117 protein-coding genes, 18 tRNA genes and 1 pseudogene (2 of these 136 cut by a window edge) are annotated in these 115,343 nt (G+C 16.9%); 85 read left to right on the plus strand and 51 right to left on the minus strand.

What is annotated here, in order from left to right:
- The 6 genes in view from dnaE to rpsB are tightly spaced (at most 47 nt apart) and all read right to left on the minus strand, a layout consistent with a single transcriptional unit that may run on beyond the window.
- A protein-coding gene (dnaE, locus tag NARPIN1_RS00265; RefSeq protein WP_130579099.1) for a DNA polymerase III subunit alpha crosses the window boundary here: on the minus strand, nt 1-2,610 show its 5' portion. It extends 156 nt beyond the left edge of the window; the window shows 2,610 of its 2,766 coding nt (coding positions 1-2,610); its start codon is at nt 2,608-2,610; its stop codon lies off the left edge, out of view.
- A 6-nt stretch (nt 2,611-2,616) separates the two neighbouring features.
- Nucleotides 2,617-5,064 (minus strand): outer membrane protein assembly factor BamA, encoded by a 2,448-nt coding sequence (gene bamA / locus NARPIN1_RS00270; RefSeq protein ID WP_130579101.1) that lies wholly within the window; start codon nt 5,062-5,064, stop codon nt 2,617-2,619.
- 47 nt (nt 5,065-5,111) lie between these two features.
- On the minus strand, nt 5,112-5,861 hold the full coding sequence (gene uppS, locus NARPIN1_RS00275; RefSeq protein ID WP_130579103.1) for a polyprenyl diphosphate synthase: 750 nt from the start codon (nt 5,859-5,861) through the stop codon (nt 5,112-5,114).
- Between the two features lie 21 nt (nt 5,862-5,882).
- The gene (locus NARPIN1_RS00280) at nt 5,883-6,446 is read right to left on the minus strand and encodes a ribosome recycling factor (RefSeq protein WP_130579105.1); all 564 of its coding nucleotides are present in this window, start codon (nt 6,444-6,446) and stop codon (nt 5,883-5,885) included.
- Nucleotides 6,447-6,460: 14 nt separating this feature from the next.
- Nucleotides 6,461-7,279, minus strand: a complete 819-nt coding sequence (tsf, locus tag NARPIN1_RS00285) for a translation elongation factor Ts (RefSeq protein WP_130579107.1) — start codon at nt 7,277-7,279, stop codon at nt 6,461-6,463.
- A gap of 9 nt (nt 7,280-7,288) precedes the next feature.
- Nucleotides 7,289-7,963 carry a 30S ribosomal protein S2 gene (rpsB, locus tag NARPIN1_RS00290; RefSeq protein WP_130579109.1) on the minus strand — a complete coding sequence of 225 codons (675 nt, stop codon included), beginning with the start codon at nt 7,961-7,963 and terminating at the stop codon, nt 7,289-7,291.
- Between the two features lie 117 nt (nt 7,964-8,080).
- Between rpsB and map the strand changes: the two genes are divergently transcribed.
- Nucleotides 8,081-8,854, plus strand: coding sequence for a type I methionyl aminopeptidase (map, locus tag NARPIN1_RS00295; RefSeq protein WP_130579111.1), 774 nt, complete (start codon nt 8,081-8,083; stop codon nt 8,852-8,854).
- 35 nt (nt 8,855-8,889) lie between these two features.
- Here the strand turns inward: map and NARPIN1_RS00300 are convergent.
- From NARPIN1_RS00300 to NARPIN1_RS00310, 3 genes are all read right to left on the minus strand, one after another.
- Nucleotides 8,890-8,959 (minus strand) — tRNA-Gln (locus NARPIN1_RS00300).
- 13 nt (nt 8,960-8,972) lie between these two features.
- Nucleotides 8,973-9,046 (minus strand) — tRNA-Leu (locus NARPIN1_RS00305).
- A 12-nt stretch (nt 9,047-9,058) separates the two neighbouring features.
- Nucleotides 9,059-9,133, minus strand: a tRNA-Met gene (locus NARPIN1_RS00310).
- A 69-nt stretch (nt 9,134-9,202) separates the two neighbouring features.
- Here NARPIN1_RS00310 and glnS point away from each other — a divergent pair.
- The gene (gene glnS / locus NARPIN1_RS00315; RefSeq protein WP_130579113.1) at nt 9,203-10,843 is read left to right on the plus strand and encodes a glutamine--tRNA ligase; all 1,641 of its coding nucleotides are present in this window, start codon (nt 9,203-9,205) and stop codon (nt 10,841-10,843) included.
- 17 nt (nt 10,844-10,860) lie between these two features.
- On the opposite strand, the gene NARPIN1_RS00320 is transcribed toward glnS, so the two are convergent.
- The 3 genes from NARPIN1_RS00320 to gyrA are packed head-to-tail and all read right to left on the minus strand — an operon-like array spanning nt 10,861 to nt 14,845.
- Nucleotides 10,861-11,130 (minus strand): hypothetical protein, encoded by a 270-nt coding sequence (locus NARPIN1_RS00320; RefSeq protein ID WP_130579115.1) that lies wholly within the window; start codon nt 11,128-11,130, stop codon nt 10,861-10,863.
- A 28-nt stretch (nt 11,131-11,158) separates the two neighbouring features.
- Nucleotides 11,159-12,295 (minus strand): porin, encoded by a 1,137-nt coding sequence (locus NARPIN1_RS00325; protein WP_130579117.1) that lies wholly within the window; start codon nt 12,293-12,295, stop codon nt 11,159-11,161.
- A 33-nt stretch (nt 12,296-12,328) separates the two neighbouring features.
- Nucleotides 12,329-14,845, minus strand: a complete 2,517-nt coding sequence (gyrA, locus tag NARPIN1_RS00330; RefSeq protein WP_130579119.1) for a DNA gyrase subunit A — start codon at nt 14,843-14,845, stop codon at nt 12,329-12,331.
- A 152-nt stretch (nt 14,846-14,997) separates the two neighbouring features.
- Between gyrA and ssb the strand changes: the two genes are divergently transcribed.
- Nucleotides 14,998-15,462 carry a single-stranded DNA-binding protein gene (gene ssb, locus NARPIN1_RS00335; protein WP_130579121.1) on the plus strand — a complete coding sequence of 155 codons (465 nt, stop codon included), beginning with the start codon at nt 14,998-15,000 and terminating at the stop codon, nt 15,460-15,462.
- Here the strand turns inward: ssb and NARPIN1_RS00340 are convergent, their stop codons facing one another.
- The 7 genes from NARPIN1_RS00340 to tyrS form a co-directional block, all read right to left on the minus strand.
- The gene (locus NARPIN1_RS00340; RefSeq protein WP_130579122.1) at nt 15,463-15,921 is read right to left on the minus strand and encodes a hypothetical protein; all 459 of its coding nucleotides are present in this window, start codon (nt 15,919-15,921) and stop codon (nt 15,463-15,465) included. It abuts the gene before it with no gap.
- Nucleotides 15,918-16,760, minus strand: a complete 843-nt coding sequence (gene mreC / locus NARPIN1_RS00345; protein WP_130579124.1) for a rod shape-determining protein MreC — start codon at nt 16,758-16,760, stop codon at nt 15,918-15,920. The genes NARPIN1_RS00340 and mreC overlap by 4 nt, the downstream gene beginning before the upstream one ends.
- Nucleotides 16,750-17,790 (minus strand): rod shape-determining protein, encoded by a 1,041-nt coding sequence (locus NARPIN1_RS00350; RefSeq protein ID WP_130579126.1) that lies wholly within the window; start codon nt 17,788-17,790, stop codon nt 16,750-16,752. The genes mreC and NARPIN1_RS00350 overlap by 11 nt, the downstream gene beginning before the upstream one ends.
- Nucleotides 17,783-18,247, minus strand: a complete 465-nt coding sequence (aroQ, locus tag NARPIN1_RS00355; RefSeq protein WP_130579128.1) for a type II 3-dehydroquinate dehydratase — start codon at nt 18,245-18,247, stop codon at nt 17,783-17,785. The genes NARPIN1_RS00350 and aroQ overlap by 8 nt, the downstream gene beginning before the upstream one ends.
- A gap of 28 nt (nt 18,248-18,275) precedes the next feature.
- Nucleotides 18,276-18,347, minus strand: a tRNA-Arg gene (locus NARPIN1_RS00360).
- Nucleotides 18,348-18,376: 29 nt separating this feature from the next.
- A complete protein-coding gene (locus NARPIN1_RS00365; protein ID WP_130579130.1) occupies nt 18,377-18,670 on the minus strand; it encodes a hypothetical protein in 294 nt (97 codons plus the stop codon).
- Nucleotides 18,671-18,703: 33 nt separating this feature from the next.
- Nucleotides 18,704-19,963, minus strand: coding sequence for a tyrosine--tRNA ligase (gene tyrS, locus NARPIN1_RS00370; protein WP_130579132.1), 1,260 nt, complete (start codon nt 19,961-19,963; stop codon nt 18,704-18,706).
- 35 nt (nt 19,964-19,998) lie between these two features.
- Here tyrS and NARPIN1_RS00375 point away from each other — a divergent pair, with 35 nt between their 5' ends.
- From NARPIN1_RS00375 to rplQ, 51 genes are all read left to right on the plus strand, one after another.
- Nucleotides 19,999-22,239: a transglycosylase domain-containing protein gene (locus NARPIN1_RS00375; protein WP_172597008.1), complete on the plus strand. Its 2,241-nt coding sequence runs from the start codon at nt 19,999-20,001 to the stop codon at nt 22,237-22,239.
- Between the two features lie 13 nt (nt 22,240-22,252).
- The gene (locus NARPIN1_RS00380; protein ID WP_130579136.1) at nt 22,253-23,458 is read left to right on the plus strand and encodes an enolase-like domain-containing protein; all 1,206 of its coding nucleotides are present in this window, start codon (nt 22,253-22,255) and stop codon (nt 23,456-23,458) included.
- Complete coding sequence (locus tag NARPIN1_RS00385; protein ID WP_130579138.1) at nt 23,455-24,150, plus strand: M23 family metallopeptidase; 696 nt, start codon at nt 23,455-23,457, stop codon at nt 24,148-24,150. Before NARPIN1_RS00380 ends, NARPIN1_RS00385 begins: the two co-directional genes overlap by 4 nt.
- Nucleotides 24,151-24,250: 100 nt before the next feature.
- A complete protein-coding gene (dnaK, locus tag NARPIN1_RS00390; protein WP_130579140.1) occupies nt 24,251-26,158 on the plus strand; it encodes a molecular chaperone DnaK in 1,908 nt (635 codons plus the stop codon).
- Nucleotides 26,159-26,230: 72 nt separating this feature from the next.
- Complete coding sequence (gene dnaJ, locus NARPIN1_RS00395) at nt 26,231-27,370, plus strand: molecular chaperone DnaJ (RefSeq protein ID WP_130579142.1); 1,140 nt, start codon at nt 26,231-26,233, stop codon at nt 27,368-27,370.
- Between the two features lie 104 nt (nt 27,371-27,474).
- Complete coding sequence (gene recA, locus NARPIN1_RS00400; protein ID WP_130579144.1) at nt 27,475-28,476, plus strand: recombinase RecA; 1,002 nt, start codon at nt 27,475-27,477, stop codon at nt 28,474-28,476.
- Between the two features lie 10 nt (nt 28,477-28,486).
- Complete coding sequence (gene alaS / locus NARPIN1_RS00405) at nt 28,487-29,809, plus strand: alanine--tRNA ligase (protein ID WP_130579146.1); 1,323 nt, start codon at nt 28,487-28,489, stop codon at nt 29,807-29,809.
- 20 nt (nt 29,810-29,829) lie between these two features.
- Nucleotides 29,830-29,912: transfer RNA gene (locus tag NARPIN1_RS00410), tRNA-Ser, on the plus strand.
- 2 nt (nt 29,913-29,914) lie between these two features.
- Nucleotides 29,915-29,988, plus strand: a tRNA-Arg gene (locus NARPIN1_RS00415).
- Nucleotides 29,989-30,051: 63 nt separating this feature from the next.
- A tRNA-Thr gene (locus tag NARPIN1_RS00420) sits at nt 30,052-30,124 on the plus strand.
- A 26-nt stretch (nt 30,125-30,150) separates the two neighbouring features.
- A tRNA-Tyr gene (locus NARPIN1_RS00425) sits at nt 30,151-30,233 on the plus strand.
- Nucleotides 30,234-30,245: 12 nt separating this feature from the next.
- A tRNA-Gly gene (locus tag NARPIN1_RS01270) sits at nt 30,246-30,316 on the plus strand.
- Between the two features lie 10 nt (nt 30,317-30,326).
- Nucleotides 30,327-30,401 (plus strand) — tRNA-Thr (locus NARPIN1_RS00430).
- A gap of 29 nt (nt 30,402-30,430) precedes the next feature.
- On the plus strand, nt 30,431-31,615 hold the full coding sequence (gene tuf, locus NARPIN1_RS00435; protein WP_130579433.1) for an elongation factor Tu: 1,185 nt from the start codon (nt 30,431-30,433) through the stop codon (nt 31,613-31,615).
- A gap of 30 nt (nt 31,616-31,645) precedes the next feature.
- Complete coding sequence (gene secE / locus NARPIN1_RS00440; RefSeq protein ID WP_130579148.1) at nt 31,646-31,906, plus strand: preprotein translocase subunit SecE; 261 nt, start codon at nt 31,646-31,648, stop codon at nt 31,904-31,906.
- A complete protein-coding gene (gene nusG, locus NARPIN1_RS00445; protein WP_130579150.1) occupies nt 31,903-32,442 on the plus strand; it encodes a transcription termination/antitermination protein NusG in 540 nt (179 codons plus the stop codon). Before secE ends, nusG begins: the two co-directional genes overlap by 4 nt.
- A gap of 22 nt (nt 32,443-32,464) precedes the next feature.
- Entirely contained in the window at nt 32,465-32,896 is a 432-nt protein-coding gene (gene rplK, locus NARPIN1_RS00450) for a 50S ribosomal protein L11 (RefSeq protein WP_130579152.1), read from the plus strand.
- An 87-nt stretch (nt 32,897-32,983) separates the two neighbouring features.
- A complete protein-coding gene (rplJ, locus tag NARPIN1_RS00455; RefSeq protein ID WP_130579154.1) occupies nt 32,984-33,496 on the plus strand; it encodes a 50S ribosomal protein L10 in 513 nt (170 codons plus the stop codon).
- A complete protein-coding gene (gene rplL, locus NARPIN1_RS00460; RefSeq protein ID WP_130579156.1) occupies nt 33,497-33,862 on the plus strand; it encodes a 50S ribosomal protein L7/L12 in 366 nt (121 codons plus the stop codon).
- Between the two features lie 45 nt (nt 33,863-33,907).
- On the plus strand, nt 33,908-37,894 hold the full coding sequence (gene rpoB, locus NARPIN1_RS00465) for a DNA-directed RNA polymerase subunit beta (RefSeq protein ID WP_130579158.1): 3,987 nt from the start codon (nt 33,908-33,910) through the stop codon (nt 37,892-37,894).
- A 31-nt stretch (nt 37,895-37,925) separates the two neighbouring features.
- Nucleotides 37,926-41,999 (plus strand): DNA-directed RNA polymerase subunit beta', encoded by a 4,074-nt coding sequence (rpoC, locus tag NARPIN1_RS00470; RefSeq protein WP_130579160.1) that lies wholly within the window; start codon nt 37,926-37,928, stop codon nt 41,997-41,999.
- Nucleotides 42,000-42,095: 96 nt separating this feature from the next.
- Nucleotides 42,096-42,461: a 30S ribosomal protein S12 gene (gene rpsL / locus NARPIN1_RS00475; RefSeq protein WP_130579162.1), complete on the plus strand. Its 366-nt coding sequence runs from the start codon at nt 42,096-42,098 to the stop codon at nt 42,459-42,461.
- Nucleotides 42,462-42,478: 17 nt separating this feature from the next.
- Nucleotides 42,479-42,952: a 30S ribosomal protein S7 gene (gene rpsG / locus NARPIN1_RS00480; RefSeq protein ID WP_130579164.1), complete on the plus strand. Its 474-nt coding sequence runs from the start codon at nt 42,479-42,481 to the stop codon at nt 42,950-42,952.
- Between the two features lies 1 nt (nt 42,953).
- Nucleotides 42,954-45,047, plus strand: a complete 2,094-nt coding sequence (gene fusA, locus NARPIN1_RS00485; protein ID WP_130579435.1) for an elongation factor G — start codon at nt 42,954-42,956, stop codon at nt 45,045-45,047.
- 68 nt (nt 45,048-45,115) lie between these two features.
- Entirely contained in the window at nt 45,116-45,430 is a 315-nt protein-coding gene (rpsJ, locus tag NARPIN1_RS00490) for a 30S ribosomal protein S10 (RefSeq protein WP_130579166.1), read from the plus strand.
- Between the two features lie 5 nt (nt 45,431-45,435).
- Complete coding sequence (gene rplC, locus NARPIN1_RS00495) at nt 45,436-46,050, plus strand: 50S ribosomal protein L3 (RefSeq protein ID WP_130579168.1); 615 nt, start codon at nt 45,436-45,438, stop codon at nt 46,048-46,050.
- Nucleotides 46,051-46,054: 4 nt separating this feature from the next.
- Nucleotides 46,055-46,663: a 50S ribosomal protein L4 gene (gene rplD / locus NARPIN1_RS00500; protein ID WP_130579170.1), complete on the plus strand. Its 609-nt coding sequence runs from the start codon at nt 46,055-46,057 to the stop codon at nt 46,661-46,663.
- Entirely contained in the window at nt 46,660-46,980 is a 321-nt protein-coding gene (gene rplW, locus NARPIN1_RS00505; RefSeq protein ID WP_130579172.1) for a 50S ribosomal protein L23, read from the plus strand. The genes rplD and rplW overlap by 4 nt, the downstream gene beginning before the upstream one ends.
- Nucleotides 46,961-47,770 carry a 50S ribosomal protein L2 gene (rplB, locus tag NARPIN1_RS00510; RefSeq protein ID WP_130579174.1) on the plus strand — a complete coding sequence of 270 codons (810 nt, stop codon included), beginning with the start codon at nt 46,961-46,963 and terminating at the stop codon, nt 47,768-47,770. The genes rplW and rplB overlap by 20 nt, the downstream gene beginning before the upstream one ends.
- 5 nt (nt 47,771-47,775) lie before the next feature.
- Complete coding sequence (rpsS, locus tag NARPIN1_RS00515; RefSeq protein WP_130579176.1) at nt 47,776-48,045, plus strand: 30S ribosomal protein S19; 270 nt, start codon at nt 47,776-47,778, stop codon at nt 48,043-48,045.
- A 3-nt stretch (nt 48,046-48,048) separates the two neighbouring features.
- The gene (rplV, locus tag NARPIN1_RS00520; protein WP_130579178.1) at nt 48,049-48,384 is read left to right on the plus strand and encodes a 50S ribosomal protein L22; all 336 of its coding nucleotides are present in this window, start codon (nt 48,049-48,051) and stop codon (nt 48,382-48,384) included.
- A 10-nt stretch (nt 48,385-48,394) separates the two neighbouring features.
- Nucleotides 48,395-49,027, plus strand: a complete 633-nt coding sequence (gene rpsC, locus NARPIN1_RS00525) for a 30S ribosomal protein S3 (protein ID WP_130579180.1) — start codon at nt 48,395-48,397, stop codon at nt 49,025-49,027.
- Nucleotides 49,028-49,077: 50 nt separating this feature from the next.
- A complete protein-coding gene (rplP, locus tag NARPIN1_RS00530; protein WP_130579182.1) occupies nt 49,078-49,491 on the plus strand; it encodes a 50S ribosomal protein L16 in 414 nt (137 codons plus the stop codon).
- A gap of 5 nt (nt 49,492-49,496) precedes the next feature.
- Entirely contained in the window at nt 49,497-49,670 is a 174-nt protein-coding gene (gene rpmC / locus NARPIN1_RS00535) for a 50S ribosomal protein L29 (protein WP_130579184.1), read from the plus strand.
- 4 nt (nt 49,671-49,674) lie between these two features.
- Nucleotides 49,675-49,938: a 30S ribosomal protein S17 gene (gene rpsQ / locus NARPIN1_RS00540; RefSeq protein WP_130579186.1), complete on the plus strand. Its 264-nt coding sequence runs from the start codon at nt 49,675-49,677 to the stop codon at nt 49,936-49,938.
- Nucleotide 49,939: 1 nt separating this feature from the next.
- Nucleotides 49,940-50,308 carry a 50S ribosomal protein L14 gene (rplN, locus tag NARPIN1_RS00545; RefSeq protein WP_130579188.1) on the plus strand — a complete coding sequence of 123 codons (369 nt, stop codon included), beginning with the start codon at nt 49,940-49,942 and terminating at the stop codon, nt 50,306-50,308.
- 25 nt (nt 50,309-50,333) lie between these two features.
- The gene (gene rplX / locus NARPIN1_RS00550; RefSeq protein ID WP_130579190.1) at nt 50,334-50,645 is read left to right on the plus strand and encodes a 50S ribosomal protein L24; all 312 of its coding nucleotides are present in this window, start codon (nt 50,334-50,336) and stop codon (nt 50,643-50,645) included.
- Nucleotide 50,646: 1 nt separating this feature from the next.
- Entirely contained in the window at nt 50,647-51,204 is a 558-nt protein-coding gene (gene rplE / locus NARPIN1_RS00555) for a 50S ribosomal protein L5 (RefSeq protein WP_130579192.1), read from the plus strand.
- 3 nt (nt 51,205-51,207) lie between these two features.
- Entirely contained in the window at nt 51,208-51,513 is a 306-nt protein-coding gene (gene rpsN, locus NARPIN1_RS00560) for a 30S ribosomal protein S14 (protein ID WP_130579193.1), read from the plus strand.
- A 27-nt stretch (nt 51,514-51,540) separates the two neighbouring features.
- Nucleotides 51,541-51,936, plus strand: a complete 396-nt coding sequence (gene rpsH, locus NARPIN1_RS00565; protein WP_130579195.1) for a 30S ribosomal protein S8 — start codon at nt 51,541-51,543, stop codon at nt 51,934-51,936.
- Between the two features lie 12 nt (nt 51,937-51,948).
- A complete protein-coding gene (locus NARPIN1_RS00570; protein WP_130579197.1) occupies nt 51,949-52,503 on the plus strand; it encodes a 50S ribosomal protein L6 in 555 nt (184 codons plus the stop codon).
- Nucleotides 52,504-52,507: 4 nt separating this feature from the next.
- On the plus strand, nt 52,508-52,879 hold the full coding sequence (locus tag NARPIN1_RS00575) for a 50S ribosomal protein L18 (RefSeq protein ID WP_130579199.1): 372 nt from the start codon (nt 52,508-52,510) through the stop codon (nt 52,877-52,879).
- 11 nt (nt 52,880-52,890) lie between these two features.
- On the plus strand, nt 52,891-53,352 hold the full coding sequence (gene rpsE, locus NARPIN1_RS00580; protein ID WP_130579202.1) for a 30S ribosomal protein S5: 462 nt from the start codon (nt 52,891-52,893) through the stop codon (nt 53,350-53,352).
- Between the two features lie 45 nt (nt 53,353-53,397).
- Nucleotides 53,398-53,832 carry a 50S ribosomal protein L15 gene (rplO, locus tag NARPIN1_RS00585; RefSeq protein WP_130579204.1) on the plus strand — a complete coding sequence of 145 codons (435 nt, stop codon included), beginning with the start codon at nt 53,398-53,400 and terminating at the stop codon, nt 53,830-53,832.
- 17 nt (nt 53,833-53,849) lie between these two features.
- Nucleotides 53,850-55,169, plus strand: a complete 1,320-nt coding sequence (gene secY / locus NARPIN1_RS00590; protein WP_130579206.1) for a preprotein translocase subunit SecY — start codon at nt 53,850-53,852, stop codon at nt 55,167-55,169.
- 32 nt (nt 55,170-55,201) lie between these two features.
- On the plus strand, nt 55,202-55,315 hold the full coding sequence (gene rpmJ, locus NARPIN1_RS00595) for a 50S ribosomal protein L36 (protein WP_130579208.1): 114 nt from the start codon (nt 55,202-55,204) through the stop codon (nt 55,313-55,315).
- Nucleotides 55,316-55,317: 2 nt separating this feature from the next.
- On the plus strand, nt 55,318-55,728 hold the full coding sequence (rpsM, locus tag NARPIN1_RS00600; RefSeq protein ID WP_130579211.1) for a 30S ribosomal protein S13: 411 nt from the start codon (nt 55,318-55,320) through the stop codon (nt 55,726-55,728).
- Nucleotides 55,703-56,092, plus strand: coding sequence for a 30S ribosomal protein S11 (gene rpsK / locus NARPIN1_RS00605; protein ID WP_130579213.1), 390 nt, complete (start codon nt 55,703-55,705; stop codon nt 56,090-56,092). The genes rpsM and rpsK overlap by 26 nt, the downstream gene beginning before the upstream one ends.
- A gap of 4 nt (nt 56,093-56,096) precedes the next feature.
- Entirely contained in the window at nt 56,097-56,717 is a 621-nt protein-coding gene (rpsD, locus tag NARPIN1_RS00610; protein ID WP_130579437.1) for a 30S ribosomal protein S4, read from the plus strand.
- Nucleotides 56,718-56,732: 15 nt separating this feature from the next.
- Nucleotides 56,733-57,704 (plus strand): DNA-directed RNA polymerase subunit alpha, encoded by a 972-nt coding sequence (locus NARPIN1_RS00615; RefSeq protein ID WP_130579215.1) that lies wholly within the window; start codon nt 56,733-56,735, stop codon nt 57,702-57,704.
- Nucleotides 57,705-57,710: 6 nt separating this feature from the next.
- Complete coding sequence (gene rplQ / locus NARPIN1_RS00620; protein WP_130579217.1) at nt 57,711-58,079, plus strand: 50S ribosomal protein L17; 369 nt, start codon at nt 57,711-57,713, stop codon at nt 58,077-58,079.
- On the opposite strand, the gene fmt is transcribed toward rplQ, so the two are convergent.
- A complete protein-coding gene (fmt, locus tag NARPIN1_RS00625; RefSeq protein WP_130579219.1) occupies nt 58,076-59,029 on the minus strand; it encodes a methionyl-tRNA formyltransferase in 954 nt (317 codons plus the stop codon). The two genes, rplQ and fmt, sit on opposite strands and share 4 nt — an antisense overlap.
- Nucleotides 59,022-59,513 carry a peptide deformylase gene (gene def, locus NARPIN1_RS00630; RefSeq protein ID WP_130579221.1) on the minus strand — a complete coding sequence of 164 codons (492 nt, stop codon included), beginning with the start codon at nt 59,511-59,513 and terminating at the stop codon, nt 59,022-59,024. The genes fmt and def overlap by 8 nt, the downstream gene beginning before the upstream one ends.
- Before the next feature lie 92 nt (nt 59,514-59,605).
- Here def and aroE point away from each other — a divergent pair, with 92 nt between their 5' ends.
- Both aroE and NARPIN1_RS00640 read left to right on the plus strand, forming a co-directional pair.
- On the plus strand, nt 59,606-60,439 hold the full coding sequence (gene aroE, locus NARPIN1_RS00635; protein WP_130579223.1) for a shikimate dehydrogenase: 834 nt from the start codon (nt 59,606-59,608) through the stop codon (nt 60,437-60,439).
- 68 nt (nt 60,440-60,507) lie between these two features.
- On the plus strand, nt 60,508-61,338 hold the full coding sequence (locus NARPIN1_RS00640; protein ID WP_130579225.1) for a mechanosensitive ion channel domain-containing protein: 831 nt from the start codon (nt 60,508-60,510) through the stop codon (nt 61,336-61,338).
- Between the two features lie 2 nt (nt 61,339-61,340).
- On the opposite strand, the gene NARPIN1_RS00645 is transcribed toward NARPIN1_RS00640, so the two are convergent.
- Genes NARPIN1_RS00645 through thrS form a run of 7 tightly spaced genes read right to left on the minus strand, consistent with a single transcriptional unit; the run spans nt 61,341 to nt 68,925 of the window.
- Nucleotides 61,341-62,543 carry an aminotransferase class V-fold PLP-dependent enzyme gene (locus NARPIN1_RS00645; protein WP_130579227.1) on the minus strand — a complete coding sequence of 401 codons (1,203 nt, stop codon included), beginning with the start codon at nt 62,541-62,543 and terminating at the stop codon, nt 61,341-61,343.
- 4 nt (nt 62,544-62,547) lie between these two features.
- Nucleotides 62,548-64,878, minus strand: coding sequence for a phenylalanine--tRNA ligase beta subunit-related protein (locus NARPIN1_RS00650; protein ID WP_130579228.1), 2,331 nt, complete (start codon nt 64,876-64,878; stop codon nt 62,548-62,550).
- Nucleotides 64,879-64,883: 5 nt separating this feature from the next.
- On the minus strand, nt 64,884-65,903 hold the full coding sequence (pheS, locus tag NARPIN1_RS00655; protein ID WP_130579230.1) for a phenylalanine--tRNA ligase subunit alpha: 1,020 nt from the start codon (nt 65,901-65,903) through the stop codon (nt 64,884-64,886).
- A gap of 1 nt (nt 65,904) precedes the next feature.
- Nucleotides 65,905-66,252 carry a 50S ribosomal protein L20 gene (gene rplT / locus NARPIN1_RS00660; RefSeq protein ID WP_130579233.1) on the minus strand — a complete coding sequence of 116 codons (348 nt, stop codon included), beginning with the start codon at nt 66,250-66,252 and terminating at the stop codon, nt 65,905-65,907.
- Nucleotides 66,253-66,268: 16 nt separating this feature from the next.
- Nucleotides 66,269-66,475: a 50S ribosomal protein L35 gene (gene rpmI, locus NARPIN1_RS00665; RefSeq protein ID WP_130579235.1), complete on the minus strand. Its 207-nt coding sequence runs from the start codon at nt 66,473-66,475 to the stop codon at nt 66,269-66,271.
- A gap of 21 nt (nt 66,476-66,496) precedes the next feature.
- Complete coding sequence (gene infC, locus NARPIN1_RS00670; RefSeq protein WP_130579237.1) at nt 66,497-67,027, minus strand: translation initiation factor IF-3; 531 nt, start codon at nt 67,025-67,027, stop codon at nt 66,497-66,499.
- Between the two features lie 8 nt (nt 67,028-67,035).
- A complete protein-coding gene (thrS, locus tag NARPIN1_RS00675; RefSeq protein ID WP_130579239.1) occupies nt 67,036-68,925 on the minus strand; it encodes a threonine--tRNA ligase in 1,890 nt (629 codons plus the stop codon).
- A 20-nt stretch (nt 68,926-68,945) separates the two neighbouring features.
- Here thrS and NARPIN1_RS00680 point away from each other — a divergent pair, with 20 nt between their 5' ends.
- On the plus strand, nt 68,946-69,458 hold the full coding sequence (locus NARPIN1_RS00680) for a metal-dependent hydrolase (protein WP_130579241.1): 513 nt from the start codon (nt 68,946-68,948) through the stop codon (nt 69,456-69,458).
- On the opposite strand, the gene prmC is transcribed toward NARPIN1_RS00680, so the two are convergent.
- Both prmC and NARPIN1_RS00690 read right to left on the minus strand, forming a co-directional pair.
- Complete coding sequence (prmC, locus tag NARPIN1_RS00685) at nt 69,459-70,298, minus strand: peptide chain release factor N(5)-glutamine methyltransferase (RefSeq protein ID WP_130579243.1); 840 nt, start codon at nt 70,296-70,298, stop codon at nt 69,459-69,461.
- Between the two features lie 4 nt (nt 70,299-70,302).
- A complete protein-coding gene (locus tag NARPIN1_RS00690; protein ID WP_130579245.1) occupies nt 70,303-71,058 on the minus strand; it encodes a peptide chain release factor-like protein in 756 nt (251 codons plus the stop codon).
- A gap of 149 nt (nt 71,059-71,207) precedes the next feature.
- On the opposite strand from NARPIN1_RS00690, the gene lolB reads away from it, so the two are divergent.
- Both lolB and pth read left to right on the plus strand, forming a co-directional pair.
- A complete protein-coding gene (gene lolB, locus NARPIN1_RS00695; RefSeq protein ID WP_130579247.1) occupies nt 71,208-71,816 on the plus strand; it encodes a lipoprotein insertase outer membrane protein LolB in 609 nt (202 codons plus the stop codon).
- Between the two features lie 3 nt (nt 71,817-71,819).
- On the plus strand, nt 71,820-72,356 hold the full coding sequence (gene pth, locus NARPIN1_RS00700) for an aminoacyl-tRNA hydrolase (RefSeq protein ID WP_130579249.1): 537 nt from the start codon (nt 71,820-71,822) through the stop codon (nt 72,354-72,356).
- Here pth and aroB read toward each other — a convergent pair.
- From aroB to NARPIN1_RS00715, 3 genes are all read right to left on the minus strand, one after another.
- Nucleotides 72,353-73,444, minus strand: coding sequence for a 3-dehydroquinate synthase (aroB, locus tag NARPIN1_RS00705; RefSeq protein WP_130579251.1), 1,092 nt, complete (start codon nt 73,442-73,444; stop codon nt 72,353-72,355). The genes pth and aroB overlap by 4 nt on opposite strands.
- Entirely contained in the window at nt 73,425-73,997 is a 573-nt protein-coding gene (locus NARPIN1_RS00710; protein WP_130579253.1) for a shikimate kinase, read from the minus strand. The genes aroB and NARPIN1_RS00710 overlap by 20 nt, the downstream gene beginning before the upstream one ends.
- Nucleotides 73,998-74,092: 95 nt before the next feature.
- Nucleotides 74,093-75,025: an RluA family pseudouridine synthase gene (locus NARPIN1_RS00715; RefSeq protein ID WP_130579255.1), complete on the minus strand. Its 933-nt coding sequence runs from the start codon at nt 75,023-75,025 to the stop codon at nt 74,093-74,095.
- A gap of 52 nt (nt 75,026-75,077) precedes the next feature.
- Between NARPIN1_RS00715 and bamD the strand changes: the two genes are divergently transcribed.
- Entirely contained in the window at nt 75,078-75,809 is a 732-nt protein-coding gene (bamD, locus tag NARPIN1_RS00720; RefSeq protein WP_130579257.1) for an outer membrane protein assembly factor BamD, read from the plus strand.
- On the opposite strand, the gene tyrA is transcribed toward bamD, so the two are convergent.
- The 10 genes and pseudogenes from tyrA to NARPIN1_RS00770 form a co-directional block, all read right to left on the minus strand.
- Complete coding sequence (gene tyrA, locus NARPIN1_RS00725) at nt 75,810-76,952, minus strand: bifunctional chorismate mutase/prephenate dehydrogenase (protein WP_130579259.1); 1,143 nt, start codon at nt 76,950-76,952, stop codon at nt 75,810-75,812.
- 4 nt (nt 76,953-76,956) lie between these two features.
- Nucleotides 76,957-77,976, minus strand: coding sequence for a 3-deoxy-7-phosphoheptulonate synthase (locus NARPIN1_RS00730; RefSeq protein ID WP_130579261.1), 1,020 nt, complete (start codon nt 77,974-77,976; stop codon nt 76,957-76,959).
- Between the two features lie 126 nt (nt 77,977-78,102).
- Nucleotides 78,103-78,465, minus strand: a complete 363-nt coding sequence (locus NARPIN1_RS00735; RefSeq protein ID WP_130579264.1) for a 50S ribosomal protein L19 — start codon at nt 78,463-78,465, stop codon at nt 78,103-78,105.
- A 4-nt stretch (nt 78,466-78,469) separates the two neighbouring features.
- Nucleotides 78,470-79,213, minus strand: a complete 744-nt coding sequence (gene trmD / locus NARPIN1_RS00740; RefSeq protein WP_130579266.1) for a tRNA (guanosine(37)-N1)-methyltransferase TrmD — start codon at nt 79,211-79,213, stop codon at nt 78,470-78,472.
- Entirely contained in the window at nt 79,210-79,461 is a 252-nt protein-coding gene (gene rpsP, locus NARPIN1_RS00745) for a 30S ribosomal protein S16 (protein WP_232021807.1), read from the minus strand. The genes trmD and rpsP overlap by 4 nt, the downstream gene beginning before the upstream one ends.
- The gene (murB, locus tag NARPIN1_RS00750; RefSeq protein WP_130579268.1) at nt 79,448-80,479 is read right to left on the minus strand and encodes a UDP-N-acetylmuramate dehydrogenase; all 1,032 of its coding nucleotides are present in this window, start codon (nt 80,477-80,479) and stop codon (nt 79,448-79,450) included. Before murB ends, rpsP begins: the two co-directional genes overlap by 14 nt.
- Nucleotides 80,480-82,370: pseudogene (gene mnmG, locus NARPIN1_RS00755) on the minus strand (tRNA uridine-5-carboxymethylaminomethyl(34) synthesis enzyme MnmG).
- Nucleotides 82,367-83,413: a murein transglycosylase domain-containing protein gene (locus NARPIN1_RS00760; protein ID WP_130579270.1), complete on the minus strand. Its 1,047-nt coding sequence runs from the start codon at nt 83,411-83,413 to the stop codon at nt 82,367-82,369. Before NARPIN1_RS00760 ends, mnmG begins: the two are co-directional and overlap by 4 nt.
- Nucleotides 83,414-83,415: 2 nt before the next feature.
- A complete protein-coding gene (asnS, locus tag NARPIN1_RS00765) occupies nt 83,416-84,807 on the minus strand; it encodes an asparagine--tRNA ligase (RefSeq protein WP_232021808.1) in 1,392 nt (463 codons plus the stop codon).
- Nucleotides 84,795-85,070: a TusE/DsrC/DsvC family sulfur relay protein gene (locus NARPIN1_RS00770; protein WP_130579272.1), complete on the minus strand. Its 276-nt coding sequence runs from the start codon at nt 85,068-85,070 to the stop codon at nt 84,795-84,797. The genes asnS and NARPIN1_RS00770 overlap by 13 nt, the downstream gene beginning before the upstream one ends.
- Nucleotides 85,071-85,113: 43 nt before the next feature.
- On the opposite strand from NARPIN1_RS00770, the gene NARPIN1_RS00775 reads away from it, so the two are divergent.
- Nucleotides 85,114-85,201: transfer RNA gene (locus tag NARPIN1_RS00775), tRNA-Ser, on the plus strand.
- Nucleotides 85,202-85,239: 38 nt separating this feature from the next.
- Here the strand turns inward: NARPIN1_RS00775 and NARPIN1_RS00780 are convergent.
- Nucleotides 85,240-86,931 carry an Rne/Rng family ribonuclease gene (locus tag NARPIN1_RS00780; RefSeq protein WP_130579274.1) on the minus strand — a complete coding sequence of 564 codons (1,692 nt, stop codon included), beginning with the start codon at nt 86,929-86,931 and terminating at the stop codon, nt 85,240-85,242.
- Nucleotides 86,932-87,051: 120 nt separating this feature from the next.
- On the opposite strand from NARPIN1_RS00780, the gene NARPIN1_RS00785 reads away from it, so the two are divergent.
- From NARPIN1_RS00785 to NARPIN1_RS00800, 4 genes are read left to right on the plus strand one after another with little or no spacing between them, the layout of a single operon-like run.
- A complete protein-coding gene (locus NARPIN1_RS00785; protein WP_130579276.1) occupies nt 87,052-87,996 on the plus strand; it encodes an RluA family pseudouridine synthase in 945 nt (314 codons plus the stop codon).
- A 26-nt stretch (nt 87,997-88,022) separates the two neighbouring features.
- Entirely contained in the window at nt 88,023-88,205 is a 183-nt protein-coding gene (rpmF, locus tag NARPIN1_RS00790) for a 50S ribosomal protein L32 (protein WP_130579278.1), read from the plus strand.
- A gap of 1 nt (nt 88,206) precedes the next feature.
- The gene (locus NARPIN1_RS00795) at nt 88,207-89,175 is read left to right on the plus strand and encodes a DNA polymerase III subunit delta' C-terminal domain-containing protein (protein ID WP_172597009.1); all 969 of its coding nucleotides are present in this window, start codon (nt 88,207-88,209) and stop codon (nt 89,173-89,175) included.
- A 23-nt stretch (nt 89,176-89,198) separates the two neighbouring features.
- Nucleotides 89,199-89,543 (plus strand): histidine triad nucleotide-binding protein, encoded by a 345-nt coding sequence (locus tag NARPIN1_RS00800; RefSeq protein WP_130579282.1) that lies wholly within the window; start codon nt 89,199-89,201, stop codon nt 89,541-89,543.
- Here the strand turns inward: NARPIN1_RS00800 and mnmA are convergent.
- On the minus strand, nt 89,538-90,635 hold the full coding sequence (gene mnmA / locus NARPIN1_RS00805; RefSeq protein WP_130579284.1) for a tRNA 2-thiouridine(34) synthase MnmA: 1,098 nt from the start codon (nt 90,633-90,635) through the stop codon (nt 89,538-89,540). The two genes, NARPIN1_RS00800 and mnmA, sit on opposite strands and share 6 nt — an antisense overlap.
- Nucleotides 90,636-90,795: 160 nt before the next feature.
- On the opposite strand from mnmA, the gene NARPIN1_RS00810 reads away from it, so the two are divergent.
- A tRNA-Ser gene (locus NARPIN1_RS00810) sits at nt 90,796-90,884 on the plus strand.
- Between the two features lie 25 nt (nt 90,885-90,909).
- Complete coding sequence (gene murJ, locus NARPIN1_RS00815) at nt 90,910-92,427, plus strand: murein biosynthesis integral membrane protein MurJ (protein WP_130579287.1); 1,518 nt, start codon at nt 90,910-90,912, stop codon at nt 92,425-92,427.
- Nucleotides 92,428-92,432: 5 nt separating this feature from the next.
- Here the strand turns inward: murJ and argS are convergent, their stop codons facing one another.
- Together argS and rnhA are read right to left on the minus strand one after the other, a co-directional pair.
- Entirely contained in the window at nt 92,433-94,181 is a 1,749-nt protein-coding gene (argS, locus tag NARPIN1_RS00820) for an arginine--tRNA ligase (RefSeq protein WP_130579289.1), read from the minus strand.
- Nucleotides 94,165-94,638: a ribonuclease HI gene (gene rnhA / locus NARPIN1_RS00825; protein ID WP_130579291.1), complete on the minus strand. Its 474-nt coding sequence runs from the start codon at nt 94,636-94,638 to the stop codon at nt 94,165-94,167. The genes argS and rnhA overlap by 17 nt, the downstream gene beginning before the upstream one ends.
- Before the next feature lie 45 nt (nt 94,639-94,683).
- On the opposite strand from rnhA, the gene dnaQ reads away from it, so the two are divergent.
- The 7 genes from dnaQ (at nt 94,684) to NARPIN1_RS00860 (ending at nt 98,967) form a co-directional block, all read left to right on the plus strand.
- On the plus strand, nt 94,684-95,400 hold the full coding sequence (gene dnaQ / locus NARPIN1_RS00830; protein WP_130579293.1) for a DNA polymerase III subunit epsilon: 717 nt from the start codon (nt 94,684-94,686) through the stop codon (nt 95,398-95,400).
- Between the two features lie 3 nt (nt 95,401-95,403).
- A tRNA-Asp gene (locus NARPIN1_RS00835) sits at nt 95,404-95,477 on the plus strand.
- Nucleotides 95,478-95,583: 106 nt separating this feature from the next.
- On the plus strand, nt 95,584-97,926 hold the full coding sequence (gene lon, locus NARPIN1_RS00840) for an endopeptidase La (protein ID WP_130579295.1): 2,343 nt from the start codon (nt 95,584-95,586) through the stop codon (nt 97,924-97,926).
- 1 nt (nt 97,927) lies between these two features.
- Entirely contained in the window at nt 97,928-98,641 is a 714-nt protein-coding gene (locus tag NARPIN1_RS00845) for a phosphatase PAP2 family protein (protein ID WP_130579297.1), read from the plus strand.
- A 50-nt stretch (nt 98,642-98,691) separates the two neighbouring features.
- Nucleotides 98,692-98,763, plus strand: a tRNA-Asn gene (locus NARPIN1_RS00850).
- 7 nt (nt 98,764-98,770) lie between these two features.
- Nucleotides 98,771-98,843, plus strand: a tRNA-His gene (locus NARPIN1_RS00855).
- Nucleotides 98,844-98,893: 50 nt separating this feature from the next.
- Nucleotides 98,894-98,967: transfer RNA gene (locus NARPIN1_RS00860), tRNA-Pro, on the plus strand.
- Between the two features lie 5 nt (nt 98,968-98,972).
- On the opposite strand, the gene gltX is transcribed toward NARPIN1_RS00860, so the two are convergent.
- Nucleotides 98,973-100,379: a glutamate--tRNA ligase gene (gltX, locus tag NARPIN1_RS00865; protein ID WP_130579299.1), complete on the minus strand. Its 1,407-nt coding sequence runs from the start codon at nt 100,377-100,379 to the stop codon at nt 98,973-98,975.
- Between the two features lie 82 nt (nt 100,380-100,461).
- Between gltX and NARPIN1_RS00870 the strand changes: the two genes are divergently transcribed.
- Together NARPIN1_RS00870 and NARPIN1_RS00875 are read left to right on the plus strand one after the other, a co-directional pair.
- Nucleotides 100,462-100,535: transfer RNA gene (locus NARPIN1_RS00870), tRNA-Val, on the plus strand.
- Nucleotides 100,536-100,539: 4 nt separating this feature from the next.
- Nucleotides 100,540-100,613, plus strand: a tRNA-Lys gene (locus tag NARPIN1_RS00875).
- 8 nt (nt 100,614-100,621) lie between these two features.
- On the opposite strand, the gene ligA is transcribed toward NARPIN1_RS00875, so the two are convergent.
- Nucleotides 100,622-102,385: an NAD-dependent DNA ligase LigA gene (gene ligA, locus NARPIN1_RS00880; protein ID WP_130579301.1), complete on the minus strand. Its 1,764-nt coding sequence runs from the start codon at nt 102,383-102,385 to the stop codon at nt 100,622-100,624.
- Between the two features lie 47 nt (nt 102,386-102,432).
- On the opposite strand from ligA, the gene NARPIN1_RS00885 reads away from it, so the two are divergent.
- The 4 genes from NARPIN1_RS00885 to rsmA all read left to right on the plus strand — a co-directional run bounded on the left by NARPIN1_RS00885 (nt 102,433) and on the right by rsmA (nt 107,404).
- Complete coding sequence (locus NARPIN1_RS00885) at nt 102,433-103,131, plus strand: hypothetical protein (RefSeq protein WP_130579303.1); 699 nt, start codon at nt 102,433-102,435, stop codon at nt 103,129-103,131.
- Nucleotides 103,132-103,204: 73 nt separating this feature from the next.
- The gene (gene tkt, locus NARPIN1_RS00890) at nt 103,205-105,190 is read left to right on the plus strand and encodes a transketolase (protein ID WP_130579305.1); all 1,986 of its coding nucleotides are present in this window, start codon (nt 103,205-103,207) and stop codon (nt 105,188-105,190) included.
- Between the two features lie 120 nt (nt 105,191-105,310).
- Entirely contained in the window at nt 105,311-106,591 is a 1,281-nt protein-coding gene (locus NARPIN1_RS00895; protein WP_130579307.1) for a peptidylprolyl isomerase, read from the plus strand.
- Nucleotides 106,592-106,621: 30 nt separating this feature from the next.
- Nucleotides 106,622-107,404, plus strand: coding sequence for a 16S rRNA (adenine(1518)-N(6)/adenine(1519)-N(6))-dimethyltransferase RsmA (gene rsmA / locus NARPIN1_RS00900; RefSeq protein ID WP_130579309.1), 783 nt, complete (start codon nt 106,622-106,624; stop codon nt 107,402-107,404).
- 10 nt (nt 107,405-107,414) lie between these two features.
- Here rsmA and ileS read toward each other — a convergent pair whose 3' ends face one another.
- Nucleotides 107,415-110,225: an isoleucine--tRNA ligase gene (gene ileS, locus NARPIN1_RS00905; RefSeq protein WP_130579311.1), complete on the minus strand. Its 2,811-nt coding sequence runs from the start codon at nt 110,223-110,225 to the stop codon at nt 107,415-107,417.
- Nucleotides 110,226-110,343: 118 nt separating this feature from the next.
- Here ileS and rpsT point away from each other — a divergent pair, with 118 nt between their 5' ends.
- Both rpsT and NARPIN1_RS00915 read left to right on the plus strand, forming a co-directional pair.
- Nucleotides 110,344-110,610, plus strand: coding sequence for a 30S ribosomal protein S20 (rpsT, locus tag NARPIN1_RS00910; protein ID WP_130579313.1), 267 nt, complete (start codon nt 110,344-110,346; stop codon nt 110,608-110,610).
- Between the two features lie 13 nt (nt 110,611-110,623).
- Nucleotides 110,624-111,865, plus strand: coding sequence for a tRNA nucleotidyltransferase/poly(A) polymerase-related protein (locus NARPIN1_RS00915; protein ID WP_130579315.1), 1,242 nt, complete (start codon nt 110,624-110,626; stop codon nt 111,863-111,865).
- Nucleotides 111,866-111,871: 6 nt separating this feature from the next.
- On the opposite strand, the gene tsaD is transcribed toward NARPIN1_RS00915, so the two are convergent.
- Complete coding sequence (gene tsaD / locus NARPIN1_RS00920) at nt 111,872-112,876, minus strand: tRNA (adenosine(37)-N6)-threonylcarbamoyltransferase complex transferase subunit TsaD (RefSeq protein ID WP_130579317.1); 1,005 nt, start codon at nt 112,874-112,876, stop codon at nt 111,872-111,874.
- 88 nt (nt 112,877-112,964) lie between these two features.
- Between tsaD and rpsU the strand changes: the two genes are divergently transcribed.
- The 3 genes in view from rpsU to rpoD are tightly spaced (at most 25 nt apart) and all read left to right on the plus strand, a layout consistent with a single transcriptional unit that may run on beyond the window.
- Nucleotides 112,965-113,135 carry a 30S ribosomal protein S21 gene (gene rpsU / locus NARPIN1_RS00925; protein WP_130579319.1) on the plus strand — a complete coding sequence of 57 codons (171 nt, stop codon included), beginning with the start codon at nt 112,965-112,967 and terminating at the stop codon, nt 113,133-113,135.
- An 18-nt stretch (nt 113,136-113,153) separates the two neighbouring features.
- Nucleotides 113,154-114,872 (plus strand): DNA primase, encoded by a 1,719-nt coding sequence (dnaG, locus tag NARPIN1_RS00930; protein WP_130579321.1) that lies wholly within the window; start codon nt 113,154-113,156, stop codon nt 114,870-114,872.
- Between the two features lie 25 nt (nt 114,873-114,897).
- A protein-coding gene (gene rpoD / locus NARPIN1_RS00935) for an RNA polymerase sigma factor RpoD (RefSeq protein ID WP_130579324.1) crosses the window boundary here: on the plus strand, nt 114,898-115,343 show its start. 1,264 nt of this gene lie beyond the right edge of the window; 446 of the gene's 1,710 nt are visible here — the first part of the coding sequence; it begins with the start codon at nt 114,898-114,900; the stop codon falls past the right edge of the window.

Below are 115,343 nucleotides of genomic sequence, written 5' to 3' on the forward strand. Positions count from 1 at the left end.
TAAAAAATTTTTATCTATTCTTATACATAAATCTAATACACTTTTATAATATCCATTTTTGATTCTATCATTAATTATTTCTGTAATTAAATTTTTATTCAATCCTTTTATAGTTCCTATTCCGTATTCTATATTATTATTTTTATTTACATAAAAATCATATTTACTTGAATTAATATTTAAATTAATAATATTTATATTCATATTTTTACATTCAGAAATTAAATTATTTATTTTTTCATAATTATTCATATTAAAAGTCATTACTTCAGACATAAATATAATAGTATAATTTGATTTTAACCATAACATTTGATATGTTATTAATGCATAAGATGCTGAATGAGATTTATTAAATCCATATCCAGAAAATTTTTCTATTAAATCAAATATTTTACTTGATAATTCTTTATTTATTCCATTATTTAAAGCTCCATTTATAAATTTTAATTTATGTTTTTTCATTTCATAGTAATTTTTACTACTTATAATTTGTCTTAGAATATCTGCTTCAGATAATGAATAATTAGAAAAAATTTGTGCTATTTTTATTATTTGTTCTTGATATAAAATTATTCCATATGTTGGTTTTAATATATTTATTAATAATTCATGTTCTAAATTTTTATATGGATAATAAACTTTTTCTAAATTATTTCTTCTATTAATAAAATCATCAACCATACCAGATTTTAGTGGTCCTGGTCTAAATAACGCTATTAAATCTATTATATCTTTAAATGTGTTTGGTTTTAATTTTTTTATTAATTTTTTTATTCCTTTTGATTCTAATTGGAATATTCCAGTTGTTTTACATGAAATAAGCATATCAAAACTTAATTTATCATCTAAAGATATATAATTTATATTAACTATTTTTTTATATTTTACTTTTATGTTATTTATAATATTATTTATAATAGTTAATGTTTTTAATCCTAAAAAATCAAATTTAACTAATCCAATTTTTTCTATACTTTTTTTATCAAATTGTGTTAATACATTAGAATCATCATAATATAATGGCATAAATTTAGTTATTTTATAAGGTGATATAACTAATCCTCCAGAGTGTTTTCCTATATTTCTTACATATCCTTCTAATTTTTTCGATATATTTATTATTTTTTTTATTTCCTTATCATTTTCATATAAATCTTTAAATTTTTTTTCTTTTTTAATTAATTCATTTAATGTTATTTTAGAATTAAAAGGTATAGATTTCGATATATTATTAATAAAATTAAATGTATATCCTAATACTCTTCCTACATCTTTAATAACTGATTTAGCTGTCATACAATTAAATGTAATTATTCTAGATACAAAATCTTTTCCATATAATTCTATAACATGATTTATTACCATATCTCTTTTTTCTACACAAAAATCTATATCAAAATCTGGCATAGATATTCTATTTGGATTCAAAAATCTTTCAAAAATTAAGTCAAAAAGTATTGGATCTAAACATGTTATATTAAGAGAGTAAGATACTAATGAACCTGAACCAGATCCTCTACCTGGACCTATTGGTATATTATTTTCTATAGCCCATTTTGTAAATTCATTAACTATTAAAAAATACCCAGTAAAACCCATATTATTTATAATATTTAATTCTTTATTTAATCTTTCTTCGTAAAAATTTATTTTATCTTTATATAAATTAATATTATTATATTCAACTTTTAATCTATTTTTTAATCCTTTATAACTTAAATTAGTTAATATTTTTTTACAATAATTTTCATCTATATTAAACTTAGGTAAAAATCTCTTATTAAATTTTAAAAAAACATTACATCTTTTAGATATTTCTACTGAATTAGAAATAACTTCTGGAATATCAGAAAAAATATTATTTATGTCATCTTTACTTTTAAAAAATTGTTCACATGTATATTTTGTTAAATTATCAGATATAGATTTATTATTATGTATAGAAACTTTTATAGCATGAAAATAAAAATCTTTTTTACTTAAAAATCTTACTTCATTAGTTGCTACTATTGGTAATTTATAATATTTAGATATTTTTAATGCATTATATATATGTAATTCTTCATTTTTTTTTTTGATTCTTGATATTTCAATATAAAATCTATTATTAAAATATTTTTTATAAAATTTTATATCATTATGAATTTTATCTAAATCATTATTTAATATATTAATTCCCAAATAACTATTTATATTTCCATATAATATTAATAATTCTTTATTATATTTAACTAGTAATTTTTTATTTATTATAGGATAATTACTTTTTTTTTTATTTTTATAAGAATCAGATATTAATAAAATTAAATTTTTATATCCTATATTAGATAAACAAAATATTGTAATTTTATTTAAATTTTTAAAATTATTAAATTTATTTATATTAAAATCTTCAAGTAGGTAAAAATCAGAACCAATTATAGGTTTTATTCCATTAAAACAACAACTTTTATAAAATTCTATTACTCCAAATAAGTTAGAAAAATCATTTATGGCTATAGATGAATAATTAAATTTATTAGCTAAATTTATTAAATCATCTATTTTAATTAAACTATCAAATATAGAATATTCACTATGTATATTTAAATGAACAAATTCATTCATTTTATTTTACCATTTTTTGTTTATACTAAATTGAAATTTTTCCATTTTTTCATAAGGAGAACATTTTAATATAGGAATAATATAAGAAAAATTAATTAATCCTGTTGAAGAAGCTATTCTAAATGTTAAACCAGTAGATAGATGTACATGTCTCATATATTCATATTCAAAAATATTAATAAATGATTCTAATAAATTATCTATTTCTTTTTTAGATTGAATTTCAAATCCAAAATCCATAAAATAAGATAGACGAGCAATATTATTATATTTATAACCTAATAAAGTTTCTGTAGGTATACATAATTCATTTTTTATAATTATTTTAATATCACTAAATATATTATCTCTTTCTAATATAGAACTATCTATATAATTTACACATTCAAAAACATAGTCACTTGGATCTTCTTTAAAACCTCTAACTAAATCTATTTTATCTAAATAAAAATAATTATAAAATGGAATATTTTTTTTAAATAAATTACATATTGAATATATTTGAGTTTTATTAAAAAATGTTAAATTCATGAAATCAAGATTTGTAAAATAATTTTCAAATGTAATATTACATATGTAATATTTATTATCTGATATTAAAGGTAATGTAGATTTACAATTTAATGTAAATTTTTTTCCATTTGTAGGAAAAATATTATGATTTAAACTGTCATAATTAAAAGATGCAAAAAATAAAAAATCATATGATTTATTTAATATAGGTAAAAATCTATTATAAATTTCTTCATTATCTAAAAAGAAATCTTTTAGAAAACTTAAACTAATTACTTCATCAAATATAAAATAATCATAATAATTAACTTTTGTTTCATTTATATGAAATATTAATTCATAATCAGACCAAAAAGAATTATACATAGGTAAATTTATAAAATTAGAAATTCCATAATTAATATTTAGTAAACTATAATATTCATTTTCTTTTAAAAAACTAGAATAAAATATTTTACTACCAGATTTTATTCTTTCATCATTAAAAAAATATGGATCACTAATTATAAACTCTACATTAGCTTTATCTTTATTATAATTAATAATTAATGATATTAAACTATTTTTACATAAAAAATTACTTTTTATAAAATCAAGTTTAATATTTGGATTATAATTTTCATTTAAACTTAAACCTACCTTAAATCCACTAGTATTCATTTCACTTATATCAAATAATAAATCAACTAATTTAGTACTACTAATATTATTTTCTAAAGATATAGTTTTAACATCTATTTTTTTAAATAATTTTAATTTATTTAATCTATCAACATCATCACATATTAAATTAATATTTAATGTAGAAAATTCAGATTGATATATTTCTCTTCTTATAACTTTATCTAATGTATTATTATTACCACTTATTAATATATTTCTTACATTAAATTTATAATTACATATAATATTAAATTTTAATTTTTTTTTATCAGTATTATCTATATTAACTATCTTAGTATTAATCATTGGAAATGAATATCCCTTACTAATTAAGAAATCTTTTATTTCATTTTTTATTTTTTTTATTTTTTTAATATTAAATACTTTTTTATGTAAATATTTATTTAAAATATTATTTAAGCTATCATAATAACAAGAATCAAAATCACCAACTAATTCAAAATCATTTATACTATATTTATTACCTTCATATATATATAAATTAATAAATACTTTACTTTTATCTTCTGAAAATGTAATTTTTTTATCTTTTATAATAAAATCAAAATATCCATTTTCTTCATATAAAGATTTCATTTTATCTAAATCTTCTTCAAAATTTTTTTCTATATATACAGATCTAAGTATTAAATTCATAAATTTTAATCTATTATTAAAAGATTTGAATTTATTTAATATTTTATTAGATTTTATATTATTATTTCCATTTATACTTATACTTTTTATAATAGAACTTTTACCTTCATTAAATATAATTTTTAATTTTACTTTATTAGGTGAAATATTTAATAAATCTGTTTCTATTTTAACATTATAATTTCCTATACTTTTATATAAATTAGATATTAAAGATATTAAATTAAATAATTTATTATTACTTAATTCATCATTTATATATAACTCTTTTTCAATAAATATTTTCTTTAAAAAATCATTGTTTAATAACTTATTACCTATAAAATCTACTGAAATTATTATAGGATTTTCAATTAATTTTATAATCAAACTACTATTATTTTCATTATATAATAATTTCATATGACTAAAATGTTTAGTTGATATAATAGAATTAAATAAATTACTAATATTATTATTATCTATTTTATATTCTTTAATGTAGTAAAATGGTATTTTAGATATTACATAATCTTTAGATATTCTATATAATCCTTCAATACATACATTTTTAATTATTATATTATCTTCAGCTTTTAGATATCTTGGTATAATTATTAATATTAATATAAATATATTCATAAATTTAAAATTATTTAATTAAAGATTTATTAAATAGATAAATCTATTTAATATAATTTTCCAAACTTTCTATTTCTTTTATAAAAATTTTTTATAGCATTATAAAAATCTATTTTATTAAAATCTGGCCATAATACATCTGTAAAATATAATTCAGAATAAGCTATTTGCCATAATAAAAAATTACTTATTCTTTTTTCACCTCCAGTTCTTATTACTAAATCTATAGGTGGACAATCATTTATACATAAATTATCATTAATAATAGATTCATTTATATCATTAATAGATAATATTTTGTAATCTATTTTATTTAATACTTTTTTAAATGATTCTATTATATCCCATTTACCTCCATAATTTATAGCAATATTTAATATTAATCCAGTATTATTTTTTGTTATTTCTTCAGATTTATATATATTATTTTGAAAATCTTTATCTAATTCTTTTATATTTCCTATAATATTTAATTTTATATTATTTTTATTTAAACTATTTATTTCATTTTTTAAAGTTTTATTAAATAATTTAAATAATTCTGATACTTCAGAATATGGTCTGTTCCAATTTTCACTACTAAATGCATATAAAGTCAATACTTTTAATTTTAAATTAATTGAAAATTTAATTATTGAGTTTATAACTTTTATACCTTTAATATGTCCATATTTTCTTAATTTACCTTTTTTTTCAGCCCATCTACCATTTCCATCCATTATAATTGCTATATGTTTTATATAATATTTGTAATCTATTTTATTATTAAAATTTTTTTTTTCTAAAAAATTAAACATATTATTTAAATTAATAATTTATTAAATTTTTAATAAATCTTTCTCTTTATTTTTAATTAAATCATCTATATATGTTATATATTTATTAACTTTATCAGTAAAAAATTTATTGTATTTATTAAACTCATCTTCACTTATTTCTTTATTATTTTTTAAATTTTTTATTTTATTATTAAAATCTCTTCTTATGTTTCTTATATAAATTTTATTTTTTTCAGAATTTTCTTTAATAATTTTAATTATTTTTATTCTTTTTTCTTCAGTTATATCAGAACATACTATTTTTATGTAAGATTCATTACATACATAAACTTTTAAATCTAAATTAGAATCTAATATACAATTTTTTATTTTTTCTAATAAATTTTTATCAAATGGATTTAAAATTAAAGTTTTAGAATTTTCTTTTGTTATTAATGACAATTTATTTAATTCTTCTATATTATTAAGGTATTTAATTTTTAATTTACTTATTAAATTTACAGATATTTTACCAATATTTATATTATCAATATATTTATTAAAATTTTTTATTAAATTATTTATCTTTATATCAGATTCATTAAAAATATCTATATTTTTCATAAATTATTAATTAATTAATTATATTTTAATTCTATTATTTTAAAATTAAATATTTTTAAATTATATTTATTCAATAAATCTTTTATATTTATATTATTATCAAATATAAATTTTTGTTCTAATAATGAATTATCTATTATAAATTCTTCTATTTTATTTTTTATATATTTATCTTTTTCATTTTCATTATTATTTTCTTTAAATTTAAATATATCATTTTGTATATAATATTCATTATCTATTATATCTTTTGGTATATTATTTTTACAGATATATTTCGGTTTATTTGATATAATATGCATTGATATTTTTTTTATTATATCTAAATTATTAATATTACCATGAAAATTAATTATAACACCTATTTTTTTAATATGAACATATGAAAAACTAAAATTAGTATTATTAAAAATATATTTTTTTCCAAAGGATATATTTTCATTAAACTCTGATACTAAATTTAATTTATACAAATTAAATTTATCATTTATATTATCAAAATTTTCAATTTTATTTTCTATAGAATATTTAATTATTTTATCACAAAAATTATTAAATTTTTCATTATTAGAAACAAAATCGGTTTCACTATTTATTTCTAATAAAATACTATATTTATAGTCTTTAGAATTACCACATAAAATTTTACCTTTAGAAGGTCTAGATAAACTAATTTTAGAAAATTTATCTTTTTTAATGTTAAATGATTTTTTTATTGCTAATGAAATATTAAAATTAGATTCATGTAGTATTTTTTTACATTCTAATAATCCTAAACCTGTTTTTTTTCTCAATTTTTTTATTAATTCTATATTATCTTTACTCATAATCATAAATTTATTTTAATTGTTTAAATAATTATAAATATTATTTAAATAAAAATTTGCTGATTTTTTAGAATCATCATTACCAGGTATTATAAAATCTATTTTATCTGGATTTGAATTAGTATCTGCTATAGCAAATACTGGTATTTTTAATTTATTTGCTTCTTCTATAGCTATTTTTTCATTTATTGTATCTATTATAAATAAAACATCAGGTAAACTATTCATATTTTTTATACCTAATAAATTTTTTTTTAATTTATTTATATTTTTATAATAAATACTTAATTCCTTTTTAGTAAATTTTTTAACTATATTTTTATCTTCGTATTTATCTTCTAATAATTTTAATTTTTTGATAGATTTTTTTATTGTTTTCCAATTGGTTAATGTTCCACCAAGCCATCTATTATTTATAAAATATTGTTTACACTTACAAGCTATATCTTCTATAGATTCATTAAATATTTTTTTAGTACCAACAAATAATATTTTTCCCTTTTTATCATGTATTTTTTTTAATTCTATCAAAGCTATTTTAAATAATTCTATAGTTTTATCTAAATTTATTATATGTATATTATTATATATTCCAAATATATATGGTTTCATTTTAGGATTCCAATTTTTTATATTATGTCCAAAATGAATACCAAGATTTATCATTTCTTCTATACAAAAATCAATCATTTAATATCCTCAATATATTTATAATATAAATTATATTATAATTATATAATATTATTTATTAATAATTAAATATAATATATATTTATTATTATTTTAATTAAATTTATATTATTTAATATGATAAATTTAGATACAGAATTAGAAAAAATGTTAATAGTAGGAAATTTAGCTTCTAAAGTTTTAGATATGATAAAATTATATATAAAACCAGGAATATCTACTGGAGAGTTGAATGATATATGTAATTTATATATAGAAAAAAAATTAAATGCAAAGTCTGCAATATTAAATTATAAAGGATTTCCAAAATCTATATGTACATCTATAAATGAAGTAGTATGTCATGGAATTCCAGATAATAATAGATATATAAAAGAAGGTGATATTTTAAATATAGATGTAACTATTTTTAAAGATGGATTTTATGGAGATACATCTAAAATGTTTTGTGTTGGTAAAGTTTCTAAAATAGCTAGTAGATTGTGTTTAGTTGCTAAAAAAAGTTTATATTTAGCAATAAAAAATATATATCCTGGAATAAAATTAAATACTATTGGTAAAATAATAGAAAATTTTGTAGAATTTAATGGATTTTATGTAGTAAAAGATTATTGTGGACATGGAATAGGAAAAAAATTTCATGATAATCCTCAAGTTTTACATTATTATTCAGATTATAATAATTATGTATTAAAACCAGGAATGGCTATAACAATAGAACCAATGATAAATACTATTAGTGATGGTGTAAAATTAATGAAAGATGGTTGGACTGTAAAAACTAAAGATCATGGATTATCTGCACAATATGAACATACTATATTAATAACAAAAAATGGATATTTAGTAACAACATTAAGAGATAATGAAAAAATAGATTTTATAATTTAATTAATATTATTAATATTTAATTATTTAAATATTTACAGGGGTACCAGGATTTGAACCTGGGATCACGGGATCAAAACCCGTTGCCTTTCCTCTTGGCTATACCCCATTTATTTTAAAGTACGGGAGACGAGACTCGAACTCGTAAATATCTAGGATCTAAATCTAGTGCGTATACCTTTTCGCCACTCCCGCTAAAAAACTTCTTAGCTACGACAGGAATCGAACCTGTGACATCAGCGTTATGAATGCTGTGCTCTAACCAAACTGAGCTACGTAGCTCTATTATTTAAAATATATTATATATTTTAAAAATTATTAAATCAAATAAATTAGAATAATAAATTAAATATGAATGATTATGATTTATATTTTAATAATTATATTATAAAAATAATAGATAAAGATATAAAAAATAATAAAAATTTAAAAATAAAAACAAGATTTCCACCTGAACCTAATGGATATTTACATATAGGACATGCTAAATCTATATTTTTAAATTTTTTAATAGCTAATAAATATAATGGTGAATGTAATTTAAGATTTGATGATACAAATCCATTAAATATAAAAAATAAGTATATAAACTCTATAAAAAAAGATATAGATTGGTTAGGTTTTAAAAATAAATATAATGTATCATATACATCAGATTATTTTGATGAAATATTTAATTTTGCTATTAAATTAATAAATAAAAATTTAGCATATATTGATAAATTAACTATAAATAAAATAAAAATTTATAGAGGAAATCTTAATAAAATAGGTATAGATAGTCCATATAGAAATAATTCAATAAGTGAAAATATTGATTACTTTATTAAAATGAGAAATGGATATTTTAAAGAAAATGAAATTTGTTTAAGAGCAAAAATAGATATGAAATCTAAATCTTTATTAATGAGAGATCCAATTTTATATAGAGTAAAATTTACATATCATAAAAGAACCAAAAATAAATGGTGTATATATCCTACATACGATTTTTCTCATTGTATATGTGATTTTTTAGAAAATATAACTCATTCATTATGTACATTAGAATTTGAAGAAAATAAAAAATTATATAATTGGATATTAAATAATATTGATATAAATGGTTTTATACCTAAACAATATGAATTTTCAAGATTAAATCTAGAATATAATATTTTATCTAAAAGAAAAATTAATTTTTTAATTAATAAAAAAATTATAAATAAATGGTATGATCCAAGAATATGTACTATATCTGGATTAAGAAATAGAGGATATACTCCTAATTCTATAAAAGTATTTTGTAAAAAAATAGGAGTAACTAAGAAAAATAGTAACATAAACATTAATATATTAGAAAACTGTATAAAAACTGACTTATATGAGAATTCATATAGAATTATGTCTGTTATTGATCCTATAAAATTAATAATAGAAAATTTAAATGATAACTATGAAGAAGAAATATATGTTCCTAATTTTCCTAATAAAAAATTATCTAGCAATAGAAAAATAGTTTTTACTAAAATAATATATATAGAAAAATCAGATTTTTGTGAATGTTTATCAAATACATGTAATAAATTTTCTATAGGTAAAATAATAAAATTAAGATATTCATATATAATATGTGCAAAAAAAATATTTAAAGACAAAAAAGGTAATATAAAAAGTATATTATGTTTTTTATATGAAAATACAGTTAATTCTATATATTTAAATAATATTAAAATAAATAAAATAATTCATTGGGTATCATATAAAAAAAAAATAAATTCAACTTTTTATATTTATGAAAATTTATTTTTAGATAAATATCCATATAAAAATAAAAATATATTAAATATAATAAATAAAAATTCATTAATAATAAAAAATGGATTTATAGAAAAAAGCAATAATAAAATTATTAAGAATAGAATATATCAATTTGAAAGAATTGGATACTTTTATACAAAATTATATTATAAAGATAAAAATTTGATATTTTTTAATATAGTAAATATTTAATTTTTTATTACATTTCCTTACTTAAAAACGAAGTAAGGAAATGTATCTATTTCATTAATTTTTTTATTTTTACTAAATTTTTCTATATATAAATTATATTCATCTTTATTTTCAAGAAACAATATATCTTTAGGTATTTTTATATAAAAATTTTTATCTTTATTATATTTTAATATAAGTTTGAAATCTTTTAAATTTCTATAATTTAATACTCTATTAAAATTTATATAAGAAAAAGATACTTTAGGATATAAAAAAAACATTATACTAATTAAATATTTATACATAAATTAAGTCTCATATTTAAAATTTAAATTATATAGAACAATTAAATCCTAAATTAAATAAATTATTACAAGATGTATTTGTTTTTTTGTAAAAATCATTCAAATTTAATAAATTTATTTTATAATTAAAGTATAATGACGCACATTTATATAATTTATAACTCATGCATAATTCAACATATTTAATTATATAGTTATCGTTATTTCCAGGTGTGTATATTTTACTTTGAAAGTAACCCACAGAAGGAATTATATTTGTATTAAATTTATATTGCATAATTAATCCTGTACTTTTTGCAACATCTGAAAATCCATACATAGAAGGTTCATTTACTTTTCTATTTTTTTCATTATATGTTTTAAACATTAGGAAATTACCATATGGTGTAATATTATATGTTTCTCCATAAACTGAAGATATATATAATTTATCAGTATTTAATCTAAACCCTAGTGAGTATGCTATTGCATTAATATTTTTATTGTTTTTATCAAAATCTATTTGATTTTTTGTTCTTTCAGAAGTTGAATAAGCTCCAGCAACATCTAAAAATGAGTTAATTTTATATTTTGTATAAATACCGTATCCATCACCATTAGATACTCTTGTAGATAAATATAATGGTAAATTTTCACATTCATCGTTTTCAAATTGTTTTTGTAAATATATATCTAAACCTTCTATATAATTAAAAAAATTATAATTTTTATAAGTTAATAAATTACTTGATTTATATAACATATAGTTTGTTGGTTTATAAAAAGAATCAATTATAGGAACTTTTTTAACAAATTTGTTTACGTTAAATATAACACCATAGTCTCTACCAAAGCTAACACTTCCATATTTTACATCTCTTAATCCCATAAAATATAACTTAGGTTTAATAAAATTAAAATTTTTATTATAAAACAATTCATTTAATTTAAAATTTACATCAGTTAATAAGAAAGCATTTAAATAATTATTTATTTTTTTTGTTCCAGTAATATTTAAATTAACTGTAGGAAAACCTATATTTTTATTTAAAATATTATTATAATCTTTAACCACAGAAAAATTTGTTATAACATTTACTTTATTATTATTAAATTCATATGATGTTGCAGCTTGTAATTTATAATTAAATATTAATGATATTAAATATATAATTTTCTTAATCATTTTTATATACCTTCATTTTAGTAATTAATAAAATTAATTTGATATTTTTTGTAAATCAACAACATAGTCATCTTTTAAAAGTTTTATTAAAGTTATTCCTTTTGTATTTCTTTTTATTAAACTTATTTCAGAAACTTTAATTCTAACTAATACACCACTATTAGTTATAATTAATAATTGATCTTCATTATTTACTTCTATTGATTTTATAACTTTACCACTTTTATTTGTTACTTTAATAGATATAACACCTATATTAAATCTAGATTTAATAGGATATTCATTTTCAATAGTTCTTTTACCAATACCATTTTCAGTAACTGTTAAAATATGACTATTAATTTTAGGAATAATAATAGATACAACCTTATCATTATCAATCAAATTTATACCTTTTACTCCAAATGATATTCTACCAGTAGATTTTATTTTTTTTTCTAAAAATCTTACAGATCTACCATTTGCAGAAAAAATAATTATATTATTATCTCCATTTGTTATTTTAACATCAATTAATAAATCATTTAAATTTAATTTAATAGCTATTATACCTACATTTTTTAGATTTTTAAACTTTGATAATAATGTTTTTTTTATAAAACCTTTTAATGTAACCATACATATATAATAATTATCATTATATATATTAGGTTTTATAGGCAAAATAGCAGTTATTTTATTATTGTTATCTATAGATAATATATTATATATTAATTTTCCTCTAGAATATCTATTTAATTCAGGTAATTGATATACTTTTATTTTATATACAATACCTTTATTAGAAAATAATAATAAATCATCATGAGTATTAGCTACTAGTAATATATATATAAAATCTTCATCCTTTATTTTTGTAGATAATTTACCTTTACCACCTCTTTTTTGAGATTCATAATCAGATACAGGTTGTATTTTAATATATCCTTTATGTGATAAAGTTATTATAACATCAGTTTTATTTATTAATTTATCTAAATCAATATCTTTTTTTTTTAAAATTATTTTTGTTCTTCTTTTATCTTTATATTCATTTTGAATTTCTATTAATTCTTTTTTTAATTCTATTATTAAATTATTATTATTTTTTAATATAGATATAGATTTTTTTATTTGACTTATTAATAATTTATATTCATTTATTAATTTGTTATATTCTAAATTTGTTAATCTTTGAAGTTTTATTTCTAATATAGATTGAATTTGTTTATTATTTAGAACTATTTTTTTTAAATCATATTTATTATTTTCTTTATTAAATATATATTTATTTTCTTCTTTTAAATTTATTATATTACTATCTAAATTCCATTTTTTATACAAAAGATTATTTTTTGCTTCATTTAATGAATTAGAACTTTTTATTATTTTTATTATTTCATTTATATTACTTATAGCAATTATTAATCCTTCAGTTATATTTAACTTTTCATTATTCTTATCTAATAAATATAAATTTCTTTTATATATTATATTTTTCCTATGATCTATAAAGGAATTTAATATATCTATTAATGATAGTATTTTAGGTTTGCCATCTTTTAATGCAACCATATTAATAGATAAATTTATTTGTAATGAAGTATGTTTATATAAATTATTTAATATTATTTTATAATCATATTCTTTTTTTATTTCTATAACTACTCTTATACCATCTTTATCAGATTCATCTCTTATATTATTTATACCATCTATTTTTTTATTTTTTACTAATTCGGCTATTTTTTCTATTAATTTTAATTTATTTACTTGATAAGGTAATTCTGATATAACTATATTTTTTATATTATTTATATTTTCTAAATTTACTTTAGATCTAACACATATTTTTCCTTTTCCAGTTTTATATATTTGAATTATATCATTTATGCCATGAATTTCTCCATAAGTAGGAAAATCAGGACCTGGTATAAATTTCATTAAATCTTCTATACATATATCTTTATTATCTATTAAAGCTAAACATCCATTTATAACTTCATATAAATTATGAGGTGGTATATTTGTTATAACACCTACAGCTATACCATAAGATCCATTTATTAATAAATTAGGAATTCTTGATGGTAATATATTAGGTATATATTCAGTTTCATCATAATTTTTAGTAAAATCTACTGTATCTTTTTCTAAATCATATAACATTTCACTAGAAATTTTAGACATTTTTATTTCTGTATATCTCATTGCAGCTGCTGAATCTCCATCTATTGATCCAAAATTACCTTGTCCTTCTATTAATATATATCTTAGTGAAAAATTTTGTGCCATTCTTACAATAGAATCATATACAGCATTATCACCATGTGGATGATATTTACCTATTACATCACCTACTATTCTAGCTGATTTTTTATATGGTTTATTATATAGATTTCCTAAATTATTCATAGCAAATAATATTCTTCTATGAACAGGTTTTAAACCGTCTCTTACATCAGGTAATGCTCTACTTATTATTACAGACATTGCATAATCTAGATATGAATTTTTTAATTCATTTTCTATATATATTTCTTTAATATTTTTATATATATTATCTTTCATATTTACTTATAAAAAAAAATAAATTAATTAATTTACAATTTAATTAATATTTAATTGTAAATAATAAAATTATATTATATATTATTAATTATTAAATTAGAAGCAAATAAAATATAATAAATAATATTCTTTTAAATAATTTTAAGAAAAATATGGCTAATAAAGGAGTTAACAAAGTTATATTAGTTGGTTATTTAGGTCAAGATCCTGAAACTAGATATACACAAAGTGGTAATTCAGTAACAACAATAAGTTTAGCTACATCTGAAACATGGAAAGATAAAAATACTGGAGAAAATAGAGAAAGAACAGAATGGCATAGAGTAGTTTTTTTTGGAAAATTAGCTGAAATATCTGGAGAATTTTTAAAAAAAGGATCTCAAGTATATATAGAAGGTCAAATACAAACAAGAAAATGGAAAGATCAAAATGGTAATGAAAGATATTCAACTGAAGTTGTAGTTGGAATAGGAGGAACAATGCAAATATTAAATAATCCTTTTAATAAAAATAATGAAATAAAAGATAATAAATCTTTTAATAAAGAAGAAAATGAGGAAAACGATTTAGATAAAGATATTAACTTAGATGATTTTTCTGATGATATTCAATTTTAATTAATTGATTATAATAGAGCTTATAACAGAACTTATTATTATACAAATAATTTCATTAGTATAAAAATTAATATAGTTTAATTTTATTAAATTTAAAATTTTAAATATTAATAATTTACTTATAAAAGTTATTATATTATAAATAGTTATTAATTTAAATTTATCAATATATTTATTATTATTAAATATAAATATATTATTTTTAATAAAAAAATCAGAAATAATTATAGTAATTAATTCTATACATAATATATTATAAAAAATTAAATCTTTTAAAATACTTATTATAAATATATATATATATTTATAATTTAATTTACTATTATTAATTAAATTTATAATATATATTTTAAATAAATTATATATTATTAAATTTAATAATATATAATTTATACAATAATTTGATACTAATATATTTAATAATATAGATATAAATATTTTTAATAAAATAAATATCATTTTAAAATAACTATATAATTTATATTATTTATATTAAATAATGTTTTTATTTCTATATCTAAATAATAGTTATTTTTATTTTTTATTATTTTTGATATATAACCTACTGGATAATTTTTTGGATATAAATCATCAAGTCCAGATGAAACTAGTAAATCTCCTTCTTTAAAATCATCTGTATTATTTAATATGATATTAAAATTTTTACATAAAAGAATTCCATTTATTCCAGATCCTTTAGCTATAAAAATAATTCCATTTCTTGAATTTTTTAAAGATATTTTAGATTTAGATTTATATATTAAATTAACATAACTATTATTTTTATTAGATAATGAAATATATCCTATTATTCCATCATAATTTAATACAGGTTGACCTATATGTATATTTTCATCAATTCCTTTATCTATTATTAATCTAGAAAATACATGATTATAATATAATATTTTAGAAATATTATATTTATACTTTTTTAATATATTTATATTTAATATTTTTTTTAATTCTATATTTTCTTTTTTACAATTTTCATATTCTAATTTATTTATTTTATCTGAAATAATTTTTTTATTTAAATTATCATTTATATTTATTAATTTTTTATTTAAAATAAATACATCTTTAATATTTTTAAAAAAATTTTCTATATATATAATTGGATTATATATAAAATAATATATACAATTAGTTAATTCTTTTTTAATTTTAATATTTAAATTATTTTCAATATAGTCAAATATTAATATAGTTAAAATCAAAACAAATAAAAATAAATATAAAATATATTTAAATTTATTTTTATTTTTCGTATTATTGTAATAATAATTATTCTTCATCAAATAATCCTAAATCATATATATTAACTATTTCTAATGCTTTACCTCCACCTCTTACAACACATGTTAAAGGATCTTCTGCAATTACTACTGGTATTCCTGTTGCTTTAGTTATTAATTTATTTATATTTTTTAATAAAGCACCTCCTCCAGTTAAAATCATTCCTTTTTCTAAAATATCAGATGTTAATTCTGGTGGACATTTTTCTAATGCAAACATTATCGCACTAACTATTCCTGATAATGGTTCTTGTAATGCATCCAATATTTCATTAGAATTTAATTTTATTATTTTTGGAATACCTTCTGCTAAATTTCTACCTCTTATTTCATATTCTTTAGATTCTTTACATGGATAAGCATATCCTATATTATGTTTTATTTTTTCAGCAGTAGATTCTCCTATTAATGATCCATAATTTCTTCTTATATAATTTACTATTGATTCATCAAATTTATCTCCACCAATCCTTACAGAAGAAGAATATACTATTCCATTTAACGAAATTATAGCAACTTCTGTTGTTCCTCCTCCTATATCTACTACCATGGATCCAGTAGCTTCAGATACAGGTAATCCAGCACCAATAGCAGCTGCCATAGGTTCTTCTATAAGAAATACATCTCTAGCTCCAGCTCCTTGAGCGGATTCTCTTATTGCTCTTCTTTCTACTTGTGTTGCTCCAACAGGAACACATATTAATACTCTTGGACTTGGTCTTATAAAACTATTACTATGAACTTGTTTTATAAAATATTGAAGCATTTTTTCTGTTATAAAAAAATCAGCTATAACACCATCTTTTAATGGTCTTATTGTTATTATATTACTAGGAGTTCTTCCTAACATTCTTTTAGCTTCTTGTCCTACTGCAGTAATACTTGTATTTCCTGATCTATCTTTTTTTATTGATACAACAGAAGGTTCATTTAATACTATACCTTGATTTTTTACATATATCAATGTATTAGCTGTACCTAGATCTATTGATAAATCATTTGAAAAAAAACCTCTAATTTTTTTAAACATTATTTTTATTTAAATTATTCTTAATTAAAAAATCTTTAGAAAATTGAATAGCAAAATAATAAGAACTTATTCCTAATCCACATATAGTTCCTATCGCTATATCTGATAAATATGAAAATTTTCTAAATGGATCTCTAGAATATATATTAGAAATATGTATTTCTATAAATGGTATTTTTACAGATAAAAATGCATCCCTTATAGCTATACTAGTATGAGTAAAAGCTCCAGCATTTATTATTATAAAATTTATATTATTAAATTTAGAATTATGAATATTATTTATTATAATGCTTTCAGAATTAGATTGAATATGATTTAAATTAATATTTAAATCTTTAGATTTGTTAATTAAATCATTTACTAATTTTTCTAAACTTAAATTACCATATATATTTTGTTCTCTTATTCCTAATAAATTTAAATTAGGTCCATTTATTAAAAGTACGTTATTCATTTTATTTCCTTGAAATTTAAAATTTAATTGCACTCTACAGGACTCGAACCTGTAACCTACGGCTTAGAAGACCGATGCTCTTCCATTAAGCTAAGAGTGCATTTATATAAATTATATACTATTAAATATTTAATATTTATTTAATAAATAAAAATCTATATGTAATATTTTATTTTTTATTAAATTGATTTGTATATCTTTTATTTTAGATAAAAAACACAATTCATTTATTTTTATACATATTTCTTTATTTAAATTATCTTTTTCTTTTAAAAAATTTATATCTTTATATTCTATAATAATATTAATTGGTAATATATTTTTTCCATATATAACTGCTAATATTTTATTACTAACTCTTAATTTTTTATTAAGTCTTTTATTTTTACATATATTTCTTATTTCAGCACATAATATTAACATTTAATTATTTAATTTAATTAATAATTTATTAAATTATTCCCAAACTATTAAATAATAGTTTTTTTTACCTTTGCATAATAAAGTATATTTATCATATAAAATATCTTTTTTAGTAAAAATATATTTTATAGTATTATTTACTATACCATTTATTTTTATAGAATTAGATAAAATAATATTTTTAGCTTCATTATTTGATTTTACAATACTAAATTGTACTATTATTTGTTGTAAATTAATACCTAATTTAACATTAATTATTGGAATTCCATCTGTATATAATTGTTTTAAATCTTTTTCATTAAAATTTAAATTACCAGTAAATAAACTATTTGTTATTTTTATAGCAGATTTTAATTTTTTTTTACCATGTATCATTTCTGTCATTTTTTCTGCTAATAATTTTTTAGCTTTTAATATATTATTATATATATTATTTTTTTCTAAATATTCTATATATTCCAAAGATTCATTAGTAAACATTTTTAAATATTTAAAAATTAAATTATCTGATAAATTAATCCAAAATTGATAAAATTTATATGGACTTGTTTTTTTATCATCTAGCCATATATTTTCTTTAGAAGATTTACTAAATTTTATTCCATTATTATTAGTTATTATTGGAAAAGTTATTCCATATGTATCTTTATTATGTATTTTTTTTATTAAATTTATTCCATATATAATATTATTCCATTGATCTGACCCACCTATTTGTAATTTTGTATTATAATTATTATATAAATATAAAAAATCATAACTTTGTAATAAAGTATATGTTAGTTCTGAATATGAAATTTTATTATGTATAATATTATTTTTTATATATTTTCTATTTAATATATTTTTTATAGAAAATTTTGATCCTATATTATATAAAAAATCAATTATATTTATTTTACTTAACCAATGTTTATTATTTAATATATTTATATTATTATAATTTATATTATTTAATAATATATTTTTTAATTGTTTTGATATTTCTATACTATTTTTATTTATAAATATTTCTGTATATTTATTTCTTTTGTTTCCTGTGAAATTTGGATCACCTATTAATCCAGTAGATCCACCTATTAATATTATAAATTTATTATTTAATTCTATAAATTTATTAATAAAAATTATTAAAATTATATGTCCTATATGTAAACTATCAGATGTAGGGTCTATTCCAGAATAAAGCACTATTTTATTTTCATTTAATAAATTATTTAATTTATTTTCATTAACTATTTTTTTTATTAAATTTCTACTATATAAATGTGTTAATATCTTATTTTTCATATTAATAAATTATATAAATATTTAAATGTATGTATATGAGATTATATTATAATTTTAAGTTATATATAATTATTTTTATTATATTAATTATTATTAAATTATATATTATTAAAATTAATAATTTTATAGATGTTAAATTAAAAAATAATAATTTTATAGATAGTAATAATATAGTTTATAGTAAAATAATTAATATAAACTGTAAATCAAATTTAAATAAGAAAGATATAATAAATATATTATTGTTATCTAAATATAAAAAAAAAGATATAGTTAATATTCCTGGAGAATTTTCTATAAATAATAATATTTTAACATTATTTAAAAGATCTTTTAATTTTTACTATGGATATGAAAAAGAAACTATATTTAAAATATTTTTTAAAGAAAATAAATTAATAAAAATAAAAAATATAAATGATTTATATGTAGAAAATATAAATATAGATCCTAATATAATATCTATAATTAATAATAATAAAAAATATAAATTATTTTTACCTATAAGTAATTTTCCAAAAACATTAATAAATATATTAATAGAAATTGAAGATAAAAATTATTTTTCACATAATGGAATAAATATTAAATCTATAATAAGAGCAATTATAAAAAATGTATTAAATAAAAAAATAATAGAAGGAGGAAGTACTATAACACAACAATTAGTTAAAAACATATTTTTAACTAATAAAAAAAGTTTTTTAAGAAAAATAAATGAGATATTAATATCTATTATTTTAGAATATAAACTTAATAAAGAAAAAATACTAGAATTATATTTAAATGAAGTTTATTTTGGAAATATTAATAATAAAGAAATTAGAGGATTTCCTTTAGGAAGCATATGTTACTTTGGAAAATTAATAAATGAATTAGATATAAACGAACAAGCTTATTTGGTTGGTATGTTAAAAGGATCATCTTTATATAATCCTGTTAGTAATTTTGATTTAGTAAAAATGAGAAAAAATTTTATTTTAAGTAAGATAAAAGTAAAAAATATTATAGATGAAGAATTATATAATTATTTAATATTAAAAAATAATATTTTTAATAATATTAATAATAAAATAAATTATCCATCATTTGTCAATATTGTAAAAAAAGATATTAATAAATTATCTTTAAATAATAAAAATAATTTAAGAATATTTAGTACATTAAACTTAATTACTCAAAATAATGTTCAAAAATCTATAAATATATCTATTAAAAATTTAAGAAAATTGAATAATAATATAGAAATTTCTATGATAGTTATTGATAGAAAAAAAGGATATATAAAATCATCGATAGGAGGTTCTAATTATAATTTTGACGGATATAATAGAATTTTTATGAATAGACAAATAGGTTCGTTAATAAAACCATTTATTTATATAAGTGCATTAAATATTCCAAATAAATTTAATCTAAATACTAATTTATTAGATAATAAATTAGAAATAAAATATGATGATAATATATGGTGTCCAAAAAACAATGATAACAAATTTAGAGGAAATGTTACATTAATGGATTCATTAATTTATTCATTAAATATACCAACAATAAATTTGGGAATGAATATAGGAATAGATAATATAATAAATAATTTAATAAAATTTGGAATAGATAAAAATACTTTTATAAATAGATTTCCATCTATGCTTATAGGAGCTATAAATTTATCATTAATTGATATAGCACAAATATATCAATCTATATCGAATTATGGAAATTTTAATAAATTATCTTCAATAAGATATATAAATGATATTAATAATAATATTAAATATATTAATAAAAATAAAAGTATACAAGTTATATCTCCTCAATCATCATATTTAACATTATTTTGTATGAGTAAAATTACTAAAATAGGAACAGCAAGTATGTTAAATAAAAATTTTAATAATATAAATATTTTAGGGAAAACAGGTACAACTAATAAATTAAAAGATAGTTGGTTTGTTGGAATAGATAATAATGAAATTTGTGTTATATGGGTAGGTAATGATAATAATTCTTCTATTAATTTAAATAAATTAAATAATGCATTACATGTATATGAAAATTATCTAAAAATTAGTAATCCAGAAAGTTTTAATTTAATTAAACCTAATGATATATATGAAATAAATATAGATAAATTAGGAAATTTTTTATGTAATAATCATTATGATTGTAATAAAATACCTATTTGGATAAAAAATCCTTATGAAATATATAATAATTGTCCTAAACATTCTTTTATTATCAAAATTATAAAAAAACTAATTAATTTTAATTAAATTATTTTAATAAATGATAAAAATTACAGATTTAATAGTTAAAAAAATAATAAAAAATGAATTTATATCTATTAAAATTATAGTTGTATTAAATAATAAATTTGTTGGAATATCATTAATGCCTATTGAGTCAGATATTATATATAATAATTTTTATATTAAAAATATATTTAATTCTTTAAATTTAAAAGCTTCTATGTGTATTAAATTTATTAAAAATGTAATATATAATAATATAGTAGGTAAAGATCCTAGTTTACAATATGAAATTGATAATTTATTATTTTTAATAAATAAAAAATTTGATAATTTATTTTTTAAAAAAATAATATTAACTGTATCAATTTCAATAGCTAGATCTTATTCAAATTATAAAAAAATAAAATTACATGAATTAATATCTGAATTAAGTAATAATAATAATAATAAAAAACCAAATTTAATATTAAATATATTTAATAAAAATAATAAAAATATACTATGTAATTATTTAGATATAAAAAATTTTATGTTAGAATTAAATAGTAATATATTTTTATTAGAAAATTTATATTATATAAATTTAATTTATAAGAAATTAATAAATAAATTAAATAAAATATATAATAAATATTTAAATATAAATAATAAAATTAATAGTAATATAATTCTTTATGAAATAAATGATTTAATATATAAATCTGTTTTATATAATAATAATAATATAAATATAGGAATAGATTTATCAGCATCTGATTTATATAATGAACATAATGATTTTTATTTTTTAAATGAAAAAAATAAAGTAATAAGTAATTGTGAATTTATAGAATATATAGAAAATTTATTAAATATGTATTCTATATCTTATATAGAGAATTCATCTCATAAATATGATTGGAAATTATCTTATATACAAACTGAAATTTTTGGTAATAAATTAAAATTAGTTGGAGATTCTATATTTAATAATGATTTATTTTTAATAGAACAAGGAATTAAACATAATATATGTAATTCAATATTAATAAAATATTATAATATGAGTACTTTTAGTGAAATAATAAATATTTGTAATTTAGTAAAAAAATATAATTACAAAATAATAATTTCTAATATATTCAGAGATATAGATGATTTATTTTTTATAGATTTAGCTTTAGGAATATCTTCAGATTATATAAAAATAGGTTATATTTATAATTTTAATTTATATAAAAATTTAATTTTAAATAAATGATATATAATTTTTACATAAATTTAAATTTATGTAAAAAAAATTATTTTATATTTAATAATTATAATATATTTAATAGGAAAATTTATAATATAAATATTAATAATATATTTAATTTTAATAAATATTTATTTTTATATAAAATAAAACCTAAAAATAATTTAGAATATATTTCAAAAATAGTAAAAGTTAATACTAAAAAATTAATTTATATAAATAATATAAAATATCCTTATTTATTAAATAAAAAATTTATAAAAATATATAAATATAATAATTTGTTATTGAATTTATTAGAATTAGTATATGTTAATTTTTTAAAAAATATAAATATATTTAAATATATTTATATTTTTAATAAATTTAATATTAGTATAATTAAATATAATGTTTATATAAATGAATTTAATTGTTTATCAAATAATAGTTTTAAATATAAAAATAAATATAATGGTATTTTTATATATGGAAAATATAATAGTGATATAATTTCGTTATATAATGGTAAAATTTTATATTATAATAATTTTAATAAAAAATATTATATTTTAGTAATAAAGCATGTAAATAATTTAATTAGTATTTATATTAATAGTAAAAAATTTTTAGTTAAAAAAAATTGTTTTGTTTTAAAAAAACAAAAAATATCAACTATAGGTATGAATAATAAATTTTATTTTGAAATAATAAAATAAATAAAATTAAATTTTTATTTTTAAAGTAATGTTTTATATATGTTATAATTCATATATTAATTTAATTTATAAATAATTTATATAATTATTTGAGGTAAAAATGAGTAAAATAATTGGTATTGATTTAGGTACAACTAATTCTTGTGTTGCTATAATTGAAGGAAATAAACCTCGTGTTTTAGAAAATAGTGAAGGAGATCGTACAACTCCATCAATAGTTGCATATACAAGTAATAATGAAGTATTAATAGGTAAACCTGCTAAAAGACAATCTATAACAAATCCTAAAAATACATTATTTGCTATAAAAAGATTGATTGGTCGTAAATATGATGATACTGAAATTCAAAAAGATATAAATTTAATGCCATATAAAATAATAAAATCTGATAATGGAGATGCATGGATAGAAATAAATAATAAAAAAATAGCACCTCCTCAAATATCAGCAGAAATATTAAAAAAAATGAAAAAAACTGCTGAGGATTATTTAAATGAAAGTGTAAGTGAAGCTGTTATAACAGTACCTGCATATTTTAATGATACACAAAGACAAGCTACAAAAGATGCTGGTAAAATAGCTGGATTAGAAGTAAAAAGAATAATAAATGAACCAACAGCAGCAGCTTTAGCTTATGGATTAGATAAAAAAACTGAAAATTCTATTATAGCTGTATATGATTTAGGTGGAGGTACTTTTGATATTTCCATAATAGAAATAGATGATGTAGATGGTGAAAAAACATTTGAAGTTTTATCTACTAATGGTGATACTCATTTAGGTGGAGAAGATTTTGATAATAATATAATAAGATATTTAGTTAATGAATTTAAAAAAGATAATAATATAGATTTATATAATGATCCTCTTGCTATGCAAAGACTAAAAGATTCTTCTGAAAAAGCTAAAATAGAATTATCATCATCACAACAAACTGAAATAAATTTACCATATATTACTGCTAATGAATCTGGTCCAAAACATATGAATTATAAAATAACTAGATCTAAATTAGAATCTTTAGTTGAAAATTTAGTTAATAAAACAATAGATCCTGTTAAATTAGCTTTAAAAGATGCTAATATATCTATATCTGATGTAAAAGATATAATATTAGTTGGTGGTCAAACAAGAATGCCTCTTGTTCAAAAAATAGTTTCAGAATTTTTTAATAAAGAAGTTAGAAAAGATGTAAATCCAGACGAAGCTGTTGCAATTGGTGCTGCTATACAAGGTGGAGTTTTATCTGGAAATGTTAAAGATTTATTATTATTAGATGTAACACCTTTATCATTAGGTATAGAAACTATGGGAGGAATAATGACAACTTTAATACCTAAAAATACAACTATTCCTACAAAACATAGTCAAGTATTTTCTACTGCTGAAGATAATCAATCTGCAGTTACTATACATGTATTACAAGGAGAAAGAAAAAAATCAATCGATAATAAATCTTTAGGACAATTTAATTTAGATGGAATAACTCCTTCTATGAGAGGTATACCTCAGATAGAAGTTACATTTGATATAGATTCAGATGGTATATTACATGTTTCTGCTAAAGATAAGAATAGTGGTAAAGAACAAAAAATAACTATTCAAGCTTCTTCTGGATTAAGCGATAGTGAAATTAAAAATATGATACATGAAGCAGAAGTAAATTCAGAATTAGATAAAAAATTTGAAGAATTAACACAATTAAAAAATCAAGCAGATCAAATAATACATGGAACAAAAAAACAATTAAATGAAGTAAAAGATATAATTTCATCTGAAGAAAAAGAAAATATAGAAAAACATGTACAAGAATTAGAAAATTCATTAAAAGAAGAAGATAAAAACAATATAGAAAATAAAATAAAATCACTTATACAAGTATCTAGTAAGTTATTTGAATTATCAAAAAAAAATAATAAAGAAGTAAATGAAGATAATAAAATTAATTCTAATAATGAAACTATTGATGCAGATTTTGAAGAAATAAAAGAAGATAAAAAATCTTAATTTCTATTTAACTTTTAAGTATAATTACATTAAAATATGTAATTATACTTAAATATTTTTAAAATTAAAATAATGAATAAATTAGATTATTATAAAATATTAGGATTATCTAGAGATGCTAACGATCGTGATATAAAAAGAGCATATAAAAAATTAGCTATGAAATTTCATCCTGATCATAATCCTAATAATAGTTCATCTGAAGAAAAATTTAAAGAAATAAAAGAAGCTTATGAAGTTTTAATAAATCCTAGTAAAAGATCAGCTTATGATAAATATGGTCATTCTGCATTTAATCAAGATTTAGGTGGAAATGAAGGAGCGAGTAATAGAGATAGTAATTTTTCTTCTAACTTTAGTGATATATTTAGCGATATATTTGGTGATATATTTAGTAATGGCAGTAAGCAAAAATATAATAAAGGACAAGATTTACATTATAATTTAGAAATAGATTTTGAAGAATCTATAAAAGGATGTAATAAAGATATAAAAATATTATTTTCAGATAAATGTGATAATTGTGAAAATTTAGAATCAAAAGGTAATTATTATACAAAATGTCCTGCTTGTAATGGATATGGTAATATTCAAATAAGACAAGGTTTTTTTTTAATACAACAAACTTGTACAAAATGTAATGGTAATAAAAAAATAGTAAAAAATATATGTAATGTATGTTCTGGTAAATCTTATATAAAAAAAAGTAAAATTTTATCTATTAAAATACCTTCTGGAATAAATAATGAAGATAAAATTAAAATAAATCAAAAAGGAGAAATAAATAAAGATAGTTATATAAGAGGTGATTTATATATATGTGTAAAAGTTAAATCTAGTAACTTATTTGTAAGAAAAGATAATGATTTATATTGTGAAATACCAATAAATTTTTCAGTAGCTGCTTTAGGAGGTGAAATAGAAATTCCATATATAAATGGAAAATTAAAATTAAAAATACCTTCTGAAACTCAATCAGGTAAAGTATTTAGAATAAAAGAAAAAGGAATAAAAAGAAATAATGTTATTGGTGATTTATTATGTAAAATTATAGTTGAAACTCCTGTTAAATTAAATAATAATCAAAAAAAATTATTGTATGAATTAGAAAATACATTTAAAAGTTCTAATATTAATATAAATAATCCTCAATTTAAAAATTTTATAGATAATATTAATATTTTTTTAGAAAAAATAAATAAATTAAAATAAATTGTATTATAATTTATAAATAATATATAAATATTTAATTTATATTTAATCAATTTTTATATTAATATTAATATATATATAATTTATAAATAAATATTAAATATATGAATAATACAGAAGAAAGAAAGAAATTTTTAGCTATAGCGTTAGATCAAATTGAAAAACAGTTTGGGAAAGGTTCTATAATGAGATTGGGTGATGATAGATCTATGGATATAGAAACTATTTCTACTGGTTCTTTATCTCTTGATATAGCTTTAGGAGCTGGAGGATTACCAATGGGTAGAATAGTAGAAATATATGGTCCTGAATCTTCTGGGAAAACAACATTAACATTACAAATAATAGCAGAAGCTCAAAAAAAAAATAAAACATGTGCATTTATAGATGCAGAACATGCTTTAGATCCTTTATATGCATGTAAAATAGGAGTAAATATAAATGATTTATTATGTTCTCAACCAGATACAGGAGAACAAGCTCTTGAAATATGTGATTTACTAACTAAATCTAAAGCAGTTGATTTAATAATTGTTGATTCTGTAGCTGCATTAGTTCCAAAAGCTGAAATAGAAGGAGAAATAGGAGATTCTCATATAGGATTAACTGCTAGATTAATGAGTCAAGCTATGAGAAAATTAGCTGGAAATTTAAAAAATTCTAATACATTATTAATATTTGTAAATCAGATAAGAATTAAAATCGGTGTAACTTTTGGAACAACTGAAACAACAACTGGAGGTAATGCTTTAAAATTTTATTCATCAATAAGATTAGATATAAGAAAAATAGGATCTATAAAGGATGGTGATAATATTATAGGAAATGAAACAAGAGTAAGAGTAGTTAAAAATAAAATATCAATTCCCTTTAAACAAGCTGAATTTGAAATTTTATATGGATATGGAATAAATTCATTTGGAGAATTAATAGATATTGGTGTTAAATATAAATTAATAGATAGATCAGGTTCTTGGTATAGTTTTAATGGTGAAAGTATAGGACAAGGTAGAACTAATGCATGTAATTTTTTAAAATCTCATTTAAATATTTATGAATCTATAAAAAATCAACTAAGAAATATAACAATAAAAAATAATAAGTAATTTATTTAATATGTTTTTAAGTACATTAAATATAAAAAATATTTTTATAAATTTTTTTAAAGAAAAAGATCATTTAGAAATAGAAAGTAGTTCTTTAATACCTAAAAATGATAGTAGTATATTATTTACTAATTCTGGAATGAATCAATTTAAAAATATTTTTTTAGGAATAGAAAAACCAATATATAATAAAATTGTTACTATACAAAGATGTTTAAGAGCTGGAGGTAAAGATAATGATTTAAGTAAAGTTGGATACTCTTCTAGACATCATACATTTTTTGAAATGTTAGGAAATTTTAGTTTTAATAGTTACTTTAAAAAAAGTAGTATAGAGTACGCATGGGAATTATTAACTAATAAAAATTTTTTTAATATATCTGAAAATAGATTAATTGTTACAGTATATTATAATGATATAGAATCTTATAATATTTGGAATAAAAATATAGGTATATCTAAAAAAAAAATATTTAAAATAGGAGATAAAAATAATAGAAAATATATATCTGACAATTTTTGGAGTATGAGTGAATTTGGTCCTTGTGGTCCTAGTTCTGAAATATTTTGTAATATTAATAAAAATAATTGTAATTATAATTTAAATTTAAATAAAATTAGTGATGAATATATAGAAATATGGAATTTAGTTTTTATTCAATTTAATAAATGTAAAAATAATAATTTAACTGAATTACCATATTTTTCTGTAGATACTGGAATGGGTTTAGAAAGAATATCTTCAATAATACAAGAAGTAGATTCAAACTATAAAATAGATTTATTTAAAGACTTAATTAATAAGTTAAGAAAAAAATTAAATATAAAATATAATAATATTATTTCATTAAAAATTATAGCTGATCATTTAAGATCATGTATATTTTTAATATCTGATGGAATATATCCATCTAATGATAAACATGGATATGTATTAAAAAAAATAATAAGAAGATCTATATATCATGGAAAATTATTAGGTGTAAATTTCCCATTTTTATATAAAATAATTGATTTTATAGATGATAATATAAAATATTTTTATACATATAATATAAATATAGATTTTAATTTAATAAAAAATATAATTTATTTAGAAGAATGTAAATTTGAAAATTCTATAAATAAAGGTTTAATAATTTTAAATAAAAAAATAGATGAAGGTAATACTTTTATAGATGGAGATTTTATTTTTTTATTATATGATACATATGGTTTACCAATCGAAATAATAAATGAAGTTTGTAATATAAAAAATATTAATTTTGATAATAAAAAATTTAATAAATTATTAGATTTTCAAAAAAATAAATCTAATTCAAGTAAAAAATAAAATAAATTATATTTTTTTAGGATGAGGTGGCCGAGTGGATTAAGGCGTTCCCCTGCTAAGGGAATATATATTTATATCAAGGGTTCGAATCCCTTCCTCATCGAAGCATTCGTAGCTCAGAATGGAAGAGCACTCGGCTACGAACCGAGAGGTCGTAGGTTCGAATCCTTCCGAATGCAAAATTAAAAATTTATTGCAAAAATAATTTAATTTTATTAATATATTTATAATCTATATTATATGCCGATATAGCTCAGTTGGTAGAGCAACTGATTTGTAATCAGTATGTCAAAGGTTCGAATCCTTTTATCGGCTTATTTTTTTTTTTTTTTTTTTTTTTTGGTGAGATTCCTGAGTGGTTAAAAGGGACAGACTGTAAATCTGTTGTTGAAAAACTTCGAAGGTTCAAATCCTTCTCTCACCATATTTAAACATTGCGAACATAGTATAAAGGTATTATTTTAGTTTTCCAAACTAATGATATGGGTTCGATTCCCATTGTTCGCTAAAAAATTTTGCTGATATAGCTCAGTAGGTTTAGAGTACACCCTTGGTAAGGGTGTGGTCGGCAGTTCGAATCTGCCTATCAGCATTTTTATTAAATTTAATATGGTTAATAAAATGTCTAAAGAAAAATTTAAAAGAGATAAAATTCATATTAATGTAGGAACAATAGGACATGTTGATCATGGAAAAACTACTTTAACTTCTGCTATAACATTAGTTTTATCTGAAAAATATGGTGGAAATATATATAAATTTGATCAAATAGATAATGCTCCAGAAGAAAAAGCTAGAGGAATAACAATTAATACATCTCATGTAGAATATGATTCTAAATTGAGACATTATGCTCATGTTGATTGTCCTGGTCATTCGGATTATATAAAAAATATGATAACAGGAGCTGCTCAAATGGATTGTGCTATATTAGTTGTAGCAGCTACAGATGGTCCTATGCCTCAAACTAGAGAACACATATTATTGGCTAGACAAGTAGGTGTTCCATATATAGTTGTTTTCATAAATAAATGTGATATGGTTTCAGATGAAGAAATATTAGAATTAGTAGAAATGGAAATAAGAGAATTATTATCTCAATATGGATTTCCTGGTGAAGAAACACCAATAATAAGAGGATCTGCTTTAAAAGCATTAGAAAATGATATAAATTGGTCTAATAAAATATTAGAATTATTTGATATTTTAGACAAATATATACCAGAACCTAAAAGAGATATAGATAAACCATTTTTACTACCTATAGAAGATGTATTTTCTATTTCAGGAAGAGGAACAGTAGTTACTGGAAGAGTTGATAAAGGTATTATTAAAGTTGGTGATGAAGTTGAAGTTGTTGGAATAAAAGATACGACAAAAACTATATGTACTGGAATAGAAATGTTTAGAAAGATATTAGATGAAGGAAGAGCTGGAGAAAATATTGGTGTGTTATTACGTGGTATAAAAAGAGAAGATATAGAAAGAGGACAAGTGTTAGCTAAACCTAATACAATAAAACCATACATAAAATTTGAATCAGAAGTATATGTATTAAAAAAAGATGAGGGAGGAAGACATACTCCATTTTTTAAAGGATATAAACCTCAATTCTATTTTCGTACAACTGATGTAACTGGAGTAATAGAATTACCTAAAGATGTAGAAATGGTTATACCAGGTGATAATATTAATATGATAGTTAATCTAATGTATCCTATAGCTATGAATGAAGGTTTACATTTTGCTATAAGAGAAGGGGGTAAAACTGTTGGAGCTGGAATTGTAACAAAAATAATTTCATAAATATTAAATAATTTATATATTAATTTTTTAATGATTATTAAATATTTATCTATTTTTTTTGTTTATTTTTTTATTTTTTTATTTTATTTTTATATAAAAAAAAATTGTTTTTTTTTAAAGAATTTATATAATGAATTAAATAAAATAAATTGGATCTCTTATAAAAAAAGTTTTTATATTTCTTTATTAGTAATATTAATTTCTTTATTTTTATCTATATTTATGTTTGGTATAGATATTTTATTAATTTATATTATATCTATAATTTATAATTTTAAAAAAATTAAATGAATATTGAATCTAAAAAATGGTATGTTATACAAGTTTTTTCTGGATCTGAAAATAAAGTTTTAAAATATATAAAAAATTATATAAAAATATATGATTTATATAATTATTATGATGATATAATTATACCTAAAGAAGAAATTATAGAAATTAAATCTGGAAATAAAAAAAAAAGTGAAAGAAAATTTTTTCCTGGATATATATTAATAAAAATGATAATTAATGATAATACATTAAATTTTATAAAAAAAGTTCCTAATGTTATAGGTTTTTTGGGTTATTATAACAAACCTTCTTATATAAAAGAAAATGAAATTAATTTAATTTTTGATAAAATAAATAAATCTAATAAAGATCCTAAACCTAAAATTACTTTTAATTTAGGAGAAAAAATAAGAGTTAATGATGGTCCTTTTTCTGATTTTTATGGTATAGTAGAAAGTATTGATTATATTAAAAATAGATTAATTGTTTCTATACTTATATTCGGTAGACCTACTCCTGTTGAATTAAATTTTAATCAAGTAGAAATAAATTAATTTAATAAAAATAAAATATAAAATGAAAAATAAAATAGACTTTTATATAAAATTTCAAATTCCTTCTCAAGAAGCTAGTCCAAATCCTTCTATAGGATCTGTATTAGGTCAAAGAGGTATAAATATTATTGAATTTTGTAAAGATTTTAATGATAAAACTAAAAACATTGAAAAAGGATTATTAATTTCTGTTATAGTAAATATTTATTCAGATAAAACTTTTTTATTATCTATAAAATCTCCTGTTACATCTTTTTTATTAAAAAAAGAATTAAATATTAATTTAGGATCTAAAAATCCAGGTAAAGATTTTATAGGGTCTATAAGTATGGATAAAATAAATAATATATCTAATTTAAAATTTAAATATATGAATGGATATGATATTGATTCTATAAATAAATCTATAATAGGAACCGCTAAATCTATGGGTATAAAAATAATAAATGATTAATATTATTAAAATTTAATTAAATATTACAAATATATTAATTAAACAAATTATAATATATAAATAAATAAAATAATTTAATTAAATATAATGAAAATAAAAAATATTGAATATAAAAAAAATATAGTATTAAATCTAAATGAATTATTAAAACATAAAATTTTATCTTTGATATTAATTAATCCTACTTATTTAAGTTTTAATGACTTAATATATATTAGAAAAAATGTTATTAGTAAAAAATTAAATTTATTTATGATAAAAAATTCTTTACTTAAAAAATCAATAGTAAATACTAAATTTAATTTTATAGAAAAATATGCTAATGGACCAAATATGATTTTATATTTTTATGAATATAATATAATTGATTATGTAAAAAAAATAATTTCTTTTTTTAAAAATAAAAATTTAAATAATATAAAATTAATATTTGTTGAAAATAGAATTTTTGTTGAATCTAAAATAGATTATTTACATAATTTAATATCATTTGAAAATTCTATAAAAAAAATTATATTTATTTTAAATAAAATATCTATAATTAACTTATTAAAAATTTTTAATTTTATAAAAAAAATAAAACATGAAGAGGAAATTTAAATGTCTATAACAAAAGAACAAATAATAGAAGAAATTTCAAAAATGTCATTAATTGAAATTAATGAATTTATATCTATGATAGAAACAAAATTTAATATAAAAAATGATTTATATAAAGAAAATCAAGATACTAATAATGATAAATTAAAAATTAAAGATGAATTTAATATTATATTAAAATCTATAGGAGAAAATAAAATATCTGTTATAAAAGTTATTAGATCAATATTAAATTTAGATTTAAAAGAATCTAAAAAATTAGTTGAATCATGTCCTGTTACTTTAAAAGAAAAATTAAAGGAATCTGAAATAAATAATATTAAAGAACTATTAGAAAACGCCGGAGCGACTATAGAAATACAATAATTTATATTATTAAGTTAACTTATTTATTTAATAGAGGAAAAATTAATGTCTAATTTAAATAATAGAATAAGAAAAGATTTTAGTAAATTTAATAATATATTAAATATTCCTAATTTACTTTCTATACAAAGAGAATCTTATGATAAATTTATAGGTATAAATAATAAATTAGATTCTGGTATTAGTAATATTTTTAATTTTATATTTCCAATAAGTAGTTATGATAATAATACTGTATTAAAATATAATGATTTTTATATAGAAAATTCAATATATGATATACAAGAATGTATAAATAGAAATATAACATATTCTTTTTCTTTAAAATCTAAATTAAGTTTATTTATAAATAATTCCTTGATTAAAGAACAAGATACATATATATCTTATATTCCTATAATGACTGAAAATTGTTCATTTATAATAAATGGTATAGAAAAAGTTATAGTTTCTCAATTACATAGAAGTCCTGGTGTTTTTTTTGATATAGATAAAGAAAAAAGTAATATTTATAATAAAAATATATATAATGCAAAAATAATACCATATAGAGGATCTTGGATAGATTTTGAATTTGATTATAAAGATAATTTATTTATGAGAATAGATAAAAAGAAAAAATTTCCTGTAACACTTATATTACATGCATTTGAATGTTCTAATGAAGAAATATTAAATTTTTTTTTTGAAAAAACAATTTTAGACATTAATAATAATTGTATTTCTATTAATATAGATTTTAATGTAATATTAAATTCTATTATAGATTTTGACATATATAAAGATAATATTTTATATATAAAAAATGGAAAAAATATATCTAATAATGATATAGAATTATTAATTAAAAATAATATATATAAAACAGATGTTGATTTTAATTATATATTTGGAAAAATATTATATAAAAATTATTATAATGAACATGATGAATTATTATTAAGTAGTAATACACTAATAGATAAAAATGTTATAGAAATTATAAAAAAAAATAATATAAAAAATATAGAAATTTTATATGATAAATATGATAATATTTGTATATCTAATACTATTAGAATAGATAGTACTTATGATTATAATAGTTCTGTTATAGAGTTATTTAAAATATTAAAATCTGGAGAATCATCTAATATAGAATCGGCAAAATCTTTATTTAAATCTATATTTTTTTCAAATAGTAAATATGATTTATCTAATATAGGAAGAATGAAACTAAATAAATCTTTATTAAATAATAATGATAATAATAATTTATATATAACAAAATACGATATTATAAATATATTAAAAAAATTAATAAATATAAAAAATAATAAAGATTGTATAGATGATATAGATAGTTTAGGAAATAGAAGAGTAAAATTAGTAGGAGAAATGATAGAAAATCAATTTAAATTAGGTTTAATAAAAGTAAGAAAATCTATAAAAGAAAAATTATCATTAGAAAATATAAAAAGTTTAAATTTTCAAGATATTATAAATTCTAAACAAATAACATCAGTAATAAAAGAATTTTTTAATTTAAATCAACTATCACAATTTATGGATCAAAACAATCCATTATCTGAAATAACTCATAAAAGAAGAATATCAGCTTTAGGACCTGGTGGTTTAACAAGAGAAAGAGCTGGATTTGAAGTAAGAGATGTTCATAATACACATTATGGAAGATTATGTCCAATAGAAACTCCAGAAGGACCAAATATAGGATTAATAAACTCTTTATCTATATATTCTAGAGTTAATAAATATGGATTTTTAGAAACTCCATATAGAGTTGTTAATAATAATAAAATTACTAATGAAATACATTATTTATCTGCTATAGAAGAATATAACTTTATAATAGCTCAAGCATTAACAAGATTAGATAAAAATAATAATTTTGTAGATGAATTAATAATATGTAGAAATAAAGGTGAATTTAAATTATTTAATAAAAATTTAATAAATTATATTGATATATCACCTAAACAAATAGTTTCTGTTGGATCTTCATTAATTCCATTTTTAGAACATGATGACGCAAATAGAGCATTAATGGGAGCTAATATGCAAAGACAAGCTGTTCCTACTATAAAACCAGATTCTCCTATAATAGGAACTGGAATGGAAAAAATAGTTGCTCGTGATTCAGGATCTTTAATAATAGCAAAAAGAGGTGGTAAAATAATATATTTAGATTATTCTATAATAATAATAGAAGTTAATGATTCTGAAATTATTGATGAAAAATCTAATATTGATATATATAATTTAAAAAAATTTATAAAATCAAATCAAAATACTTGTATAAATAATACTGTAATTGTTTCTTTAAATGATATTGTTAATAAAAATGATGTTTTAGCTGATGGATCTTCTACTAGTTTAGGAGAATTAGCTTTAGGTCAAAATGTTAGAGTAGCTTTTATGTCTTATAATGGATATAATTTTGAAGATTCTATACTTATATCTGAAAAATTAGTTTATGATAATAAATTTAGTAGTATACATATTCAAGAATTAATTTGTATATCTAGAGATACAAAATTAGGACCAGAAGAAATAACTTCAGATATACCAAATGTTAATGATTTATCTTTATCAAAACTTGATGAATCTGGAATTGTTTATATAGGAGCTAATATTTCTGAAGGTGATATTTTAGTTGGTAAAATTACTCCAAAAGAAGAAACTCAATTAACTCCAGAAGAAAAATTATTAAAAGCTATCTTTGGAGAAAAATCTTCTAATGTTAAAGATTCATCATTAAGAGTTCCAAATGGAATGTTTGGTACAGTAATAGATGTTCAAATATTCAATAGAGAAGGAATTAAAAAAGATAAAAGATCTATCAGTATAGAACATACTAAAATTAAAAATAAAGAAAAAGATTTATTAGAAGAAAAAAATATTATAAAATTAGGAATAATAAATAAAATAAATCATTTAATAGAGTATTTAAATATAAATTTAGATAAAATATCTATAAATAATATACAAATTAATATTGATAATATAGATGAAAATTTAAGTACTAATCATAATATTTTATATAATTTAATTAAAAAATTTAATTCTTTAGAAAAAGAATATAATGATAAATTAGATTTATTCTGTTTAAAAATTAATAAAAAAACTGAATTATCTCCTGGTATTATAAAAATAGTTAAAATATATATAGCTATAAAAAGACATATACAAGTTGGAGATAAAATGTCTGGTAGACATGGAAATAAAGGTGTTGTATCTAAAATAAATCCTATAGAAGATATGCCATATGATTCTGATGGAAATATAGTAGATATAGTACTTAATCCTTTAGGTGTTCCTTCAAGAATGAATATAGGTCAAATTTTAGAAGCACATTTAGGGTTAGCTGCTAAAAAAATAGGAGAAAATATAGATAAACTTTTAAAATTAGAAAATAATTTTTTAAAATTAAAAGAGTATATTAAATCTGTTTATTCTATAGGAAACGATATTAATCAAAAAATTAATTTTGATAATTATTCTTATAATGAATTTTTAAATTTTGCTAAAAGTATTACTTCTGGAATATATATATCTACTCCAGTATTTGATGGTGCTAATCAAAATGAAATAAAAAATATGTTAGAAATATCTAATATTTCTAAATCTGGACAATTAGTATTATTTAATGGATGTAACGGTGAAAAATTTGATCGTAAAATAACTGTTGGTTATATTTATATGATGAAGTTAAATCATTTAGTTGATGATAAAATGCATGCTAGATCTACTGGTTCATATAGTTTAATAACTCAACAACCATTAGGAGGAAAATCTCAGTTTGGAGGTCAAAGATTTGGAGAAATGGAAGTTTGGGCATTAGAAGCTTATGGTGCTGCATATACATTACAAGAAATGTTAACTGTTAAATCTGATGATGTTAATGGACGTATAAATATGTATAAAAATATAATAAATAATAATTATAATATAAAATTCAACATACCTGAATCATTTAATGTTCTTTTTAAAGAAATAAGATCATTAGGAATTAATATTGAATTATGTGAATAAATATAACTATAATTTTATATAGGAATTTTTTATGAATAAAAAAAATAATTTATCTGAAAATGAAAAATTTCTAGAAAATTTTAATTCTATTAAAATTTCATTAGCTTCTCCCGAAATAATTAAATCTTGGTCATATGGTGAAGTAAAAAAACCAGAAACTATTAATTACAGAACATTTAAACCAGAAAGAGATGGATTATTTTGTGCAAAAATATTTGGCCCTATAAAAGATTATGAATGTATATGTGGTAAATATAGAAGAATAAAATTTAAAGGAATAGTATGTGAAAAATGTGGTGTTGAAATAACTAAATCTAAAGTTAGAAGAAATAGAATGGGACATATAGAATTATCTTCTCCAGTAGTTCATATATGGTTTTTAAAATCTTTACCATCTAAAATAGGACTATTATTAAATATAAGTTTAAAAGATATAGAAAAAGTATTATATTTTGAATCTTATATAGTTATTGATAATACTTCTACATCATTAAAATTGAATCAAATAATAAGTGAAGATCAATATATTGAATATATAGAAAAATATGGAGATTCTTTTAAAGTTAAAATAGGAGCTGAAGCTATTCAATATTTATTAAAAAATTTTGATTTAAATAAAAATTATAAATTATTAATTGAAGAATTAAAAAATTCTAATTCAAATATAAAACAAAATAAAATATTTAAAAGATTAAAATTAATAGAATCATTTATTAATTCTAAAAATAAACCAGAATGGATGATAATGACAGTTATTCCTGTATTACCTCCTGATTTAAGACCACTAGTTCCATTAGATGGAGGTCGTTTTGCAACATCTGATTTAAATGATTTATATAGAAGAGTTATAAATAGAAATAATAGATTGAAAAGATTAATTAGTATAGATGCTCCAGATATAATAATTAAAAATGAAAAAAGAATGTTACAAGAATCTGTAGATGCATTATTTGATAATGGAAAAAAAAATAAAATGATAACAACTGGTATTAATAAAAGACCATTAAAATCTTTATCTGATATGATAAAAGGTAAACAAGGAAGATTTAGACAAAATTTATTAGGTAAAAGGGTAGATTATTCTGGTAGATCTGTTATAACAGTTGGTCCTTATTTAAAAATAGATCAATGCGGACTTCCTAAAAAAATGGCTTTAGAATTATTTAAACCATTCATATATGGAAAATTAAACTTAAATAATTCATTTACTATTAAAACAGCAAAAAAAATGGTTGATAATGAAGATCCTTTAGTATTAGATATACTATCTGAAATAATAAAAGATCATCCTATTCTTTTAAATAGAGCTCCTACTTTACATAGATTAGGTATTCAATCTTTTAAACCTATTTTAATAGAAGGTAAATCAATACAATTACATCCATTAGTTTGTGCTGCATATAATGCAGATTTTGATGGTGATCAAATGGCTATACATATACCTTTAACTTTAGAATCAAAAAATGAAGCTAAATTTATAATGATGTCTACTAATAATATATTATCTCCTGCTAATGGAGATCCTGTTATAGTTCCTTCTCAAGATATAATATTAGGATTATATTATATGACTATAAGTTATAATGATGAAGAAGAAAATAATTTTATATTTTCTTCTGTAGAAGAAGTAGAAAAAGCTTATTCTTTAAATTTTGTAAAATTGCATTCTAAAGTAAAAGTAAGAATAACTGAAAATAGAATAAAAAATAATAAGTATTTTTATAAAACATTTATTGTAAATACTACTGTTGGAAGATCTATATTATGGACAATTTTTCCTAAAGAATTAAGTTTTTCTTTAATTAATAAAAATTTAAATAAAAAAAATATATTAGATATTATAAATATAAGTTATATAAAATTAGGAATAAAAAAAACTATAGAATTTATAGATAAAATAATGCGTATTGGATTTGATTATTCTACTAAATCTGGTATTTCTGTAGGAATAGATGATTTAATAATACCTAATAATAAATATAAAATAATTAAAAATTCTGAATTAGAAGTATTAGATATACAAAAACAATATGAATCTGGATTAATAACTCAAGAAGAAAAATATAATAAAGTAATAGATATATGGTCAAAAGCAAGCGATAATATTACTAATTCTATGATGAAATCACTATCTAATATTAGTATAGATTCAAATAATAATAAACATATAAATAGTATATTTATAATGTATGATTCTGGTGCTAGAGGATCTTCTATGCAAATACGTCAATTATCAGGTATGAGAGGATTAATGATAAAACCAGATGGATCTATAATAGAAACTCCTATAAAAGCAAATTTTAAAGAAGGATTAAATGTAATTGAATACTTTATTTCTACACATGGAGCTAGAAAAGGATTAGCTGATACAGCTCTTAAAACAGCTAACTCAGGTTATTTAACTAGAAGATTAGTTGATGTATCTCAAGATTTAGTTGTAACAGAATATGATTGTAATTCAAATGATGGAATATATATTTATTTAAAAATGGAAGATAATGAATATAATATAGAATCTTTAAAAGAAAAAATTTTAGGAAGAACAATATCTGAAAATATAGTTTCTAAAAAAAATAAAATAATAATAAAAAGTAATTCATTAATAAATGAAAAAAATTTTTCCATTTTAGAAAAAAATTTAATTGATAAAATAAAAATAAGATCTGTTATAACATGTGAAACTATTTATGGAGTATGTTCTAAATGTTATGGTTTTGATTTATCAAAAGGTAAATTAATAAATATAGGTGAAGCTGTAGGAATTATAGCTGCGCAATCTATAGGAGAACCTGGAACTCAATTAACAATGAGAACATTTCATATAGGTGGAGCAGCGTCATCTAAATATTCACCAAGATCTAGTATAAAATCTAAAAATAATGGTATTCTTGATTTAAGTGGTAGTAAATTTGTAATTAATAGTGATAATAAAATATTAATAATATCAAATAATTCTGAAGTAAAAATATTAGATAATAATAAAGTTATTAAAGAAATATATAAAGTTCCATATGGTTCTTTAATACATATTAATGATGGTTTTTGTGTTAAAAGTAATGAATTAATAGCTACTTGGGATCCTTATATATTACCTATAATAACAGAAATAAATGGATCATTAGAATTTATAAATGTAATAGAAAATATTACTATGTCATATCAATTAGATGAAATAACTGGATTATATTATATTTCAATATTAGATATTTCTGAAAGACCTAATTCTGGAAAAAATATTATTCCAATAATAAAAGTAGTTGGAGATAATGTAAGTAATAAATATTTTTTACCAGAAAAATCAATTATACAACTAGAAAATAATTCTAAAGTATATTGTGGTGATATTTTAGCTAAAGTACCGAAAAAAAGTGATTTTATAAAAGATATTACAGGTGGATTGCCTAAAATTTCTGATTTATTTGAGGCAAGAAAACCAAAAGATCCAGCTATTTTAGCAGAAATGTCAGGAATTATATACATAGATAAAAATTCTAATAAAAATAAAAAAAAAATAATAATAAAATCTATTGATGATAAAAATAAATATTGTGAAATAAGTATATCAAAACATAAACAATTGAATGTATTTGATGGTGAATTAGTAAACAAAGGAGACATAATATTAAATGGTCAAGTATCATTATATGATATTCTTAAATTAAAAGGTATAAATGAAATTACAACACATATAATAAATGAAGTTCAAAATATATATAAATTACAAGGTGTAAAAATAAATAATAAACATATAGAAATTATAATAAAACAAATGTTAAGAAAAGTTTGTATAATAAATCCTGGTGATTCTAATTTTTTATATGGAGATAAAGTTGATTTATCTATTGTAAAAAAAATAAATAATAATTTAGAAAAAAATAATAAAAATAAAATAATTTATGAATATAATTTATTAGGAATTACAAAAGCATCTTTATTAACAGATTCATTTATATCATCAGCTTCATTTCAAGAAACTACAAAAATATTAACTGATGCTGCTGTTTTAAATAAAATAGATAATCTTAAAGGATTAAAAGAAAATGTTATAGTTGGTAGATTAATACCAGCAGGTACTGGATTTTTAAAATATAATAAAAATAAATAATAATTTTATATTTTATTTATAAAATATTTATTTTATAAATAAATATTTTATAGTATATTATATTAATTATAAATTAATTATAAATAAAATTATTTTATGGTTACTATAAATCAATTAATTAAAAATAAAAGAAAATCAAAAATATATAAAAGTAATGTTCCAGCTTTATTAAAATGTCCTCAAAAAAGAGGGGTATGTACAAAAGTATATACAGTAACTCCTAAAAAACCTAATTCTGCATTAAGAAAAGTTTGTAGAGTTAAATTAACTAATGGTTTTGAAGTTACAGCATATATTGGTGGAGAAGGTCATAATTTACAAGAACATTCTATAATTTTAATAGAAGGAGGAAGAGTAAAAGATTTACCTGGAGTTAGATATCATGTAATTAGAGGTACTTTAGATTGTTCAGGTGTTAAAAATAGAAAAAATAGTAGATCTAAATATGGAACAAAACGTTAATAAATAATATTATAATTATGTCTCGTAAATCAGTTTTTAATAAAAAAAGTATACTTCCTGATATAAAATTTAATTCTATTTTAGTATCTAAATTTATAAATTTAGTAATGATTAGTGGAAAAAAAACATTAGCTGAAAGTATAGTATATTATGCATTAGATGTATTATCTAATAATACTAATAAATCTCATTTAGAATCATTAGAAAATGTACTAAATAATGTTAGACCAGTTATAGAAGTTAAATCTAGAAAAATTGGAGGATCTATTTATCAAATTCCTATAGAAGTTAAATTAGATAGAGGAAATACTTTAGCAATAAGATGGATAATATCATTTGCAAAAAAAAGAAATGAAAAATTTAATATAAAAATTAAATTATCAAATGAATTATTAGATGCTTTAAATAATAAAGGATTATCAATAAAAAAAAGAAATGAAATTTATAAAATAGCAAATGCAAATAAAGCTTTTGCTCATTATAGGTGGTAAAATGTTAAAAAATACTTTAATTGAAAATTATAGAAATATAGGTATAAGTGCTCATATAGATGCAGGTAAAACAACTGTTACAGAAAGGATACTATTTTATACTGGTATAAATAGAAAAATAGGTGAAGTTCATCATGGTTGTGCAACTATGGATTGGATGATCCAAGAACAAGAAAGAGGAATAACTATAACATCTGCTGCAACTACTTGTTTTTGGACAGGTATGTTAAATCAGTTTAAATCTCATAGAATTAATATCATAGATACTCCAGGACATGTAGATTTTACAATAGAAGTTGAAAGATCTATGAGAGTACTAGATGGCGCTATTATGGTATATTGTGCTGTTGGTGGTGTTCAACCACAATCCGAAACTGTTTGGAAACAAGTTAATAAATATTCGATACCTAGAATAGCTTTTGTAAATAAAATGGATAGAATTGGTGCTAATTATTTTAATGTTGTAGATCAAATAAAAAACAAATTAAATACTATTACTTTACCTATACAAATACCAATAGGATTAGAAGATAAATTTGTTGGTGTTATAGATTTAATAAAAATGAAATCTATTTATTGGAATGATTCAGATCAAGGATTAAGTTTTACATATTCTGAAATACCAAATAAATTAAAAGATATATCATATGAATTAAATAAAAATATAATTGAACATTCTGCTGAATCATCTGAAAAATTATTAGATTTATATTTTAAAAAAGGATATTTAAATGAAATTGAAATAAAATCTGGATTAAAAAAAAGAGTTATAAATAATGATATAACATTAGTTATTTGTGGATCTGCTTTTAAAAATAAAGGTATTCAACCTATATTAGATTGTATAATAGATTATCTTCCATCTCCAAATGAAATAAAAAATATAAAAGGATATTCAAATTCAAAATATAATATTATAGAAGAAAGAGTTCCTAATGATAATTCTCCATTTTCTGCTTTAGCATTTAAAATTTTATCTGATCCTTTTGTTGGAAATTTAACATTTTTTAGAGTTTATTCAGGTAAAATTAAATCTGGTGATTATATTCTAAATTCAACTAAAAATATAAAAGAAAGAATAGGAAGAATAGTTCAAATGCATGCAAATAAAAAAGAAGAAATAAAAGAAGTTAAATCTGGTGATATAGCTGCTGCAATAGGATTAAAAAACATTAATACTGGAGATACATTATGTGATATAAATAATCCTATAATATTAGAAAAAATTGATTTTCCAGAACCAGTAATTTTTATAGCTATAGAACCAAAAACTAAATCTGATCAAAAAAAAATGAGTATAGCATTAAATAAATTAACTAAAGAAGATCCTTCTTTTAAAGCAAAAATAAATGAAGAAACCGGTCAAACAATAATATCAGGTATGGGAGAATTACATTTAGAAATATTAGTAGATAGAATGAAAAGAGAATTTGATGTGGAAGCTAATATAGGTAAACCTCAAGTTGCTTATAGAGAAACAATTAAAAGTACTGTTAATCAAGAAGGTAAATATATAAGACAAACTGGGGGTAGAGGACAATATGGTCATGTATGGTTAAAAATAGAACCAAACAATTCATCAAATTATGAATTTGTTGACAAAATAGTTGGAGGTTCTATACCTAAAGAATATTTATCAGCTATAAATAAAGGAATTCAAGAACAAATGAAAAATGGTATATTATATGGATATCCTATAGTTAATATAAAAGTTACTTGTTATGACGGATCATATCATGAAGTGGATTCTTCTGAAATAGCATTTAAAATAGCTAGTTCAATAGCATTTAAGGAAGCATTTTTAAAAGCAAATCCTATTTTATTAGAACCAATAATGAAAGTTGAGATTGAAACTCCTGAAGAATATATAGGAGATGTAATAGGTGATTTAAATAAAAAAAGAAGTATTATAGATGATGTAATTAATATAGATTTAAATAGTAAAAAAATAATATCGTATACTCCTTTATCTGAGATGTTTGGTTATGCAACAGAATTAAGGTCAAAAACTCAAGGTAAAGCTTTTTATTCTATGAAATTTTTTAATTATAAAGAAATTCCTTTAAATATTTCAAATAAAATAATAAATAATTAAAATAGTTAATTTATATAAATGATGTTATAATATAATTAATTATAAAATTACATTTGTGAATTTTATCTATGATTAATAATAAAATACGTATTAAATTAAAATCTTTTGATTTTTATTTAATAAATAAATCATCTATGGATATAATTAATACTGTTAAAAGAACTGGATCTTTAATTCGTGGACCTGTACCTTTACCTACAAAAATAGAAAAATTTACTATATTAATTTCTCCTAATATTGATAAAAATGCAAGAGATCAATATGAAATTCGTACTTATAAAAGATTAATAGATATAATTAATCCAACTAATAAAACAGTAGACTCTCTTATGTATTTAAATTTAGATGCAGGAGTGGATGTTAGAATAATATCTAATTTATAATTTATATGAAATATATAATTGGTAAAAAAGCTGGAATGAGTAGATTATTTTTAGAAAATGGATCTTCTATACCAGTAACTTTAATTTATTTAATAGATAATTATATTATTGATATTTATAATAATATTAATAATATTAGTAAATTAAAAATAACTATTAAATCAAATAATAATAAAATAAATAAATCTATTTTAGGAGTATTTAAAAAAAATAATATTAAAGTAAATAAAATATGGGAATTTAATAATTTTAATAAATATAAAAATTCTGATATAGGAAATAAAATAGATATTTCTTTTTTAAAAGATATTAAAAAAGTAGATATAACTGGATATTCTAAGGGTAAAGGATTTTCTGGAGTTATAAAAAGATGGAATTTTAAATCTCAAGATTCTACTCATGGTAATTCTTTATCACATAGAGCTCCTGGTTCTATAGGGCAAAATCAAAGTCCTGGAAGAGTATTTAAAAATAAAAAAATGTCAGGTCATTATGGATGTGTTAAAGTTACAACTAAAAATTTAAAAATTATTGATTTTAATATTAATAATAAAATTTTGGTTATAAAGGGATCATGTTCTGGATTAATAGGAAGTAATTTAATAATTAAATCTATATAAATTAATGGAACTAAGTATTAATGACGATAAATATAATATAAGTTTACTTGATACTGTTTTTAATATAAAATTTAATGAATCTTTAATACATCAAGTTTTTACTTCTTATAAATTAAATTCTAAGAAAGGAACTAAATTTAATAAGAATAGATCTAATGTATCTGGTTCAAATAAAAAACCTTGGAAACAAAAAGGTACTGGAAAAGCTAGATCTGGAAGTAAAAAAAGTCCTATATGGAGATCTGGTGGTGTAACTTTTGGAAGTCAATTTATTTCGTATAAAAAAAAAATAAATAAAAAAATGTATAATTTAGCATGTAAATCTATTTTATCAGAATTTATTCGTAATAATAATATTTTAGTTTTTAATAATTTCTCAATAGAAATTTCTAAAACAAAATTATTAATTGAAAAATTAAAAAATTTAAATATAAATAATAATGTTATAATAATAACTCATTTTAAAGATATCAATTTAATAAGAGCATCTAATAATTTATATAAAGTAAATATAGAATATATACCAAATATTAATATATTAAATGTAATTAATTTTAGTAAAATAATAATTACAACAGAATCAATTAAATACTTAGAAAAAATATTATCATGAATTTATGTAAATATTTTGAATGTATAAAATCTATACATTTATCTAAAAAAAGTAAATTTTTAGAAAAATATAATATTTTAGTTTTAAAAATAGATAAAAATTTTACTAAAAATGATATAAAAAAATCTATATTAAATATTTTTAAAATAAAGGTTAAAAAAATAAATATATTAAAAACAAAAAAAAAAATAAAAAGAAATAATAATAATGTTGGATATACCAAAATATATAAAAAAGCATTTATTTTTTTAAATAAAAATGAATATATAAATATAAATAAATTAGAAGATAAATTATATGACATTAATAAAGTATAAACCTACATCTCCAGGAATTCGTCATATGGTTAGATTAAAAAATAAAGAACTATATAAAGGAAGACCTATAAAAAGATTAACAAAAATTTTAAACAAAACTGGAGGACGTAATAATAAAGGTAGAATAACTACTAGACATATAGGAGGTCGTCATAAAAGATTTTATAGAATTATAGATTTTAAAAGAATAGATACAAATGGAATAGTAAGTAGATTTGAATATGATCCAAATAGATCATCAAATATAGCTTTAATAGTTAATAATAATATTAAAAAATATATATTATTACCAAAAGGATTAAAAATAGGAGATAAAATAGAATCTAATGGTACATCTACATCTGTAGGTAGTAGTTTATTAATAAGAGATATTCCTGTAGGAAGTAAAATACATAATATTGAATTTAATCCTGGTAAAGGAGGTAAGATATCTAGATCAGCTGGATGTTATTCTTCTTTAATATCAAAAAGTAAAAAATATGCTATTTTAAGACTAAAATCTGGTGAAATAAGAAATATAAATTTAAATTGTAGAGCAACAATAGGAGAAGTTGGTAATTCAGAAAAAGTATTAATATCTTTAGGTAAAGCTGGATCTAATAGATGGAAAGGAGTTAGACCAACTGTTAGAGGAACTGCTATGAATCCTATAGATCATCCTCATGGTGGAGGTGAAGGTAAAAATTTTGGTAAACATCCGGTTACTCCTTGGGGAAAATATACAAAAGGTAAAAAAACAAGAAATAATAAACTAACTGATAAATTAATAATAAAAGCAAGAAATAAATAATAATTATGTCTAGATCTTTAAAAAAAGGACCATTTATTGATATAAGTTTATTAAAAAAAATTGAAAAGTCTTTAAAAAATAAAGATAATAAACCTATAAAAACTTGGTCTAGATGTTCTACTATTTTTCCAAATATGGTAGGATTAACAATTTTAGTTCATAATGGTAAAAAACATATACCTGTATTTATATCTAATGATATGGTTGGTCATAAATTAGGTGAGTTTTCACCTACTAGAACATTTAATGGACATGTATTAAATAAAGAAAAATAATATATGAAAATTATTGCTAAAGGTATTAATATAAGAATTTCAAACAAAAAATTAAAAAATATATCTAATTTTATTTCTAATAAAAAAGTTTCTTATGTTTTAAATTATTTAACATTCGTATCAAATAAATCTTCTTTTATATTAAAAAAAATTATTAATTCTGCTATTTCTAATGCAGAACATAATTTTGGATTAGATATAGATAATTTAAAAATATTAAGTATTTATATAAATAAAGGTCGTTCATTAAAAAGAGTTTCTTTTAGAGCAAAAGGTAAATTAGATAATATTATAAAACGTTCAAGTAATATAACTGTTATTTTATCTAATAATTATTAAATAATAAAATATGGGTCAAAAAGTAGATCCTAATATTTTTCGTTTAGGTATAATAAAAAATTGGAATTCTATATGGATTTTCGATAAAAAAGAATTTGTAAAAAATTTACATAATGATTTTTTAATTAGAAAATATATAGAAAATAAACTTAGTAAATCTATGATATCTAATATATTAATAGAAAGATTATCTAATTCTATTAATATATATATACATACATCTAAACCAGGAACTATAATAGGTAAAAAAGGAGAATATATTGATGAATTAAAAAAAGATATATACAAAATTTCTAATTTATCGATAATAAAAATAAATATAGTAGAAGTAAAAAAACCAAATTTAAATGCTAAATTAGTTGCTAAAAATATAGCATATCAAATAGAGAAAAGAATTTCATTTAAAAAAGTAATAAAAAAATTTATTCAGTTAATTATTAAGTCTGGTGCTAAAGGAGTAAAAATTAAAATTAGTGGTAGATTAGGGGGTTCAGAAATAGCAAGAACTGAATGGTATAAAGAAGGTAGAATACCATTACATACAATAAGAGCTGATATAGATTATGATTTATCTTTATCTAAAACTACATATGGTATAATAGGAGTTAAAGTTTGGATATTTAAAGGTGAAATATTTAAATAAAATATGTTAATTATTAATATAATTAATCTGTATATATATTTTTTATAATTATGTTACAACCTAAAAGTACTAAATTTAGAAAAATGCAAAAAGGTAGAAATACTGGTTTTATAATTGATTCAAAAATTAGTTTTGGTTTATTTGGATTAATATCAATAAGTAGAGGTTTTATTTCTTCTGCACAAATAGAATCTGCTCGTAAAGCAATATCTAAATCTATGAAAAGACAAGGAAAATTGTGGATAAGAATATTTCCTGATAAACCTTTAACAAAAAAACCTTTAGAAGTTAGAATGGGAAAGGGTAAAGGAAATGTAGAAAATTGGGTTTTTGTTACAAAACCAGGATGTATTTTATATGAAATAGATTATATTTCTGAAGAAGTAGCTAGAAAATCATTTAAATTAGCTTCAGATAAATTACCTGTAAAAACTTTATTTATTATAAAAAATAAATATATTTAAATTATATGTGTATAGATAATAAAGAATTATATAATAAATTAAATTTATTAATTTTTGAAAAATTTAAATTAAAAATTAAAATAAAAAATAATAATTTTAAAAAAAATCATCTTTTAAGAAAAATTAAAAAAGATATAGCAAAAATAAATACTTTAATTTCTATTAATAATAAAAAATAAAATAATGAACAATTCTAATAAAAAGGGAATTATAGGTAAAGTTATAAGTGATAGAATGAATAAATCTATAATTGTTAAAGTTGAAAAAAAAGTTAAACATAAACTTTATAAAAAATATATAAATAAAATTACTAAATTTTATGTTCATGATGAACTTAATTCTTGCAAAATAAATGATTTTGTTTTGATAAAAGAATCTAGACCTATATCTAAAATGAAATCTTGGATTTTTATAAAAAAAATATCTATTAATAATCCTATTAAATAATATGATTCAAGAAAGAACTATATTATTAGTATCTGATAATTCAGGTGCTAAAAAAGTTATGTGTATAAAAGTTTTAGGTGGATCAAAAAAAAAATATGCTTATGTAGGAGATATTATAAAAGTAACTGTTAAAGAAATTATTCCTAGAAGTAAAATTAAAAAAGGAGAAATATTTGATGCTGTTATAATAAGAACAAAAAAAAATATTCATAGATTAAATAAATCTTATATTAAATTTGATAGTAATTCTTGTGTATTAATAAATTCAACAAAAAATCCTATAGGTACTAGAATATTTGGACCTGTTACTAATGAGTTAAGATATAAAAATTTTTTAAAAATAGTTTCTTTAGCTCCTGAAGTAATATAATTTTTTAATTAATATTTTATTTTTTATGTCAAAAAAGATTAAAATTAATGATGATGTAATAGTTATAACTGGAAAATACAAAGGTAAAATTGGAAAAATTATTAAATTTGTAAATAATAATTATATAATAGTAGATAAAATTAATTTAGTTAAAAAAAGTGTTAAAATCTGTAATAATAATAATAAAAATTTTATTTTAAAAGAATCTAAAATAAATATTTCTAATGTAGCTTATTTTAATAAAGAAATTAATAAATTAGACAAGATTAAATTTCTTATTATTAATAATAAGAAATTTAGAATATTAAAATCAAATAATAAAATATTAGATAATTAAAATGAATGAATTATATAAACTATATAAAAATAAAATTATATATGAAATTAAAGATATAATGAATTATTCTTCTATAATGCAAGTACCTAAAATTGAAAAAATAACATTAAATATTGGTATAGGTGATGCATTTTATAATAAAAAACTTATGGATAATTCATTAAAAGAATTAGAAAAAATTTCTTGTCAAAAACCTATTATTACTAAATCTAAAAAATCAATATCTAATTTTAAAATAAGAAAAGGATATCCTATTGGATGTAAAGTAACATTAAGAAATAAAATTATGTGGATTTTTATATATAAATTAATTAATATAGCTATACCTAGAATAAGAGATTTTAGAGGTTTATCTTTTAAATCATTTGATAAAAATGGAAATTATAATATTGGTATAGATGAACAAATAATATTTCCAGAAATAGATTATAATTTAATAGATAAAATAAAGGGAATGGATATAAATATAAATATAAAATCTAGTTCTATAAATGAATCATTTTTATTATTAAAAAAATTAAATTTCCCATTTAAAGAAAATATAGATAATGGTAAATAATAAATGTCTAAAAAATCAGTTTTATTAAGAGAATATAAAAGAAAAATTATGGTTAATAAATTTTTTAATAAAAGAATGGAATTAAAAAAAAAAATAATTAGTAATTTATATTCTAAAATTGAAAAATGGAATTTTATATTAAAATTGCAAAAGTTTCCTAAAAATTCTATTATGTCTAGATTAAGAAATAGATGCATTAATACCGGTAGACCAAGAGGATTTATAAGAAGGTTTGGATTAAGTAGATTAGAATTAAGAAAATTAGCTGTTAAAGGATTTATACCTGGTTTAAAAAAATCAAGTTGGTAATTTATAAATTATAAAAGAAATAATATTATGAGCTTTCAAGATCCAATTTCAGATATGTTAACAATAATAAGAAATGGTCAAATTTCTAATAAAAAAAATGTAATTGTATATTTTTCTAAATTAAAAAATTCTATATTAGATGTATTAAAATATAATAATTTTATATCTGATACTAATATAAAAAAAATAAATAATAATAAATTTATAGAAATATATTTAAAATATATAAATAATATACCATATATAAATAAATTAAAAAGAATAAGTAAACCAAGTTTAAGAATTTTTTCTAAAAATAAAGATATAAATAAATTTAAAATTGAATACGGATTTTTAGTTGTTTCTACTTCTAAAGGAATAATGTTAGATACAGATTTAAGAAAAAATAATTTAGGTGGTGAAATAATGTTTTTTATATCTTAATAAATTAAATTTATGATTAAAAAAAAATATATAGATAATTTGTGTATAGATATACCTATTAATATTAATGTTAATATAACAAATAATATTTTAAATATTAGTGGAAATTTAGGTAATATTGATCTTAAGTTTAGTGATTTATTAATAATTAATATTATAGATAATAAAATAATATTAAAAAATAACACACTAAATCATAGATATAATAAAAATAATTCTTATATAAAAACAATTTTTTCTATTATAAAAAATAATATTTTTGGTGTTAATTTTGGTTATACTAAAAAATTAATTATAGTAGGAGTAGGATATAAATTTAATTTAAATAATGATTTACTAATTATAAATGCTGGTTTTTCTCATGAAATTAAATATAAATTTCCAAATAATATTAAAATAAATTTATTAAATAATAATGAAATAACTATATTTGGAATAGATAAACAAATTGTCGGTAAAATTGCTTCTATAATAAGAAATTATAAAAAACCAGAAGTTTATAAAGGTAAAGGAATACGTTATTGTAATGAAAAAATATTAATAAAACAATCTAATAAGAAAAAATAGTAATATGAAAAATAAAATAAATAAATCTTATAATTTAAAAATAAAAAATATTAGAAAAAAAATAAATAATATAAAATTAAATAGATTATTAATTTATAAAACTTCTAGACATATATATGCACAAATATTTTCTATAGAAAAAAATAATATAGAAGTTTATGCTTCTACAACTGAGAAAAGTATTAATAAATATTTAAAAAATAAAAATATATATACAGGAAATAAAGAGTCAGCTTGTTTTATAGGGAAAATAATTTCTGAAAGATCTATTAAAAATAATATATTTAAAGTTTTTTTAGATAAATCTGGATTTAGATTTCATGGTAAAATAAAATGTCTTGTTGAATCAGCTAGAAAAAATGGATTAATTATTTAAAATATAAATATATGAATAATTTTATTGAAAAACTAATTTGTATAAATAGAGTTTCTAAAACTGTTAAAGGAGGACGTATATTTAGTTTTACTGCATTAACAGTTATTGGAAATAATAATGGATCTGTAGGATATGGATATGGAAAATCTAAAGAAATTCCTGTTGCTATACAAAAATCTATAGAAAAAGCAAAAAATAATATTGTTAATATTATAATAAATAAAAAAACTATTTTATATAGATCTTATGGTAAATATTTATGCTCTAAAGTATTTATTAAACCTGCCTGTGAAGGAACTGGTATAATAGCAGGAAATGTAATAAGATCTATTTTTGAAGTATCCGGTATAAAAAATATATTTAGTAAAATATATGGTTCTACTAATCCAATTAATGTAGTTAAAGCTACAATTAATGCTATAAATAATATAAATTTAATTGACTTTATTAATAAAAATAGATTAAATAAATGATTTTTATATTAAAAATAAATAAATATATTTTAAAGTTAAAATGTTATGAAACTAAATAATATACATCCTTTAAAAAATTCAAAATTTAAAAGAAAAAGAATATGTAGAGGTATAGGTTCTGGAAATGGTAAAACCGGAGGTAGAGGACATAAAGGACAAAAATCTAGATCTGGATATAAAATAAATAAATTATTTCAAGGTGGTCAAACATCTATTTATAGAAGGTTACCTAAATTTGGTTTTAATAGAATTAAAAAAAATAAAATATTTGAATTGAAATTATCTAAACTTAATTTAATAAATGATATAAATATAAATATAAATATTTTAAAAGAAAAAAAACTTATAAAAAAGAATATTAATTTAATTAAGTTAATATTTGATTACAATATAAATAGAAAAATAATTTTAAAAAATATTTTATTTAGTAAAAATGTTTTAAAATCTATAGAAAACAATGGAGGATCAATAGAAATATAAATATTTTATAAAATATAATGAATAATTTTAATATATTTAAAATAAATGAAAATTTAATAGAATTAAAAAATAAAATTTTGATATTATTATTATATTTAATAATATTTAGAATCGGATCTTTTATACCTATTCCTAATATAAATACAAATATTATATTAAATAATATGTATAAAAAACAAGAAGGATATATTATAAATATGTTTAATTTATTTTCTGGTGGATCATTAAAAAGATTTTCTATATTTTCTTTAGGAATTATACCTTATATATCTTCTTCTATAATAATAGAAATATTATGTGTAATTTTTGATTATTTTAAAGAATTAAAATCAAATAATGAAAATAAATATAAAATAAATAAATATATTTATTTATGTACATTGTTTTTATCTTTATTACAATCATTTATTACTATTTTTAGTATACCTAATTTTTTTTACTTTAAAAATAATTCTAATAACGTTTTTAATTATAATAATATAATATTACAAATTATTAGTTTAACTACAGGAACAACATTTTTAATATGGTTAAGTAATAAAATAACATTAAATGGAATAGGTAATGGTACATCTATGATAATGTTTTCAGGAATTATATCAGATATTCCAGAGAATATTATAAATATATTTAATCAAATAAAAAATGGTTATATAAGTATTTATTCATTTATATTTACAATTATTTTATTATTTTTAATAATTAATTTTATAGTTTTTATAGAATGTGCACAAAAAAAAATAATTATAAATTTTTATAAAAAATATAATTATAAAGAAGAAATATTGAATATACAATATATATATCTTCCTATAAAAATAAATATTCTTGGAGTTACTCCTATAATATTTACATCAAGTTTTATGATATTATTATTATTATTAATAAATTATATTAAAAAAATACTAAAATATAATTTTTTATTAATAATTATAAATACTATTAATCCTAATACATTTATATATAATATTATATATATGTCTATTATATATTTATTTTGTAATATATATTCATTATTAATGTTTAATTGTAAAGATATTTCTAAAAATTTTAAAAAAATAGGTGCTTATATATATAAAATTAGACCAGGAAATCAAACATGTATTTATATAGAAGAAATAATTAATAAATTATCTTTAATTAATTCATTTTATGTAAATATTATATTTTTAATACCTAATTTGATGAAAAATATAATTAATTATCCAATTATATCAAATGGTACTTCTATATTAATAGTAACATCAGTTATATTAGATATAATATATAAAATGGAAGTTATAATAACTTCAAATAAATATAATTTAATTTTAAAAAAAATAAATATAAAAAATTAGTTAAATATAAATAAATATATATATACTTAAATATGAAAGTAAGAACTTCAGTAAAAATAATTTGTAAAAATTGTAAATTATTAAAAAGAAAGAATGTAATAAGAATTTATTGTAAATATCCTAAACATAAACAAAGACAAGGATAATTATGACAAGAATAGCAGGAGTTAATATTCCAAATAATAAATATATATATATATCATTAACTTATATATATGGTATAGGTTTTTCTTTATCTAAAAAAATATGTAAATGTTTAAATATAAATTTAAATACAAAAGTATCTGACTTATCAAATCAAAATATAGAAGATATAAAAAAGGAATTAAATAAATATATTATAGAAAATGATTTGAAAAGAATAAATTATTTTAATATAAAAAAATTGATAGATTTAGGATCTTATAGAGGTATAAGACATAAAAAACATCTTCCTGTAAGAGGACAAAGAACTAGAACAAATGCTAAAACATGTAAAAAATATTTAAAAGATAAAATAATAAAAAATAAATTTATTAAAAGTAAGGTATTAAATGAAAAACAAAAAAAACGTAAGTAAAAATAATAATATTCAAATATCAGAAGGTATTGCTTATATACATGTATCATTTAATAATACTATAATAACAATAACTGATTGTAATGGTAATGTTTTAAATTGGTGTACATCTGGTAGTTCTGGATTTAAAGGTTCTAAAAAATCTACACCATTTGCATCACAAATAACTTCTGAAAAATGTGTAGAAAAAGCAAAATCTAATTTTGGAATAAAATATTTATCTATAAGAATATCTGGACCAGGTCCAGGAAGAGAATCAGCAATTAGAGCATTATATAATTCTGGTATACATATAACTAGTATAATAGATATAACTCCTATACCACATAATGGTTGTAGGCCTCCAAAAAGAAGAAGAATATAAATATATGTCTAAATATATAGGACCAAAATTAAAATTAAGTAGAAGAGATAATTTTGATTTATCATTAAAATCCGGATGTAAATTAATAGAATCAAAATGTAAATTTAATAAAATACCTGGAGAAAATTTTAGTAAAAAATATAAATATTCAGATTATGGTATAAGATTAAGAGAAAAACAAAAATTAAAAAGAATATATGGGATTTTAGAAAAACAATTTTTAAATTATTATAAAAAATCTATTAATAAAAAAGAAAATACTGGTAACTATTTAATTAAATTATTAGAAAGTAGATTAGATAATATAGTATATAGAATGGGATTTGCATCAACAAGAAGAGAATCAAGACAAATAATAAATCATAAATTAGTATTAGTTAATGATAAAATAATTAATATTCCATCTTATCATGTTACTCCTAATACTATAATAAGATTACATAAAAAATTATTAAATAATCCTAAAATTATATTTTCTATAAATTTATTCAAAAATAAAGAAAAATTAGATTGGATAAATGTTAATATAAATAATTTATCTGGAGAATTTTTATATACACCTAATAGATTAGATATATTAAAAGATATAAATGAAAATTTAATTATTGAATTATATTCAAGATAAATAAATAGGGTAAATATGATTAAAAATTTATTAAAACCTAAGTTATATATAGAAAATATTGGTAATAACAAATCTAATATTATTATATATCCTTTAGAAAGAGGATTTGGTCATACTATAGGTAATTCATTAAGAAGAGTATTACTATCTTATATACCTGGATTTGCTATAACAGAAGTTGAAATAGAAGGTATTATTCATGAATATGAAGGTAAAAAAGGAGTTAAAGAAGATATAGTTAATATATTATTAAATATAAAAGATTTATCTATAGGAATAATAAATGAAGATATAGATAGTGAATTATTAGTAATAAATAAAAATGAAATAGGTCCTGTAACAGCAAATGATATTAAACCTAATAATAATATAAAAATATTTAATAAAGATCATATTATATGCAATATAACAAGTAATTTAATAAATTTAAATATTAATATGAAATTACAAAGAGGTATTGGATATAATCCATTTAATATTTTAAAAAAAAATAAAAATGATAATAATACTATTATAGGTAAATTATTTATAGATGCTAATTTTAACCCTATTAAAAAAGTATCTTATAATATAGAAGCTACTAGAGTAGAAAATAAAACAGATTTAGATAAATTAATTATATATTTAGAAACTAATGGATCAGTTGATTCTGAATATGTTATAAAAATGGCATCTAATATTTTAATAGATCAATTTAACGTTTTATTATTAAATAATAAAGATGAATTAATTGTAAAAAATGAAACAAATAATTATACTAACTCTAATAAATTAGATGATAAAATTTTATTAAAATCAATAGATGATTTAGAATTAACAATTAGATCCTTAAATTGTTTAAAATCAGAATCTATATTTTGTATAAAAGATTTAATTATAAAAAGTGAAGATGAATTATTAAAAATATCTAATTTAGGTAAAAAATCTTTATCTGAAATAAAAAATATATTAAATACTTTAAATTTAAAATTAGGAACAAAAATTTAATAAATTATGAGACATAAAAAATTTGGTAGACATCTAAATATTACTAGAAGTCACTATAAATCAATGTTTTTAAATATGTGTAATTCTTTAATTGAAAATAAAATTATAAAAACAACTTTAGATAAAGCTAAAGAATTAAGACATATTATAGAACCTATAATAAATAGATCTAAAATTAATAATTTACATAATAGGAGAATAATTTTAAATAAATTAAAAAATAAAAAAAATGTATTTTTACTTTTTAATAAAATAGCTCCTTTATATATTAATAGATTAGGAGGATATACAAGAATAATAAAGATTAATAATAGAAAAGGAGATAATTCTAAAATGTCTTTTATAGAATTAGTTGATAAAAATTTATTAATTTAATTTAATAAATTACCTATTTTAAATATTATATTATTTGAATTTATATAATTTTTTATATCTATTTTTTTTTTACTTGGAAATTGAATTACTTTTATCTGTATTATTCCTTCTTTTGTATTAACTCCCATACCGTCTTTATCTATATATAAAATTTCCCCTATTTTATAAAGATTTTTTTTAGTTGTTAAAATTTCTGCTTCCCATAATTTTATATAAATATTTTCGTAATAAAAATACGAACCATATATATAATTAGCTCTTATACAACGATCTATATTTATAGATGATAAATTCCAATTAATTTTTGTATCTATTTTTTTATTTATTTTTCTTGCATATTCATAATTATTATTATTTATTTGTTTTATTTCATTAATTTTTTCATTATTTATATATTTATGTAATAAATATATAATAGATTCACAACTAATATCTATTAATTTTTTTTCTAAACTCACATAGTTTTCTTTTTCAGAAATTTTACATTTTTTTTGAAATATTATATTACCTGAATCTAATTTAGAATTTATCTTTATTATTGTTATTCCAGATTCTTTTTCACCAGATATTATTTGCCAATATATTGGAAATGGACCTTTCCATTTAGGTAGTATAGAACAATGTATATTTATACATCCAAATTTTGGTATATTTATTATTGAATTTGGTATTAAATTTCCATAAGAAGCTATTATTATTAAATCTGGATTTGATTTTTTAATTATATTTATAATATTTTCATTTAAATTTCTTGATTGTAATATATTTATACCATTTTTAATTGAAAATAATTTAATTAAATTTATATAATTATTTTTATTAATTTTTAAATTATTATCTTTAGTTATTATATATAAAAATAAAAATTTATTAAATTTACATATATTTTCTAGTATTGATAATGAAAAATATGATGACCCAAAAAATATTATTTTAAGTTTATTATTCATTTTTTATAAAAATATTATTTATTTTTTTAATATCTTTTTCTGATGCATATTTTATAAATAGTATGCCATTTAAATGATCTATTTCATGTTGTATACATACTGATAGTAAATTATCGACTTCTAATGTATTAACTTCATTATTAATATTAGTAAATCTTATTAAAATTTCATTAAATCTTTTAGTTTTTAAAAAAATATTTGGAAATGATAAACATCCTTCTATAATTTCTATATTATTATTTTTATTTAAAATTATTGGATTAATTAAAATTAATGGATTATTTTTAGATTCAGATACATCTATAACTATAATTCTTTTATTTATGTTAACTTGAGTTGCTGATAATCCTATACCTTTATTATAATACATAGTATCTATCATATCTGATATTATTTTTTTTATATTTAAATTTATATTTTTTACTAATTTAGCTACTTTATTTAAATTTTTATTTGGATAAATTAATATATTTAATATTGTCATATATTTATAATTTAAATTATTATTATTTAATACATAATTATATTATATATGATATACTTTATTATATTAAATTAAATTTTTGTGAGCATATTATGAATGAATTTGTACTATTTGGAAATCCTGTTAAACATAGTAAATCATATATTATACATAAAATTTTTTCTAAACAAATTAATATTAACTATAAATATTATAATATTTGTGTAGAAAATAATGAATTTGAAAAAAAATTTTTTAATTTTTTTTCAAATAATGGTAATGGTGCTAATATAACAGTTCCATTTAAAGAGTATGTAGTAAAATATTGTAATTTATTAACTAATAGATCTTTAATTTCAAACTCAGTTAATGTTATAAAAAATAATAATGGAAATTTATTAGGTGATAATACTGATGGATTAGGTATTATTTTTGATCTTAATAGACTAAATTTTATTAATAAAAATTATAATATTTTATTATTAGGAGCTGGAGGATCTGTAAAATCTATAATACCTAGTTTATATAATAAAGTTAAAAATATAAATATATTTAATAGAACTTATGAAAAAGCTTTAAATATAAAAAATTTTTTTAATAAAAAAAATATAAATAATATAAATGTTATAGACATAAACTATCTATATATAAATAATAAATTTGATTTAATTATAAATGCTACTTCTAGCGGAATACATGGAAATATTCCTGAATTACCATCGTTCATAATAAATGATAAAGTAAAATGTTATGATTTATTTTATGATTTAAATAAAGATACTCCATTCATATATTGGTGTAAATATAATGGATCTAAATTTAATTCTGATGGTTTAGGAATGTTAATAAGTCAAGCCGCATATTCTTGTTATATATGGTTTGGAATAATGCCTAATATATTATTAACAATTAAAAATATTAAAAATAATTTATTTAATATTTTATAAATATATATTTTTTTAAAAAATTGTTTATAAAATTAATAAATTTAATAAAAATGAGGTAATAAATAAATATGAATAACTCTATTATTCTAAATAAAATAGTTAATTATAAACTTTTTTTATTTAATTATATTTATAGTATATTTTTATCTATATCTTTTTTACTTATTGGAGTAATTTTATCTAATTTAGTTTCTAAATTTTTAAATAAAATAATGGAATATAAAAATATAGATAAAACAGCTATAAATTTTGTATCTACTACTATAAAATATAGTGTAATTATATTATTTTCTATAATTTCTTTAAATAAAATCGGTGTAGAAACTACTTCAATAGTTACTATATTAGGAGCAGCAGGATTAGCTATTGGTTTAGCATTACAAAATTCATTATCTAATTTTGCAGCTGGAATATTATTAGTAGGATTTAGACATTTTAAAATAAATGATTATATTGATATAGGAGGAGGTATATTAGGATTTATAGTTTCTGTACAATTATTTTCTACTACATTAAGAACTTTAGATGGCAAGATAGTTATTGTTCCTAATAGTAAAATTTTATCAGGAAATATAATAAATTTATCTTCAGAACCCTTAAAATTAATAAGTACATGTATTAATATAGATAGAAGTTCTGATATAAAATTAGCTAAATTATTAATACAAGATTCTTTTAAATATGAAAATAGAATATCTAAAAATCATCCAACTTTTATAATTATAAGTTCAATAACTTATACTTCTATAGAAATTACAATTAGATTTTGGACATCTAGAGAAAACTCTCAATTTGTTATTTCAAATATATTAGAAATAGTAAATACTAAATTTAAAGAAAATAAAATATTTCCTCCTAGATATGTATTAAAAATAATAAATTTAAACAATATTAAATAAATTTATTTTTTATAAGTACTTATTATTAATTTTAATTTTTTTATAAAAGTATTTATATCTTCATAATTAGTATATAAAGCAAATGATATTCTACATACTCCTGATATATTATATCTATTCATTAATGGTATAGAACATTGATTTCCTGATCTTATTATAATATTATTTTTATTTAATAAAAAATTTATATCATAACAATTAATATTTTTTATATTAAAAGATATAATAGGTGTTTTATTTATATTTCCATAAATAATTATATTAGGTATCTTATTTAATAAATTTATTGCATAATTTGTTATATTTCTTTCCCATAAAATAATTTTATCTAAGTTAATTTTTTTTATAAATTCTATTGATTTTCTTATACTAAAAATTCCTGATATATCTATAGATCCAGATTCAAATTTCCATGGACTATTTAAATATATAGGTTTATTTTTTTTAAAGTATTTTATTATTGATCCACCTAATTTATAAGGAGATATTTTTTTTAATAATTTTGATTTTCCATATAAAATACCTATTCCATAAGAACTATATATTTTATGACCAGAAAATATATAAAAATCACAATTTAATTTTTTAACATCAATATTAATATGAGATATACTTTGTGATCCATCTATTAATATAATAGTATTCTCATTTATTGATTTTATTAATTTTATTATTTTTGTAATGGGATTTTGTATACCTAATACATTAGATACATGTGATATTGAAACTATTTTTGTTTTTTTATTTATAAATTTTTTTATAGAATTTAAATTTAATATTCCATTATTATATATTTGTATAATATTTATTTTAATTTTTTTTATTTCAGAAATTTTATACCAAGGTAATATATTAGAATGATGTTCTATTATTGAAATTAATATATTATCATTATAATCTAAAAATTCTAGTAATGAATTAGCTATTAAATTTATACTTTCTGTTGAACCAGTAGTAAAAACTATTTCATCATAATTAGAATTTATAAATTTAGATATATATTCTCTAGTATATTCTACATTTTTTTTATTATTAATAGATATTAAATCTATATTTCTATTATAAGATGAGTACTTATTTTTATAAAAATTTATTATTTCATTTATTACTGATATTGGTTTATATGTACTAGATGCATTATCTAAATATATATTATTATTATTTAACATTGGAAATTTAGATCTTATTTTATTTATATCATACATAAATCTAATTTTTTATTATTATCTTAAATTTATTTTTTAATTTTAAAATATAAAAATTAACTATATTTTCTATATCAAAATATGTTAATGTTTTATATTTATCTTGTATATAAAATCTTATAGTAAAATTATTATTAATATTATCTTCTTTATAATAATCTATTAAATTTAGTTTTATAGTCTGATTATTTTTTATATTATTCAAATAATTTATTATTTTATATATATTAATATTATTATTAATAGTTACAGATATATCTCTTTTATTAATTACAGTATTATAAATTTTATTTATATTAGTATTTTTATTAATATTAATATTGTTTATATATATTTCAAAAAAAATAACGTTATTTTTTAATTTAAATATTTTTATAATATTATTATTTATATATCCAAAATATCCTATTATTATATTTTCTTTTATATTTAATATTTTTAAACTTTGATTTAAATCAAATATATTATTTTTTTTATTTTTTACAAATAAAAATTCATGTTTATTAAAAAAAAATAATAAAATATCTTCTACATTGCCTTTTATATCATAAAAATCAAATGATTCATTACTTTTAATTTTAAAAAAATCATTTTTTTTATTACCATAAATTATTCCTGATAAAATTTCATTATTAACAATAATATTATTTAAATAATTAAAACAAAATCCATGTTCAAATATTTTAATATTATTCTCCTGTCTATCTTCATTAAATTTAATTATATTTAATAAACCAATTAATAAAGATCTTCTAAACGAAGACATATTCTCTGATATTGGATTAATTATATCTATTTGATTATTTTTATATATTAAATTTTGCTTGTTTTTATTAACTAAACTATATGATATTACTTCATTAAAACCATTGTAAATTAGAAATTTTTTTATTTTATATATAATTTTTTCTTTATTATTTAATTTATTTAAATATATATTGTTTAAATTATTATTTAAAACTGATTTTTTATATTTAGGTATTTTATTGCATCCATATATTTTTATTATTTCTTCAAATAAATCTTCTTTTATATTTATATCAGATCTTGTTTTAGGTATCACTACTTTTAAAGTATTATTACTATTTATAGAAAATTTAAATTTTAATTTATTTAAAATATTAATTATATTTTCATATTTTATTTTAAATCCTATAAATTTATATAATTTATATATATTTAAATTTATATATTTTTTTATATTAAATAAATTACTTTTACTTATATATGAATAGTTTATTTTATAAATATTAGATAATATTTTTATAAAATATTTTAATATTGAATATATTAAATTATATTCAACTTCTATTTCATTATTTTCTACAAAATGATTTGTATTATTATATAAATTTTTATTTATATTTATAAATTTATAATTAAATGATCCACAACCAATAAAAATATTATTATAATTATTTATATTTTTTTTTATATCTATTCCTGGTATATTTAATATTTCATTATTATTATTAAATACTGATAATGTATTTCTATATATAAATACATTCTTATTATTTACTAAATAATAAGAATCATTGTTTGTTAATTTTATTATAATTTCATTATCATATATATCATATATATTAAATATGTTTATTAAATATCCTGTTTCTAAAAATATATAATTAATTATATCATTAATATTATTATTAATTTTAAAATCACTATGAATTAACTTTTCTTTTATTTCTATCGGAGTATTATATTCTCCTTCTATTTTTTCTAAATAAAAACCACAATATTTAGAACAAATATTTTTATCTATTATATTTATAAAAAATTTTTTATCTATAGAAGGATTTATTTTTATATTATTAAAAGGTAAATTTATTTTTATATTATTTATTATAGATATTTCTTTGCATATGCCTAAAATATTTAAACAATCTAATCTATTATTTGGAATTTTTATATCAATAATATTAAAATTAAATATTAATAAATATGATAAATCTATTCCTAATTTTGTATTTTTATTTAAAATTATTGGATCATTATTATTGTTTATTTCTAATATTTTAGGAGTATATATATATACTTTTTTATTTTTATTAAAGAATATTAATGCTACAATTGAGTTTTTTAAATAATTATCATATTTTATATTTTGTTTTATAGTTATATATTTTAATTTAGATATATTTAATTTTATTAAATATTCTTCATCTTTTAAATATAAAATATCTATTATTTTTCCAGAAATTATTTTATATATATTATTATTAGTTTTAATTACATTATTAACTTCTAATCCTGATTTATCTAATAATTTTAATATTTTTTTACTATTTATATTAAAAAATTTAAGTATACAATATTCATTAATTTTCATTTTAATTATTCATATGAGAACTGATTTAAAAATCTTATATTATTTTCAAATAAAATCTTTATGTCATCTATATCATATTTTAACATTGTTAATCTTTCTATTCCAATACCAAAAGCTAATCCTACATATTTTTTATTAATTTTTAAATTATTTAATACATTAGGATGTATTAAACCACATCCTAAAACTTCTATCCATTTTCCATATTTATTTTTAATATCCAATTCTAATGAAGGTTCTGTAAAAGGAAAATAAGAATGTCTAAATTTAATTTTTATTTTTTTATCATAATCAAAAAAATAAGAAATAAAATTTTCTAATATATTTTTTAATATTTTTAAATTTACAAATTTATCTATTATAAAACCATCAAATTGATGAAACATAGGAGTATGAGTTTTATCTTTATCATTTCTATATACTTTTCCGTAAGAAATAATTTTTATAGGATGTTTATTTTTTTCTAAAAATCTAATTTGACAACATGATGTTTGAGTTCTAAGTAAATTCGTATTATCTATCCAAAAAGTATCTTTATTACTTCTAGAAGGATGATTTTTAGATATATTTAAAGCATCAAAATTATAATATGAATTTTCTATTTCTAAACAATTAAAAGTTTTAAAACCTAAATTATTAAAATAGTTTTCTATTTTTAGAATTACAATAGAAATTGGATGAAAACTACCTATTTGTATTTTTTTTCCAGGTAAATTTATATCAAATTTTTTAATATTATAATTTATATCATTATATGAAAGTTTATTTTTATATTCTATATATATATTATTTATTTCATATTTAATTAAATTTAATTTTTTACCTATATCTTTTTTAAAATTTATATCTAATTTATAAATATATTTAAATAATTTATTTATAAAACTATATTTACCTATAAGTTTAGATTTTAATATATTTAAATCATTTAAATTATTTATTGTTTTTATATCTTCTTTAAATCTTATAATAATATTATTTAATTTTAGAAAAAGTAATTCTTTATTTTCTATATAATACTTCATACTATTTAAAATTTATTTTAGATAATAATTTTTCAAATTGATCTTTATTTGATGAAATAATAGATAATATTTTTCTATTTATAAAAATTGATTTTTTCTTTAAAATATTTATAAAACTACTGTAATTCATATTATATTTTCTTACAGCTGAATTTATTCTTAAAATCCATAATTTTCTTATATTTCTTTTTTTTATTTTTCTATCTATATATGAATATTGACCAGCTTTAATAACAGATTGTTTAGATATTTTATAACATTTTGATCTAGATCCATAATATCCTTTAGATTTTTTTAAAATTTTTTTATGCTTTGAATGAGAATAAACACTGCACTTTTTTTTAGTCATTTATATTATTATTTTATTATTTGTAATATATATATTTATTTATTAAGTAAGAATTATTTTTTGATAATATAGAACGTTTTTTTAATTTTTTTCTTCTCTTAGAAGATTTTTTAGTTAAAATATGTCTTAAATTTGATTTTTTATATTTTATTAATCCTGATTTAAGAACTAAAAATCTTTTTTTCAAACTACTAATATTTTTTATTTTATATTTTACATTCATAATATAATTATATTTTATTTATTATTTAAATAATAGTAAAATACCAATATGTTTATCATTTTTATTAGAAATAAATTCTGATGTTGAAATATCTTTTGTTTTTTCTATAATATATTTAAAAATATCAATACCAATATTTTTATGAATAATTTCACGACCAATAAATTTCATAATTATTTTAACTTTATATTTTTTATTTATAAATTTAATTATATTAAATATTTTTATATCTAAATCTTTTTTATATATATTTGGTCTTATTTTTATTTCTTTTAATTGAATTAAATTTTGTTTTCTTTTATTTTTTTTTATATTTTTATTTTTATAATATAGAAATTTATTTAAATTTACTAATTTATATACAGGTAATTCATGATTTAGATTTAATTCAATTAAATCTAAATTTAAATCTTTAGATTTTTTAAAAGCTAAATCTAATGTAAAAATACCTATTTGAGAACCATCAATATCTATTAATCTTATATTACTATTTAATAAATTACTATTTAAATTTAGATAATTATTATCTACTTTTTTTATTTTTTTTATAATAACCTCCTTTAATTATATATTTTATTTAGTATTTCTTTTTTTATTATATTCAATATTTCTTTAATTTTAAAAGATCCTATATCATTTTTATCAATTGTTCTGACAGAAACAGTATTATTTAATTCTTCTAAATTTCCACATATAAATACATATGGAATTTTCATTATAATACTATCTCTAATTTTATATTCTATTTTTTTATTTCTTATATCTATTTTATATCTTATGTTATATTTATCTATTATTTTAGATATTTTATTAATATAATTATTTTGATTATTAGATATACTTAATATTAATATTTGAATTGGTGATAACCATATAGGAAATTTACCATAATATTCTTCAGTTATAATACCTATAAATCTTTCTATTGATCCAAATATTGCTCTATGTATTAATATAGGATTATTTTTTTTATTATTTTTATTTATATAAAAAGAATTTAATTTTTGAGGTAAAAAAAAATCTAATTGTATTGTACCACATTGCCATTCTCTATTTAAATAATCTAAAAATATAAATTCAATTTTTGGTCCATAAAATGCGCCTTCGCCATAATTAATATCATAATTAATATTACAACAATTTAATATATCTTTTATATTTTTTTCTGATATATCCCATAAATAATCATCACCTATTTTATTATTTGGTCTTGTAGATAATTTAACTTTTATCTTAAATAAATTTAATTTTGAATAAACATCATATATCATTTCTATACAATTTTTTATTTCTTTATAAACTTGTTCTTCGGTACAAAATATATGACCATCATCTTGAACAAAAGTTTTCGTTCTTAAAAGACCATGTAAAGAACCTGATAATTCATTTCTATGACATTGACCAAATTCTGATATTCTGTATGGTAAATCTTTATAAGATCTTATATTATTATTAAATATATTTATATGACCTGGACAATTCATTGGTTTTATACAATATTTTTTATTATCAATAGTTACATCAAATATATTTTTATCATAATATTTTAAATGTTCAGTTTTATACCAAATTTCTTTAGGCATTAAAATAGGACTTATAACTTCTATATATTTATATGATTTTAATTTTTCTCTTATAAAATTTTTTAATTCATTAAATATTATTAATCCATTATTTTTCCAAAATATCATTCCAGGAAATGTTTTATTTATATAAAATAATTTTATTTTATTATTTATTATTCTATGATCTCTATATTTATCCAATACTTTTTTATATGATAAAGTATTCATATATATATATATTCTATTAAATAAATTATTTATGTTTTTTCCATACCATATTTTATAAATAAAATTATCTAATTTAAATAAATTATTTAAATTTATATCTACAATTTCATCTATATTATTAATATCTAATAAATTAATATAATTATTTAAAGAAAAAATATTTATATTATCATTTTTATTTAGATTTTTAATATAATTTTTTTTATATTTACTATAAAATATATTTTTTATTTCATTTAGTTTTATTATTTTTCTTTTAATATAATATTTATTTTTAAATAAATTAATTATATTTTTTTCAATTAGATTAATATTTTTTAAATTAGAATTTTTTTTTAAAAAAAAATCACAATAAATTTTATTTTTTTCTATGTTTGATTTTACTAAATAACATTTATTAAAAATTTTTTTTATAGAAAATCCTAAAATAAATAATATTATTTCTTTTATTATTTTCTCTGCATAATCACTATTTTTAGAAATTATATTTATATTTGAACTTTTATATATAATAAATTCTAAATTAACTATTTTTTTATTATTTATAATTGCAAATATATATTTATCAAAATATAATTTTTTTATATTTATAATATCTTTTATAGATATAGGATTATATAAAGTAATACTTTTATTATTTAATACAATGTTAAACATAAATTAATAAATTAAATTTAATGAATATAGATAATCATATTATTTTTAATGTTATTTCAATATTTATATTGAGAAATATTAATTTTATTAGTATTTCATATAAAGATTGGTTCTATATACTACTTGGAAGTTTATTAACATGTATGCTTCCTGATATTGATCATCCTTGTTCTTTTATTGGAAGAAGATTTAGAATAATATCTAAATTTATATATAATATATTTGGTCATAGAAAAATAACTCATAGTTTATTAATGATATTAATAATAAATTTTATATTTAAAAAACTAATATTAAATTTAAATTTAATACCATATTATATATATCATGGTATGGTAATAGGATATATAAACCATATAATAGCAGATATGTTTACAGTAAGTGGAGTTCCTCTATTATGGCCAATTAATATAAAATTTAAAATACCATTATTATATAAAATTTTTTATAAATTTAATATTATAATTATATATATATTAATATTATTAATATTAATTATAAAATTTATATTTTTAAGAAAAAATTATAATTAATTATTTTTTAGCATAGGTAAATCTATTATTTTTATTTAAATCATTAAAAGTATTAATTTCAGTAAAGTTATTATATTTAAAAATTTTTCTAACTATTTTACCTTGTAAATATCCATGTTCTATTAACATAAAACCATTTTTTTTTAAAAACTTATTAAATTTATTTATAATATAAAATATATCATAAACACCATTATATTTAGAAACTAATGATTCTTTCGGCTCATATATTTTTTTATTTTTATTAATATATTCAAATTCGTATTCTGAAATATAAGGAGGATTACTAATTATTATATCAAATTTATAATTTAATTTATAATTAAACCAATTTTTATTTATAAAACAAACATTTTTAACATTTAATATTTTAGAATTAATATTAGCAAATTTTATAGATTCATTATTAAAATCTATTCCTAAAATATTAGATTTAGGTAGATTTTTTGCCAAAGATATAGCTATAGATCCTATACCTGTACCAAGATCCATTATGTTATAAACTACATTATTTTTTAATTTATTAATAACAAAATCGACTAAAACCTCAGTATCAGATCTAGGTATAAATACCTTATTATTTAATTTAAATTTTAAAGAATAAAATTCTACATTTTTAACTAAATATGGTAAAGGAACTCCTTTTTTAAGGAAAAATAAAATTTTATCTAATAATATAAAATTTTTTAAATTTATAATTTTATTTTCTAATATTAATATATTTTCTCTTTTTATTTTTAATACAGAACTTATAATTAATTCTAAATCATAAATATATCTACTTTCATTAGTATTTAAATAATTAAAAGCATAATATTTTAGCCATTCTTTTATACTCATAAATTTAATATTTATAACTACTTAATTTAGATATAATCAAATCTAAATTTCCGTTTAGTATTTCTTTTAATTTATTTATATTTAAAAATATTCTATGATCAGTAACTCTATTATTTATAAAATTATATGTTCTTATTCTATCAGATCTATTTCCAGATCCAAGTAATTTTTTTTTTAATAAATTATTTTCTATTTTTTTTTGATTTTCTTTTAAAATATATAATTTACATTTTAATATTGATAAAGCTTTTTCTTTATTTTTATGTTGTGATCTTTCATCTTGACATTCTACAACTAATTTAGTTGGTATATGTGTTATTCTAACTGCAGAATCAGTTGTATTAACATGTTGTCCTCCAGATCCGGATGATTTAAATGTATCTATTTTTAAATCATTTAAATTTATATTTTTATTTTTTTCTTCATTTGTTATTGGTATTACAGCAACTATACATGTTGATGTATGAATTCTACCTTGAGATTCAGTTTTAGGTATTCTTTGAACTCTATGACCACCTGATTCAAATTTTAATAAATTATATGATTCATTGTTATTAATTTTTAAAATTACATTTTTACATTCTTTATTTTCAATATTTCTATTTATTATTTCAGTATCCCACATTTTTTTATTAGAATATTTAATATACATTTTTAATAAATCTTTTATAAATAAAGAGGATTCATAACCTCCTGTACCAGATTTAATTTCTATAAGACAACCTAATATATTATCATTAATATTTTTTTCTTTTTTCATTTTATTTTATTTGATTATAAATAATAATATTATTATATATAATTTTAATAAAATTATTATTAAAATTTGTATAATATTTATTGTGATATAATATTATATATTTAAAATTAAATAATAATTTAAATTTAATAATAAAATATATTAATAATATGAATTACTTAGTATATAATCTTATTAATATTAATTCTACATTAATTCAATGTAATTTGAATGAAATTAATAATATAGATATTAATAATAATTTTAAAATAAACAAATGGAATATTCATAAAAAAATGATTTCAGAAATACAACAATTTAAAATAAATGGAATTTTAACATACAAAAATGGAATAAAAAAAATATTTTTGAAATTTTATTTAGATAATATTAAATCAGAAAATTATAGTTTTATAATTTATAATTTTTTTGGTAAAAAAATATTTGAATTTATTTCAAATAATAATAAACTTTTCTTAAAAAATGGAAAAGAAATAATTAATTTAGATAATAATAAATATTTAATTGAAGAAAATTATAAAATTTTAATAAAAAATTTAAGTTCATGGATAATTGGATTACCTGGTGATTCTAAAGAATTTAGAATAAATAAGATAGGAAGATTAAAAGAAATTAAACATACATATAATTCAAAAAAATATATAGTAAAATATCATAAGTATCATAATAGTACAAATCCACCATTACCAATAAATATTGAATTTAATCAAGGTAATGATTTTATAAATTTAAGAATAAAAAACTGGATTTTATCATAATTTATGAATATAAAATTAATAGCTGGAATAGGTAATAATTTAAAACAATATTATGATACAAGACATAATGTTGGTATATGGTTTATAAATAATTTTATAAAAAAATATTCTTTAAATTTAAAGTATAATAATAAAATAAATTGTTTTTTTTCAAAATTAAAATTAAATAATAATAATTTAATTTTATTAATACCAAATTCTTTTATAAATTTAAGTGGAATATATATAAAAAAATCTATTATATATTTCAAAATTAATAGTAATGAATTATTAATTGTTCATGATGATTTATATTTTAATATAGGAAAATTTAAAATTAAATTTGGTGGTAGTTCTGCTGGACATAATGGTGTAAAAAGTATAATAAATAATATATATAATAATTTTTATAGATTGAGAATAGGAATAAAAAATTATAAAAATATTGATAATATATCAGATTTTGTATTATCAGAACCTAATAAATTAGAAAAAAATATTATATTAAATTCTATAAATGACTCTATAGAATATATAATTAATTTTTTAGATAAAAATTAATTATTAATATTATTATTTATAGAATTTAATATAATTTCTTTTTTTATATTATCTACAATAACAGCTTTTCCTATTTTTTCTGGAATTATAAGTTTTATTTTATTATTTTTATTTTTTTTATCTTTTAATATATAAGGTATATAATTATTTGGGTTCATTTCATTAGGACCTTTTATAGGTAAATTAGCTTTTAAAATTAAATTTTTTATTCTATTTTTATATTTTTTTGAAAAATTATTTAAATATATAGCTGTTTCTATAGATATCATCATTCCAGCAGATATAGATTCTCCATGAGTCCATTTTCCATATCCCATAAATGCTTCTATTGCGTGTCCATACGTATGTCCAAAATTTAGTATTGATCTAATTCCATTTTCTTTTTCATCTTTAGAAATTATTTTTGATTTTATTTTACAACATTTATATATACAATATTTTAAAGATTCTATATCTAAATTCAATATTTTTTCTATATTATTTTCAAGCCAAATAAAAAATTTTTTATCATAAATAATTGAATATTTAATAGCTTCTGCTAATCCAGATGATATTTCTCTTTTAGGTAAAGTTTTTAAAAAAAATATATCTATAAATACAGAAGACGGTTGATGAAATGATCCTATCATATTTTTACCTAATATATGATTAATACCTGTTTTACCACCTATAGATGAATCTATTTGAGATAATAATGTAGTTGGTATTTGTATAAATTTAATTCCTCTTTGATATATAGAAGCAGAAAATCCTGTTATATCACCTATTACTCCTCCTCCAAAAGATATAAGAATTGAATTTCTATCCATATTATTATTTAACATTTCTGTTAATATTAAATTTAATATATTTAATGATTTACTAGATTCTCCATCTGGTATTAAAAAAATGTTATATTTTATATTTAATTCATTTAATTTTTTATAAAAATAATTTTCATAGTTTGTTTTTAAAAAATTATTAGTTATTATCATAACTTTAGTATTTTTATTTATTGGATATAAACTATTTATAATTTCAAATAATTTATAATCTATTATTATTTTATATTTATTAATATTATCTAATTTAACATTTATTATTTTCATGGTTTTTAATTATAAAATTATTTATATTTAAAATATTTAGAATATTATCTATAATTTCATCAATATTTTTTTTATTTGTATCTATAATAATATCTGATATTGAATTGTATAATTCATTTCTAATATTATCTAATTTTTTAAGAATATTTTCTTTTTCATATTTATTTTTATTAATTAGTAATGGTCTATCATTAAAATTATTTAATCTTGTTAATTGAGTTTTTATATTTGCCATAAGATATATAACTATTCCATTATTTGATAATAAATTTCTAATATATTTATTTTCTATAGATCCTCCTCCTGTTGATAAGATTATATTTTTTTCTTTTAATATATTATTAATTATTTTTTTTTCAAAAAATCTAAATTTTTTTTCACCATTTTTTTTAAAAATATTATTTATATTCATATTAAAATATTTTTCTAATTCTTTATCTGAATCAAAAAATTTTTTATTAAGCTTATTAGATAAATTATATCCAATAGTACTTTTACCTACTCCTGTAGGTCCAATAATAAATATATTATTTTTACTATTTTTTAGTATCATATATTTAATGTAAAATTATTTTAATGTAAACTTATATATAAAATATATAACAAATATAAGTTAATTTCAATAACTAAATATAATAATATTATTATTTATATATTTTTAAGTAAAAACTTCATATCATATGGAATACTTATACTAATATTAATCTCTTTATTGCTTATAGGATGATTAAATATAACTCTAGATGAATGTAATGCTTGTCTATTAAAATTAATATTTTTATTTTTTAAAAATAAACATGATTTTTTAAAATTACTATTATTTTTTCCATATATAAAATCTCCTACTAATGGATATCCTATATATGACATATGAGTTCTTATTTGATGTGTTCTTCCTGTTTTTATTCTAATTTTTATATAAGTATGTAAATTAAATTTTTTAATTATTCTATAATTTGTTATAGATTTTTTACCACTTATAATATTAATATTCATAATTTTTCTATTAATTTTATTTCTTGATATAGGTAAATTTATAAATCCACCAGATATTAATGATCCTGTAACAATAGCATCATATTCCTTAATTATTTTTCTTAAATAAAATATTTTTTTTAAATTTAAATATGCTAATTTAGATTTAGCAAATATAATTAAACCAGTTGTATTTTTATCTAATCTATGTACAATTCCAAAATTATCAATATTAACTAAATTAGGATAATATTTAATTAAATTACTTATTAGTAAATTATTTAATTCTGGATTTACAATTATATTTGGTTTTTTATTTATTATAATAATATCATTATCTTCATATATAATATCTATATTTATTTTTCTATTTAAAGAGTAAATATTTTTATTATTTATGTATAATAAATTAATTTTTATTTCTTCATTACTTTTTAATATAAAATTAGGATCTAAAATAATTTTATTATTTATACTAACGTTTTTATTTAAAATTAACTTTTTTATATAAGATCTAGATATATTTTTAATATTATTAGATAAAAACTTATCTATTCTAATTTTTAAATTAGAATTATTTATTATATATATATTATAATTATTCATAATATGTTATTATATAAAATAATTTTTAAAAATTATTTTAATTTTAATAAATATGTTTATATATTATTTAATATCAATATTTAGTTTATTTGATATTGTATTATGTTGTAATATTAAAAATGTTTACAATGATAATTTATTGTATAATTATTTAATAAATAATAAATATAATCTTGCTAAGAAAGAATTAGATAAAATAAATGAAAATGATTTATTTAGTAGTGATTTAAAAAAATATTTAATAAAAAAAATGTTTGTAAATTATAAATTAAATAATCTTGAGTTATCTAATAAGATTTTAGATAAATTATTAATTTTATATAAAAATGATAATAATTTAGATTATATAATTTACATGAAAGGATTAGTTAATTTTGAAATAAACGAAAAAATTGTATTTAAATGTTTAAGTTATGATAATTTTAATAAAAATCATGAATATATGTATAAATCATTAGAATATTTTAAATATTTAGTAGATAATTTTAAAAATAGTAAATATTATGAAAATTCTATTTATAAAATATTATATATAAAACAAAGATTATTTGTACATGATTTATATATTATAGATTTTTATTTTAGAAAAAATAATCATATATCTGTAATAAATAGATCTATACATTTATTAAAATTTTTTCCAAAAGAACCTTATATATATTATTTAATAGAATATATTAAAAAATCTTGTAAATTAATTTCATTAAATGAAATAGAAGAAAAATTAGATATCATTATAAATAGTAACATATCTAATTTCAAAAAATTAAAAATAAAAATATAATTAAAAATTATTTATAATAATTTCTTCTGAAAGAGTATCATTAATATCTGATAATTCTTTTATATTTTTTTTATTTAACCAAGACTTTATATTTTCAAATATATTAATTATATTATTTCTTTTTTTATTTGAACTAAAAATATTATATATATTTTTAGTATAATTAATATATTCATCAAATAAATTTAAACTTTTATTTGATGAATATATTATATCTAAATATAAATTTATATCTCCGGAAAAAAATTTACATAATATTGATAAATATATTTTATAAATAGGTGGAGATATTTTAAAAATTTCTTTAATATTTAAATTTTTATTCATAATAAATGAACCTAACATAAATAAATTTATATATCTTAAAGATTGTATATGTAACATATAATTATCATGTTTGTTAGAATCTAAATTATAGATAAAAACTCCCCATAATTTAAATTGATTTAATATCCATTTATATTTTTCTGGATATCTTCCATTACTATAAATAATAATTTGTTTAGTAATACTTCTTATATTAGGACCAAACATAGGATGTAATCCTAATACTGGACCTGAATGTATATTTAACATTTTGTTAATAGATTTTTCTTTAATGGAAGATATATCTAGTAATATACATTCACTAGTAATATATTTATATATATTTTCTAAAACAAAATTTAATTTAGATATAGGAGAACAAATAAATACTAAATTAGAATTTAATAACTTTTCTTCTTTATTTTCCCAATCTTTAGAATTTATTTCTGAAACATTATAATTATATTTTATAAATAAATTTTTAAATATACTTCCCATTTTACCTTTTCCGCCTATAAATATTATTTTTATAGAATTATTATTGTTACTTATATTATTATTACAATAAATTTCCTTTATATAAGATTCATACATTATTTTCTTAATAACAGATGAAATAGTAAAATAAGAAATATATTTATTATATTTTTTGTTTAATTTGTTTAAAATAAATTCTTCTCTTTTTGAAACATAACAAGAAATATTATTTTTATTTTTAATAATACCTATATTTTCAACAATTTTTAATCTTTCATTTATTAAATTAAATATTTTTTCATCAATATTATCTATTTTATTTCTTAAATCTTTTAAATCAAATTCAAATTTATTATTCATAATATTATCTATTAAAATTATTATATAAATATTTTAGTAAAAATTTTGTTTCCTTCCATCCTATACATCCATCAGTTATAGATATTCCATATTTTAATTTATTATTTATTAATTGATTACCATTATATATATAACTTTCTATCATTAATCCTATTAAATTATTATTATTATTTATTTGATCTATAACAGCTTTAGATACATCTAATTGTTTTGAATAATCTTTATATGAATTATCATGACTACAATCAATTATTATTTTAGAATTTAAATTATTTTCATTTATTAAATTAATACAATTATTTATATCTTCTGGAAAATAATTAGGTTTATTTTTACTACCTCTTAATATTATATGATTATTTTTATTTCCTTTAGTTTTTATAATACATAAATTTCCAAAATCATTTATTCCTAAATATGTATGAGGTTTTAATGACGTTTTAATAGCATTTATAGAACTTAATATATCTCCATTTGTATTATTTTTAAATCCTACAGGTATAGATAAACTAGAAGAAAACTCTCTATGTATTTGTGATTCTGATGTACGTGCGCCTATAGATACCCAACTAAATAAATCATCAAAATATTTATAGATATTTAAATTTAAAATTTCTGTAGATATTGGAATACCTATATCAATTAATTGTATTAATAATTCTCTAGAAATATTTAATCCTTTTTCTATATTACAAGAATTATCTATCATAGGATCATTAACTATTCCTTTCCAACCTATAGATGTTCTAGGCTTTTCTATATATGCTCTCATTACTATATACAATTTATCGTTTAATTCTAATGATAAATTATATAATAATTTTGCATAATCTATAGATGAATTAAAATCATGTATAGAACAAGGTCCACATATTATTAATAATCTTTTATCTTTTCCATTAATTATATTAGAAATAATTTTAATAGAATTAATAATTTTATTTTTTATACTATTATTTATACTAAATTTATTTTTTAAGTTTATTGGAGATATTATTTTATTTTCACTTATTATATTATTCATAATATTAATTTATATATTTATATTTTTTATTAGTAATTATAACATTATAAATTTATAAGTTCAATAATTAAATATATTAAATTATTTTAATGTAAATATATTTATATAATAAAAAATATATAAAAATTATATATTTATATATTTTTTATTAGTTTTTATTAATTTATTAAATTTATTTTTCTTAATAAAAAATAATTTTGATTTTCTAACTCTATTACTATTATTAATAATAATATTTTTTATATTATTAGAATGTATAAAAAAAAGTTGTTCTATTCCTTCTCCATTAGAATATTTTCTTACAATAATAGATGAACATATTCTTTTATTTTTTATAGAAATAATAATACCAGAAAAATATTGAATTTTATTTTTTCTTAATTTATCAAAAACATTAATTTCAACAGTAATAAAATCTCCAACTTTTATTTTATACAAATTATTCTTTAATTGTTTTTTTTCAAATTCATTTATTATTTTACTAAACATTTATTTACTTTTTATCTAAATTTAATTTAAATGATTTTATTATTTTATTTTCTTCATTAGAAAAATTTCTATTATATAATAAATAAGGTTTATTATTAATAGTATATTCAATAGATTTTATTAATCTCCACTTATATATATTTTTATGATTACCTGATAATAATACATTTGGAACTTCAATATTCATAAATTTTCTTGGTCTTGTATAACTTGGATAATCTAATAAATTATTAAAAAATGAATCATTTTTAATAGATTCATATGAATTTAATACTCCATATATATTTCTAGAAATTAAATCTAATAAAACCATTGCAGGAATTTCTCCTCCACTTAATACATAATCACCTATAGATATTTCTTCATTAATAAAATTCATTATTCTATTATCTATTCCTTCATATCTTCCACATAATAATATTATAGATTTTTTATTTGATAATCTTATTATATCTAAATTATTTATAATTTTACCTTTAGGAGATAAATAAATGACATATGAATTATAACCAATATCTTTTTTTGCATTTAATAAAGAGTAATATATTGGTTCAAATTTCATCACCATCCCTTTTCCACCTCCGTATTGATAATCATCTATAGATTTATATTTATTTTTAGAAAAATTTCTAATATTATATAATTTTATATTTAATTTATTATTTTTTATAGCTTTATTTATAATTCCATATTTAATAATAGAATCAAATATATTTGGAAATATAGTTAAAATAATTATATTTATCATTTATTTATTAAATATTTAACTTTATCAGATAATTTTGCTCCATTTTTTATCCAAAAAAATACTCTATTATTATTAATATATAATAATTTATTTTTCTCATTAAAAAATCCTACTTTTTCAATAAATTTACTATTTTTAGATTTTCTAGAATCTATAACAACTATTTTATAATATAAATTATTTTTAGATTTACTTTTAGATAATCTTATTTTAAGCATAAAATACCATATTAATTTAACTAATATCATTTAAATTTATTCTATTATTATAAAAATATATTAATACTTCTAAAGATATTTTTATATTAAATTTAATATAAATTTTATAATAAATAAACTTTATTAAAAATATTATATCATTATTTATAGACCCATAATTCGTTATTATAGCAGAATTATTACTATCAACACATACATTTCCTATTCTAAATCCTTTAAAATCACATTTATCTATTAACCATCCAGTTGGAATTCTAAATTTATATTTAGAAATTAAACTATATGGAACATTAGAATATTTATTTAAAATTTTAATTATTTTACTTTTATTTAAAGTTAAATTTTTAAAAAAACTACCAGAATTATTTATTTTTTTATAATTTGGTATATTTTTTTTTCTTAAATTAGATATAAAATTATATATATATCTTGGATTACATTTTTTTATATTTATATTTTTTAATTTATAATAATTTATTAATGGTTTCCATTTAATCGGTAATTTTAAACCTAAATAAATAATTATATATCTACTAGATAAATTACCTAATTTGCTATTTCTATATTTAAATTTACATTTATTTTTATTAAATCTTATAATTTTTCTTCTTTTTATATCTAATATATCAACATATTTACATATATTTTTTATTTCTAATCCATATGCGCCTATATTAAATATAGGTGCTGCACCTACTTTACCAGGAATCATAGCTAAATTTTCTAATCCATAAATATTATTTTTAATAGAATACAAAACTAAATCATTCCAATTAATTCCAGATCCTACATGTAAATAATAATATTTATTTTTTTTAATAAAACTAATATATTTAATATTATTTATTATAATTAATCCTAAAAAATCTTTTAAAAAAATTGTATTAGTTCCATTACCAAGTATTATTATTGGTAATGATTTAAAATGATCAAATATTTTATATAAAATATCTAATTTATTAATTTTAATAAAATATTTAGTATATACATTCATAGAAAAACTTATATATTTTTTTAAAGATTTATTAAATTCAATATTAGTTAACATTTAAATAAAATTATTATTTTTTAACCAAATTTTAATTATAAATATAGATGAATATGTTATTCCAGAAATATTTAACATTTCTCCTAAAGATTTAGGTTTAAATCTATTTAAATTACAGATAACTTCATTAGATAATCCATTTATTTTATTAAAATTTATATTTTTTGGAAAATGTATATTTAAATATTTATTTATATTTTCTATTTCTTTATTTTGTTTATATATATAATATTCATATTTTATTTGAGTTTCTATTTCATTAAATATTTTATTATCTTTTAATAAAGGTTTTAAAATATCTATTTTATTTAAATCCTCATAATTTATTTCTTGATTACGTAATAAATCATATCCACTAATATTATTTGTTATTTTATTACATAATTTATTATTTAAATTTATCAAATTTATATCTTTAATATTTATTAAAGTAGATTTTAATCTATTTTTTTCTTTTTCTATTATTTCTTTCTTTAAACAAAATTTTTTCCATTTATTTAAACTTATTAAACCTAATTTATACCCTATATCACTTAATCTTAAATCTGCATTACTTTCCCTTAAAGATAATCTATATTCTGCTCTAGAAGTAAACATTCTATAAGGTTCTATAACTCCTTTTTTACATAAATCATCTAGCATAACTCCTATGTAAGATTCGTTTCTTAAAGGAAACCAAAAATCCATATTTTTGGAAAATCTACTTGAATTTATTCCAGCTATTATTCCTTGAGCAGCAGCTTCTTCATAACCTGTTGTTCCATTTATTTGACCTGCTAAAAACAATCCTCTTATTATCTTACTTTCTAATGTAAGATTTAAATTTATAGGATCAAAAAAATCATATTCTACTGCATATCCTGGTCTAGTTATTTTAGATTTTTCTAATCCCTTTATTGATCTTATAAAACTTATCTGTGTTTCTATTGGTAAACTAGTAGATATTCCATTAGGATATATTTCATTACTATTTAATCCTTCGGGTTCCAAAAAAATCTGATGAGATTTTTTATCATGAAATTTTATTACTTTATCTTCTATAGAAGGACAATATCTAGGTCCACTACTTTTTATTAAATTATTATAAATAGGACTTTTATTTATATTATCTAATATTATTTTATGAGTTTCTATATTAGTATTTGTTATATAACATGGCATTTGTTTTAAAAATTTTTTTCTATTTAAATAAAAAGAAAAAGTTGGTAATGGAAAATCACTATATTGTTTATCTAATAATTTAAAATTTATAGATCTTAAATCTATTCTTGGAGGAGTACCAGTTTTAAATCTTCTTATACTTTTAAAAAATATATTTTTTAATTTATCAGATAAATAAGAATTAGTAGAATCACCATATCTTCCTCCATAAATTTTATTATTTAATCCTATATATATTTCTCCATTTAAAAATGTACCTAATGTCAAAACCAAAGATTTTGAAAAAAAAGATATGTTAGATTCTGTTATTACATTAAAATTATTATTTGTATCAAATTTTATATTTATTACCTTTTGCTGAAAAATATCTAAATTTTTATTTTTATATAATAATTTTTTTATATTATTTTGATATATAATTTTATCAGCTTGAACTCTTGTAGCTTGTACAGATGGACCTTTACTAGTATTTAGTTTTCTAAATTGTATACCTGACATATCTGCAGCCATACCCATTAATCCACCAATAGCATCTATTTCTTTAACTAAATTACTTTTACCTATTCCTCCCTATTGAAGGATTACATGACATTTGTCCTATTGTATCTAAATTATTTGTTAATAAAAGAGTTTTACTTATTTTTGAAGATGAATTAGATGCTTCTATACCAGCATGACCTCCACCAATAACTATTACATCATAATAATTATATTTATTTATATTTTTCATTTTATATTTTTTTTATAAAAATTATATAAACTATTAACTTTTATTAAATAATCTCTTGTTTCTTTTAATGGGTGATTATTTAATATTATATTAAATAATTCATTAGAAGTTTTATTATTTATAATATTAATTGAATCATTAAAATTTAATGAAAAAATATTTAAAACATTTTTAATACCACCATTATATGATGATATTATTAAATATTTAATAGATTCAGTATTTTTGACATTATAAAAATATTTATTTTTAAGAATATATAAATATGAAACACCAACATTTATATTATTTTTAGGATTAATTAAATATACAACACTTGGAAAATTATTCTTTTTTTTATATTTAAATACATCTAAACCAGATTTATTTCTAATTATTTGCATTAATCCTATAGCTTCTAAATTACTAATTGCATATGGATTAAACTTTGATTCAGCATGAATTATAGATAAAATTAATGATTTATCTATATTGTATTTTTTAGAATATTTATTAATTATATTTATATAATTGTTATATTTATAATTATTTATATTAAAAATATCTATTTTAATATAAATAATATTTTTTTTAGAAGACATTCTTTTATTTATACAATTTTTAACTAAAAAATCTATATAATTTGAAATATCTTTTTTATATAATAATGGAAATTTATTTTTTCCTAATATATTTTTATATATATATAATTTCTCACTTTTTAATACATTATTATTAAATTTAAAATTAATATTATTATTTAATATATTAAATAATATTTTTTTAAAAATATTATTTAAATTATTAATTAATAAAGTCTCTATAATTATTTTATTTAGTTTAAAATCAACATAAATTCTTGCTTTATTATCAAAATAATATTTTAGTATATTATTATTTTTTACTAAAATTATTTCATTTTTACCCCATATACTTTCTATATTATTATTTATTTGATAAATTAAGTTTTTTATTTGATAAAAATCATTAGAATTTAAATTATAATTATTTTTATAGTTATTAATTATAAATATTTTTATAATTAATAAAATAAAAAAAAACATAATTAACTATTTATGTTATTAGGAGTTTTAGGAAAAGGAGATATATCTCTTATATTATTCATTCCTGTTATTGATAATAATAATCTTTCAAATCCTAATCCAAATCCTGAATGAGGTACGCTTCCATATTTTCTTAAATCAGAATACCATTGATAATTACTTAAATCATCACCAAAACAATTCATCAATCTTTCATTTAAAATTTCATAGTTATCTTCTCTCTCAGAACCTCCTATCACTTCACCTACATTAGGTAATAAAATATCCATGGAAGATACAGTAATTTCATCATTATTTACTTTCATATAAAAAGGTTTTATATTTTTAGGAAAGTTTTTTATTACTACAGGTATATTATTAAAATAATCTAGTAAATATTTTTCATTATCAGATGATATATCTAATCCCCATTTTATATTATTAAATTTAGATTTATTTATTATTTTTATAGCATCACTATAATCTAATATATTAAAATTATTATTAATAATATTATTTAAATAATCAATTTTTAGATTATTTTTTCTATGTATAAAAACTATATCATCTATATAATTATCTAATAATAAATTATATACGTTTTTTATTAATAATTCAGATAATAATATAATATCATCTAAATTATTAAATGCGATTTCTACTTCTAACATCCAAAATTCAGATAAGTGTTTTCTAGTATTTGAATTTTCTGCTCTAAAAGCAGGACCAAATGTATAAACTTTAGATAATCCACAAGCATAAGATTCTAAATTCAATTGACCAGATACAGTTAAAAAAGTATCTTTACCAAAAAATTTTTTTTTCAAATCATCTTTTAAATGAACTTCAAATAATTGATTATTACCTTCAGTGTTATAACAAGTTATTATAGAGGTTGGAACCCATATAAAATTATTTTTATTCATAAAATTATTTATTGAATTAAAAACAAAACTTCTTATTCTTGATATTGAAGAAAATAATTTAGTTCTTATTCTTAAATGTTCGACTTTTCTTAAAAATTCTAAACTATGTTTCTTTTTAGATATAGGATATGATTTAGGATCATTTATTTTACCTATTATATTTATTTCTGTAGCTTTTATTTCATAACTTTGAAATTTTCCTATAGATTTAATTAATAATCCTATTACATTTAAAGAATATCCTGTAGTTATATTAGTTATTTCTTTATAATTTTTTAAATTATTATTAGAAATTATTTGAATATCATTAAACGATGATCCATCATAAATTGATATAAAAGTTATTCCAATATTAGATGTTCTTTTATTTCTAACCCAACCATTTATAGAAACAATTTTATTTAAAAATTTATCTATATTTTTTAATAAATATAATATTGATATTGAATTTTTCATTTTTTTTAGTATTTTATTATTTATAATAAACATTTATTTGGATAAGGAATTCCAGATATTTTATATATATTTTTATCAAATTTATTTTTAAAAATTAAGTTAAGATAATTTAAACTTATTTTATTATTAATATTTTTTTTATTAAAAAAAATTATTAATATATTTATACTAGGAGAAATTTTATATTTATAATAAAAATCTCTAATAAAATATATTATATCCCAATGTTTATCATTTAATATAATTTTTTTTTTTCTTGCTATATTTATAGCAAAATTTTTATTCCAATTTTTCATATAATATATTTTATTGTATAATAATTTTGTTATCTAATTTAATAGAGGAGTGGCTGAGTGGATTAAAGCACTGGTCTTGAAAACCAGAAATATAAATTTTATATTCTAGAGTTCGAATCTCTACTCCTCTATAATTTTAAATTATATATAAATAAAAAATTATTATAAATTAATATGTAATTATTAGTTTATTTATATAATAAATTAATATAAGTAATATATTTTTATATAAAATTTTTTTATTTATATAATTAATATTATAAACACCTAATAACTTTAATTTAAATAAATTTTTTAATTTATTTTTTATATTGTTAAAGTTTAAAATATTAAATTTATTAATTTTTGAACATATATAATTTATATAATTTTTATTTTTATATTTTATTTTTATTATAAAATTATTAGATATTCTAATATTATTATTTGATAAAATAATTAATTTTATATTTTTATTATTAATATTTTTTATATTATATATTTCTTTTTTTTTATTTTTTAATAAATATATTCTAATAAATAATGGAACTATAATACATATTTCTTCAATATTTTTATTTAAAGATTTCTTTTCCAAAAATCTTAAAATAGATAATGATAATGATTCATAATTTCTTATAAATCCAATTCCATTACATTTAGTACATATATTATTGCATTCATTTAAAGATTTATTTAATCTTTGTCGTGATAATTCTAATAATCCAAATTTAGATATATTTTCCATACAAATTTTTGATTTATCTAAATATAAATATTTACGAAATTCATTTTCTATTTCTAAATTATTTTCTTTTGAAAACATATCTATAAAATCTATTACTATAAGACCGCTTATATCTCTAAATCTTAATTGTTTAGCTATTTCTTTAATAGCTTCTAAGTTAGTTTTAAATGCTGTTTCTTTTATATTTGTAAATTTTGTAGATTTATATGAATTTATATCAATAGCTGTTAATGCTTCAGTTGAATCTATTGATATAGATCCTCCAGATGATAATTTTATCTTTCTTTTAAATATAGATTCAATTTGAGATTCTATTTTAAAATAATTAAATATAGATATATTTTTATCATATATTTTTATTTTATTATTAAATTCAAATCTTCCTAAAATATTTATATATTCTTTAGATTTATTAAAAAAATTAATATCATCTATTATTATTTCTTTTATATCTGGTGTTAAATAATCTCTAAATATTTTTATAAATATATTATTATTTTCATATATTAATGATGGACATTTAGATTTAATATATTTTTCTTTAATAAACTCCCAATTTTTTAAAATTAAATTTAAATCTAATTGTATATCTTCTATTTTTTTACCTATACAAGATGTTCTTATTATAAAACCTATATTTTTAGATATATTTAAGTTTGAAATCATTTTTTTTAAAATAAATCTATTTTTACCTATTATTTTTTTTGATATTCCTTTTATATTAGGATTATTTACTATTAATATAATATATGTTCCTATTAAAGATATAAATGTTGTAAATGACGCACATTTATTTCTTCTTGATTCTTTGTTTATTTGAACTAATATTTCTTGATCTTTTTTTAAATTTTTTATTTTTTCATAATAATTTTGATTATCATTTTTATAACCATTATTTAAAAAAAAGTTATTTGATATTTCTTTAATAGGTAGAAATCCATTTTTTTTATATCCATAATTTATAAATACTGCATTTAAACTAGGTTCTATTTTTATAATTTTACTTTTATAAATATTAAATTTATTTTGACTATAATTTATATTTTCTATATATATATTATATAATTCTTTTTTATTTATAAATGCTATTATTAATTCATCTTTTTGTTTAGTGCTTATTAATATTCTTTTCATAATATTTTATACAATTTAGTATATTAAAATACTAACTATTATTTTATATAATAAGTTTGTATAAATATACATTAAATTTTATATAAACTATATTTATTTTAAATAATAAAGGTTATAAATATGAATTTAATAGATGAATTTAAAAATAATTCTATAGTAATAGATTATGATAATAAAGATAGAAGAATTGATAATTTTATGTTTTCTAATTTTAGAAATATATCAAAATCTTTAATATATAAACATATAAGAATTGGTAATATAAAAGTTAATATAAAAAAAATTACACCTAAATATAAATTAAAAATAAATGATATAATAAAATTTCCAAATTATTATTTAGATACATCTAAAAAAAAAAAAATAAATTTAAAAAAAGAAGAATACATTAACTTTTTTAAAAAAATAATATATGAAGATGATTATTTATTAATAATAAATAAACCATATGGTATATCAGTACATGGAGGAAATAATAATAAAAATATAATTTCTATATTAAAATGTATAAAAAATAATGAAAAAAATCTAAATTTAGTTCATAGATTAGATAAAGAAACATCAGGTATATTAATAATATCTAAAAAAATTAGTATATTAAGAAATCTTCATAAACAATTTAATAATAATTTAATTGAAAGAAAATATATAGCATTAGTAAATGGATTATGGAATTTAAATAATAAAAATATAAATATTTCTATTTCAAAAATAAAAAATAATAAAGGTAAAAATATATCTATATTAAATAATAATGGTAAAAAATGTAGTTCTATATTTAAAATTAATAAAATTTTTTCTGAATTTACATTAATGGATATAAAAATTATTACTGGAAGATTTCATCAAATAAGAATTCATGCTAAATATTGTGGTAATCCTATTGTTTGTGATAAAATATATGGATTTAAAAAAGATAATATAAAAGTTAATAATCTTGGTTTAAAAAGATTATTTTTACATGCTAATTATATTAAATTTTTTCATCCTATTTATAATAAAAAAATTTGTTTATTATCTAATTTAGATAAAGAATTAGAAAATTTTATAAAAAAAATAAATTAACTTTTATAATTTGATAAATAAAAATTATGGCTGTACAAAAAAATAAAAAATCAAAATCAAAATCTAAAATAAGAAGATTTAATAATATAAAAATAAAAAATCCATCAATATCTATTGATTTTTTATCTGGCGAATTACATCTTAGACATCATATTACAAATAATGGATTTTATAGAGGTAAAAAAATTTATTCTAAAGATAATAAATAATATGTATAATTTTATTAACGATAAAATAATTTCAAATTTAGATAAATTTAATAAAAATATAGTTTTAGAATTAAATGATATTTTAAATTTAGATATCATTATAAGAAATATAAGTAAGATTTTATTTTGTACAAAAGATATTAAATTTTGTGATTCTTGTTGTAATTGTAATTTAATAAATACAGATTTAAATAGTAATATATTTATAATAAATAATAATATTAATAATAAATATTTTAATAATTCAAATATAGACTATGAAAAATATATTATAGATAATATATTTTTACCTACTATAAATTTTAAATTTAAATTAATATTTATATACAATATAAATTTGTTATCTAATAATATAAAAAATCTAATATTTAAAAAATTAGATAAAGATGTTAAATATATTAAATTTATATTTATATGTAATAATATAAATAATTTAAATTTTATTTTAAAAACAAAATGTTATCTAATTAAAATAGATAATTATAATATAAATTATAATATTAATATATTAAAGAAAAAATATAATAAATTGAATTATAAATCTATTATAACTTCATTAAGATTATCAAATAATTCTATAATAAAATCATATTTTATATTAAATCCAAATAATTGGATTAAAAGAATTAAATTTATAAATTTATTAAAATCAAATTTTTTAGAAAAAAAATCACTAATATTTATTTTAAATTTAGTAAATTTTAATGAAATAGAAATATATAATCCTATATTTTGGTTATTAACTTTTATATTAGATTCTATAAAATATAAAAATAATTTTAATATTTGTATTAAAAATATAGATAGTATTAATATATTAAAAATAATATCAGATTTATTTTCATATAATATATTAAATATTATTTTAGATAAATTAATAGAATATTTTTATATAATAAACAAAAATATTAATATAGATAAATCATTTATATTAATAAAAAATATACTATATATAGAAAGTATAATTTAAAATAATTAAATATTTAATAATTTATGTATGATATAAATAATATATTTTATAAAATAATAAATGGACATATAAAATCAGATATAATTTATAAAGATAAAATTGTAACTGCATTTTATGATATAAATCCTAAGGCATTAATACATATACTAATAGTTACTAATAAACTAATATCTACATTAAATGATATAAACATTAAAGATAAATATATAATTGGTCATTTAATATATATATCCACTAAAATAGCAAAAATGAAAGGTATGTCTGATAATGGATATAGATTAATAATTAATTGTAATAATTATGGAGGACAAGAAATAAATCATTTACATGTACATTTATTAGGAGGTGAAAAATTAAAAAATCTATAGAATATTTGATTCTATAATAGCACCTCCTATACAAATTTCATTAATATAAAAAACTACAGATTGACCTGGAACTACTATTCCATATAATTTATTAAAAATTATTTTTACTTTATTATTATTTATAAATTCTATTTTAGATTTCATAGTATTTTTACTATATCTAAGTTTTACTTCAATATCTAATCTATATATATTTTTTATTTCATTTATTAAATTAACAGAATTTGCTATTAATCCTTTTGATAATAAATTTGGATGATTTTTATCTTGAGATACTATTATTGTATTATTTATAACGTTTTTATCTATAATATACCATGGTTTTGATAAATATTTTTTTATCCCACCTATATTTAATCCATATCTTTGGCCTATAGTATAAAAATGTATTCCGTTATGAGTACCTATATTAATATTATCTGAAGTAATTATATTTCCATATTTTAATGGTATAAATTTACTAATAAATTTTCTAAAATTTTTTTCTCCTATAAAACATATTCCAGTAGAAGATTTTTTATCAAAATTTTCAAAGTTTAATTTTTTAGCTAATTCTCTAACATTTTTTTTATACATCCATCCTAATGGAAATAAACAAAATTTTAAATTATCATTATTTAGTGTATATAAAAAATAACTTTGATCTTTATCCTTATCTATAGATTTTAATAAAAAATTTTTATTTTTAAAAAATATATTTTTTACATAATGTCCAGTAGATATATAATTTGCTCCAATATTATTTAATACATATTTTATTAATAGATTAAATTTAATTTCTTTATTACACAAAATATCTGGATTAGGAGTTAATCCTAATTTAAGTTTATCTAATGTTATTTTAAATACTTTTTCCCAATATTCTTTTGAAAAATTTATAAAATTTAATTTTATATTTAATCTACTAGATATTAATTTTGCATAAAAAAAATCTTCTTCAGAATTACAATAATTATTATTATCGTCAATATTCCAATTTTTCATAAAAATACCTTCTACATAGTATCCCATATTTTTTAATATATAAGCAGATATAGCTGAATCAACCCCTCCGGAAATAGCTACTATTACAAATTTTTTATTATTAATCATTTTGTATATAATTTTATTTAAAATATTAATATAATATATTATATTAAATAAATAATATGTCGATATAGTTTTAATATAAAACAATATATTCGTAATATATAATTATGGGTTTAAATCCCATTATCGACATATTATGTTGTATAATTTATTAATAATTTATAGTGAGATGTCTGAGTGGTTTAAAGAACATGTTTGGAAAACATGTATATGTGTTAAAACATATCGAGGGTTCGAATCCCTCTCTCACTGTATTATTATGATATAATTATTTAATATGAATATAATAAAAAATTTAGTATTAATAGGTATTACTACATCATTATCTAGAACACTTGGTTTTGTAAGAGATGTTATTATAGCTAGAATGTTTGGAGCTTCAGATATTACAGATTCATTTTTTATATCTTTTAAATTAATAAATTTTTTAAGAAAGATACTTATAGAAGGTTCATTTTTTCAAGTATTTATTCCAATTTTATCAGAATATAAAAAAAATAAAAATATAAATGAGATAAAGGATTTTTTAAGTTGTACTATAGGATTAATAATGTTGTTATTAATAATAATTACTATTATAGGAATATTATTTTCTCCAACAATATTAAAAATATTTGCTCCAAATATAAATTCTAATATTAAATTTAATTTAACAAATAAAATATTTAGAATAATATTTCCATATATTATTATATCTACATTATCTATGTTAGTTAGTTCTGTATTAAATATGTGGGATAATTTTATAGTTCCATCATTATCTTTATCATTTATTAATATAATAATAATATTATTTTCAATATTTTCTAATAAAATATCTAATCCACCTATATTATCTTTAGCGTGGTCAATATTAATTGGTAATATATTTCAATTAATTTATCAATTAAAATATATTAATGATATAGATATGATTATAATTCCTACAATATCACTAAAAAATAGTGGATTAAAAAAATTAATTAATAATATATGGTTAGCTTTATTAAGTACTTCTATAAATCAAATATCTATGATAAGTAATACTATTTTTACTTCATTTTTACCATCAGGATCTATATCTTGGATGTATTATGCAGACAAAATAATAGAATTTCCATCTGGAATAATAATATCTACATTAAATACTATTTTACTTCCTTATTTATCAAAAAGTGCTATAAATAATGATAAAAATGAATATTCTAAATTTTTAGATATAGGATTAAGATTATCTATATTAATATCATTACCAATTACTATTATTTTGATAGTTTTATCTAAATTAATAATTTTTTCTATTTTTAAATATGGTAAATTTTCTTATTTTGATGCATTAATGACATCTCAATCATTAATAGCATATTCTATAGGATTAATAGGAATTATATTAGTTAAAATTTTAACTCCAAGTTTTTATTCTTATCAAGATAATGTAACTCCACTAAAAATATCAATTATAACTTTTATAATAACTCAAATATTAAATTTTATATTTATAACAACACTAAAACATATTGGTTTGTCTTTATCAATAGGATTATCTGCATGTTTTAATTCATTATTATTGTATATATATTTAATTAAAAATAATTTATTTAAACCTAAATTAGGATGGAAAAAATTTATTTATAAAATAGTAATTTCATCAATTAATATGTTATTAATATTAATTATATTTATTAAAATTTTAAATTATATTAAAAATAATTTAATTTATAGATTATTAAAATTAATTTTTCTTATTGCTATTGGAATAATTACATATATTTTGTCATTAAAATTATTTAATTTTAATATAAATGATATAATTTAATTAAATTAAATTTTTTTTATTATTTTAATTCCAAGTAATTCTAAACCTTTCTTTATTATATTAGAAGTTAATATACATAAATTTAGTTTAGTATTTTTTATATCTATATTATTTATATATATAATTTTATCTGTAGAATAAAATTTAGAAAATTTTTTAGATATCTCATATAAATATAAACATAATAAATTTGGAGTACATAATTTAGATACTTTATGTATTATAAATTCAAATTTTATTATTAATAATGATAAATCAAGTTCTTCTTTATTATTTATTTTAAAATTTTTATAACTTAAGTAATTTAGATTATTTATTTTATTTTTTTTTAATATAGATAAAATTCTAACATATGAATAATATATATATATTGCAGTATTATCTTTTAAAGATAAAATTTTATCTATATCAAAAATATAATTATTATTTTTATTTCTAGATAAATCAAAATATTTTAATGATCCTATACCTATAATTTTTGATAATTTATTAATTTCATTAATATTTAAATTTTTATTTTTATTTAATAAAAATATTTTGGTTTTTTCTATAGATTCTTTTATTAATTCTTTTAGTTTAAATGAATCACCTTCTCTTGTTTTTAATGGTTTTTTATCTTTATTTAAAATCATTCCAAATGAATGAAATTCTAATTTAGAATTAGTTATATATTTGGCCTTTTTAGCTATATAAAAAGATTGTTTGAAATGATTACTTTGTCTTTTATCTATAAAATATATTATTTTATATGGTTTAAAAAATTCACATCTATATTTTATAGATGTTATTTCTGTTGTTAAATATAAATGTGTATTATTTTTTTTTTGTATTATTGCACACATTTTTTTTCCATATCTATTTTTAGTATTTTTTAATGGAATTAATATTAATCCATTTTTATTTTTTGCTATATTTTTTTTTAATAAATCATTTATGACATTTGGTATCATATTTTTATAAAAACTTTCTCCAATAATATTATTTATTTTTAAATCAATATTAAGTTCTTTATATATATATTGATTATTTTTTATAGATATTTTTGTTAAAATTTTCCATATTTTATTATATAAATTATTTTTATTTTGTAATTTTAATAAACATATTTGTGATTTTTCTGCAAAACTTAAATTATTTTTATAATCTAATTTAGATATTTTATATATATTTTCTATTTCATCTATAGAAATTTTTTTTATTGTTAAATCTTTATGTTTATTTAATTCAATTATTTTACATATTGTCATACCAAAATTTATTCCCCAATCTCCTACATGATTTATTTTTATTATATTATTTCCTAAAAATTTTAGTATTTTAGATAATGAATCTCCTATTATTGTTGATTTTAAATGACCAACATGCATTTCTTTCATTAAATTTGGAGATGAATAATCTATTATTATATTTTTACTAATTTTATTTAATTTAAAAATTAATTTATTTGATTTTATTATTTTTACAATTTTCTTCTCTATATAATTATTATTTATAAAAATATTAATAAAATCATTATCTATATTAATTTTATATATAAAACTTAATTTTAATAATTCTATTTTTAGATTATTTAATATTTCTTCTTCTTTTAAATTAAATTTTTTTATAAAAAATTGAATTCCATTTATTTTTATATGATATATATCTATATTTAAACTATTTGTTATAATTATTTTATCTTTTATATCTTTAAAATTTGAATTTTTTATTAATTTATATATTTTATTATATATTTTATTATATATATTTATCATATTTATTTAATATTAAGTCATGATTTTTAGGATTTATAGAAGCGTCTTTAGCTAATTTATCGCATATATTATTTTCTATACAATTAGAATGACTCTTAATCCAATTCCAATTTAATATATAATTATTGCTTAATAAATATAATTTTTTCCATAAATCTATATTTTTTATTATCTTATTTTTAGAAGATCTCCAATTATTTTTTATCCAATTATTTATCCATATTGTAATACCATTTTTTACATATAAACTATCTAAATTAATATTTATTTTTTTAAAATTTTTTAGTATTTCTAATGATTTTATTACAGCTATTAATTCCATTCTATTATTTGTTGTAAAATAATATCCAGAACTAAACTTAAATATATTATTATTATATTTTATTATAATACCATATCCTCCAGGTCCAGGATTATTTGTACATGATCCATCAGTAAAAACATTTATTATATTCATATTATTTTAATTTAATAATTTTAATTATTATAATATAATAATTATATGTTATTAAAAAGAATTGTTTTAGATATAGAAACTACTGGAATAAATAAATATAATAAATACTATTATATAGGACATAAAATAATAGAAATTGGTGCTATAGAAATTACTAATTTTAACATTACTAATAATAAATTTCATTCATATATAAATCCTAATAGAAATGTAGATAAAGAAGCTTATAATATACATGGTATAGATAATAAATTATTATATAATAAACCTTTATTTAGTGATATAGTAGATAATTTTATAAAATTTATATATAAAAGTGAATTAATAATTCATAATGCTAAATTTGATATTAGTTTTATTAATTATGAATTAAATTTGATAAATTATAAAATTAGTAATATAAAAAGTATATGTAATATAATAGATACTTTATCATTAGCTAGAAAAAAATTTCCAGGTAAAAAAAATAATTTAGATTCTTTATGTGATAGATTTAATATAAATAGAGAAAATCGTAATTTTCATGGTGCATTAATTGACGCTATTTTATTGGCTAAAGTTTTTTTATTATTAATAAAAAAACAATCAAAAATATTATTTGAAACTGAAAATAGTAAAAAATATGATATCATATTGTATAAAAATAATAATAATATAAATTATAAATTAGAAAATTTAATTATATTAAAAGCAAATAAAAAAGAATTAAATAATCATATTAATTTATTAAATTTTATTAAAATAAAATATTTAAATAAATAAATTGGTGCGGTAGTTCAGAAGGATAGAATATCGGCCTGTCACGCCGGAGGTCACGGGTTCAAATCCCGTTCGCACCGTGTTAATATTTATTAAATTTTAAAATTTATTATTATTTAATAAATATTAATAATATAATAATTATAATTTATTTATAATTATCAAAATATAAATTAATTTAAATATATGAAAAATGAAGTTTTAATAAATGAAGAAAAAAAATCAATAGAAAATACAAAAAAAATTCCAGTTTTACCTCTAAGAGATATAGTTATATATCCTAATATGATTGTTCCATTATTTGTTGGAAGGGAAAAATCTATAAAATCTATAGAAATATCAATAAAAAGTGATAAAAAATTAGTTTTATTAACTCAAAAAAATAATTTAAATGAATCACCAAAAGTAGAAGATTTATTTAAAGTAGGAACTTTATCGCATATATTACAAATGTTTAAACTTAATGATGGAACAATAAAAGTTTTAATTGAAGGTATATATAGAGCAAGTATTTTAGATATAGAAGATAATGGAAATTATATAACAGCTAATATAAAAAATATAAGTATAGTTAAAAAAATAGATAAAGAAGATATATTTATAAAAATAATAATAAATCAATTTGAAACATATATAAAATTAAGTAAAAAATTATCTATTGATATATTAATTTCATTAAATGAAATTAATGATATATCTAAACTTGTTGATACAATAGCAGCACATTTACCAATAAAATTAAATAATAAACAAAAAATATTAGAAATAGTAGATATAAATGAAAGAATTAATTTTTTAATAAAATTAATAGAATATGAAATAGAATTATTACAAATAGAAAAAAAAATAAAAAATAGAATAAGAAAACAAATGGAGAAAAGTCAGAAAGAGTATTATTTAAATGAACAAATAAAAGCTATTCAAAAAGAATTAAATAATATAAATAATACAAATGATGAGTATAAAATATTAAAAGATAAAATAAATATATCTGGAATGAATAAAGATGTAAAAATTAAAGTTGAAAACGAACTACAAAAACTTAAAATGATGTCTCCTATATCAGCTGAAGCATCTGTAATAAGAGGATATATAGATTGGATGATATCAATGCCTTGGAAAAAAAGAAATAGACTTAAAAAAAATATAAATTTTGCTCAAAATATATTAGATAAAAATCATTATGGATTAAATAAAGTTAAAGAATATATTTTAGAATATTTAGCTGTGCAAAATAGAGTTAATAAAATTAAAGGTCCTATATTATGTTTAGTTGGTCCTCCTGGGGTAGGTAAAACCTCTTTAGGAAAATCAATAGCAAAAGCTACTGGTAGAAAATATGTAAAAATATCATTAGGAGGTATAAAAGATGAAGCTGAAATAAGAGGACATAGAAAAACTTATATAGGGTCAATGCCTGGTAAATTAATACAAAAAATGTCTAAAGTAGGAGTTAAAAATCCTTTATTCTTATTAGATGAAATAGATAAAATGTCATTTGATATGAGAGGAGATCCTGCTTCTGCATTATTAGAAGCTTTAGATTCAGAACAAAATGCTTATTTTAATGATAATTATTTAGAAGTTGATTATGATTTATCTGAGGTTATGTTTGTTGCAACATCAAATTCTACTGAAATTCCAACTACTTTACTAGATAGAATGGAAATTATTAAATTGCATGGATACTCAGAAGAAGAAAAATTAAATATAGCTAATAATTTTTTATTAAAAAAACAAATTAAAATAAATGCATTAAAAGACTATGAAATAGAATTTGATAATTCTTCTATATTATCTATAATAAGATATTATACAAAAGAATCAGGAGTTAGAAATTTGGAAAGAGAAATATCTAAAATATGTAGAAAAGTTGTTAAAATATTATTAGTAAATAAAAAAATAAAAAGTATATTAATAAATGAAAACAATATAGTAGATTTTTTAGGTATAAAAAAATTTGATTTTGGAAAATTTGAAGATAATTTATCTGTAGGACAAACAATAGGATTAGCTTGGACTGAATATGGTGGTGATTTATTAACAATAGAATCATATTGTGTTCCGGGTAGAGGTAAATTAATTAATACAGGATCATTAGGAAAAGTTATGTGTGAATCTATACAAACAGCATTAACTGTAGCAAAATTTAAAGTTAATAAATTTATTGTAAGAGATTATAAATTTTATGAAATTAATGATATACATGTACATGTTCCTGAATGTTCTACTCCAAAAGATGGACCTAGTGCTGGAGTAGCAATATGTTTATCTATTATATCATGTTTAATTAATAAACCAATTAAATCCGGTATAGCTATAACTGGTGAAATAACTTTAAATGGTAAAGTATTACCTATAGGTGGTTTGAAAGAAAAAATATTAGCAGCAAAAAGAGGAAATATTAAATATATTTTAATACCTAAAAATAATTTAAAAGATTTAAAAGAAATAGAAATAGATATAACTGATTTAAATATTATAGGAATAAGTGATATCGAAGAGGTGATTAATATTTCTTTAATATAATATGTTTTTTATAATTAAGATAAATTTTTTATATTCATTATTTATAATATTATTATTTATAATATTAAATTTACATAATTATAATTGGAAACCAATAATAAGTAATAAAATTATATTAAATTTAATATTTTATATATTAAGATTAATTAATTTAGATATATTTATTTTAATTTTATTTATAGTAAGTTTACTATTATTATATTTTTTAAATAAAAAAAATATAATAAAAATTAAATATATATTAATATTTAATTTAACTAAATTATTATTAAATCAATTTATAAAGATATTATTAAAAAATATATATAAAATTCCTAGACCTTATATTTTATATATAAATAATAAATTAAATATAAATATAAATGAGTTTATAATTTTATTTGAATCAAAAAAAATAAATTTGTTTTATAAACTATTTGATAGTATATTAAATATAGATAATAGAATTAATTTAATATATAATTATTATTCTGTAATATCAGGACATGTTTTATTATTGTTAAATATATATGATATTTATTCTTTTATGTTTTATATTAATAATAAATATAATATATTTTTAATATTTTCTATAATCAATATATTATTAATATATAGTAGATTGATACTTGGAATGCATTTTTTTATTGATATTATATTTAGTATATTATTGAATTTTATATCTTCTTTATTAATTATTTTATTTCAAAAATTAATATTTAAAATAAAATATTAAAATAATTGTTATTAATTTTAAATATTTATAATATAATTATAGTATATTATTCCTCTGTAGTTCAGTGGTAGAACGTCGGACTGTTAATCCGTATGTCACTGGTTCGAATCCAGTCAGAGGAGATATTTGGTGATCGTAGCTCAGTTGGAAGAGTTCTGGATTGTGGATCCAGATGTCATGGGTTCGAATCCCATCGATCACCCCTCTTTTTTTTTATTTTCTTTATTATTTATTTTAATTTTATTTTTTTTTCGGTGAGTAGCGCAGTTTGGTAGCGCAACTGGTTTGGGACCAGTAGGTCGGAGGTTCAAATCCTCTCTCACCGATTTTATTATAAATAATAATTTATTATTAAGTTTATTCTTTCTATTGTATTTTTTTTTCCTATTAAATATATTATATAATACAATTCTGGAGTTTTATCTACTCCAGATATTAATTTTCTTATTATAAAATAAAATTTTTTTTTAATATTAATATTTTTATTTTTTAATAATTTATTTATTATATTTTTTATATTAGATATTCTCCAAATTGTAATATTATTTATATTTTTTAAAAATTTAGTTATAATTTCTATTAATTCTTTATTAGAATTTATATATAAATATATTTCTTGTATATTTATATTGTTATTATAAAATATATATTTTGTTATAATAAATAATTCATTAAATGTACTAAATCTATTTTTAAATATTTTTAATATTTTATTAATATTTTTATTTATTATAAATTTATTATTTGTATATTTTAAATAAAAAAATATTCTTTTTCTTATTTTATAAATTGATAATTTTGATATATATAATTTATTTATATATAATAATTTTTTTTTATCAAAAATTATTGATGATTTGCTTATTTTATTTATATTAAAATTATTTATAATATATTTAATATTAATTATATTATTAATTATATTTGGATTTGTTATAAAATGTAATATTGATTCATATAAAAAACCTTCTTTTATTAATTCTTCTATATTATAATTATTATTATGTTTTGAAATTTTATTTTTATTAATATCTAAAGTTATAGGTACATGAATATATTTTGGTATTTTACAATTTAAAGATTTTAAAATATTTATTTGTCTAGGAGTATTACTTATATGATCGTTTCCTCTTATTATATGTGTTATTTTCATATAAAAATCATCTACAGTTGAACAAAAATTATATGTAAAATAACCATTACTTTTTTTAATTATTAAATCATCTAATTCTTTATTATTAAATTTTAAATTTCCATATATTAAATCGTTAAAATATGTATAATTTTTATCAGGATTTTTAAATCTTATTACAAATTTTTTATTATTTTTTATATTATTATATATAGTTTTATAATTAAGATTTCTACATAATTTATCATATTTTGGTTTTTCTTTATTTAAAATTTGAGTTTCTTTTATATTTTTTAATCTTTCTTTTGAACAAAAACAATAATATGCTTTATTATTTTTTATCATTAATTTTATTATTTTTTCATATTTTTTATTTCTATTAGATTGATATATAATTTTTTTATTCCAACTAATCTTTAACCATTTTAATTGATATATTATTTTATTTATATAAAAACTATTTTTTTCTTTTGTATTTTCTATTCTTAAAAAAAAGTTTCCATTATATTTTTTTGAAAATAACCAAGAATATATTGCTATTCTTATATTTCCTATATGTAAATTTCCTGTAGGACTAGGAGCAAATCTTGTATTTATATTTTTCATTTATATACCTAAATACTTAAAATTAATTTAAATAATTAATATTGACCTTAAATGTTTTAATAATTATAATAATTAATATTATAGGTAATTAGCTCAGATAGGAAGAGCATCTCTCTTACAAAGAGAAGGTCGGCGGTTCGATTCCGTCATTACCTATTAAGGGTTGTTAGCTCAGCTTGGTAGAGCAGTTGACTTTTAATCAATTGGTCGCAGGTTCGAATCCTGCACGACCCATATATTTATTAATTATTTTTAATATTTAAATAATTAGTTAATTTATATATTAGATCTATATTTATTTTATTATTCATAAAATTATTTAATGAATTAAATTCATTTTTATTTATATTTAATTTATTATTTATATAATCATTTTTATATTCTTTTATTAATTTTAATATATTATTATATTTTAATGATAATTTTATAGATGTTTTTTTTCCTATGTTATTTATTCCAAGAGAATATATAAATTTATATAATGTTGTATTTTTTGATATTTCTAAGGAATTTAATATATTATTTGCTTTTTTAAATTTTATATTAGGTATTAATAATAAATTATTAATATTTAAATTATATAAATCAATAGGTGAATTTATTTTTATATATTTATTAATAATATTTATAGTTTTTTTCCCTAATCCTTTAGCAAAGTTACAATCTTTTGAAAAAAAATGATTTATTTTATTATTTATTTGAGATTTACAGAAAAAACTATATGAACATTTTAATATATTATTAATATTTTCAATTTTTGAATTACAAGATGGACAATTTTCAGGAATATTTATTATTTTATTATTTTTTTTTTCAATTACATTTTTTATAGTTGGAATAACATCCCCTGATCTTTTTATTAAAATTTTATCTCCTATATTTATATTTAATTTAATCATTTTATTTATATTATTTAGATATATTTTTTTAATTAATACACCTGATATTATTACTTCATTTATTTCTGCTATCGGAATTAAAGTTCCAGTTTTTGTTATATCAAAATATATATTTTTTACATATGTAACAGCTTCTTCTGATGGAAATTTATATGCTACAGCCCAATTAGGAAATTTACTTGATAATCCTAATTTATTTTGTAAATTTATTGAATCAATTTTAACAACTAATCCATCTATAGAATATTTTAATTTATGTCTATTTTTTTTTAAATTTAAATAATATTTATATATTGAATCTATATTATTAAATTTTTTATATTTATTTTTATAATTAAATCCTAGATTATTTAATATATTTAAAATTTCAAATTGACTATTATTATTAAAAATACTATTTTTATTAGTAATTTTACCTAAACCATAGCAGAAAAAATTTAATATATTATTTTTTATACTATTATTTTTTTTTTGTCTTGCTAATCCAGATGCTGCATTTCTTGAATTAGAAAATGTTTTTTTATTTTTTAATTTTAATTTTTTATTAAAATTAAAAAATTCTTTATTTGATATACATATTTCTCCTCTTATTTCAACTAAATTTGGTAATAAAAATTTTTTATTTAATTTTTTAGGAATTCCATTTATATTATCTATATTATGATATATACTTTCACCATATAATCCATTACCTCTAGTTGATATACTTATTAATATTCCTTTTTTATATATCAAATTTGCTGCTAATCCATCTAATTTATATTCACAACAATATTCAATTTTATTTATTAAATTTAATTTATTATTTATTTTATTTATAAATTTATTATATTCTTCAAATGAATATATTGTTTTTAGAGATAACATAATATTAAAATGTTTTATATTATCACGTAAATTTAATATAAAGTTATTTATTTTTATAGTTGGAGAATTTTTCGTTTTATATTCAGGATATTTATCTTCTAAATATTTTAATTTTTTTAATAAAAGATCATATTCATAATCTGATATTTTTATTTTATTTAATATAAAATATCTGTATTCTAAAGATATTATTTTTTTTCTTAAATTATATATTATATTTTCTATATTTTTATTATTCATTAATTTATATTAACATATATAATATTATATTTTATAAAATTTTAATTATGAAAATAAAAAAAAAATATTATGGAACCGCAGTTATTTTATGTGATGAATATAATAACTTATTTAATAAAAAAATATTTAACAAATATAAAGAAATAATTTTTTTAAAAAAGAAATTTAAATTTATATTAAATCAATTTAAAATCAACTTTTTTAAGGTAAATAAATATATAGGTAATATTGAATTTAAAAAAAAAATAAAGAACATAATATATATATTAGAAAATAAAAATATTTTATATAAATCAATATTAATGATTAAAAATAATTCATTTAATTCAGTTAAATCATTAATATTAACACTTAATAATGAATTTAATAAAGAAAATGATGTTGAATATAATAATAATTTAATATATATAGGTAATTTTATAATAAATGTTATATTTAATAATTTAATTTTAAATAAATATATTAATAATAATGAAAATTCAATACTTTTAGTAAAAAATATTTCTTTATTGTATATAATAAAATTTATTTTTTTAAATGTTAAATATATACTAATTGAAGATAACTATTTTACTAATAATTTTAAAAAAAAATATATATTTTTTAATAATGAATATATTTTTTTAAAAGTAAAAAATATTTTTAATTTTATAAAAAATGGAGATTTTTTAATTATTGATTATTTACTTAAAAAAATTTACATAAATCCTTCATCATTAAAAATAAAACAAATATATAATACTTAATTAAACTATTTACTTTAAAATATTATTAATATAATATATTTATATATATTCAAATATTATATAGAGGAAAAGTATGATTTTAAGAAATATATTATCTAATGCATTAAGAATATTAAGTATGGATATGGTTGAAAATGCAAAATCAGGACATCCTGGTGCTCCTATGGGAATGTCTGATATATTTGAAGTTTTATGGAGAGATTTTATTAATCATAATCCTAAAAACCCTAAATGGATTAATAGAGATAGATTTGTATTATCAAATGGACATTGTTCAGCTTTATTATATAGTGTATTACATCTTACTGGATATAATATATCTATATCAGATTTAAAAAATTTTAGAAAATTAAATTCTAAAACACCTGGACATCCAGAATATTCTCATACTGAAGGTATAGAAGTTACAACTGGACCATTAGGTCAAGGATTAGCTAACGCTGTAGGATTTGCTATAGCAGAAAAAACATTATCAAGTCAATTTAATAAAAATAATTTTAATATTATAAATCATAATACATATGTATTTGTTGGAGATGGATGTTTAATGGAAGGAATATCACATGAGGTATGTTCATTAGCTGGTAAATTAAAATTAAATAAATTAATTGTTTTTTATGATAAAAATAATGTATCTATAGATGGTAATACTGAAAATTGGTTTATAGATGATACAAAAAATAGATTTTTATCATATGATTGGAATGTTATAAATATAAATGGACATGATAGTAAATCTATATTTAATTCTATATATAATGCTAAAAAATCTAATAAACCAAATTTAATAATATGTAATACATTAATAGGATATGGATCTCCTAATAAATGTGGTGACTATAAAATTCATGGAACACCTTTAGGTAAGGAAGAATCAATAAATACTAGAAAATTTTTAAATTGGAATTATGAACCATTTTATATACCTAAAGAAATATATAATGAATGGAATTCAGTTAAAGTAGGTATTAAAAAAGAAAATAATTGGAATAAAATGTTGTTTAAATATAAATTAAAATTTCCAGAATTATTTAATGAATTAAATAGAAGAATAAATAAAGAATTACCTAAAGATTGGAATGAATATAATGAAAAAATAATTTCAGACATAAAAAATAATTTAGAAAATATATCTACAAGAAAAGCATCACAAAATGTTATAGAAAAATTTGTTAGTAAATTACCAGAATTAATAGGTGGTTCTTCAGATTTAACTTCTAGTGTATTAACAAATTGTTCAAAATCTATTCCAATAGATAAATTTTCATATGGGAATTATATAAATTATGGAGTTAGAGAATTTGGTATGACAGCTATAAATAATGGTATTTCAATATATAATGGATTTATTCCATATGGCGGTACCTTTTTATCTTTTATGGATTATGCTAAAAGTGCTGTAAGAATGTCTGCGTTAATGAAATTAAGAAGTATACATATATATAGTCATGATTCTGTATTTATAGGTGAAGATGGACCAACTCATCAACCTGTAGAACAATTAGATTCTTTAAGATTAATACCTAATTTACATATATGGCGTCCATTTAATCAAATAGAAACAGTTATAGCATGGAAATATGCGATAGAAAGATTAGATGGTCCTACAGCATTAATACTATCTAGACAAAATATATATTCTAATAATTTATTAATAAATAATATTTTTAATATATATAAAGGTGGATATATAGTTAAAAGTTGTAATGAATATCCTGATATAACAATAATATCTACAGGATCTGAAATTGAATTATCTTATAATTTATATATTCTTTTAAGTAAAAAAAAAATTAAAACTAGATTAGTATCAATTCCTTCTACTAGTGTATTTGATTTACAAAATAAATCTTATTATTATGATGTATTACCGAAAAAATCTAAAAAAATAATAATAGAAGCTAGTTATTCTAATTTTTGGTATAAATATTTAGAAAATAATGGAAAAATAATAGGAATTAAAACATTTGGTAAATCTGGAAGTATAGATGAATTGCATGAATATTTTGGATTTAAAGAAAGTAATATATTTAATGATATAAAAAATTTATTTAATTAATAAATATTGATTTTTATTTATATTAGATATATATTGTTATTAATAATTAATATTTATTAAATTTTTTATTATTTATATTAATCTAATAAATATATTTTAAATAATTTAAAGAGAAATAATATGAATAAATTATTATTAATAGTATATGTATTTTTATTTGGTTTTAGTAATTTAAACTGTAAATGTAAAACCGTTGATGAAATAGTTGCAGTTGTAAATAATTTAGTAATTTTAAAAAGTGAATTAAATAATTTTAAGAAATTAATAGAATTAGATGGATCATTTAAAAAAGAAGTAGATAATTCTAAATTAGATAATATTTTATTAAATCAATTAATAATAGATAAAATGAGTTATCAAATTGCATTAGAAAAAAATATTTTAGTTAATAATTCTGATGTTAATAGATTTATAGAAAATATAGCAAATCAAAACTCTATTAGTAAAGATGTTTTTTTAAAAAGAATTAGTCTTAATAATATTAATATAAATTATTATAAAGATTTTATTAAAAGAAAAATAACTAATAATATTTTATATAATAAAGAAATAAGAAAATTAATTGATGTTACTGATAAAGAAATTTTAGATATGTATAAAAATATAGATTCTAATAAAATATTAGATTTATTTACAAGTTATGATTTTTATGAAATATATGTACCTTTTAATGAAAAATCTAAATTAAATATAAATATTAATAATAAAAGTTTTATTAATAATTTATTATTTATGCTTAAAAATAATTATTCTTTAGATATAATAAAAAAATTTATTAATGTTTATAATAAAAATGTAAAGATAAATGAATATAAAGATATAAAATTAAAAAATTTAAATAGTATTTATATACCTTATTTTAATAAAATTAATAAAGAAAAGTTTGTTGTTGATCCAATAGTAGTAGATAATAATATGTATTTAATAAAAATAAATAAAATACATAAAGAAAATTTCTCTAGATTAGTTAATGAAGTTAATATATCTAATATATTAATAAAAGATAAAGATTTAACAAAAGAAATAAAAGATAAAGTTGATAGTATATATAAAGATATAAAAAATAATAAAATTTCATTTTCTGAAGCTGCTAAAAAATATTCAGAAGATAATGTATCTTCTAATAACGGAGGAAATGTAGGATGGTATATAATAAATATTTATAATAAAGATTTTATAAATGAAATAAATAAATTAAAAATTGGAGAAATTAGTAAACCATTTTTTTCTAATAAGAGTTGGAATTTAATAAAATTAGTAAATACAAGAAATGTAAAATATGGTGAATTTATAAAGAAAAAATATATATATGAATACATTTTTAATAAAAAATTCTCAAAAGAATTAGAACAATGGATAGAAAATAATAAAAAATTGACATATATAAAAATATATAATTAAATATTAATTTATTATATATTTTTTATATTTATGAGAAATAATAAATTTGATCAAATTTTTCTTAAAGATATAAATATTATAAATTTTATAATTAAAAATATAAATCCTAAATATTATCAAAATATAGTTGAAATCGGGCCCGGTTTAGGATCTATAACATTACCAATTATTAAGTATTTAAATTTATTAACTTTAATAGAAATAGATAAAAATATATCTAATAAATTGATTAGATTATTAAATATTAATAGTAATAAAATTATATTATATAATGAAGATGCTAGATTTTTTAATTATAATAAATTAATTAAAAATAAATATGATAAATTAAGAATATTTGGTAATTTACCATATAATAATTCATTATTAATAATTATAAATTGTATTAAATATTATAATATAATACATGATATTCATTTTATGATTCAAAGAGAATTATCAGAAAAATTAATTAGTAATAAATTATGTAAATCTAATATATTAATTAGATGTTTTTTTAATATTAATATTATATATAAAAATATACATCCTAATTCATTTTATCCGAAACCTAAAGTTTATTCTTCAATAATTAAAATAATTCCTAAAAAAAAAAATTTGTCTATAAAATATTTATTTTTTTTAAAAAAAATATCAAGAATACTTTTTTGTAACAAAAGAAAAATAATTAAAAATAATTTAAAAAATTTATTTAATATTAATAATTTAATTTTATTAGAAAAATTAAATTTTATTAATTTAAATTTAAGAGCAGAAAATTTATCTATTAATCAATTTATAAAATTATTATTTTTTTATTTAAAAAATAAGTAAAAATAAATAATTATACAAATTTTCTTATTTCATTTATATTATTCATATTATTAAAACATCTATTACATATATAATCTTCTTTTTTATAATTTATTTTATTATTTACTTCACATAAATGCCAACATCTATTACATTTTATTCCATTAATTTTATCTAAAAATATCTTATTATTACCTATATGTATAAAATCTTTAATTTTTTCTGGAAAATTTTCAATTTTATTAATTGTTACTTTAGAAGTTATAAATATATAATGTAATTCATTTTTTAATAATTTTATTTCATTAAATAAATATTTATCCAAATATAGATATATATGTAATTCTAAATTACTATTTATAACTTTATGTTTTTTAATTATTTCTATTTTTTTATTTATTTCATTTTTTATATTAAATATAAAATTCCATATTTTATTACTTAATATTTTATATTTATTTATATTTTTTAATTTATTAAACCATTCTTCTGTAAATATAGATTTAGATCTATTTCCAGGAATATATTCCCATATTTCTTCTGATGTAAAAGATAATATTGGAGATATCCATCTAACTAAAGATTCTAATATATAAAATATAGATGTTTGACAACTTCTTCTTGGAATAGAATCTTTCCCTAAAGTATATTGTCTATCTTTTATTATTTCTAAATAATTTGAACTCAAATCAACTGAACAAAAATTTATTATATGATCTAAAACATTACAAAAATTATATGAATTATATAAATAAATTATTTTTTTTTGTAAAAAATAAGTTTTTTTTAATATCCATAAATCTATTTGAACCATATTTTCATAATTTATATAATCTTTATTATAATCAAAATCATATAAATTAGATAATAAAAATCTAATAGTATTTCTTATTTTTTTATAATTATCAGATACTCTATCTAAAATTTCATATGAAACTGATATATTTTTTTTATAATCAGACGAAGATACCCACAATCTAATTATATCAGATCCAAATTTTTTAATTAATTCATTAGGATTTATTATATTTCCAATCGATTTAGACATTTTTTTTTTATTTTTATCTATAACAAATCCATGTGTTAATATATTTTTATATGATGATTTATTATTTAACGCAATAGATATTAATAATGATGACATAAACCAACCTCTATATTGATCTATTCCTTCAACACATAAATCTATATAATTTTTATCTTTAAATTTATCAATATCTTTTACTACAGAAAAAAATGTGGTTCCAGAATCAAACCATACATCTAAAACATCATATACTTTTACATAATCTTTATAATTTTCTGTTAATTCACATAAATTAATATCCCACCATGATTGAATACCATATTTTTCTATAATATTAGAAATTTTTTCTATTATAATATCTATATCAGGATGTAATTTATTATTATATTTGTTAATGATTAATGTTATTGGTATACCCCAATTTCTTTGACGAGATATACACCACTCTTTTCTTTTAATTATCATTTCTTTAATATAATTTTTACCCCATTTAGGTATCCATCTTATTTTATTTATTTCATTTATTATATTGTTTTTTAAATTATTATTTTCTAAATCTATAAACCACTGATTAGTTACCCTAAATATTATTTTATAATTATGTCTATAACAAAATGCATATTTATGAATATAATTTTTAATAAATAATAATGAATTATTTTCTTTTAATATATTTATAATATCTAAAATAGAATCAAATATAAATTTTTTATCTAATAATTTATGTGTATTATCATTATAATATCCATATTTATTTATAGAATTTTTTATATTTAAATTAAATTTTAAACCAATTTCATAATCAGTTTGTCCATGTCCTGGAGCTATATGAACTATACCAGTACCAAATTCTATATTTATACTTTCATCAAAAATTACAGGTACTGTATTATTATTTATAGGATTAATACACATAAAATTTAATATATATTTACCTAATATTTTTTTTATATTAATAAAATTTTTTATATTATTTTCTTTTATAAAATTATTTAATGAATTACATGATAATATAATTATTTCATCATTATATTCTATTAAATTATAATAAATATTAGGATTTATAGATATAGCTTCATTATCTGGTAATGTCCATGGAGTTGTTGTCCATATTACTAATGATACTTTATAATTATCTATATTTAATATTTTATTAGCATAATTTATATTTTTAATATAAAATTTAATATATAAAGATTTTGATGTTATATTTTTATATATAATTTCTGATTCAGATAAAACTGATTTACAATTAATACACCAATATATAGGTTTAATACCTGATTTTATATAATTTAATTTTACTAATTTTCCAAATATTTTTATTATATTTGAAATTGTTTTAAAATTCATAGTTAAATATGAATTTTTCCAATCTGCAAATATACCTAATCTAATAAAATCTGATTTTTGTATATCTATTTGTTGAATTACATATTTTCTACATTTTAATCTAAATTCTTTTTTATTTATTTTTTCATTATTTATATTTTCAATTTTTGATTCTATTGGTAATCCGTGACAATCCCATCCAACAATATAAGGAGCATTCATTCCAGATAAATTTTTAGATTTTATAATTATATCTTTTATAATTTTATTTAAAGCATGTCCCATATGTATATTTCCATTAGCATATGGAGGGCCATCATGTAATAAAAATATTTTTTTATTAAGTTTACTTTTCTGTATTAAATCATATATATTATTTTTATTCCATTTATATAAAATTTTTATTTCATTTTTTATTAAATTACCTTTCATAGGAAACAATGTTTTAGGTAAATTCAAAGTATTTTTATAATTTTTATTCATATTTATTATTTACTATTACTAAAATATATAATATATTTAATATTAAATTATTTAAATATAAAATGACAATATAATTATATATTATAATACTAATTTTCTTAATACAATGAGGTAAAAATTGTTAGTTAATAAAGATTTAAAAAAAATAAAAAATAAATATAAAAAAAATGAATTAATAAATAATAGTAAAAAATCTATAATAAAAAATTTTATAAGAAAAATTAATATTTATTTATTAGATAATAATAAAGAAGAATTAAAAAAAATATTTATAAAATTTCAATCTTATATAGATAGTCAATCCAGTAAAAGATTAATTCATAAAAATAAAGTATCTAGATATAAATCTAGAATAATGAAAAAGATTAATAATTTAACAATATAAATATTATATTATTTTGAAAATATATTTAGTTGGTGGAGCAATAAGAAATAGATTTCTATTTCTTCCAGTTAAAGAAAAAGATTGGGTTGTTGTAGGATCTTCTTCAGAAGAAATGTTAAAATTAGGATTTAAAAAAGTTGGTAAATTTTTCCCTGTATTTATACATCCAATATCTAATGAAGAATATGCTTTAGCTAGAACAGAAATAAAAATTGGACATGGACATAATGGTTTTGATTGTTTTTCTTTAAATGTTTCTATAGAAGAAGATTTATATAGAAGGGATATTACTATAAATGCTATAGCTGAAGATAAAAATGGAAAAATTATAGATCCTTATTTTGGAATAAAAGATATAGAAAATAAATTAATAAAACACATATCAAATAATTTTAAAGATGATCCATTAAGAGTTTTAAGAGTGGCTAGATTTTATTCGTATTTATATCACTTAAAATTTAAAATATTTGATGAAACATTAAATTTGATGAAATTGATTGTTAAAAGCGGTGAATTATCTTATTTATCTTCAGAAAGAATATTACAAGAAATAAAAAAATCTATGTTAACTAAAAACCCTGAATTTTTTTTTTATATTTTAAATAAATGTAAAGCATTATATTGTATATTACCAGAATTTTTTAATTTATTAGATATAAATTCTGATAAAATAAAAAATTTTTATAAAATATTAAAAGTAATAAAAAAAATTAAATATCTAAATTTAGATTTTATATTAAGATTTTATTCTTTAATATATATATTAATAATTTATAAAATAAATGAATTAAAACTAAAAAATTTTAAAATAAATTATAGTAAATTTATTTTAAATAAAAAAAATATAATAATTTCTATATTTAATAGATTTAATTTATCCAAAAAATTAAAAATATTTGCTATAAAAATAATAGATAATATTTTTTTAATAAATAAAATAGAATTATTAAATGAATATAAAATAGTAAAATTATTTCATGATTTAAATATTAATAAAAATATAAAAAATTTATTTTTTTTAATACAAATAACATTTATATATAAAGATATAAGAATATTTTTTATAGATAAAAACAATAATTTATATAATAAAAATAAATATATGATTAAAATATGGAAAATAATAAATTCTGTAGATATAAAAAAAATAATAAAAAATATTAATAATTATAAAAATACTAAAGAAATTATAATAAATGAACAAGTAAATACTTTAAAAAAATGGATTAAAGTTAATAATTTTAAAAGTATATAAATATTATTAAATATCTTCTAAAGACCATTTATTATTTACAAAAATATTTAATTTATTATTTTTTATAATATTACTTTTTAAATATCCAACATATGCTATCATAGCACCATTATCTGTAAAATATTTTCTATTTGGAAAAAGTACTTTTATTTTTAATTTATTTTCTAATGATAATAATTTATTTCTTATATTTTTGTTAGAAACTACACCTCCTGATACAGTTAATATTTTAGATTTTGTTTTAATTATTGATAATTCACATTTTTTTAATAAAATATCTATCACAGAATTTTCAAATTCTAATGCAATATCACATTTTGTTTGATAATTTATATTATTATTTTTTTTTATTAATTTATATATGTGTGTTTTTAATCCAGAAAAACTAAAATTTAGTTTATATTTATTATTATTAATCATAGGTCTTGGAAATTTATATATATTTCTTCCATATTTTGCTAAATTTGATATTTCTTTACCCCCTGGATAATTAATACCTAATATATTAGCAATTTTATCATATACTTCACCAACAGCATCATCTACAGTTTTACCTATAATTTTATATTTACCTAATTTATTTGAGTATATTAATTGAGTATTTCCACCAGATATTAATAAACTTACAAATGGAAATTTTATATTATTTGTTTCTATAAATGGAGATAATATATGTCCTTCCAAATGATTTATAGGAATAGAATCTATATTCCAAGAGTATGCTAAAGTAGATCCTATAGTTGCTCCTATTATTAGTGAACTAAATAATCCAGGTCCTGCTGTATATGCAATTTTATCTATATTTTTATAGAAGTTTTTTTTATATATATTATTAATTATTTTTATAATATTTATTATATGATTTTTTGATGCTAACTCAGGTATTACTCCACCATATTTTGAATGTATTTTTTTACTACTATATGTTTTGTTAAAAATAACTCCGTTATTACTATCATATATTGATACTCCTGTTTCATCACAAGATGTTTCTATTCCTAATATTTTCATTTAATTATTTTAAATTTTTATGTTATTATTTATATTATATAAAATTTAATACTTTTATCATTTATATAATTAGTTATATTAATATTATATGCCATTCATAAAAATAAGTAACAATGAACCATTTGAATTAGCTTTGAGAAGATTCAAAAGATTATGTGAAAAATCTGGAATTTTATCTGAAATAAAAAAAAGAGAATTTTATGAAAAACCTAGTACAAAAAGAAAAAAAATAAAAGATTCTTTAAAAAAAAAAAAATAATATAAAATTTAATATTTAATGATTTTTTATTATAAAAAAATATCTAAATTTTTAATAAAAGAAATATTAGATAAAACCAATTTATTAAATTTAATAAAATCTAAAATTTCTGTAAAAAAAGTTGGTAATTCATTTTTTTCTTTATGTCCATTCCATAAAGAAAGAAAACCATCGTTTTCTATAAATAAAATAGATAAATTTTATTACTGTTTTGGATGTGGAATAAGTGGAAATTCTATAAAATTTTTAATGGATTTTAATAAATTAAGCTTTATAGAATCTATAAAAGAATTATCATTAATTAATAATATAAATATAGATTTAAAAGAAAAAAATATAAATAATAAAAATATTAAATATATAAAATTATTAGAAGAAATTTCACATATTTATTATGAAAATTTAAGGAAAAAATTTAATGAAAAATTAAAAACTTTTTTTATTATTAAAAAATGGAGTTTTTCAATAATAAAAAAATTTAATATAGGATATTCTTCTAATAATATAATATCAAATTTATTTATTAATAATAAAGAAAAATTATTACTATTAGAAAAATTAAGTATTATAAAAAAAATAAATAATAAATATATAGACATTTTAAATAATAGAATAATATTTCCAATTTCTAATAATTATGGAGATATAATTTCTTTTGGTGGTAGAACATTAATAAATGATAAATATAAATATATAAATTGTTCTAATAATTTTTTATTTAAAAAAAGATATACTTTATATGGATTAGATAAAATTTTAAATAAAAATAATTTTGTAGAAAAATTATTAATTGTTGAAGGATATTCAGATGTTATTTCTTTAACAAATTTTGGAATAAATTTTTCTATAGCTTCTTTAGGGACTTCATTAACATATGAACATATAAAAATAATATTTAAAATTACTAATAATATAATTTTTTGCTATGATTCTGATATACCAGGTATAAAATCGTACTATAGAATATTAATTAAAATAATAAATTTTATAACAGATGAAAAAGTAGTTAAGTTTATTAAATTACCTAATAATGAAGATCCTGATTCATTTATAAGAAAATTTGGTGTTAATGAATTTAATAAATTTATTAATAATTCTAAAAATTTTTACGATTTATTATTTGAATTTATAAAGAAAGATATATATATTTCTGATATAAATGGAAAAATAAAATTTATAAAAAAAATTTTATTTTACACAAATAGAATACCTGGAAATTTAACAAAAAAATTAATAAAAAAAGAATTAATATCAAAATTATTATTAACTAATAGATTAAATTTATTAAAAGTAATAAATTATAATTTTAATTATAAAAAACATAAATTAACAATATTACAAAAAATTATAAGTTTATTATTACAAAATATAAAATTATATAGATTATTTTATATTCCATATAATATAAAATGTATGTATTTTAATTTTAAATTATTAATTAATATAGTTGATTTATGTAAAAAAAATAATAATATAAATTTTAATAAAATAATATATTTACATAAATATAATTATTTATATTCATATTTATATTTTTTATATAAAATTGATGATAATATTATAAATTATAAAATTTTAGATGAAATTTTTTTAGAAATATTAAATAAATTTTATATTTTATTTTTAAAAAAAATACAAAAATATTTAATTTATAAAAGTAAAAAAAATGATTTAAACAAATATGAAAAAAAAAAGATATGGTTATTAAATATAGAATTATCTAAATTATCACTTTAAATTAATACTTATATCAAAATAAATTATGAATATTAACAATAATTGTAAATTAAAGTTATTAATAAATAAATTAAAAAATAAAAGTAATATAAAATTATCTTATATATATAAACATATTGATAATGTTAGTAATGAAATTATAAAAGAAATAGAAAATATGAATATTAATATTATTAATGATGTTGATATAAATAATAATATTAATTATAAATTAAAATCAGATATAAATAATTCAAATACTAATAATATTATTAATACAGAAGATCCTGTTAAGATATATATGAAAGAAATGGGATTAGTTAATTTATTAGATAAAAACGATGAAATAAATATATCAAAAAAAATAGAAAATAGTTATAACAAAATATATAGTAATATAACTGAATACACTAATATATTTATATATATATTTAATAGATATGAAAATGTAAAATCTAAAAAAATAAAATTATCTGAATTTTTATCAGGATT

The sequence above is a fragment of the endosymbiont of Pachyrhynchus infernalis genome, from assembly GCF_004296515.1.
Lineage (GTDB): Bacteria > Pseudomonadota > Gammaproteobacteria > Enterobacterales > Enterobacteriaceae > Nardonella.

Excerpts from the sequence above, each read along its gene's own strand:
- bamA (WP_130579101.1), bottom strand. The coding sequence starts at position 5,064 with ATGAATATATTTATATTAATATTAATAATTATACCAAGATATCTAAAA.
- uppS (WP_130579103.1), bottom strand. The coding sequence starts at position 5,861 with ATGTTTAATTTTTTAGAAAAAAAAAATTTTAATAATAAAATAGATTAC.
- NARPIN1_RS00280 (WP_130579105.1), bottom strand. The coding sequence starts at position 6,446 with ATGAAAAATATAGATATTTTTAATGAATCTGATATAAAGATAAATAAT.
- tsf (WP_130579107.1), bottom strand. The coding sequence starts at position 7,279 with ATGATTATGAGTAAAGATAATATAGAATTAATAAAAAAATTGAGAAAA.
- rpsB (WP_130579109.1), bottom strand. The coding sequence starts at position 7,963 with ATGATTGATTTTTGTATAGAAGAAATGATAAATCTTGGTATTCATTTT.
- map (WP_130579111.1), top strand. The coding sequence starts at position 8,081 with ATGATAAATTTAGATACAGAATTAGAAAAAATGTTAATAGTAGGAAAT.
- glnS (WP_130579113.1), top strand. The coding sequence starts at position 9,203 with ATGAATGATTATGATTTATATTTTAATAATTATATTATAAAAATAATA.
- NARPIN1_RS00320 (WP_130579115.1), bottom strand. The coding sequence starts at position 11,130 with ATGTATAAATATTTAATTAGTATAATGTTTTTTTTATATCCTAAAGTA.
- NARPIN1_RS00325 (WP_130579117.1), bottom strand. The coding sequence starts at position 12,295 with ATGATTAAGAAAATTATATATTTAATATCATTAATATTTAATTATAAA.
- gyrA (WP_130579119.1), bottom strand. The coding sequence starts at position 14,845 with ATGAAAGATAATATATATAAAAATATTAAAGAAATATATATAGAAAAT.
- ssb (WP_130579121.1), top strand. The coding sequence starts at position 14,998 with ATGGCTAATAAAGGAGTTAACAAAGTTATATTAGTTGGTTATTTAGGT.
- NARPIN1_RS00340 (WP_130579122.1), bottom strand. The coding sequence starts at position 15,921 with ATGATATTTATTTTATTAAAAATATTTATATCTATATTATTAAATATA.
- mreC (WP_130579124.1), bottom strand. The coding sequence starts at position 16,760 with ATGAAGAATAATTATTATTACAATAATACGAAAAATAAAAATAAATTT.
- NARPIN1_RS00350 (WP_130579126.1), bottom strand. The coding sequence starts at position 17,790 with ATGTTTAAAAAAATTAGAGGTTTTTTTTCAAATGATTTATCAATAGAT.
- aroQ (WP_130579128.1), bottom strand. The coding sequence starts at position 18,247 with ATGAATAACGTACTTTTAATAAATGGACCTAATTTAAATTTATTAGGA.
- NARPIN1_RS00365 (WP_130579130.1), bottom strand. The coding sequence starts at position 18,670 with ATGTTAATATTATGTGCTGAAATAAGAAATATATGTAAAAATAAAAGA.
- tyrS (WP_130579132.1), bottom strand. The coding sequence starts at position 19,963 with ATGAAAAATAAGATATTAACACATTTATATAGTAGAAATTTAATAAAA.
- NARPIN1_RS00375 (WP_172597008.1), top strand. The coding sequence starts at position 19,999 with ATGAGATTATATTATAATTTTAAGTTATATATAATTATTTTTATTATA.
- NARPIN1_RS00380 (WP_130579136.1), top strand. The coding sequence starts at position 22,253 with ATGATAAAAATTACAGATTTAATAGTTAAAAAAATAATAAAAAATGAA.
- NARPIN1_RS00385 (WP_130579138.1), top strand. The coding sequence starts at position 23,455 with ATGATATATAATTTTTACATAAATTTAAATTTATGTAAAAAAAATTAT.
- dnaK (WP_130579140.1), top strand. The coding sequence starts at position 24,251 with ATGAGTAAAATAATTGGTATTGATTTAGGTACAACTAATTCTTGTGTT.
- dnaJ (WP_130579142.1), top strand. The coding sequence starts at position 26,231 with ATGAATAAATTAGATTATTATAAAATATTAGGATTATCTAGAGATGCT.
- recA (WP_130579144.1), top strand. The coding sequence starts at position 27,475 with ATGAATAATACAGAAGAAAGAAAGAAATTTTTAGCTATAGCGTTAGAT.
- alaS (WP_130579146.1), top strand. The coding sequence starts at position 28,487 with ATGTTTTTAAGTACATTAAATATAAAAAATATTTTTATAAATTTTTTT.
- tuf (WP_130579433.1), top strand. The coding sequence starts at position 30,431 with ATGTCTAAAGAAAAATTTAAAAGAGATAAAATTCATATTAATGTAGGA.
- secE (WP_130579148.1), top strand. The coding sequence starts at position 31,646 with ATGATTATTAAATATTTATCTATTTTTTTTGTTTATTTTTTTATTTTT.
- nusG (WP_130579150.1), top strand. The coding sequence starts at position 31,903 with ATGAATATTGAATCTAAAAAATGGTATGTTATACAAGTTTTTTCTGGA.
- rplK (WP_130579152.1), top strand. The coding sequence starts at position 32,465 with ATGAAAAATAAAATAGACTTTTATATAAAATTTCAAATTCCTTCTCAA.
- rplJ (WP_130579154.1), top strand. The coding sequence starts at position 32,984 with ATGAAAATAAAAAATATTGAATATAAAAAAAATATAGTATTAAATCTA.
- rplL (WP_130579156.1), top strand. The coding sequence starts at position 33,497 with ATGTCTATAACAAAAGAACAAATAATAGAAGAAATTTCAAAAATGTCA.
- rpoB (WP_130579158.1), top strand. The coding sequence starts at position 33,908 with ATGTCTAATTTAAATAATAGAATAAGAAAAGATTTTAGTAAATTTAAT.
- rpoC (WP_130579160.1), top strand. The coding sequence starts at position 37,926 with ATGAATAAAAAAAATAATTTATCTGAAAATGAAAAATTTCTAGAAAAT.
- rpsL (WP_130579162.1), top strand. The coding sequence starts at position 42,096 with ATGGTTACTATAAATCAATTAATTAAAAATAAAAGAAAATCAAAAATA.
- rpsG (WP_130579164.1), top strand. The coding sequence starts at position 42,479 with ATGTCTCGTAAATCAGTTTTTAATAAAAAAAGTATACTTCCTGATATA.
- fusA (WP_130579435.1), top strand. The coding sequence starts at position 42,954 with ATGTTAAAAAATACTTTAATTGAAAATTATAGAAATATAGGTATAAGT.
- rpsJ (WP_130579166.1), top strand. The coding sequence starts at position 45,116 with ATGATTAATAATAAAATACGTATTAAATTAAAATCTTTTGATTTTTAT.
- rplC (WP_130579168.1), top strand. The coding sequence starts at position 45,436 with ATGAAATATATAATTGGTAAAAAAGCTGGAATGAGTAGATTATTTTTA.
- rplD (WP_130579170.1), top strand. The coding sequence starts at position 46,055 with ATGGAACTAAGTATTAATGACGATAAATATAATATAAGTTTACTTGAT.
- rplW (WP_130579172.1), top strand. The coding sequence starts at position 46,660 with ATGAATTTATGTAAATATTTTGAATGTATAAAATCTATACATTTATCT.
- rplB (WP_130579174.1), top strand. The coding sequence starts at position 46,961 with ATGACATTAATAAAGTATAAACCTACATCTCCAGGAATTCGTCATATG.
- rpsS (WP_130579176.1), top strand. The coding sequence starts at position 47,776 with ATGTCTAGATCTTTAAAAAAAGGACCATTTATTGATATAAGTTTATTA.
- rplV (WP_130579178.1), top strand. The coding sequence starts at position 48,049 with ATGAAAATTATTGCTAAAGGTATTAATATAAGAATTTCAAACAAAAAA.
- rpsC (WP_130579180.1), top strand. The coding sequence starts at position 48,395 with ATGGGTCAAAAAGTAGATCCTAATATTTTTCGTTTAGGTATAATAAAA.
- rplP (WP_130579182.1), top strand. The coding sequence starts at position 49,078 with ATGTTACAACCTAAAAGTACTAAATTTAGAAAAATGCAAAAAGGTAGA.
- rpmC (WP_130579184.1), top strand. The coding sequence starts at position 49,497 with ATGTGTATAGATAATAAAGAATTATATAATAAATTAAATTTATTAATT.
- rpsQ (WP_130579186.1), top strand. The coding sequence starts at position 49,675 with ATGAACAATTCTAATAAAAAGGGAATTATAGGTAAAGTTATAAGTGAT.
- rplN (WP_130579188.1), top strand. The coding sequence starts at position 49,940 with ATGATTCAAGAAAGAACTATATTATTAGTATCTGATAATTCAGGTGCT.
- rplX (WP_130579190.1), top strand. The coding sequence starts at position 50,334 with ATGTCAAAAAAGATTAAAATTAATGATGATGTAATAGTTATAACTGGA.
- rplE (WP_130579192.1), top strand. The coding sequence starts at position 50,647 with ATGAATGAATTATATAAACTATATAAAAATAAAATTATATATGAAATT.
- rpsN (WP_130579193.1), top strand. The coding sequence starts at position 51,208 with ATGTCTAAAAAATCAGTTTTATTAAGAGAATATAAAAGAAAAATTATG.
- rpsH (WP_130579195.1), top strand. The coding sequence starts at position 51,541 with ATGAGCTTTCAAGATCCAATTTCAGATATGTTAACAATAATAAGAAAT.
- NARPIN1_RS00570 (WP_130579197.1), top strand. The coding sequence starts at position 51,949 with ATGATTAAAAAAAAATATATAGATAATTTGTGTATAGATATACCTATT.
- NARPIN1_RS00575 (WP_130579199.1), top strand. The coding sequence starts at position 52,508 with ATGAAAAATAAAATAAATAAATCTTATAATTTAAAAATAAAAAATATT.
- rpsE (WP_130579202.1), top strand. The coding sequence starts at position 52,891 with ATGAATAATTTTATTGAAAAACTAATTTGTATAAATAGAGTTTCTAAA.
- rplO (WP_130579204.1), top strand. The coding sequence starts at position 53,398 with ATGAAACTAAATAATATACATCCTTTAAAAAATTCAAAATTTAAAAGA.
- secY (WP_130579206.1), top strand. The coding sequence starts at position 53,850 with ATGAATAATTTTAATATATTTAAAATAAATGAAAATTTAATAGAATTA.
- rpmJ (WP_130579208.1), top strand. The coding sequence starts at position 55,202 with ATGAAAGTAAGAACTTCAGTAAAAATAATTTGTAAAAATTGTAAATTA.
- rpsM (WP_130579211.1), top strand. The coding sequence starts at position 55,318 with ATGACAAGAATAGCAGGAGTTAATATTCCAAATAATAAATATATATAT.
- rpsK (WP_130579213.1), top strand. The coding sequence starts at position 55,703 with ATGAAAAACAAAAAAAACGTAAGTAAAAATAATAATATTCAAATATCA.
- rpsD (WP_130579437.1), top strand. The coding sequence starts at position 56,097 with ATGTCTAAATATATAGGACCAAAATTAAAATTAAGTAGAAGAGATAAT.
- NARPIN1_RS00615 (WP_130579215.1), top strand. The coding sequence starts at position 56,733 with ATGATTAAAAATTTATTAAAACCTAAGTTATATATAGAAAATATTGGT.
- rplQ (WP_130579217.1), top strand. The coding sequence starts at position 57,711 with ATGAGACATAAAAAATTTGGTAGACATCTAAATATTACTAGAAGTCAC.
- fmt (WP_130579219.1), bottom strand. The coding sequence starts at position 59,029 with ATGAATAATAAACTTAAAATAATATTTTTTGGGTCATCATATTTTTCA.
- def (WP_130579221.1), bottom strand. The coding sequence starts at position 59,513 with ATGACAATATTAAATATATTAATTTATCCAAATAAAAATTTAAATAAA.
- aroE (WP_130579223.1), top strand. The coding sequence starts at position 59,606 with ATGAATGAATTTGTACTATTTGGAAATCCTGTTAAACATAGTAAATCA.
- NARPIN1_RS00640 (WP_130579225.1), top strand. The coding sequence starts at position 60,508 with ATGAATAACTCTATTATTCTAAATAAAATAGTTAATTATAAACTTTTT.
- NARPIN1_RS00645 (WP_130579227.1), bottom strand. The coding sequence starts at position 62,543 with ATGTATGATATAAATAAAATAAGATCTAAATTTCCAATGTTAAATAAT.
- NARPIN1_RS00650 (WP_130579228.1), bottom strand. The coding sequence starts at position 64,878 with ATGAAAATTAATGAATATTGTATACTTAAATTTTTTAATATAAATAGT.
- pheS (WP_130579230.1), bottom strand. The coding sequence starts at position 65,903 with ATGAAGTATTATATAGAAAATAAAGAATTACTTTTTCTAAAATTAAAT.
- rplT (WP_130579233.1), bottom strand. The coding sequence starts at position 66,252 with ATGACTAAAAAAAAGTGCAGTGTTTATTCTCATTCAAAGCATAAAAAA.
- rpmI (WP_130579235.1), bottom strand. The coding sequence starts at position 66,475 with ATGAATGTAAAATATAAAATAAAAAATATTAGTAGTTTGAAAAAAAGA.
- thrS (WP_130579239.1), bottom strand. The coding sequence starts at position 68,925 with ATGTTTAACATTGTATTAAATAATAAAAGTATTACTTTATATAATCCT.
- NARPIN1_RS00680 (WP_130579241.1), top strand. The coding sequence starts at position 68,946 with ATGAATATAGATAATCATATTATTTTTAATGTTATTTCAATATTTATA.
- prmC (WP_130579243.1), bottom strand. The coding sequence starts at position 70,298 with ATGAGTATAAAAGAATGGCTAAAATATTATGCTTTTAATTATTTAAAT.
- NARPIN1_RS00690 (WP_130579245.1), bottom strand. The coding sequence starts at position 71,058 with ATGAAAAAAGAAAAAAATATTAATGATAATATATTAGGTTGTCTTATA.
- lolB (WP_130579247.1), top strand. The coding sequence starts at position 71,208 with ATGAATTACTTAGTATATAATCTTATTAATATTAATTCTACATTAATT.
- pth (WP_130579249.1), top strand. The coding sequence starts at position 71,820 with ATGAATATAAAATTAATAGCTGGAATAGGTAATAATTTAAAACAATAT.
- aroB (WP_130579251.1), bottom strand. The coding sequence starts at position 73,444 with ATGAAAATAATAAATGTTAAATTAGATAATATTAATAAATATAAAATA.
- NARPIN1_RS00710 (WP_130579253.1), bottom strand. The coding sequence starts at position 73,997 with ATGATACTAAAAAATAGTAAAAATAATATATTTATTATTGGACCTACA.
- NARPIN1_RS00715 (WP_130579255.1), bottom strand. The coding sequence starts at position 75,025 with ATGAATAATTATAATATATATATAATAAATAATTCTAATTTAAAAATT.
- bamD (WP_130579257.1), top strand. The coding sequence starts at position 75,078 with ATGTTTATATATTATTTAATATCAATATTTAGTTTATTTGATATTGTA.
- tyrA (WP_130579259.1), bottom strand. The coding sequence starts at position 76,952 with ATGAATAATAAATTTGAATTTGATTTAAAAGATTTAAGAAATAAAATA.
- NARPIN1_RS00730 (WP_130579261.1), bottom strand. The coding sequence starts at position 77,976 with ATGAATAATATAATAAGTGAAAATAAAATAATATCTCCAATAAACTTA.
- NARPIN1_RS00735 (WP_130579264.1), bottom strand. The coding sequence starts at position 78,465 with ATGTTTAGTAAAATAATAAATGAATTTGAAAAAAAACAATTAAAGAAT.
- trmD (WP_130579266.1), bottom strand. The coding sequence starts at position 79,213 with ATGATAAATATAATTATTTTAACTATATTTCCAAATATATTTGATTCT.
- rpsP (WP_232021807.1), bottom strand. The coding sequence starts at position 79,461 with ATGATATTAGTTAAATTAATATGGTATTTTATGCTTAAAATAAGATTA.
- murB (WP_130579268.1), bottom strand. The coding sequence starts at position 80,479 with ATGTTAACTAATATTGAATTTAATAAATCTTTAAAAAAATATATAAGT.
- NARPIN1_RS00760 (WP_130579270.1), bottom strand. The coding sequence starts at position 83,413 with ATGTTTTTTTTTATTTTATTAATTATAAAAATATTTATAATTAATAAC.
- asnS (WP_232021808.1), bottom strand. The coding sequence starts at position 84,807 with ATGTTTATTATAAATAATAAAATACTAAAAAAAATGAAAAATTCAATA.
- NARPIN1_RS00770 (WP_130579272.1), bottom strand. The coding sequence starts at position 85,070 with ATGAAAAATTGGAATAAAAATTTTGCTATAAATATAGCAAGAAAAAAA.
- NARPIN1_RS00780 (WP_130579274.1), bottom strand. The coding sequence starts at position 86,931 with ATGAAAAGAATATTAATAAGCACTAAACAAAAAGATGAATTAATAATA.
- NARPIN1_RS00785 (WP_130579276.1), top strand. The coding sequence starts at position 87,052 with ATGAATTTAATAGATGAATTTAAAAATAATTCTATAGTAATAGATTAT.
- rpmF (WP_130579278.1), top strand. The coding sequence starts at position 88,023 with ATGGCTGTACAAAAAAATAAAAAATCAAAATCAAAATCTAAAATAAGA.
- NARPIN1_RS00795 (WP_172597009.1), top strand. The coding sequence starts at position 88,207 with ATGTATAATTTTATTAACGATAAAATAATTTCAAATTTAGATAAATTT.
- NARPIN1_RS00800 (WP_130579282.1), top strand. The coding sequence starts at position 89,199 with ATGTATGATATAAATAATATATTTTATAAAATAATAAATGGACATATA.
- mnmA (WP_130579284.1), bottom strand. The coding sequence starts at position 90,635 with ATGATTAATAATAAAAAATTTGTAATAGTAGCTATTTCCGGAGGGGTT.
- murJ (WP_130579287.1), top strand. The coding sequence starts at position 90,910 with ATGAATATAATAAAAAATTTAGTATTAATAGGTATTACTACATCATTA.
- argS (WP_130579289.1), bottom strand. The coding sequence starts at position 94,181 with ATGATAAATATATATAATAAAATATATAATAAAATATATAAATTAATA.
- rnhA (WP_130579291.1), bottom strand. The coding sequence starts at position 94,638 with ATGAATATAATAAATGTTTTTACTGATGGATCATGTACAAATAATCCT.
- dnaQ (WP_130579293.1), top strand. The coding sequence starts at position 94,684 with ATGTTATTAAAAAGAATTGTTTTAGATATAGAAACTACTGGAATAAAT.
- lon (WP_130579295.1), top strand. The coding sequence starts at position 95,584 with ATGAAAAATGAAGTTTTAATAAATGAAGAAAAAAAATCAATAGAAAAT.
- NARPIN1_RS00845 (WP_130579297.1), top strand. The coding sequence starts at position 97,928 with ATGTTTTTTATAATTAAGATAAATTTTTTATATTCATTATTTATAATA.
- gltX (WP_130579299.1), bottom strand. The coding sequence starts at position 100,379 with ATGAAAAATATAAATACAAGATTTGCTCCTAGTCCTACAGGAAATTTA.
- ligA (WP_130579301.1), bottom strand. The coding sequence starts at position 102,385 with ATGAATAATAAAAATATAGAAAATATAATATATAATTTAAGAAAAAAA.
- NARPIN1_RS00885 (WP_130579303.1), top strand. The coding sequence starts at position 102,433 with ATGAAAATAAAAAAAAAATATTATGGAACCGCAGTTATTTTATGTGAT.
- tkt (WP_130579305.1), top strand. The coding sequence starts at position 103,205 with ATGATTTTAAGAAATATATTATCTAATGCATTAAGAATATTAAGTATG.
- NARPIN1_RS00895 (WP_130579307.1), top strand. The coding sequence starts at position 105,311 with ATGAATAAATTATTATTAATAGTATATGTATTTTTATTTGGTTTTAGT.
- rsmA (WP_130579309.1), top strand. The coding sequence starts at position 106,622 with ATGAGAAATAATAAATTTGATCAAATTTTTCTTAAAGATATAAATATT.
- ileS (WP_130579311.1), bottom strand. The coding sequence starts at position 110,225 with ATGAATAAAAATTATAAAAATACTTTGAATTTACCTAAAACATTGTTT.
- tsaD (WP_130579317.1), bottom strand. The coding sequence starts at position 112,876 with ATGAAAATATTAGGAATAGAAACATCTTGTGATGAAACAGGAGTATCA.
- rpsU (WP_130579319.1), top strand. The coding sequence starts at position 112,965 with ATGCCATTCATAAAAATAAGTAACAATGAACCATTTGAATTAGCTTTG.
- dnaG (WP_130579321.1), top strand. The coding sequence starts at position 113,154 with ATGATTTTTTATTATAAAAAAATATCTAAATTTTTAATAAAAGAAATA.